This is a genomic window from Amycolatopsis minnesotensis (assembly GCF_039529815.1).
GTDB classification, from domain to species: domain Bacteria; phylum Actinomycetota; class Actinomycetes; order Mycobacteriales; family Pseudonocardiaceae; genus Amycolatopsis; species Amycolatopsis minnesotensis.
Genome location: NZ_BAAANN010000018.1, coordinates 29919 through 142118, shown reverse-complemented (window position 1 = coordinate 142118; position 112200 = coordinate 29919). Strand labels below are relative to the sequence as shown.

At 70.1% G+C, this 112200-nt stretch carries 107 protein-coding genes and 2 pseudogenes; 50 read left to right on the top strand and 59 right to left on the bottom strand.

Annotated elements, in window-relative coordinates:
• Nucleotides 1-138 precede the first annotated feature (138 nt).
• The gene (locus tag ABD256_RS23170; RefSeq protein WP_344422465.1) at nt 139-792 is read left to right on the top strand and encodes an ACT domain-containing protein; all 654 of its coding nucleotides are present in this window, start codon (nt 139-141) and stop codon (nt 790-792) included.
• Nucleotide 793: 1 nt separating this feature from the next.
• Here the strand turns inward: ABD256_RS23170 and ABD256_RS23165 are convergent, their stop codons facing one another.
• The 5 genes from ABD256_RS23165 to ABD256_RS23145 all read right to left on the bottom strand — a co-directional run bounded on the left by ABD256_RS23165 (nt 794) and on the right by ABD256_RS23145 (nt 6028).
• Nucleotides 794-916 (bottom strand): hypothetical protein, encoded by a 123-nt coding sequence (locus tag ABD256_RS23165; RefSeq protein ID WP_344422461.1) that lies wholly within the window; start codon nt 914-916, stop codon nt 794-796.
• A 394-nt stretch (nt 917-1310) separates the two neighbouring features.
• Nucleotides 1311-1730 carry a nuclear transport factor 2 family protein gene (locus tag ABD256_RS23160; protein ID WP_344422458.1) on the bottom strand — a complete coding sequence of 140 codons (420 nt, stop codon included), beginning with the start codon at nt 1728-1730 and terminating at the stop codon, nt 1311-1313.
• Nucleotides 1731-2070: 340 nt separating this feature from the next.
• Nucleotides 2071-4212, bottom strand: a complete 2142-nt coding sequence (gene ligA, locus ABD256_RS23155; RefSeq protein ID WP_344422455.1) for an NAD-dependent DNA ligase LigA — start codon at nt 4210-4212, stop codon at nt 2071-2073.
• An 11-nt stretch (nt 4213-4223) separates the two neighbouring features.
• Nucleotides 4224-4922 carry a hypothetical protein gene (locus ABD256_RS23150; protein WP_344422452.1) on the bottom strand — a complete coding sequence of 233 codons (699 nt, stop codon included), beginning with the start codon at nt 4920-4922 and terminating at the stop codon, nt 4224-4226.
• Nucleotides 4923-4993: 71 nt separating this feature from the next.
• On the bottom strand, nt 4994-6028 hold the full coding sequence (locus ABD256_RS23145; RefSeq protein WP_344422449.1) for a uroporphyrinogen decarboxylase/cobalamine-independent methonine synthase family protein: 1035 nt from the start codon (nt 6026-6028) through the stop codon (nt 4994-4996).
• A 169-nt stretch (nt 6029-6197) separates the two neighbouring features.
• Here ABD256_RS23145 and ABD256_RS23140 point away from each other — a divergent pair, with 169 nt between their 5' ends.
• The 4 genes from ABD256_RS23140 to ABD256_RS23125 all read left to right on the top strand — a co-directional run bounded on the left by ABD256_RS23140 (nt 6198) and on the right by ABD256_RS23125 (nt 11798).
• Nucleotides 6198-7031 (top strand): nitrilase-related carbon-nitrogen hydrolase, encoded by an 834-nt coding sequence (locus tag ABD256_RS23140; protein WP_344422446.1) that lies wholly within the window; start codon nt 6198-6200, stop codon nt 7029-7031.
• A 235-nt stretch (nt 7032-7266) separates the two neighbouring features.
• Nucleotides 7267-8304, top strand: coding sequence for an MBL fold metallo-hydrolase (locus ABD256_RS23135; protein WP_344422443.1), 1038 nt, complete (start codon nt 7267-7269; stop codon nt 8302-8304).
• Nucleotides 8305-8633: 329 nt separating this feature from the next.
• Nucleotides 8634-11036 carry a glycoside hydrolase family 3 protein gene (locus ABD256_RS23130; RefSeq protein ID WP_344422440.1) on the top strand — a complete coding sequence of 801 codons (2403 nt, stop codon included), beginning with the start codon at nt 8634-8636 and terminating at the stop codon, nt 11034-11036.
• Nucleotides 11037-11150: 114 nt separating this feature from the next.
• Entirely contained in the window at nt 11151-11798 is a 648-nt protein-coding gene (locus ABD256_RS23125; protein ID WP_344422438.1) for a DUF6461 domain-containing protein, read from the top strand.
• An 11-nt stretch (nt 11799-11809) separates the two neighbouring features.
• On the opposite strand, the gene ABD256_RS23120 is transcribed toward ABD256_RS23125, so the two are convergent.
• From ABD256_RS23120 to ABD256_RS23110, 3 genes are read right to left on the bottom strand one after another with little or no spacing between them, the layout of a single operon-like run.
• Nucleotides 11810-12763, bottom strand: a complete 954-nt coding sequence (locus tag ABD256_RS23120) for a GNAT family N-acetyltransferase (RefSeq protein ID WP_344422435.1) — start codon at nt 12761-12763, stop codon at nt 11810-11812.
• A gap of 60 nt (nt 12764-12823) precedes the next feature.
• A complete protein-coding gene (locus tag ABD256_RS23115; protein WP_344422433.1) occupies nt 12824-13402 on the bottom strand; it encodes a TIGR03086 family metal-binding protein in 579 nt (192 codons plus the stop codon).
• A 47-nt stretch (nt 13403-13449) separates the two neighbouring features.
• Nucleotides 13450-14970: an acyl-CoA synthetase gene (locus ABD256_RS23110; protein ID WP_344422430.1), complete on the bottom strand. Its 1521-nt coding sequence runs from the start codon at nt 14968-14970 to the stop codon at nt 13450-13452.
• An 84-nt stretch (nt 14971-15054) separates the two neighbouring features.
• Between ABD256_RS23110 and ABD256_RS23105 the strand changes: the two genes are divergently transcribed.
• On the top strand, nt 15055-15450 hold the full coding sequence (locus ABD256_RS23105) for a GNAT family N-acetyltransferase (protein WP_425546502.1): 396 nt from the start codon (nt 15055-15057) through the stop codon (nt 15448-15450).
• 245 nt (nt 15451-15695) lie between these two features.
• Here ABD256_RS23105 and mnmA read toward each other — a convergent pair whose 3' ends face one another.
• The 6 genes from mnmA to ABD256_RS23075 form a co-directional block, all read right to left on the bottom strand.
• A complete protein-coding gene (mnmA, locus tag ABD256_RS23100; protein WP_344422427.1) occupies nt 15696-16784 on the bottom strand; it encodes a tRNA 2-thiouridine(34) synthase MnmA in 1089 nt (362 codons plus the stop codon).
• A gap of 5 nt (nt 16785-16789) precedes the next feature.
• Entirely contained in the window at nt 16790-18010 is a 1221-nt protein-coding gene (locus tag ABD256_RS23095) for a cysteine desulfurase family protein (protein ID WP_344422423.1), read from the bottom strand.
• 76 nt (nt 18011-18086) lie between these two features.
• Complete coding sequence (locus tag ABD256_RS23090) at nt 18087-19457, bottom strand: MFS transporter (RefSeq protein WP_344422420.1); 1371 nt, start codon at nt 19455-19457, stop codon at nt 18087-18089.
• 819 nt (nt 19458-20276) lie between these two features.
• Complete coding sequence (locus tag ABD256_RS23085; protein WP_344422569.1) at nt 20277-21158, bottom strand: lysophospholipid acyltransferase family protein; 882 nt, start codon at nt 21156-21158, stop codon at nt 20277-20279.
• A gap of 14 nt (nt 21159-21172) precedes the next feature.
• Nucleotides 21173-21955, bottom strand: a complete 783-nt coding sequence (locus tag ABD256_RS23080; protein WP_344422417.1) for a GNAT family N-acetyltransferase — start codon at nt 21953-21955, stop codon at nt 21173-21175.
• A gap of 130 nt (nt 21956-22085) precedes the next feature.
• Nucleotides 22086-22652 carry a TetR/AcrR family transcriptional regulator gene (locus ABD256_RS23075; protein ID WP_344422414.1) on the bottom strand — a complete coding sequence of 189 codons (567 nt, stop codon included), beginning with the start codon at nt 22650-22652 and terminating at the stop codon, nt 22086-22088.
• A gap of 86 nt (nt 22653-22738) precedes the next feature.
• Between ABD256_RS23075 and ABD256_RS23070 the strand changes: the two genes are divergently transcribed.
• Entirely contained in the window at nt 22739-23620 is an 882-nt protein-coding gene (locus tag ABD256_RS23070) for an SDR family oxidoreductase (RefSeq protein WP_344422411.1), read from the top strand.
• A gap of 57 nt (nt 23621-23677) precedes the next feature.
• On the opposite strand, the gene ABD256_RS23065 is transcribed toward ABD256_RS23070, so the two are convergent.
• Together ABD256_RS23065 and ABD256_RS23060 are read right to left on the bottom strand one after the other, a co-directional pair.
• Nucleotides 23678-24637: an electron transfer flavoprotein subunit alpha/FixB family protein gene (locus tag ABD256_RS23065; RefSeq protein ID WP_344422408.1), complete on the bottom strand. Its 960-nt coding sequence runs from the start codon at nt 24635-24637 to the stop codon at nt 23678-23680.
• Nucleotides 24638-24672: 35 nt separating this feature from the next.
• A complete protein-coding gene (locus ABD256_RS23060) occupies nt 24673-25458 on the bottom strand; it encodes an electron transfer flavoprotein subunit beta/FixA family protein (protein WP_344422405.1) in 786 nt (261 codons plus the stop codon).
• Between the two features lie 257 nt (nt 25459-25715).
• On the opposite strand from ABD256_RS23060, the gene ABD256_RS23055 reads away from it, so the two are divergent.
• Nucleotides 25716-26558, top strand: a complete 843-nt coding sequence (locus tag ABD256_RS23055; RefSeq protein ID WP_344422402.1) for a DegV family protein — start codon at nt 25716-25718, stop codon at nt 26556-26558.
• An 85-nt stretch (nt 26559-26643) separates the two neighbouring features.
• The gene (locus ABD256_RS23050; protein WP_344422399.1) at nt 26644-26808 is read left to right on the top strand and encodes a hypothetical protein; all 165 of its coding nucleotides are present in this window, start codon (nt 26644-26646) and stop codon (nt 26806-26808) included.
• Nucleotides 26809-26961: 153 nt separating this feature from the next.
• Here ABD256_RS23050 and ABD256_RS23045 read toward each other — a convergent pair whose 3' ends face one another.
• A complete protein-coding gene (locus ABD256_RS23045) occupies nt 26962-27630 on the bottom strand; it encodes an SDR family NAD(P)-dependent oxidoreductase (protein WP_344422396.1) in 669 nt (222 codons plus the stop codon).
• Nucleotides 27631-27746: 116 nt separating this feature from the next.
• Between ABD256_RS23045 and ABD256_RS23040 the strand changes: the two genes are divergently transcribed.
• Genes ABD256_RS23040 through ABD256_RS23025 form a run of 4 tightly spaced genes read left to right on the top strand, consistent with a single transcriptional unit; the run spans nt 27747 to nt 30964 of the window.
• Nucleotides 27747-28148 (top strand): winged helix-turn-helix transcriptional regulator, encoded by a 402-nt coding sequence (locus ABD256_RS23040; protein ID WP_344422393.1) that lies wholly within the window; start codon nt 27747-27749, stop codon nt 28146-28148.
• Between the two features lie 46 nt (nt 28149-28194).
• Entirely contained in the window at nt 28195-28968 is a 774-nt protein-coding gene (locus ABD256_RS23035) for a class I SAM-dependent methyltransferase (RefSeq protein ID WP_344422390.1), read from the top strand.
• The gene (locus ABD256_RS23030; protein ID WP_344422387.1) at nt 28965-30476 is read left to right on the top strand and encodes a 1,4-alpha-glucan branching protein domain-containing protein; all 1512 of its coding nucleotides are present in this window, start codon (nt 28965-28967) and stop codon (nt 30474-30476) included. Before ABD256_RS23035 ends, ABD256_RS23030 begins: the two co-directional genes overlap by 4 nt.
• Nucleotides 30473-30964, top strand: coding sequence for a glutathione peroxidase (locus tag ABD256_RS23025; RefSeq protein WP_344422385.1), 492 nt, complete (start codon nt 30473-30475; stop codon nt 30962-30964). Before ABD256_RS23030 ends, ABD256_RS23025 begins: the two co-directional genes overlap by 4 nt.
• A 77-nt stretch (nt 30965-31041) precedes the next feature.
• Here ABD256_RS23025 and ABD256_RS23020 read toward each other — a convergent pair whose 3' ends face one another.
• Together ABD256_RS23020 and ABD256_RS23015 are read right to left on the bottom strand one after the other, a co-directional pair.
• Entirely contained in the window at nt 31042-32097 is a 1056-nt protein-coding gene (locus ABD256_RS23020) for an aldose 1-epimerase family protein (RefSeq protein WP_344422382.1), read from the bottom strand.
• 12 nt (nt 32098-32109) lie between these two features.
• On the bottom strand, nt 32110-33927 hold the full coding sequence (locus ABD256_RS23015) for a glycoside hydrolase family 2 protein (RefSeq protein WP_425546501.1): 1818 nt from the start codon (nt 33925-33927) through the stop codon (nt 32110-32112).
• Between the two features lie 231 nt (nt 33928-34158).
• Between ABD256_RS23015 and ABD256_RS23010 the strand changes: the two genes are divergently transcribed.
• Nucleotides 34159-35412, top strand: coding sequence for a glycosyltransferase family 4 protein (locus ABD256_RS23010; protein ID WP_344422379.1), 1254 nt, complete (start codon nt 34159-34161; stop codon nt 35410-35412).
• Here the strand turns inward: ABD256_RS23010 and ABD256_RS23005 are convergent.
• Nucleotides 35409-36008 carry a TetR/AcrR family transcriptional regulator gene (locus ABD256_RS23005; RefSeq protein WP_344422376.1) on the bottom strand — a complete coding sequence of 200 codons (600 nt, stop codon included), beginning with the start codon at nt 36006-36008 and terminating at the stop codon, nt 35409-35411. The genes ABD256_RS23010 and ABD256_RS23005 overlap by 4 nt on opposite strands.
• Nucleotides 36009-36102: 94 nt before the next feature.
• Between ABD256_RS23005 and ABD256_RS23000 the strand changes: the two genes are divergently transcribed.
• Entirely contained in the window at nt 36103-36801 is a 699-nt protein-coding gene (locus ABD256_RS23000; RefSeq protein ID WP_344422373.1) for an SDR family NAD(P)-dependent oxidoreductase, read from the top strand.
• A 16-nt stretch (nt 36802-36817) separates the two neighbouring features.
• On the opposite strand, the gene ABD256_RS22995 is transcribed toward ABD256_RS23000, so the two are convergent.
• The 5 genes from ABD256_RS22995 to aceA all read right to left on the bottom strand — a co-directional run bounded on the left by ABD256_RS22995 (nt 36818) and on the right by aceA (nt 44111).
• Nucleotides 36818-38023, bottom strand: a complete 1206-nt coding sequence (locus ABD256_RS22995) for a GGDEF domain-containing protein (RefSeq protein ID WP_344422370.1) — start codon at nt 38021-38023, stop codon at nt 36818-36820.
• Between the two features lie 259 nt (nt 38024-38282).
• On the bottom strand, nt 38283-39527 hold the full coding sequence (locus ABD256_RS22990) for an MFS transporter (protein ID WP_344422367.1): 1245 nt from the start codon (nt 39525-39527) through the stop codon (nt 38283-38285).
• A 303-nt stretch (nt 39528-39830) separates the two neighbouring features.
• Nucleotides 39831-39965 (bottom strand): hypothetical protein, encoded by a 135-nt coding sequence (locus ABD256_RS22985; RefSeq protein ID WP_256451390.1) that lies wholly within the window; start codon nt 39963-39965, stop codon nt 39831-39833.
• 1153 nt (nt 39966-41118) lie between these two features.
• Nucleotides 41119-42726, bottom strand: coding sequence for a malate synthase A (gene aceB / locus ABD256_RS22980; protein ID WP_344422362.1), 1608 nt, complete (start codon nt 42724-42726; stop codon nt 41119-41121).
• A 77-nt stretch (nt 42727-42803) separates the two neighbouring features.
• Complete coding sequence (gene aceA, locus ABD256_RS22975) at nt 42804-44111, bottom strand: isocitrate lyase (protein ID WP_344422358.1); 1308 nt, start codon at nt 44109-44111, stop codon at nt 42804-42806.
• Nucleotides 44112-44337: 226 nt separating this feature from the next.
• Between aceA and ABD256_RS22970 the strand changes: the two genes are divergently transcribed.
• A complete protein-coding gene (locus tag ABD256_RS22970) occupies nt 44338-45765 on the top strand; it encodes a short-chain fatty acyl-CoA regulator family protein (RefSeq protein ID WP_344422355.1) in 1428 nt (475 codons plus the stop codon).
• A gap of 133 nt (nt 45766-45898) precedes the next feature.
• Here ABD256_RS22970 and ABD256_RS22965 read toward each other — a convergent pair whose 3' ends face one another.
• A complete protein-coding gene (locus ABD256_RS22965; protein WP_344422352.1) occupies nt 45899-46654 on the bottom strand; it encodes an acyltransferase in 756 nt (251 codons plus the stop codon).
• 94 nt (nt 46655-46748) lie between these two features.
• Between ABD256_RS22965 and ABD256_RS22960 the strand changes: the two genes are divergently transcribed.
• Nucleotides 46749-47699 (top strand): nucleoside hydrolase, encoded by a 951-nt coding sequence (locus ABD256_RS22960; RefSeq protein ID WP_344422349.1) that lies wholly within the window; start codon nt 46749-46751, stop codon nt 47697-47699.
• Complete coding sequence (locus ABD256_RS22955; RefSeq protein ID WP_344422347.1) at nt 47696-48829, top strand: C40 family peptidase; 1134 nt, start codon at nt 47696-47698, stop codon at nt 48827-48829. Before ABD256_RS22960 ends, ABD256_RS22955 begins: the two co-directional genes overlap by 4 nt.
• A 469-nt stretch (nt 48830-49298) precedes the next feature.
• Here ABD256_RS22955 and ABD256_RS22950 read toward each other — a convergent pair whose 3' ends face one another.
• From ABD256_RS22950 to ABD256_RS22930, 5 genes and pseudogenes are all read right to left on the bottom strand, one after another.
• A complete protein-coding gene (locus ABD256_RS22950; protein WP_344422344.1) occupies nt 49299-50444 on the bottom strand; it encodes a hypothetical protein in 1146 nt (381 codons plus the stop codon).
• A gap of 352 nt (nt 50445-50796) precedes the next feature.
• A complete protein-coding gene (gene rox, locus ABD256_RS22945; RefSeq protein WP_344422341.1) occupies nt 50797-52242 on the bottom strand; it encodes a rifampin monooxygenase in 1446 nt (481 codons plus the stop codon).
• 287 nt (nt 52243-52529) lie between these two features.
• The gene (locus ABD256_RS22940) at nt 52530-53219 is read right to left on the bottom strand and encodes a DUF7134 domain-containing protein (protein ID WP_344422338.1); all 690 of its coding nucleotides are present in this window, start codon (nt 53217-53219) and stop codon (nt 52530-52532) included.
• 244 nt (nt 53220-53463) lie between these two features.
• Nucleotides 53464-54306, bottom strand: a complete 843-nt coding sequence (locus ABD256_RS22935; RefSeq protein ID WP_344422335.1) for an alpha/beta fold hydrolase — start codon at nt 54304-54306, stop codon at nt 53464-53466.
• A gap of 26 nt (nt 54307-54332) precedes the next feature.
• Nucleotides 54333-55887, bottom strand: a pseudogene (locus tag ABD256_RS22930) (MFS transporter).
• Between the two features lie 127 nt (nt 55888-56014).
• On the opposite strand from ABD256_RS22930, the gene ABD256_RS22925 reads away from it, so the two are divergent.
• Entirely contained in the window at nt 56015-56182 is a 168-nt protein-coding gene (locus ABD256_RS22925) for a hypothetical protein (protein ID WP_344422332.1), read from the top strand.
• A gap of 200 nt (nt 56183-56382) precedes the next feature.
• Here the strand turns inward: ABD256_RS22925 and ABD256_RS22920 are convergent, their stop codons facing one another.
• A complete protein-coding gene (locus tag ABD256_RS22920) occupies nt 56383-57027 on the bottom strand; it encodes a GntR family transcriptional regulator (RefSeq protein ID WP_344422563.1) in 645 nt (214 codons plus the stop codon).
• A gap of 110 nt (nt 57028-57137) precedes the next feature.
• Here ABD256_RS22920 and ABD256_RS22915 point away from each other — a divergent pair, with 110 nt between their 5' ends.
• From ABD256_RS22915 to ABD256_RS22895, 5 genes are all read left to right on the top strand, one after another.
• Nucleotides 57138-58124 (top strand): YbhB/YbcL family Raf kinase inhibitor-like protein, encoded by a 987-nt coding sequence (locus ABD256_RS22915; protein ID WP_344422329.1) that lies wholly within the window; start codon nt 57138-57140, stop codon nt 58122-58124.
• Nucleotides 58125-58358: 234 nt separating this feature from the next.
• Complete coding sequence (locus ABD256_RS22910; protein ID WP_344422326.1) at nt 58359-59156, top strand: GNAT family N-acetyltransferase; 798 nt, start codon at nt 58359-58361, stop codon at nt 59154-59156.
• 57 nt (nt 59157-59213) lie between these two features.
• The gene (infA, locus tag ABD256_RS22905) at nt 59214-59438 is read left to right on the top strand and encodes a translation initiation factor IF-1 (RefSeq protein ID WP_344422323.1); all 225 of its coding nucleotides are present in this window, start codon (nt 59214-59216) and stop codon (nt 59436-59438) included.
• A 136-nt stretch (nt 59439-59574) separates the two neighbouring features.
• Nucleotides 59575-60192 carry a TetR/AcrR family transcriptional regulator gene (locus ABD256_RS22900; RefSeq protein WP_344422320.1) on the top strand — a complete coding sequence of 206 codons (618 nt, stop codon included), beginning with the start codon at nt 59575-59577 and terminating at the stop codon, nt 60190-60192.
• Nucleotides 60193-60209: 17 nt separating this feature from the next.
• Nucleotides 60210-61127 carry a carboxymuconolactone decarboxylase family protein gene (locus ABD256_RS22895; RefSeq protein WP_344422317.1) on the top strand — a complete coding sequence of 306 codons (918 nt, stop codon included), beginning with the start codon at nt 60210-60212 and terminating at the stop codon, nt 61125-61127.
• A gap of 14 nt (nt 61128-61141) precedes the next feature.
• On the opposite strand, the gene ABD256_RS22890 is transcribed toward ABD256_RS22895, so the two are convergent.
• Nucleotides 61142-61909, bottom strand: coding sequence for an SDR family NAD(P)-dependent oxidoreductase (locus ABD256_RS22890; RefSeq protein WP_344422314.1), 768 nt, complete (start codon nt 61907-61909; stop codon nt 61142-61144).
• 69 nt (nt 61910-61978) lie between these two features.
• A complete protein-coding gene (locus ABD256_RS22885) occupies nt 61979-62893 on the bottom strand; it encodes a LysR family transcriptional regulator (protein ID WP_344422311.1) in 915 nt (304 codons plus the stop codon).
• Between the two features lie 394 nt (nt 62894-63287).
• Between ABD256_RS22885 and ABD256_RS44460 the strand changes: the two are divergent.
• A pseudogene (locus ABD256_RS44460) lies at nt 63288-63488 on the top strand (site-specific integrase); the annotation flags it as partial.
• 465 nt (nt 63489-63953) lie between these two features.
• Here the strand turns inward: ABD256_RS44460 and ABD256_RS22880 are convergent.
• The gene (locus ABD256_RS22880) at nt 63954-65093 is read right to left on the bottom strand and encodes a nucleotide disphospho-sugar-binding domain-containing protein (protein WP_344422308.1); all 1140 of its coding nucleotides are present in this window, start codon (nt 65091-65093) and stop codon (nt 63954-63956) included.
• A gap of 128 nt (nt 65094-65221) precedes the next feature.
• Here ABD256_RS22880 and ABD256_RS22875 point away from each other — a divergent pair, with 128 nt between their 5' ends.
• Together ABD256_RS22875 and lexA are read left to right on the top strand one after the other, a co-directional pair.
• Nucleotides 65222-65527, top strand: coding sequence for a hypothetical protein (locus tag ABD256_RS22875; protein WP_344422305.1), 306 nt, complete (start codon nt 65222-65224; stop codon nt 65525-65527).
• Between the two features lie 499 nt (nt 65528-66026).
• Entirely contained in the window at nt 66027-66683 is a 657-nt protein-coding gene (lexA, locus tag ABD256_RS22870) for a transcriptional repressor LexA (RefSeq protein ID WP_344422302.1), read from the top strand.
• A 214-nt stretch (nt 66684-66897) separates the two neighbouring features.
• Here the strand turns inward: lexA and ABD256_RS22865 are convergent, their stop codons facing one another.
• The 4 genes from ABD256_RS22865 to ABD256_RS22850 form a co-directional block, all read right to left on the bottom strand.
• On the bottom strand, nt 66898-67380 hold the full coding sequence (locus tag ABD256_RS22865) for an SRPBCC family protein (RefSeq protein WP_344422299.1): 483 nt from the start codon (nt 67378-67380) through the stop codon (nt 66898-66900).
• 49 nt (nt 67381-67429) lie between these two features.
• Nucleotides 67430-67609 (bottom strand): DUF397 domain-containing protein, encoded by a 180-nt coding sequence (locus ABD256_RS22860; protein ID WP_344422296.1) that lies wholly within the window; start codon nt 67607-67609, stop codon nt 67430-67432.
• Between the two features lie 169 nt (nt 67610-67778).
• Entirely contained in the window at nt 67779-67958 is a 180-nt protein-coding gene (locus ABD256_RS22855; protein ID WP_344422293.1) for a DUF397 domain-containing protein, read from the bottom strand.
• Nucleotides 67955-68833 carry a helix-turn-helix domain-containing protein gene (locus ABD256_RS22850; RefSeq protein WP_344422290.1) on the bottom strand — a complete coding sequence of 293 codons (879 nt, stop codon included), beginning with the start codon at nt 68831-68833 and terminating at the stop codon, nt 67955-67957. Before ABD256_RS22850 ends, ABD256_RS22855 begins: the two co-directional genes overlap by 4 nt.
• Before the next feature lie 132 nt (nt 68834-68965).
• On the opposite strand from ABD256_RS22850, the gene ABD256_RS22845 reads away from it, so the two are divergent.
• Nucleotides 68966-69265, top strand: coding sequence for a hypothetical protein (locus tag ABD256_RS22845; protein ID WP_344422287.1), 300 nt, complete (start codon nt 68966-68968; stop codon nt 69263-69265).
• Nucleotides 69266-69271: 6 nt separating this feature from the next.
• Here ABD256_RS22845 and ABD256_RS22840 read toward each other — a convergent pair whose 3' ends face one another.
• Nucleotides 69272-72427, bottom strand: a complete 3156-nt coding sequence (locus ABD256_RS22840) for an ATP-binding protein (protein WP_344422285.1) — start codon at nt 72425-72427, stop codon at nt 69272-69274.
• A gap of 268 nt (nt 72428-72695) precedes the next feature.
• Here ABD256_RS22840 and ABD256_RS22835 point away from each other — a divergent pair, with 268 nt between their 5' ends.
• Nucleotides 72696-73568, top strand: coding sequence for an alpha/beta fold hydrolase (locus ABD256_RS22835; RefSeq protein ID WP_344422560.1), 873 nt, complete (start codon nt 72696-72698; stop codon nt 73566-73568).
• A 6-nt stretch (nt 73569-73574) separates the two neighbouring features.
• On the opposite strand, the gene ABD256_RS22830 is transcribed toward ABD256_RS22835, so the two are convergent.
• The 6 genes from ABD256_RS22830 to ABD256_RS22805 form a co-directional block, all read right to left on the bottom strand.
• Nucleotides 73575-74291 carry an alpha/beta fold hydrolase gene (locus ABD256_RS22830; RefSeq protein ID WP_344422281.1) on the bottom strand — a complete coding sequence of 239 codons (717 nt, stop codon included), beginning with the start codon at nt 74289-74291 and terminating at the stop codon, nt 73575-73577.
• A gap of 17 nt (nt 74292-74308) precedes the next feature.
• On the bottom strand, nt 74309-75439 hold the full coding sequence (locus tag ABD256_RS22825) for an FAD-dependent oxidoreductase (protein ID WP_344422278.1): 1131 nt from the start codon (nt 75437-75439) through the stop codon (nt 74309-74311).
• Nucleotides 75436-76125, bottom strand: coding sequence for a TetR/AcrR family transcriptional regulator (locus ABD256_RS22820; RefSeq protein ID WP_344422275.1), 690 nt, complete (start codon nt 76123-76125; stop codon nt 75436-75438). Before ABD256_RS22820 ends, ABD256_RS22825 begins: the two co-directional genes overlap by 4 nt.
• Nucleotides 76126-76180: 55 nt before the next feature.
• Entirely contained in the window at nt 76181-77113 is a 933-nt protein-coding gene (locus ABD256_RS22815; protein ID WP_344422272.1) for an SDR family NAD(P)-dependent oxidoreductase, read from the bottom strand.
• A gap of 173 nt (nt 77114-77286) precedes the next feature.
• On the bottom strand, nt 77287-78090 hold the full coding sequence (locus ABD256_RS22810; RefSeq protein ID WP_344422269.1) for a trypsin-like serine peptidase: 804 nt from the start codon (nt 78088-78090) through the stop codon (nt 77287-77289).
• A gap of 71 nt (nt 78091-78161) precedes the next feature.
• Complete coding sequence (locus ABD256_RS22805) at nt 78162-79022, bottom strand: alpha/beta fold hydrolase (protein ID WP_344422266.1); 861 nt, start codon at nt 79020-79022, stop codon at nt 78162-78164.
• A gap of 101 nt (nt 79023-79123) precedes the next feature.
• Between ABD256_RS22805 and ABD256_RS22800 the strand changes: the two genes are divergently transcribed.
• Nucleotides 79124-79510, top strand: a complete 387-nt coding sequence (locus ABD256_RS22800; protein ID WP_344422262.1) for a winged helix-turn-helix transcriptional regulator — start codon at nt 79124-79126, stop codon at nt 79508-79510.
• A 27-nt stretch (nt 79511-79537) separates the two neighbouring features.
• Here ABD256_RS22800 and ABD256_RS22795 read toward each other — a convergent pair whose 3' ends face one another.
• The gene (locus ABD256_RS22795) at nt 79538-80497 is read right to left on the bottom strand and encodes a helix-turn-helix domain-containing protein (protein ID WP_344422258.1); all 960 of its coding nucleotides are present in this window, start codon (nt 80495-80497) and stop codon (nt 79538-79540) included.
• 220 nt (nt 80498-80717) lie between these two features.
• Between ABD256_RS22795 and ABD256_RS22790 the strand changes: the two genes are divergently transcribed.
• Both ABD256_RS22790 and ABD256_RS22785 read left to right on the top strand, forming a co-directional pair.
• Entirely contained in the window at nt 80718-81611 is an 894-nt protein-coding gene (locus ABD256_RS22790; protein ID WP_344422255.1) for an ABC transporter ATP-binding protein, read from the top strand.
• Entirely contained in the window at nt 81608-82450 is an 843-nt protein-coding gene (locus ABD256_RS22785; protein WP_344422252.1) for an ABC transporter permease, read from the top strand. Before ABD256_RS22790 ends, ABD256_RS22785 begins: the two co-directional genes overlap by 4 nt.
• On the opposite strand, the gene ABD256_RS22780 is transcribed toward ABD256_RS22785, so the two are convergent.
• A complete protein-coding gene (locus ABD256_RS22780; protein ID WP_344422249.1) occupies nt 82447-83628 on the bottom strand; it encodes a hypothetical protein in 1182 nt (393 codons plus the stop codon). The two genes, ABD256_RS22785 and ABD256_RS22780, sit on opposite strands and share 4 nt — an antisense overlap.
• A 270-nt stretch (nt 83629-83898) precedes the next feature.
• On the opposite strand from ABD256_RS22780, the gene ABD256_RS22775 reads away from it, so the two are divergent.
• Both ABD256_RS22775 and ABD256_RS22770 read left to right on the top strand, forming a co-directional pair.
• Nucleotides 83899-84339, top strand: a complete 441-nt coding sequence (locus tag ABD256_RS22775) for a MarR family winged helix-turn-helix transcriptional regulator (protein ID WP_344422246.1) — start codon at nt 83899-83901, stop codon at nt 84337-84339.
• 37 nt (nt 84340-84376) lie between these two features.
• Nucleotides 84377-84961: a hydrolase gene (locus tag ABD256_RS22770; RefSeq protein WP_344422243.1), complete on the top strand. Its 585-nt coding sequence runs from the start codon at nt 84377-84379 to the stop codon at nt 84959-84961.
• Nucleotides 84962-84970: 9 nt separating this feature from the next.
• Here ABD256_RS22770 and ABD256_RS22765 read toward each other — a convergent pair whose 3' ends face one another.
• Nucleotides 84971-86032, bottom strand: a complete 1062-nt coding sequence (locus ABD256_RS22765) for an FAD-dependent monooxygenase (protein WP_344422240.1) — start codon at nt 86030-86032, stop codon at nt 84971-84973.
• 51 nt (nt 86033-86083) lie between these two features.
• Here ABD256_RS22765 and ABD256_RS22760 point away from each other — a divergent pair, with 51 nt between their 5' ends.
• From ABD256_RS22760 to ABD256_RS22750, 3 genes are read left to right on the top strand one after another with little or no spacing between them, the layout of a single operon-like run.
• The gene (locus tag ABD256_RS22760; RefSeq protein WP_344422239.1) at nt 86084-86638 is read left to right on the top strand and encodes a TetR/AcrR family transcriptional regulator; all 555 of its coding nucleotides are present in this window, start codon (nt 86084-86086) and stop codon (nt 86636-86638) included.
• Nucleotides 86639-86684: 46 nt separating this feature from the next.
• Entirely contained in the window at nt 86685-87827 is a 1143-nt protein-coding gene (locus ABD256_RS22755) for a glycosyltransferase (protein ID WP_344422236.1), read from the top strand.
• Nucleotides 87828-87870: 43 nt separating this feature from the next.
• Nucleotides 87871-88728 carry an LLM class flavin-dependent oxidoreductase gene (locus tag ABD256_RS22750; RefSeq protein ID WP_344422233.1) on the top strand — a complete coding sequence of 286 codons (858 nt, stop codon included), beginning with the start codon at nt 87871-87873 and terminating at the stop codon, nt 88726-88728.
• Here the strand turns inward: ABD256_RS22750 and ABD256_RS22745 are convergent.
• The 5 genes from ABD256_RS22745 to ABD256_RS22725 all read right to left on the bottom strand — a co-directional run bounded on the left by ABD256_RS22745 (nt 88718) and on the right by ABD256_RS22725 (nt 92848).
• Nucleotides 88718-89752, bottom strand: a complete 1035-nt coding sequence (locus ABD256_RS22745; RefSeq protein ID WP_344422230.1) for a YncE family protein — start codon at nt 89750-89752, stop codon at nt 88718-88720. The genes ABD256_RS22750 and ABD256_RS22745 overlap by 11 nt on opposite strands.
• Nucleotides 89753-89991: 239 nt before the next feature.
• The gene (locus ABD256_RS22740; protein WP_344422227.1) at nt 89992-90360 is read right to left on the bottom strand and encodes a hypothetical protein; all 369 of its coding nucleotides are present in this window, start codon (nt 90358-90360) and stop codon (nt 89992-89994) included.
• 384 nt (nt 90361-90744) lie between these two features.
• Nucleotides 90745-91260, bottom strand: coding sequence for a P-loop NTPase family protein (locus tag ABD256_RS22735; protein ID WP_344422224.1), 516 nt, complete (start codon nt 91258-91260; stop codon nt 90745-90747).
• A gap of 70 nt (nt 91261-91330) precedes the next feature.
• The gene (locus ABD256_RS22730; RefSeq protein WP_344422221.1) at nt 91331-91897 is read right to left on the bottom strand and encodes a TetR/AcrR family transcriptional regulator; all 567 of its coding nucleotides are present in this window, start codon (nt 91895-91897) and stop codon (nt 91331-91333) included.
• 48 nt (nt 91898-91945) lie between these two features.
• A complete protein-coding gene (locus ABD256_RS22725; protein ID WP_344422218.1) occupies nt 91946-92848 on the bottom strand; it encodes a nitroreductase/quinone reductase family protein in 903 nt (300 codons plus the stop codon).
• Nucleotides 92849-93190: 342 nt separating this feature from the next.
• Between ABD256_RS22725 and ABD256_RS22720 the strand changes: the two genes are divergently transcribed.
• The 5 genes from ABD256_RS22720 (at nt 93191) to ABD256_RS22700 (ending at nt 98125) form a co-directional block, all read left to right on the top strand.
• On the top strand, nt 93191-93931 hold the full coding sequence (locus ABD256_RS22720) for an SAM-dependent methyltransferase (RefSeq protein WP_344422215.1): 741 nt from the start codon (nt 93191-93193) through the stop codon (nt 93929-93931).
• A gap of 692 nt (nt 93932-94623) precedes the next feature.
• Complete coding sequence (locus ABD256_RS22715) at nt 94624-95406, top strand: ArsR/SmtB family transcription factor (RefSeq protein ID WP_344422212.1); 783 nt, start codon at nt 94624-94626, stop codon at nt 95404-95406.
• A 25-nt stretch (nt 95407-95431) separates the two neighbouring features.
• Nucleotides 95432-95902, top strand: coding sequence for an SRPBCC family protein (locus ABD256_RS22710; protein ID WP_344422209.1), 471 nt, complete (start codon nt 95432-95434; stop codon nt 95900-95902).
• 94 nt (nt 95903-95996) lie between these two features.
• Nucleotides 95997-96614: a PadR family transcriptional regulator gene (locus tag ABD256_RS22705; protein WP_344422206.1), complete on the top strand. Its 618-nt coding sequence runs from the start codon at nt 95997-95999 to the stop codon at nt 96612-96614.
• Nucleotides 96611-98125 carry an FAD-dependent monooxygenase gene (locus ABD256_RS22700; RefSeq protein ID WP_344422203.1) on the top strand — a complete coding sequence of 505 codons (1515 nt, stop codon included), beginning with the start codon at nt 96611-96613 and terminating at the stop codon, nt 98123-98125. Before ABD256_RS22705 ends, ABD256_RS22700 begins: the two co-directional genes overlap by 4 nt.
• On the opposite strand, the gene ABD256_RS22695 is transcribed toward ABD256_RS22700, so the two are convergent.
• On the bottom strand, nt 98077-99078 hold the full coding sequence (locus ABD256_RS22695; protein ID WP_344422200.1) for a GlxA family transcriptional regulator: 1002 nt from the start codon (nt 99076-99078) through the stop codon (nt 98077-98079). The genes ABD256_RS22700 and ABD256_RS22695 overlap by 49 nt on opposite strands.
• Nucleotides 99079-99149: 71 nt before the next feature.
• Here ABD256_RS22695 and ABD256_RS22690 point away from each other — a divergent pair, with 71 nt between their 5' ends.
• Nucleotides 99150-99923, top strand: a complete 774-nt coding sequence (locus ABD256_RS22690; RefSeq protein ID WP_344422197.1) for an NAD(P)H-dependent oxidoreductase — start codon at nt 99150-99152, stop codon at nt 99921-99923.
• Nucleotides 99924-99958: 35 nt separating this feature from the next.
• Here the strand turns inward: ABD256_RS22690 and ABD256_RS22685 are convergent, their stop codons facing one another.
• Nucleotides 99959-101425, bottom strand: coding sequence for an FAD-dependent monooxygenase (locus ABD256_RS22685; protein ID WP_344422194.1), 1467 nt, complete (start codon nt 101423-101425; stop codon nt 99959-99961).
• 115 nt (nt 101426-101540) lie between these two features.
• On the opposite strand from ABD256_RS22685, the gene ABD256_RS22680 reads away from it, so the two are divergent.
• Nucleotides 101541-102506, top strand: coding sequence for an Lrp/AsnC family transcriptional regulator (locus ABD256_RS22680; protein WP_344422192.1), 966 nt, complete (start codon nt 101541-101543; stop codon nt 102504-102506).
• 1297 nt (nt 102507-103803) lie between these two features.
• Nucleotides 103804-104157: an HNH endonuclease signature motif containing protein gene (locus ABD256_RS44455; protein WP_425546500.1), complete on the top strand. Its 354-nt coding sequence runs from the start codon at nt 103804-103806 to the stop codon at nt 104155-104157.
• On the opposite strand, the gene ABD256_RS22675 is transcribed toward ABD256_RS44455, so the two are convergent.
• Together ABD256_RS22675 and ABD256_RS22670 are read right to left on the bottom strand one after the other, a co-directional pair.
• Nucleotides 104121-105413: a glycosyltransferase family 87 protein gene (locus tag ABD256_RS22675; RefSeq protein ID WP_344422190.1), complete on the bottom strand. Its 1293-nt coding sequence runs from the start codon at nt 105411-105413 to the stop codon at nt 104121-104123. The genes ABD256_RS44455 and ABD256_RS22675 overlap by 37 nt on opposite strands.
• Nucleotides 105414-105494: 81 nt before the next feature.
• Nucleotides 105495-106403, bottom strand: coding sequence for a MurR/RpiR family transcriptional regulator (locus ABD256_RS22670; protein WP_344422188.1), 909 nt, complete (start codon nt 106401-106403; stop codon nt 105495-105497).
• Between the two features lie 100 nt (nt 106404-106503).
• Between ABD256_RS22670 and ABD256_RS22665 the strand changes: the two genes are divergently transcribed.
• From ABD256_RS22665 to ABD256_RS22645, 5 genes are all read left to right on the top strand, one after another.
• Nucleotides 106504-107403 (top strand): ABC transporter substrate-binding protein, encoded by a 900-nt coding sequence (locus tag ABD256_RS22665; protein WP_344422183.1) that lies wholly within the window; start codon nt 106504-106506, stop codon nt 107401-107403.
• A gap of 2 nt (nt 107404-107405) precedes the next feature.
• On the top strand, nt 107406-108323 hold the full coding sequence (locus tag ABD256_RS22660; RefSeq protein ID WP_344422557.1) for an amino acid ABC transporter permease: 918 nt from the start codon (nt 107406-107408) through the stop codon (nt 108321-108323).
• Nucleotides 108320-109096, top strand: coding sequence for an amino acid ABC transporter ATP-binding protein (locus ABD256_RS22655; RefSeq protein ID WP_344422180.1), 777 nt, complete (start codon nt 108320-108322; stop codon nt 109094-109096). Before ABD256_RS22660 ends, ABD256_RS22655 begins: the two co-directional genes overlap by 4 nt.
• A gap of 16 nt (nt 109097-109112) precedes the next feature.
• The gene (locus ABD256_RS22650; RefSeq protein WP_344422177.1) at nt 109113-110264 is read left to right on the top strand and encodes an NAD(P)/FAD-dependent oxidoreductase; all 1152 of its coding nucleotides are present in this window, start codon (nt 109113-109115) and stop codon (nt 110262-110264) included.
• A gap of 95 nt (nt 110265-110359) precedes the next feature.
• Complete coding sequence (locus ABD256_RS22645; RefSeq protein WP_344422175.1) at nt 110360-111772, top strand: MFS transporter; 1413 nt, start codon at nt 110360-110362, stop codon at nt 111770-111772.
• 134 nt (nt 111773-111906) lie between these two features.
• Here the strand turns inward: ABD256_RS22645 and ABD256_RS22640 are convergent.
• Nucleotides 111907-112200: hypothetical protein (locus ABD256_RS22640; protein WP_344422172.1), on the bottom strand; the 294-nt coding region annotated here is incomplete at its 5' end.

The window sequence follows — 112200 nt, the reverse complement described above, 5'->3', positions numbered from 1 at the left end:
GTCTCGACTGGGTTACGGCTCGCGGAGATCCCGCCAGACGGACGGGCGATCCGGTTGGCTCTCGTGGTCTGCCACAATCATCGACCGGCAGCGGGGCGGCCGGTGCCGTCCTGTCGAGGAGACGAGAGGGGTGCGGCGTTGTCGTTCCTGATCCGGGTCCAGCTCCCGGACAGTCCTGGCACCCTTGGCGCGGTGGCCACCGCGCTCGGCACCGTCGGCGCGGACATCCTCAGCGTCGACGTCGTCGAACGCGGCGGCGGGGTGGCGATCGACGACCTGGTCGTCGAGCTGCCGTCGGGCCGCCTGCCGGACTCGCTGATCACCGCGGCCGAGAGCGTCGAAGGCGTCGAGGTCGACGCCGTCCGCCCGTACGCCGGGGTGCTCGATACGCATCGCGAGCTCGAACTCGTCGAGGAAATCGCTGGTCAGCCGGGTGCGGGACTGTCCATCCTGGTCGAAGGCGTGCCGAGGATCGTCCGCGCGGGCTGGGCGCTCGTGGTGAAGTACTCGCAGGACGGCGTGCACCGGCTCGCTTCGTCGAGCGCCGCGCCGGAGGCGGAGATCACCGAGCTGCCGTGGCTGCCGCTCGAACGGGCCACGATCCTGGACTCCGACGAGCCGTGGATCCCGGAGACCTGGCAGGAGCTCGGCACCGAGCTCGCCGCCACCCCACTGGGCAAACCGGACAAAGCACTGCTCGTCGGACGGCCGGGCGGACCGATGTTCCGCGCCGCCGAGGTGGCGAGGCTCGCCCATTTCGCGGGCATCGTGTCCGTCGTGCTCGACGGCTGAGCTACCGGCCCGCCAGCTCCGCCACCACCGGGGCGAAGCGCTCCAGGTCCGCGTCGGAAACCACGTGGTAGGACAGGCCGAACCGGGCGCGCCGCGCGAGCAGTTCGTCCACGATCCGGCTCACCGGCCCGACAAGCGTTCCGACGGCGCATTGACCGTCCACTGTGGCCGATCGAAGACATCCCGCGCGCCTCGGACGCCGCCCTCACCGAAGCTCGCGGCCCTGACAGGACCTCGCATGCCCCGAAGGTGACGTTCGAGGAATCTGACGCCGCATTCACTCCCCTCACCACGCTGAGCATGCCGAGGCTGATGCCCTGAAGGCGTCCTTCGCGGCGTCTGATTCCCCCAAGGGCCCCTTCAGGGCATCAGCAGCACCATGCCGCGCGCCGCGAGGGGCGAAATCGCGGCGTCTGATTCCCCGAAGGTCGCCTTCGGGGACATCGGCAAGCCCGGGCCGCATGCCCGCGAGGGTGGGAAAGTGGCTCAGAGGTCCCGAAGAGCACCTTCAGGGCGGGTCAAGGGGTGCAGGCGGCGGTGATCATGGCGGTGTCCCAGTAGAACGGGTACACCTCGGTGATCCGTCCGTTGTGGACGGTGAGGGTCTGCAGGATCGGGAAGGTTATGCGCCGTCCCGTCGCGCGGGAACGGGCGCTGACCTCGGTGTGCACGACCAGGGGGTCGCCCGTCGACAGGATCCGCTGCGCCACCATGTCGAAGATGTCCCATGTGCGGCTCATCGCGACGAAGAACCGTTCCATTCCGGCGTGACCGTGCCACGTTCCGCCGTAGGGCAGCGCTTCCGCCTGGTGCAGCACCACTTCCTCGTCGAAGAACGGCGCCAGCTCGTCGAAACTCGCCACTCCCGGCCCGCCCGTGGCCAGGTACCGCGCTTCCGCGGCGTACATCCCGGTCAGCACCTCTACCGAACTCGTCATGCCGCGAGCCTGCCTGTCCGCGCACGTTGAGGCTGGCGGCAATCGGACGTCGGGCTCAGGTCAGTTCGCAGGCGTAGGCGAGCATGCGGAACTCCAGTTCGTCCGCGCGGGAGATCTCCGCGTACGCCGAGCCCGGTGCCGCCACGGTCACCGAACCGAGCACCGCGCCGCCCGCATCGACGGCGCCGAGCAGCTCCGCACCCGTGGCGCGCCCCGCCGCGTCACGCAGTTCGTCGGCGTAGTCGTCGTGGCCTTCGATGAGGCCGTCGTCGCGGTACGCGGTGACGGTCAGCTCTCCGATCGCGGCGAACTCGTCCGCGCGGGCGTGCGGACCTCGAGCTCACTCATCGCCTTCGGGCTCCTCGGCAGGCAGCGCCACCTCGGCCGCGGCTTCGGGGCCTTCGTCGAGCAGCACCCGGAAACCGGCCTCGTCGAGCACCGGCACCTTCAACTGGACGGCCTTCTCGTACTTGGTGCCCGGCGACTCCCCGACCACCACGAACGCGGTCTTCTTCGAAACCGAGCCCGCGGCCTTCCCGCCGCGGGCCATGATGACCTCCTTGGCCTCGTCGCGCGAGAACGTCTCCAGCGATCCGGTGACCACAATGGACAGTCCTTCGAGGTGGCGCGGGATCGAGTCGTCGCGCGCCTCCTCCATCCGGACCCCGGCGGCGCGCCACTTGTCGACCACCTCGCGGTGCCAGTCGACCTCGAACCATTCCTGCGCGGCGCGCGCGATGGTCGGGCCCACACCGTCGACGTCGGCGAGTTCCTCTTCCGTGGCGTTCTCGATGCGCTCGATCGAGCCGAACTCGCGTGTCAGCGCCTGCGCCGCGGTGGGCCCGACATGCCGGATCGACAGCCCGACGATCACCTTCCACAGTGGACGGTCCTTGGCCGAATCCAGGTTCGCGACCAGCTTCTTCGCGTTGGCCGACAGCTCGCCCGCCTTGGTGCGGAACAGCTCGACCTCGCCCAGCTTCTCCTCGTCGAGATCGAAGATGTCGCCTTCGTCGGCGACCACACCGGACTCCAGCAGCGCGACCGCGGCCTCGTAGCCGAGCACCTCGATGTCGAACGCGCCGCGGCCGGCGAGGTGGAACAGCCGCTCCCGCAGCTGCGCCGGGCACGTCCGCGCGTTCGGGCAGCGGATGTCGACGTCGCCTTCCTTCTGGTAGGCCAGCGGCGTGTCGCATTCGGGACAGCGGATCGGCATCAGGAACTCGCGCTCCTCGCCGGTGCGGACGTCCACGACCGGGCCGAGCACCTCGGGGATCACGTCACCCGCCTTGCGGATCACCACGCGGTCGCCGATCAGCACGCCCTTGCGCTTGACCTCCTCGGCGTTGTGCAGGGTCGCCATCGCGACCGTGGAGCCGGCCACCTTGACCGGCTCCATCACCGCGAACGGGGTGACGCGGCCGGTGCGGCCCACGTTGACCTGGATGTCCAGCAGCGTGGTGGTGGCCTCCTCCGGCGGGTACTTGTAGGCGATCGCCCACCGCGGCGCGCGCGAGGTGGTGCCGAGCCTGCGCTGCAGCGCCACCTGGTCGACCTTGACCACCACGCCGTCGATCTCGTGCTCGGCGTCGTGCCGGTGCTCGCCCCAGTAGTCGATGTGCTCGGCGAGCGCCTTCGACGACTCGATCACCTTGCTGTGCGGGGAAACCGGCAGGCCCCATGCCGCCAGCGCCTCGTACGCCTCGGACTGGCGCTCCGGCTCGAAGCCTTCCCGGCGCCCGAGCCCGTGGCAGATCAGCCGCAGCCGCCGCTCCTTGGTGATCTTGGGGTCCTTCTGCCGCAGCGAGCCCGCCGCGGTGTTGCGCGGGTTGGCGTACGGCGGTTTGCCCGCCTCCACCATCCGCGCGTTGAGGTCGAGGAAGTCCTGCACCCGGAAGAACACCTCGCCGCGCACCTCGACGAGCGCGGGCACCGGGAACCGGTCCGTGCCGGTGAGCCGGTCCGGCACCTGCTCCAGGGTGCGGACGTTGAGCGTGACGTCCTCGCCGGTGCGGCCGTCGCCGCGGGTCAGCGCGCGGGTGAGCCTGCCGTTCTCGTAGAGCAGGTTGATCGCGAGCCCGTCGATCTTCAGCTCGCACAGGTACCGGGTGGCGCCGATCTCCTTCTCGACGCGCTCGACCCAGGTGACGAGCTCCTCCGGGTCGAACACGTTGTCCAGGCTGAGCATGCGCTCGAGGTGGTCGTACGCGGTGAACTCGGTGGAGAACGTGCCCCCGACCTTCTGCGTTGGCGAATCCGGGGTGCGCAGGCCGGGGTGCTCCTCTTCGAGCCCCTCCAGTTCGCGCAGCACCACGTCGAACTCGCCGTCGGTGATGGTCGGCGAGTCCAGGACGTAGTACCGGAACTGGTGGCCCCTGATCTCCTCCGCGAGCGCGGCATGGCGCTCGCGGGCCTCGGCTGGTACGTCGCCGAGGTCCTGAGCCGCATCGGAAGAGACCGGGTCTGGGGGAAGTTCGCTCACGAGGGGTGAGCTTAGTCAGTACCCCCGACATCTTGCGGCTTTCGCTCCGCGAGCTTCCGCACCAGGTCACGAAGTTCCAGCAGGGAGATCGACCCGGCGGGCTCGATCTCGGCGGTCTCCACGCGGCGTAACCGCTCGGCGGCGAGCCGTTCACCCAAGGTGGCGTCGAGCGGCAGGAACGTCATCGCCGAACGCGCCGCGTCCTCGAGCGAGGACAGCCTCGGGTGGTGCACGGCGACGTCCACCACCGCCTCCGTCTCGTCGATCTGAGCGGCGACCCGAACCTCGGCGAGCGCGATCCGGTGCTCACCGAGGTTCACCGTGACCTCGTTCGGATCGGGCACCCCCGGCACCGAGTCGTGGTACTCCCAGATCGCGTCCTCCTCCGGCGCGGCCGCGATCCAGGCGTCGGTGAAGGGCCGCAGTTCCGGCGACTCCTGGCCGGTGACGACGAGCGCGTAGATCGCGCGCTGCCCCCGTTCGAGGGAGAAGTGCAGCTCGGGATGAACGCGGGCGATCGCTTCGCACAGCTCGTGCTCGACGCGCTGCGGCTCGCGGTCGCCGAGCGCGCCGTTGATCCTCGGCAGCAGCTCGAACCAGCGCCGCCAGAAGGCCACCGCGGCCTGGCCCGGATCCTCCGGTACCTCGGGGCTCGGCCACGCGGTTCGGGGATCGGGGGGATCGTTCTTACGACGGCGGAAGAATCGCATGGAGCGGGGACCTCATCTACCTCAGCGCAGCTCGGGTCCCACCATCGTAGGCGCGTACCGCGCCGTACCGGCTACCACGCTTCGGGGGGTTCCAGGAACGCCTTCCCGAGGTCGCGCGACAGTTCGAGGGCGCGCCGCACCCACTCGCCGGTGGCACCCGCGAGACCGCAGGTCGTGGTCGGCACGCCCAGTTCGGCCAGCAGCGCGCGGGGGAAGCCGAGCCGGTCGACGAGCCCGAGCGCCGGTTCGGCGATCTCGCGCAGGGTCACCGGCTTCCCCGGATCGGCCGACGGCACCAGCCCCAGCAGGAACGCGACGCCGGAATCCCACGCCTCGCCCAGGTCGTCGAGCAGCGCCGACGGCGCGCCGGCCAGCAGCGTCGCGTCGAGCGCGATCGCACCGGCGCCCGCAGCGCGCAGCAGCGCGATCGGCGGCCGCGCCGCGCAGCAGTGCACGACCACCGGCTGACCGGTGATGGCGCCCGCGCCCTCGATCATCGTGGCCAGCAGGTCGCGCGCCTCCGGTGCGGGCACCGACGGCACGGTTCCGTAGCCCGACGGAGTGGACAGCGCGCCCGCGAGCACCGGCGGGAGGCTCGGTTCGTCGAACTGGACGAGCACGGGCGCCCCGGTACGGGCGGTCAGCTCGGCGACGTGCGCCCGCAGACCCTCCAAAAGGGACTCCGAGAACTCGCGGATCGCGCCCCGGTCGGTGAGCACCCGGTGCCCGCTCGCCAGCTCGATCCCGGCCGCGAGCGTCCACGGCCCCGCGACCTGCGTCTTGAGCACGGGCGGGCGGCCCGCGTTCTCGACGGCCTCGTCGAGCCCGTCGACGTCCCAGCGGAGCAGATCGGTCGCGCGCCGGTGGTGGTGCCCCGGCCTCGCCGTCACCCGGTAGCCGGTCGGCACCACTTCGACCGCGAGGTCGACCAGCAGCGCCGCGCTCCTGCCGAGCAGATCGGCACCGACCCCGCGCCCGGGAAGCTCTGGCAGGTAAGGGAACTGCGGCAGTTCGCCCAGCACCACCTCGGCCGCCTCGCGCGCGTCGGTCCCCGGCAGGGACCCGATCCCGGTCGCCGCGCCCGCGGCCCACACTCGCTCCGTCACACCGCAATCATGCCTCCCCCGCCGGGAAGAGCGCGTCGTCGGCCGGTCGTACCGGGTGTTTCGACCGGGTAAACGATCGCCGGGCCGGTCGGCTGCCGTGTCGCGCTCCGGCCTCGGAATCCCGTACCGTCGCACTGATCCGCAGGCACGGCACAGGGAGGTGAAACGGATGAGAGTGGCACTGGCGCAGACCGACTGCCGGCTCGGCGACGTGGAGGGGAATCTCGTCGATACCGAGCGCATCGTGAAGGAGTCCGCGGCCGAAGGCGCGGACCTGGTGGTCTTCCCCGAGCTGAGCCTCACCGGCTACGCGCTCGGACAGCTCGCCGACGACATTTCGCTGTGGCCGGACGACGAACGGCTCGCCGAGCTGTCGAAGCACGGCCCCGACGTCGTGATCGGCCTGCTCGAGGACGGGCGCATCCGGCGGCACAACTCCGCGCTGTACCTGTCCGACGGCATGATCGTGCACAACCACCGCAAGCTGTACCTGCCGAACTACCTGATCTGGGAGGAGCGCAAGCACGCCAGCCCCGGCCAGCACATGCGCGCCTTCGACACCCCGTACGCCAGGATGGCGACGCTGATCTGCAACGACGCGTGGCAGCCGATGCTGCCGTGGCTCGCCGCGCAGGACGGTGCCGAGGTGCTCGTGGTGCCGACGAACAGCGCCGCGAAGCTCACCGGCGGCTCGTTCGACCCCGCCGAGTACTGGCACGACCTGCTCACCTTCACCGCCCGCATGCAGCAGTGCTGGGTCCTCTTCGTCAACCGCGTCGGCGACGAGGCGGGGGTCCGCTTCTGGGGCGGCTCGCGCGTCATCGATCCGTGGGGTTCCGTGGTCGCGACGGCACCCACCTGGGAAGAGAACCTCACCATCGTCGACATCGACCCCGGCGCGGTGCGGCGCCGGCGCCGGGAAATCCCGTTGCTGGCGGATGCGCGCCTCGGCCTCCTCCGCCGCGAACTGGAACGCCTCATCAACGAAAGCGGCGACGACTAGGGGCGGCCGTTCCCGCCCGGTGCCCCGAAGGCGTCCTTCGGGGCATCTGGTTCCCCCATGGGCGCCTTCAGGGCATAGCTCCGATCCCGGAAACCCACGCGAGGGCCGAGTTCGCGGCGTCGGATTCCCCGAAGGCGTCCTTCAGGGACGGCGCGCCGGCGCGGGACGAAACGGGTGACCGGGGTCTCAGGGCGTTCGCGTGGACATCGCGCCCGGAGGCGCTCAAGGTGAGACGGTGGACGCTTTCAATGACGATGGCAGTCGCGACTGGACCGAACCCGGTGTGTACACGGTCGCGCCGGGGGTCCACCGGATTCCCCTGCCCCTGCCGAACGACGGACTGCGCGCGGTCAACGTCTACGCGCTGACCGGCGGCGACGACGTGGTCCTCATCGACGCGGGGTGGTCGCTCGACGCGGCGCGGGACCGGCTCGCGGAGGCGTTGCGGGCGATCGGCACCGGGTTCTCCGACATCCGCGAGTACCTCATCACCCACGTCCACCGGGACCACTACACGCAGGCGGTGACGCTGCGGCGCGAGTTCGGCGGCCGGATCGGGCTCGGTGCGCGCGAGCAGTCTTCGCTGAAGCTGTCGTCCGATCCGGACGGTGAGCGGATGGACGCGCAGGGCCGGCTGCTGGAGCTGGCCGGTGCGCGACCGGTGCTCGACGAGCTGATCCAGGTGTTCGGCGAGCTCCGGCCGGACCCGGAGATCTGGGAAGAGCCCGACGAGTGGCTCACGCCGGGCAAGCGGACCGTGCTGCCCGGTCGTGAACTCGACCTCGTGCACACCCCCGGCCACACCGCGGGGCACCTCGTGTTCGAGGACCCCGCGGCGGGGCTGCTGTTCACCGGCGACCACGTGCTGCCGCACATCACCCCGTCGATCGGGTTCGAGCCCGCGACGGTCGAACTGCCGCTGCGCGACTACCTCGACTCGCTGCGGCTGGTCCGCGAGCGGCCGGACCGGCGCATGCTGCCCGCGCACGGCCCGGTCACCTCGAGCGTGCACGCACGGGTGGACGAGCTGCTCGCCCATCACGCCGAGCGGCTCGACGTGATGGGCGGGAGGATCGCCGACGGCGCCACCACCGCCTACGAGGCGGCGCTGGGCCTCACCTGGACGCGCCGCCGGAGGCAACTGTCCGAAATGGACGTCTTCAACCGGATGCTCGCGACCCTGGAGACAGCGGCGCACCTCGATCTGCTGGTGGCTCAAGGAAAGCTGTCGGCGACGCGGACCGGCGGCGTGCGCCACTATTCGCTGCCTTGAACCTGCCCTCCCCGAACAGCACGACCAGCACGGCGAGCCCGGACACCACCACGGCGTGGCCTGCCGTGGCCGCGGCCAGTTCGACCGCTCGCGTTCCTCGCGCACCCGTTTGAGGTGGAACAGCGAACAGCCGACGCCGACGGCCATCCCGATCATCGGGATCACGCTCGAGACAGCGCGAGCGATCCGCACCGTCGTCGGTTGTGCCATGAAAATCCCCCGTGTCCTTGTGCGGTATCCGTTCAGGCTTCCGGAAAACGACACCCTGGACACTGGGGACGCCCGGCCGGGCGGTGGTGGGGCCGGTCCTACTTCGGCAGCATGGGGGCATGACGATCGACGAGCTGCTCGCCAACCTCGACCTCGACGCCAAGACCCGGCTGCTCGCGGGACAGGACGTGTGGACGCTGCCCGCGCTCGAGGAGATCGGGCTGGCCTCCCTGGTGATGTCCGACGGCCCGGTCGGGGTGCGCGGCACGCGGTGGTCGGCCGACGACCCGTCGCTCGTGCTGCCGAGCCCCACCGCGCTCGCGGCCACCTGGGACCCGTCGCTGGCCCGCCGCGCCGGTCTCGCACTCGCCCAAGAGGCAAGGCGGAAGGGCGTGCACGTGCTGCTCGCGCCGACGGTCAACCTGCATCGCAGCCCGCTCGGCGGCAGGCATTTCGAGTGCTACTCCGAGGATCCCCTGCTCACCGGGTCGATCGGCGCCGGGTACGTCTCCGGTGTGCAGGACGGCGGGGTCGCCACCACGGTCAAGCACTTCGTCGCCAACGACGCCGAAACCGAGCGGTTCACCGTGGACGTCCGCGCCGACGAGCGGACGCTGCGCGAGCTGTACCTGGCGCCGTTCGAGCAGATCGTGAAGACGGCGGCGCCGTGGGGGATCATGGCCGCCTACAACCAGGTCAACGGCAGCACGATGACCGAGCACGACGAGCTGGTCAACGGGATCCTGCGCGGTGAGTGGGGATTCGACGGGTTCGTGGTGTCCGACTGGCTCGCCGCGCGCGACACCGTCCGTGCCGCGAACGGCGGGCTCGACGTCGCGATGCCGGGGCCGAAGACCGTGTTCGGGAGGAATCTCGCCGAAGCGGTGCGCGCCGGAACGGTTCGCGAAGAGGTCGTCGACGCCATGGTGCGGCGCGTGCTCGTCCTCGCCTCGAAGGCGGGCGCGCTCGGTGAAAACCCGCCCGCACCGTCCGAAGTGGACGGGGTGGCGGTCGGCCGCGAGATCGCGAGCCGGTCGTTCGTGCTGCTGCGCAACGAAAACGAGCTGCTCCCCCTGGACAAACCCCGGAGCCTCGCGGTGATCGGCGCCGCCGCTGCCGAGGCGCGGATACTCGGCGGTGGCAGCGCGACCGTGTTCCCGTCGGAGGTGATCTCCCCGCTCGACGGGCTACGAGGCGTTTTCGACGACGTGCGGTACGAACTGGGCGCGGATCCCCGCACGACACTGCGTCCGGCGAAGGACGGGTTCACGCTCAGCGGCAGGGCGCTCGGCGAGGACGGCACCGAGCTGGTGGCGTTCGGGCTCACCGAGGCGTCCATGCAGTGGATCGGCGCGCTGCCCTACGGTCTCGAACTCGGCGAACTGGGCTCGGTCGAGATCAGCGGCACCTACGCCCCCGACGAGACCGGCACGCACGAGTTCGGGGTCACCGGTATCGGCCACCTGACGCTGACGGTCGGCGGCGAAACCCTGTTCGACGGCCCGAACCTCCCGTCCGACGGCAGTTTCATGGACGCCGTCATGCGGGTGACCGAACTCCGCGTCGAAGCCGAACTCACCGCGGGCGTGCCGGTGGACGTGCGGCTCACCTACTCGCTCCCGGACGAGATGCGCGCGGTCGGTGCGGGCAACTTCACCTGGCTTTCCTTCTCGCTGCGGCATTCCAGCCCCGCCGTGGACGCCGACGAGCTGATCGCGCGCGCCGTCGCGCTCGCCGCCGAGACGGAGGTGGCCGTCGTCGTGGTCGCCACCACCGACGAGGTGGAAAGCGAGGGCTTCGACCGCACCTCGCTCGCGCTGCCCGGCCGTCAGGACGAACTGGTCGCGCGGGTGGCCGAAGCGAACCCGCGCACGATCGTCGTGGTGAACTCCGGCTCGCCGGTCGAGATGCCGTGGGCCGCCGACGTCGACGTGGTCCTGCTGACCTGGTTCCCCGGCCAGTCCGGCGGCGCCGCGCTCGCCGACGTGCTCTCCGGTGCCGCCGAACCGGGCGGGCGGCTGCCGACCACCTGGCCCGCGCGGATGGCCGACGCACCGGTGCTCGACGTGACCCCTGTCGATGGCGTGCTGCGGTACGCCGAAGGCGTGTTCATCGGGTACCGGGCATGGGAAGGAGCGGGTGCCACGCCCGCGTACTGGTTCGGGCACGGCCTCGGCTACACGGACTGGGCCTACGAATCCGTCACGGTGGGCCGTGCCGACGGCGAACTCGCCCGGGTGCGGGTCCGCCTGCGCAACTCCGGCTCGCGTGCGGGACGGGAGGTCGTGCAGGTCTATCTGTCCACTGAGGACACGAGCGGACCGCCGAGGCCGAAGCGCTGGCTCGCCGGGTTCGCGGTCGCCGAGGCTTCCCCCGGCGATGGCGTCGAAGTCGACATAGCGATCCCCGAACGCGCCGCGTCCGTCTGGGACTCCGGCTGGCGCGTCGTCACCGGCGAGTACCGCGTCGAAATCGGACGGTCCTACGCGGACATTCGGTTAGCCGGGGATCTCACCGTGTGACGCCGTTGCCCTTTCGGCTGCCGTTCTTGGTTCGCCGAGGCAGGTTCCCGGCCCATGCCGGGAAAGGGTGGCTACGGTGGCTGCGCAGCCCCCCTTTCCCCCGCGAGGTTCCCGATGCCAACGCCTGATTTCCCCCCGAACACGCTCGACTCCGAAGGAGAACCCCGCTGGATCGCCGAGCTGGCCAGCGCCGATCCGAACCACGCCTTGCACGTCGTGCGCGGCCTCGAACCGGCGGCGGCGTTGGCAGCTCTTGGCGCGAATCCGCAACGCGTCCGGCCCGTCGAACTGCCGGACGGCAAGCCCGACGACCAGACTTCCCTGCCCGGCGCGGCATTGGAGATCGGGCCGGGAAGCGGCGCCACGCTGCTGGCGGGACGCATCGGTGACTGGACGTTCGTCTACGACGACGGCGGGTACACCTACGACGAGGAAAACACGGCGGTGCTGTCGGCGGGCGGTCGATCCGCGGCCACGAGCATGTTCTCCATCAACGCCGATGCCAGCCTCACCTACGCCGTCGATGGAGAACAGCTCGCTTGGGTCAACGTCGACGACCTCGATCTCGAAGAGGATCTCCCCGAGATGCCCGCCGAGCTCCGCGCGGCTTTCGAAGCGGCGGGCACCATCGAACTCGACTACCTCGAACCCGGTGAAGCCGACTATTCCATCGCCATGCGCGCCGTGTGCGCCTTGGCCGGACTCACCTGCACGATCGACGACATCCGCCGGATCCCGTTGCTGGCCGTGGAATTCGGCTGACCCGTGCGACTTCAGCGCGCGGTCTTGGCTTTGATGAGCGGCGCGTCCCGCGACATCTCCCGGAACCCGACGCTGTAGTACAGCCCGCGCGCCTTGGGATGGCCGGGCGCGCCGAGGCAGGCGACGGTCATGTGCGTGGCCCCGGCCGCCCGCGCGAGCTGCATCGAGTGCAGGAGCAAGGCCCTTCCCAGTCCCCGGCGCCGGTAGCCCGGATGCGTCCCGACCGGCTCGAACTCGGCGGTCTTGTTCACCTCGTCGAGCCACATGATCGTCGAGGACGCCATCGTTCCGTCCGGTGCCTCCACCAGGATGTGCAGATCGCCGCGGTACCCCGCGGTTTCCCGGACGCCCTGGTAGCTCTCGGCCGAGTACGCCGTGGGAGTCCAGGCGTGCAGGTGCGCCTGGACCGCGGCCTCGGGCCCTGCCTCGTCGGCGGTCCGGAACCGGAACCCGGCCGGCAGCACCGGCTGTTCCACGTCGACGAGGTCGCGCTCGTTGAGCTGGGTCCATGACCCGGTGTCGCCGAGCGCGTCCGGGTCCGGCTCGTAACCGTGCGCCGCCCACCGCGCCAGGCCGGACTCGTCGGCGGCGCTCGGCAGCACCGTGCGCTCGAGGCCCGCGGCCGTGGTGTCGTACCAGTCGATCACCTCGTCGACCAGCCCGGCGTGGCCGGGATGGACCTGGTACGCCAGGTAGGCGCCGGTGATGTCCTTCACCGACCCGTCGTTCCGCTTCACCTGGCGCGGGAGCTGGGCCCAGCCCCACGCCACCAGGTCCTCGCCGGAGAACCACAGCCGGCGCGGCCAGCTCGCACCGTCACCCGCGTGGCCCTTGCCCCAGTTCCAGGCCAGCCCGCCGAACGACGCGTCGGCGTTCACCAGCTCCGGGCTGGTGGCCACGACGCGCTGCGCCATACCCTGCATGAGCCGCACGTCCGCGGCCGTCATGAGTTCGGAAGTCCCCATGGGGCGCCACTGTGTCAGTACGCCGCCACGCCGTCGAATCGTTTTCCCGTACCCGCCGGATCAGCCGGCCTGCCGGTGGTGACCGGACCAGTTGGCCAGCCGCTCGGTCGGACCGGCGCCCGGCCTCGGCGCGACGACGGGCGCGAACGGGATCTGGTCGCCGCGGTGCTCGGCGGGGATGAACTGCTTGGCCACGGTCAGCGCGGCCTCCGCCAGCTCCGGATCGGCTTCCTCGTCGGCTCCGATCGCGACGGCGAGATCCCAGCCGTGCACCAGCGCTTCGTTGAGATAGCCCCAGAGCGCCGCCCGCCCCGATACCTTGCCCCACGGCACGGTCACCTCGCGGTCGAGCACCGCGTCGTCCTGCCAGACCGCCTGCATCTTCTCGGCCGCGCCAGCCAGCGCGCCCGGCCAGTCCTCGACGCCGGTGACGACGAGGGGACAGCTGAACACGTCGCCGCCCTCGCCGACCACCCGTGCCCTGTCCACAGTGGCCACGAGATGCCCGAGCAGGGTTCGCACGTCGAACTCGGCGCACGGCGTCGGCGCGCTCAGCTCGGCGGGCAGGCCGGTGGCGAGGCTCCGCACCCAGGTCAGTGCGCGGTCGTAGAGCGGGCGGGGGTCCGTAGTGGTCGTCATGCCCTCATCCTGCACCCCATATACGACACCTCCTGTCGTGTATGGGGTCACCTGGCGAACCTGTCCCGCAACTCGCGCTTGAGGATCTTGCCCGAGGCGTTGCGCGGCAGCTCGTCGACGAAGTGGATCGCCTTCGGCACCTTGAAGGACGACAACCTGCCCCGCAGGTGCACCAGCAGCGCTTCGGCGTCCCGTCCGCCCTGGTGGTCCTTTTTGGACACCACGATCGCGGTGATCGCCTCGATCCACTTGTCGTCGGGCAGCCCGACCACCGCGACCTCGTCCACCGAGTCATGGGTGTACAGGGCGTCTTCGACCTCGCGCGACGCGACCATGACCCCGCCGGTGTTGATCACGTCCTTGATCCGGTCGACAACCGAGAGGTAGCCCTCCTCGTCGATCCGCACCAGGTCACCGGAGTGGAACCAGCCGTCGCGGAAGGCATCCTCGGTGTCCTCCGGCTTGTCCCAGTAGCCCTCGCAGAGCTGCGGCGAGCGGTACACCACCTCGCCGAGTTCGCCTGGCGCGACGTCGTTCCCGTCGCCGTCCACCACTCGCGCCTCGACGAAGAGCACCCCGCGGCCCGCCGACTCCGGCCGCTCGGCGTGCTCGTCCGGGCCGAGCACGGTGGCCAGCGGGCCGATCTCGGACTGGCCGAAGCAGTTGTAGAACCCCAGCCCCGGCATGGCTTCCCGCAGCGCGGCGAGGATCGGGCCCGGCATGATCGACGCGCCGTAGTACGCCTTTTCGAGCGCGGTGAGGTCACGGACGGCGAAGTCGGCGTGGTGCGCGAGCGCCACCCACAGCGTGGGCGCGGCGAAGAACGCGCGGTGCCCGTCCGCCTCGATCCTGCGCAGGATCTCGGCCGGGTCGGGGGTCTCCATCAGCTCGTTCGTCGCGCCGACGGCAAGCCACGGCACGAGGAAAACGTGCATCTGCGCGCTGTGGTAGAGCGGCATGACGTGCAGCGGGGCGTCGTCCGCGGTGAGGTCCAGCGCGATGATGCTCGACACGTACTCGTGCACGAGCGCGCGGTGCGTCATCATCGCGCCCTTCGGCCGTGACGTGGTGCCGGAGGTGTAGAGCAGTTGCACGAGATCGGTGTCGGCCACCTCGACGTCGAGGTCCGGTGTCGCGCCGGTGGTCGCCGCGTCCAGCAGGGACTCGTTGTCGTCGCGCAGTGGCACCACGATCGGCGGCGCCGCGCCCGAACCGTCCAAAACGGACCGCAGCGCCGGGTCGGTCAGCGCGGCCGAGCTGCCGGACTGCTCCAGCAGGTAGGCCAGCTCCGCACCGGCGAGGTTGTAGTTGATCGGCACGTGCACCAGTCCGGCGCGGGCGCAGGCGAGGAACGCGATGAGGTAGGCGTCGGAGTTCTTGCCGTACGCGGCGACGCGCGCGCCCTTCTCCAGCCCGAGCCCGAGCAGGAACGCCGCGGCGTTCGTCACTGCCGCGTCCAGCTCCGCGTAGGTCCATTCGCGACCGGCGAACCGCAGCGCGGTCCTCGCCGGGGTCTTCGCCGCACTGCGGCGGAGGAGATCGTCGACGGTGCTCGTACGCGGTCCCACCTGGTACCTCCTGCATAATCGGTGGACGTGAGCGAGATCCAGATTAGACGCGCGAAGACCGGAGATGTCGAATCGATCGTGCGGATGCTGGCCGACGACCAACTCGGCGCGACCCGCGAATCGACCGACGACCTGGGGCCCTACCTGCGGGCCTTCGCGGATTTGGACGGTGACCCGAACCAGCTCCTGATGGTCGCCGACGACGGGACGGGGGCGGTCGGGACGTTCCAGCTGACGATCATCCCGGGGTTGTCGCACCAGGGGGCTTCCAGGGGGCTGATCGAGGGTGTCCGGGTGGCGGGGAGCCAGCGCGGGACCGGGCTGGGGACCTTGCTGATGCAGTGGGCGATCGAGGAGTCGCGGCGGCGGGGATGCCGGATCGTGCAGTTGACTTCCAATTCTTCTCGGGCCGACGCGCATCGGTTTTACGAGCGGCTGGGGTTCGCGGGGACCCATACGGGGTTCAAGTTGGTTCTATAATTTTTTCGGGGCGCGGTAAGGGTTTCAGCCGTACCTGCGGCGCACGGCTGCTCATGCCCTGAAGGTGCCCCTCACGGCACGAGATGCCCCGAAGGGCACCTTCAGGGCATGCCGGGACGTTCATCGCCACGGCCGGGCCGCTCACGCTCCACCGGCACGTCATGACGTTCCCCGAACATCCGGCGCCCGCGGCTGTGGATCTACCAGCCGGAGCCGGGGAAGACCGTGGCGGGCCTCTCGCCGCGTCAGGCGGTGGCGGCGATCTTCGCGCTGCCGAGCACCAGGTCGCCCTCGGTATCGGGGCGGTAGAGCACGACGACCTGGCCCGGTGCCACGCCGCGCAACGGCTCGCGGAGCTGGACGCGCACCTCGTCGCCGATGACCTCGGCCACCGCGTCCGCGATACCGCCGTGGGCGCGGACCTGCACCGCGCATTCCGTCGGGCCCTCCGGGGCCACCTCGCTGGGCCAGATCGGGCGGTTCGCGACGATCTCGCGGACCCCGAGGTGATCGGCGGAGCCGACCTTGACCGTGCCCGAGACCGGTTCGAGCGAGAGCACGTACCGCGGCTTGCCGTCGGCGGCCGGTGCCTCGATGCCGAGGCCCTTGCGCTGGCCGACGGTGAAGCCGTGGACGCCGGTGTGCTGGCCGAGCACGGCGCCGGTTTCGGCGTCGACCAGCTCGCCGGGGTGCTGGCCGAGCCTCGACTCGAGGAACTTCTTGGTGTCGCCGTCCGGGATGAAGCAGATGTCGTGGCTGTCCGGCTTGTTCGCCACCGAGAGCCCGCGCTCCTCCGCCTCGGCGCGCACCTCGGTCTTCCACGAGTCACCGAGCGGGAACATCGAGTGGCGCAACTGCTCCGGCGTCAGCGAGGCGAGCACATAGGACTGGTCCTTGCCCTCGTCGGCGCTGCGGCGCAGCTCCGGCACACCGTCCACAATGGATAGACGAGCGTAGTGGCCGGTGGCCACCGCGTCGAAGCCGAGCGCCATCGCCTTGTCCAGCAGGGCCTCGAACTTGATCTTCTCGTTGCAGGTGACGCACGGGTTGGGCGTGCGGCCGGCGGCGTACTCGCCGACGAAGGTCTCCACGACCTCCTCGGTGAACCGCTCGGCGAAGTCCCAGATGTAGAACGGGATGCCCATGATGTCGGCGGCACGGCGGGCGTCGTGCGAGTCCTCGATCGTGCAGCAGCCGCGCGAACCCGTGCGCAGCGTGCCCGGCTTGGCCGACAGCGCCAGGTGGACGCCGACGACCTCGTGCCCGGCATCGACCGCCCTCGCGGCGGCCACCGCGGAGTCGACTCCCCCGCTCATCGCGGCCAGTACGCGCATATCGGCTACACCTCAGCCCTGTCTCGATCGGGTTCGGTCAGTTTCGGACCCTGTTTCCTCATCCCGGAAAGCCCGGCCTGGCGCGCCCTCGCCACCACCGTGCCGATCTCCCCGGCGAGCGCGGCCACATCGGCGGCGGTCGAGGTGTGCCCGAGTGAAAACCGCAGCGAACCGCGCGCCGACGCCGCGTCGGCGCCCATCGCGAGCAGCACGTGGCTCGGCTGCGCCACGCCTGCCGTGCAGGCCGAGCCGGTGGAGCACTCGATGCCCTTCGCGTCGAGCAGCATCAACAGGCTGTCGCCGGCGCAGCCGGGGAAGGTGAAGTGCGCGATGGTGGGCAGCCGGTCGCCGCCCGCGCCGTTGAGCAGCGCGTCCGGCACCTCGCGCCGGACCGCGGCGACCAGGTCGTCCCGCAGCGCGGAAAGTTCGCGTGCCTTCTCTTCGCGCTCGTCGACGCTGGTGCGCACCGCGGCGGCGAAGGCGTGGATCGCGGGGACGTCGAGGGTGCCGGACCGGACGTCCCGCTCCTGCCCGCCGCCGTGCAGCAGCGGCATGCACGGGGTGTCCCTGCCGAGCAGGAGCGCGCCGACGCCGTACGGGCCGCCGATCTTGTGGCCGGTGAGGGTGAGCGCGCCGACACCGCTCGCCGCGAAGTCCACCGGCACCGAGCCGACGGCCTGCACCGCGTCGCTGTGCATCGGGATGCCGTGCTCGGCGCAGACCGCGGCCAGCTCCCGCACCGGGTTGACCGTGCCGACCTCGTTGTTCGCCCACATCACGGTGACCAACGCCACACTGCCGGGATCCGCTTCGACGGCCGCGCGCAGCACCTCCGGGCGGACCGCGCCGTCGTGGTCGACCTCGAGCCAGGTGACCTCGGCGCCTTCGTGCGCCACGAGCCATTCGACGGTGTCGAGCACCGCGTGGTGCTCGACCGCACCGGCCAGCACCCTGCGGCGCGCCGGGTCGGCCTGCCGCCGCGCCCAGTAGATGCCCTTCACCGCGAGGTTGTCGCTTTCCGTGCCACCGCTGGTGAAAATGACCTCCGACGGCCGCGCGCCGAGCGCGGAGGCGACCGTCTCCCTCGCCTCCTCGGCGACGCGCCGCGCGCGCCTGCCGGAGGAATGCAAGGAGGAGGCGTTGCCCACGGTGGACATCGCCTCGGTCATCGCCGCAATGGCTTGCGGCGACATCGGGGTGGTCGCCGCGTGGTCGAGATAGGTCATCGCCCGTCCAGGGTAGCCCCGTGCCCGCCGGGGGGAAGCGTGCCCTCACCGTGACGTGTGCGGGCACACGCCGTGGTCACCGCCGGTCCACCCGGTCCGGCCACCGCCCGGTGACCAGCACCCCGACCAGCGCGGCCGCCACCAGCGCGACGGCGAACGCGGTCATCGGCACCGCGGGGCGCGCGGCCGAGCCGAGCAGGCCGAGCAGCACGCCGCCGAAGCCGATGGCCAGCGCGGAGCCGACCCAGTCGCCGAGCTGCATCGCGGAGGTGTTGAACCCGCGTTCGGGCTCGGGCGAGTACCGCAGGAGCAGCACCGAGATCGACGGCATCGCCAGGCCCATTCCCGCGCCGCCGATGGCACTGCCCGCGAACGCGGCCCACGCCGGGAACCACGGCTGTGAAACGAGGCAGAACAACGCGAGCGCCGCCGAAACCAGCACGAAACCGAGGCGCAGCAACCGTTCCCGCGACCAGTCCGGGTACTGGCCCTGCGCCAGCGACGCCGCCGACCACCCCAGCGCGGTGACCGTGAGCGGCAGGCCCGCGTCCGCCGGGCCGTACCCGTGCACGGAGGTCATGGTCAGCGGGAGGTAGGCCTCCATGCCCGCGTAGGCACCGGAGATCAGCGCCCTGGAGGCGACCACCGTCGGCAGTCCCGGCCGTGCCAGGAGCGTGCCGGCGGGCAGCAGGCGGCGCAGCGTCACGCCGAGGACGACGAGCCCGGCGGCGCCGTACACGAGGGCGACCGCGGACGGGTGCTGCGCCGCCCAGGTGAGCGCGGCGACCCCGCCCGCGGCACCCAGCGCGATCACCAGTCCCGCCCGGCGTTGCCGAGGGCTCGGCAAGTGCGCGGGGAGCCGTCGCACGACCACGGCCAGCAGGCCGGCGCCGAGCAGGACGAGCGGGGACAGCCCGAGGAAGACCCAGCGCCAGCCGAAGCGCTCGGTGATGAACCCCGCGATCGCGGGCCCGAGCACGGCGGGCAGCACCCACGCCGCCGCGTTCGCCGCGTAGATCACCGGCCGTTCGCGGTCGTCGTAGGTCAGCGCGATCAGCAGGGACGTCGCCACCAGCAGGATCCCGGCGCCGAAGCCCTGCAGCGCGCGCCCGGCCAGCAGCAGGCCCATCTCGTGCGCGAACCCGCCGACCAGCAGGCCGCCGAGGAACAGCACCGGCCCGATGAGCAGCGCGGGCCCCGGGCCGCGCCGGTCGCCGAGCGTCCCGGAAAGCACGGTCGCCACCACGCTCGCGACGAGGAACGTGGTGAACGGCCACGAATACAGCGCTTCCCCGCGCAGTGCGGCGACCATCGTCGGCATCGCGGTCGCGACGCCCATGCTCTCGAACGCGATCAGGGTGACCACGAGCAGCAGCGCCACCGTCGTGACGCGGTGCTCCGGCGTCCACAGCACGCCACGGCCGCGAGCCTGCGAGGTCTGGGTCATGGTCGCAGCGTGCAACCTCCAGCGCTGTGGAGGTCAACCGCTTTTTCCGTACCGCGCGGTGAATTCGCGCCTGCCCTCCCGCTGCCCCGGTGGCGGGAGGCATGCTCCTCATAGAGGTCAAGGCAGATTCGCTGCGCATGCCCCAAAGGCGCCCCTGAGGGAACCTGACACCGCGAAAGCGCCCCGCACGGCACGGCCGCCCCCACGTCACGCGCCACGAAGGACGAGATCGCGGCGTCAGATTCCCCGAAGGCGCCCTTGAGGGCATGGGCCGGGATCTCGCGCCTCTTCTCGCTTCCACGCCGATGCCCCGCAGACGGCCTTCCGAGGCATGAATGTCGCGAACGCGCCCTTCGCGAGGCCCGCTCCGCTCCAGGCCACCTGCCCCAAAGGCGCCCCTGAGGAAACCTGACACCGCGAAAGCGCCCCGCAGAGCACGGCCGCCGCCAGGCCACGCGTCACGAAGGACGAGATCACGGCGTCAGAATCCCCGAAGCGCCCTTGAGGGCATGGGCCGGGATCTCGCGCCTTCTCGCATCCACGCCGATGCCCCGCAGACGGCCTTCCGAGGCATGAATGTCGCGAACGCGCCCTTCGCAAGGCCCGCTCCGCTCCAGGCCACCTGCCCCAAAGGCGCCCCTGAGGAAACCTGACACCGCGAAAGCGCCCCGCAGAGCACGGCCGCCGCCAGGCCACGCGTCACGAAGGACGAGATCACGGCGTCAGATTCCCGAGAGGTCACCTTCAGGGACCACCCGCACGCCTCCGGAAACCGCGGCCGATCTCGCCGGAACCGCCGCGGCCCATGGCCTTCGGGGGCTAGGCCGCGGTCGTCTTCTCGGCACTGATCTCCTTCGGGGCTTTCACGACCCGCTTCCGTTGCTGCGCCGGGATCCGGACCGTGCCGAGCGCGGAGTGGACGGCCGCTTCCGCGATCGCCGCGAGTTCGCGGCGATCGGCGGCACGGCCCGGCGCGATCTCGGGGCACACGAACATCTCCAGCACCAGGCCGCGCAGCCTCGCCACGCGCCGCAGTGACGCGATCAGCGACTCCGGGCCGATGAACGCGGGCTGCGAGGTCTCCCTGCCGTCGGCAAGCCGGTACCGGATCGCGATCGGGCGCACGCCCGCACCGCCGTCGATGGCGGCCTGGAAGGTCGCCGTGGTGAACCGCCCCGAAGCGAGCCCGCACCACGTGGTGCCCTCCGGCGTCACGTTGACGAGCGCGCCGCCGCGCAGTGCCTCGGCCAGTTCGGCGACGGTGCCGGGCAGGGTGGTCAGCCGTTCGCGGTCGAGGAAGATGCTGCCGCCCTTGGCGACGAGGCCGCCGAGCACCGGCCAGCCCGCGATCTCCTTCTTGGCGAGCGCGCGCATCGGGCGCACGGCGTTGATCGCCATGATGTCGAGCCACGAGATGTGGTTGTTCACCACGAGCGCGCCGCGACCCGCTTCGGCGGAGGCGAAGCCTTCGGGGTCGTGCACCAGCAGCCGCACCCCGAACGCGCGCAGCACGTTCGAGAAGATCATGCGCACCAAGCGTTCCCGCGCCTTACCGCGCAGCACCAGCATCGACGGCGCGGCCACCGTGACGGTGACGAGCACGAGCCCGATCGCCGCGGCGAACCGGAGCACCCTCCGTCCGAACGCGACGGCCGGGGCGCCCGGCGTGAGGCACGCGTCCCCGCACGGGGAAGCGGGCATCCACGGGTGGGCGGTCACAACTGGGCCCCGAGGAAGAATTTCAGGTACCGCTCGTCGATGTTCTGGAGGTCGAGCAGCACGAAGAAGTCGGCGACCCCGAAGTCCGCGTCGAGCGCGGGCGGGCCGCACGCCTTCGCGCCGAGCCGCACGTAACCCTTGATCAGCGGCGGCAGCACCGAGCGCGCCGGGCGCTCGATCCCGTCGCACTCCCACGGGTGCAGCGGCGTGACCCGTTCGGTTTCCGGGGCGTAGTGCTTGGCGCGCAGCACATCCCACACCCCGGCGGCGTAGGCACCGCCGTCGGCGAGCGGGACGGAGGCGCAGCCCGCGAGGTAGCGGTGGCCCGAAAGCAGCATGTAGCGCGCGATCCCGGCCCACACCAGGCTCACCACGGCACCGCTGCGGTGGTCGGGGTGCACGCACGAGCGGCCGGTCTCCACGAGGGAAGGGCGCAGCGCGGCCAGCGAGGAGAGGTCGAACTCGGTGTCGGAGTACAGCCCGCCGGCTTGTCTCGCCCGCTCCGGCGGGAGCATGCGGTAGGTGCCGACGATGTCGCCGCTGTTGTCGTCCCGCACCACGAGGTGGTCGCAGAACTGGTCGAATTCGTCGACGTCGAGGCCCGGCTGCTCCGAGTGCAGCCGCGCGCCCATTTCCTCGGCGAAGATCCGGTAGCGGAGTCGTTGTGCGGCAAGGATTTCATCGGCGTCGCCCGCGACGAGCAGGGAGTAGCGGGGAGCGTCCGCAGGAAGCTCCGCACCCGCCTGATCAGTGCTGACGAGTAGCTGTGACCGCGTCATGGCTTAGGTGTACCCGCCGGAAAGAAACCGCGGAGAGTGCGATCGAATGTCCGCTTGGTGCACGTTCCGTTAATAACGGGTTCTCAGCGTTTTCTCAGGTAAACCCGAGTGCGCGACGTCCTCGAGAGCGTCAGCCAAGCGATGCGCTCGCCGCTCGCAGTTCGTCCAGGGCGGCCAGGGTGTACCCGGCGAGTTCACCTTCGCCGTCGGACCATTCGGCGTACCCGCGCTTGAAGGCGAGGACGCCCAGTTCGCTCGCGAGGGCCGCGGTCGGATCGGGTACGCCGCGGGCGACCAGTGCGGCGGTCATCGCGGCCGCGAGGCTGACGCTCTTGAGGGCGTCGCGCTCCTGGAGCTCGGCGCTGGAAGCGACGGCCGCCTTCAGCCGGGGGGCGAGTTCGCGATTCATCGGCCCCATCGCGCTCGATGCCCGCTCAAGACCGGCAGCGACCGCTTCGAGCGGGCTGGCGCCGCCAGGCGCCTCGGCGATCCCCTCGGTCAGCAGCCTGCTCAGCGTCTCCTGCCCGGCCACCAGCAGCTCGCGCTTGTCGGGGAAGTGCCGGAAGAAGGTGCTCTTGGTGACCCCGGCGCGCTCGGCGATCTGCGCGACCGTCGTGGCGTCGTACCCCTGCTCGGTGAACAGGTCGACGGCCGCCATGACGAGGCGTTCGCGCGCCCCCGGTTCCCATCGGCCCATGGCCCCAGCATAATCGATGGGACTCTTGTCCCATCACTCTGCTACAGTGACGGGACAAGAGTCCCATCACTCGCGGGAGAGTTCCCATGCGCGTCTTCATCACCGGCGGCACCGGCCTGATCGGGTCCGCCGTCGTCGCCGAACTGCTCGGCAACGGCCACACCGTCCTCGCACTCACCCGCTCCGACGCGTCCGCGCTGGCCGCCGAGAAGGCGGGCGCCGAGCCGCTCCGGGGAGGACTCGCCGACCTGGACGTCCTGCGCGCCGGTGCCGCACGGGCCGACGGGGTGATCCACCTGGCCTTCAGCAACGACTTCAGCAGTGCCGACGCCGTCGCGAACGCGGTCGCCGAGGAAACGGCCGCCCTCACCGCCCTCGGCGAGGAACTCGTCGGCAGCGACCGTCCCTTCGTCACCTGCTCCGGCACACCCGCCGTGCCGGGCCGCGCCTCCACCGAGGCCGACCCGGCGTCGACCGACGGACCGGTCGGCGGCCGCAGCCGAACCGTCACGACGATCCTGGGCCTGGCCTCGCGCGGAGTCCGGACCTCGGCCGTACGCCTGCCGCGCACGGTGCACAACCAGGGGGATGGCGGGTTCGCCGGTCTCCTGACGAACATCGCGCGCCAGAGCGGGGTGTCCGGCTACCCCGGCGACGGCACGCAGCGCTGGCCCGCCGTGCACGCGCTCGACGCCGCCGTCCTGTTCCGGCTCGCGCTGGAGCGGGCGGAAGCGGGTACCGCCTGGCACGCCGTGGCCGACGAAGGCGACCAGGTGCGCGACATCGCCGCGGTCATCGGCAAGCGGCTGAGCCTGCCCGTCGAGTCCGTGCCTGCCGAAACCTACGGCCCGCTCGGCCAGATCTTCTCGGCAGACCAGCCCTCCTCCAGCGCCCACACCCGGCAGGCGCTCGGCTGGGAGCCGAAGCACCCCGGCCTTCTGGAGGATCTGGAAAACATCCAGCCCTGACACGCCGAAGGCCACCAGCACGGCGTGTGCTGGTGGCCTTCGGGAACAGCCGGGAGATCAGCCCTTGCGCTTGGCGACCTCTTCGGTCAGCTGCGGGGCGACGTTGAACAGGTCGCCCACGACGCCGAAGTCGGCGATCTCGAAGATCGGGGCCTCGGGGTCCTTGTTGACCGCGACGATCGTCTTCGAGGTCTGCATGCCAGCCCGGTGCTGGATCGCACCGGAGATGCCGAGCGCCACGTAGAGCTGCGGCGAAACGGTCTTGCCGGTCTGGCCGACCTGGAACTGCGCCGGGTAGTAGCCGGAGTCCACCGCGGCACGCGAGGCGCCGACGGCCGCACCGAGCGAGTCGGCCAGCTTCTCCACCACGTCGAACTTGTCGGCGGAACCGACGCCGCGGCCACCGGAGACGACGATCGACGCCTCGGTCAGCTCGGGGCGGTCGCCACCGGTCACCGGCTCGACACCGGTGATCTTCGCGGCCTTCGCCGGGTCGGTGGCCGGGATCTCGACGGTCTCCTCGGCCGCGGCACCCTCGGCCTGCTCGGCGTCGACCGCGCCGGGGCGCACCGAGATGACCGGGGAACCCTTGGCGGACTTCGACTTCACCGAGAAGGCGCCACCGAAGACGGACTGCTCCACCGAACCGTCGGAGTTCACCGTGACGGCGTCGGTGAGCAGACCGGAGCCGAGCCGCACGGCCAGCCTGCCCGCGATCTCCTTGCCCTCGGACGACGCGGCGACGAGCACCGCGGCCGGGGACGACTTCTCGGCCAGCGCGGCGAGCACGTCGACCTTCGGCGTCACCAGGTAGTTCGCGGCGTCGTCGCCCTCGGCGACGTACACCTTGGCCGCACCGTGCGCGGCCAGCGACTCCTTCGCCTTCGCCGCGATGCCGGTCTGGCCGACCACCACCGCGGACGGCTCGCCGAGCGAACGGGCGGCGGTGAGCAGTTCCAGCGTGACCTTCTTGACCTCGCCGTCGACATGGTCGACGAGGACGAGTACTTCAGCCATTCGTCTTTCCTCCTCGAAATCTCTGTCGGCGGGGCTCAGATGATCTTCTGCGAGACCAGGTACTCGGCGACCTTCGAGCCGCCGTCGCCCTCGTCCTCCACGCGCTCACCAGCCGTGCGCGGCGGCTTCGGGGTGGCTTCGAGCACCGAGCTCCACGCGTTGCCGAGGCCGACCTCGCCCGCGTCGATGCCGAGGTCGGCGACCGTCAGCGTCTCGACCGGTTTCTTCTTGGCGGCCATGATGCCCTTGAACGAGGGGTAGCGCGGCTCGTTGATCTTTTCGCCGACGCTCACCACTGCGGGCAGGCTCGCTTCGAGGTGGGTGATGCCGTCCTCGGTCTCCCGGTCGGCCTTGACGGTCGAGCCCTCGACCGTCAGCACCCGTACGTGGGTGAGCTGCGGCACGCCGAGCAGCTCCGCCAGGATCGCGGGGATCGCGCCACCGCGGCCGTCGGACGCTTCGTTGCCCGCGATGACCAGGTCGTAGCCCTCGACCTTGCCGACGGCGGCGGCGAGCACCTTGGCGGTGGCGATCGCGTCGGAGCCGTGCAACGCCTCGTCGGAGATGTGGATGGCCTTGTCCGCACCCATGGAAAGCGCCTTGCGGATCGCGTCGGTCGCGCGGTCCGGGCCAACCGAGATCACGGTGACCTCGCCCTCGCCCGCTTCCTTGATCTTCAGCGCTTCTTCGACGGCCTTCTCGTTGATCTCATCGAGCACGGCGTCGGCGGACTCGCGGTCGAGGGTGTGGTCACCGTCGGAGAGCTTGCGCTCCGAATAGGTGTCCGGCACCTGCTTGACCAGGACGACGATGTTGGTCATGGGTCCTCTTCGACCTCCCGTTACTGGGACGCTCCGCGCGCCCTGAATACGGCTTTACCCTGCACTACTCGCCGGTAGATTAGGGAAGTTCCGGCGAGCTGGCGCGCCGAGGTGACGCCATTCACCTGGAATCACATTTTATCGGGACCATCGTCCCAGAAGTTGTCTCGTCATCAGGTTACCCCAGGTGTGTGTTAACCCGCTTGGCGGAACCTCTGGGTACTCCTGTCGAGTGATTCGGGTTAGCCTGCGGAACTGTGCCGACCGTCGCCGTAGTCACCGACTCGACCGCCTGCCTCCCCGGCCAGCTCGTCTCCCAGTGGGGCATCTCCGTCGTCCAGGTCCAGCTCCACGTGGGGTCGAGAACCGACGACGAACACCGATTCGAACGCCCTGAGCTGGTCGAAGCCCTGCGCCACGGGACACCCGTGTCCACCTCGCCGCCCGATCCCGGCGCCTTCTTCTGGGCCTACCAGGACGCCGTTTCCCGTGGCGCGACCGCCATCGTCAGCGTGCACATCTCCGGCCGGATGTCGGCCACCGTGCGCGCCGCGCGGGAGGCCGCGAACCAGGTCAAGGTGCCCGTCCACGTGCTGGACAGCGAAACCACCGGGATGAGCCTCGGGTTCGCCGCGCTGTCCGCGGCACGGACCGCGGCCGCCGGCGCGGACCCGCGGCGGGTCATCGAGGCCGCCGAACGCCGCTACCAGGGCAGCACGGAGCTGATCTACGTGGACACCCTGGAGTACCTGCGCCGCGGCGGCCGGATCGGCGCGGCGGCGGCCGTGCTGGGCACCGCGCTGTCCATCAAGCCGCTGCTGACCGTGACCAACGGCGAGGTGGCACCACTCGCACGGGTGCCTGGCACCCGGCGCGCGCTGCAGCGGCTCACCGATCTGGCCGGCCAGCACGCCGGACGCGGGCCGGTCGACGTCGCGATGGTGCGCTTCGGCTCCGCCGACGAACGCGTCGACGAGGTCGCGAACCGGTTGCGCGCCGAGCTGCCCGACATGCGCGACAACATGATCGTCGAGGCGAGCACGATCATCGGCGCCCACGTCGGGCCCGGCGCGCTCGGCATCACCGTCTCCCCCGCCTGAGCGCCGCGGAACTCACGGCCGCCGCGGCGCGTTGGACAGACGAAACGGACATACCGTCACGAGCCCAGCACGGAGGACGACAGCCATGGCATCGCTGTTCAGCCGGATCGCCCACCTCGCGAGCAGCCCGCAGGGCAGGCGGGTGATCAATCAGGCCAAGGGTTTCGCGAACGACCCGAAGCGCCGCCAGCAGGCGAAGGACGCGCTGGCGAAGGTGCAGGAGCGCGCGAAGGGGTACCGCAAGCGCTGACACCACGCCGCCGGGGCGAGCACCCGTTTCCCCGTCGCACCGTTTTCGTCGGTGCACCACGGTAATCTTGAAATCGGGGGCTCCCCTGGCGAACGAACGGGACTTCTCGTACAGCCAGGAGCACCGCTGGGGCGAGCGCGGGTCCGCAGCGGTTCAGCGGGCGGGCGCGAACTGCCGCCGCACGGCGTCGAGATCACCCACGACGACTTCGGCCAGGTTCCGCCGTTCGTGCTGCTCGAAGTAGCGCGCGCCGATCGCGTCCGGGTCGCCCGCACCGCCACCGGCGGCGATCGCGGTCGCGATCGTCACGGTGCTCACATGCACGCCCTTCGGCGCCAGCTCGACGTGCAGCGCGTGCGCCCAGTTCCGCAGCCCGGCCATCGCGATGCCGACGTTGCCCAGCACCGGCACGGGCACGGCCGAGGAGGCGCCCGTGGTCAGCAGGATCGTCCCGCTCCCCCGCGCGAGCATCCCTGGCAGCACCGCCCCGACCGCCGCGACGGCGCCGAGCACGTGCAGGTCGAGCTGCGCCGACGCGGCCTCGACGGTGGTTTCGGCGGCGCCGGTGATCGCACCGGTCGGGCTCGGGCTGTAGACGAGCGCGTCGACGTCGCCGAATTCGCCGAGTGCCGCGGTGAGCGCGTCGCGGTCGAGGATGTCGGCGGGCAGCGCCACGGCGTCGCGCAGTTCCGACGCGAGCCCGCCGAGCCGCTCCGCGTTGCGCGCGATCAGCCCGATCCGGAAGCCCGCGCCGTCGAACGCGCGTGCCACTCCCCTCCCGAGCCCCGGCCCCGCCCCCACGACGGCAAGTTTCTTCGCCACGTGTTCCCCTTTCCCCGTCCAGTGGTTACTTTTTGTGCGTAACCACAGGGTTCGTCACCACCGGCGAACCGCACAAGACGGCACATTCCGGTGCGCCACGCACACGGGGGTAACCGATGACCACGTTCTTCCCACCGGGCACCGCGCCGACCGAGGACGCCGAACGGGCCTGCCACCAGGTGCTGAAGGTCCTGCAGCGGATCGGCGACAAGTGGAGCCTCGTGCTGATCGGACGGCTCCGGCACCGGACGATGCGCTTCGGCGAGCTGCACCGCGAGATCACCGGGATCTCGCAGCGCATGCTCACCCTGACGCTGCGGCAGCTCGAACGGGACGGGCTCGTGCGCCGCACCGTGCACGCCACCGTCCCGCCGAAGGTCGAGTACGCGCTCACCGAACTGGGCGTGACGCTGCTCGAACCCGTGCACGCGCTCGGCCTGTGGGCCGCGGAGCACCGGCGGGAGATCGAGGACAACCGCGAGCGCTACGACGCTGGCGCCGAGCGCGGGACAAGGTAGTTTCGCTGCAGTACCGCTACCACGCCAGCCCCGGGAGAACGCGCCAGTGCCAGCCAGAACCGCAGGTCAGGCCCAGTACCTGCACCTCACCGGGGAGCGCACCGTCCCCGGCGTGCCCGAGGAGAACTACTGGTTCCGCCGCCACGAAGCGGCCTATCTGGCACTGCTGCCCTACTGCGACGGCACGGTGCTCGAAGCCGGGTGTGGCGAAGGTTACGGTGCCGGGCTGATCGCGAGCAGGGCCGAGCGGGTGCTGGCGCTCGACTACGACCAGCACACCGTCGCGCACGTCTCGGTCCGCTACGACGGCGTACGGGTCGCGCGGGCCAATCTCGCCTTCCTGCCGGTCGCATCGTCCACTGTGGACGTCGTGGCGAACTTCCAGGTGATCGAGCACCTGTGGGACCAGGCCGGGTTCCTCGCCGAGTGCCACCGCGTGCTGCGCCCCGGCGGGCGCCTGCTGGTGACCACGCCGAACCGGCTGACCTTCACGCCGGACAGCGACACCCCGCTGAACCCGTTCCACACCAGGGAACTCGCACCGTCCGAAATGGACGAACTGCTGCGCGAAGCCGGGTTCGAGGTGGAGCGGCTCGACGGGCTCCGGCACGGCGACGGCGTGCGCGCGCTCGACGAGCGCTACGGCGGTTCGATCATCGACGCCCAGCTCGACGTGGTCATGGGCAGCCTGCCCGGCCAGGCGAAGTGGCCGGCACCGCTGCTCGCCGACGTGGCCGCGATCCGCGCGGAGGACTTCACCGTCGACGCCGAAGAGCTCGACGCGAGCCTCGACCTGGTCGCCGTGGCGGTGCGTCCGTGAGCTCATCGGAGGGCACCTTCTGCCTCGTCGTGCACAGCCATCTGCCGTGGCTGCCGCACCACGGGTCGTGGCCGGTCGGCGAGGAATGGCTCTACCAGGCGTGGGCGCATTCGTACCTGCCGGTGCTCGACCTGCTGCGCCGCTTCGCCGACGAGGGCAAGCGCGACGTGCTGACCCTCGGCGTGACGCCCGTGCTCGCCGCGCAGCTCGACGACCCGTACAGCCTCCGCTCCTTCCACGACTGGCTCGGCCACTGGCAGCTCCGCGCGCGGCAGGCGAGCACGCTGTGGGGCCACGACCCGCTGCTGCGCGAGCTCGGCGCACGCGAGTACCGCACGGCTACCAGCGCGATCGAAGAGTTCGAAACCCGCTGGCGGCACGGTTTCTCGCCGATTCTTCGGTCCTTTGTGGACGACGGGACGATCGAGCTGCTCGGCGGGCCGCTCGCGCACCCGTTCCAGCCGCTGCTCGACGAGCGCATTCGCTCGTTCGCCCTGCGCGGCGGCCTCGACGACACCGAACTCCGCGTCGGGACGCGGCCGTCGGGCATCTGGGCACCCGAATGCGGCTACGAGCCCGGCATGGAAACCGGGTACGCGGCGGCGGGCGTCCAGCGGTTCCTGGTCGACGGACCGTCGCTGCACGGCAACACGGCCGCGGCCCGCACGGTCGGCGACTCCGACGTGGTGTGCTTCGGCCGCGATCTCGAGGTCACCTACCGCGTGTGGTCCCCGAAGGCGGGCTACCCCGGGCACAGCGCCTACCGCGACTTCCACACCTGGGACCACGAGGTCGGGCTGAAGCCGTCGCGCGTGACCGGCAAGCAGGTGCCGCCGTGGGAAAAGGCCCCGTACGACCCGGCGCTCGCCGCGGACACGCTTCGTTCGCACGTCAAGGACTTCGTCGACACCGTGGTTTCGCGCCTGCGCTCGCTGCGCGCGAGCGAAGAACGCGAACCCCTGGTCGTCGCGGCCTACGACACCGAGTTGTTCGGGCACTGGTGGCACGAGGGCCCGGCCTGGCTCGAAGGCGTGCTGCGCGCGCTGCCCGAAGCCGGGGTGCGGGTCACCACGCTCGGGGGCGCGTTGGAGGCGGGCCACCTCGGCGGGCGGGTCGACCTCCCAGCTTCCTCGTGGGGATCGGGCAAGGACTGGCGGGTATGGGACGGCGAGCAGGTCGCCGACATGGTCACCGCGAACGCCGCGCTGCAGGAGCGGCTGCTGTCCCTTCCCGGCAGCGCGGGCCGCGACCTCGTCGCCGACCAGGCCGTCACCGAGGCGATGCTCGCGCTGTCGAGCGACTGGGCGTTCATGGTCACCAAGGACTCCGCCGCCGACTACGCGCGCCGCCGCGCCTCGGTGCACACCGAGCGCTTCGACGAGCTTGCCACGCTCCTGCGCGGCGGCCACCGCGATCGCGCGCACGACCTCGCCCGCCGGTTCCGCGCGGACGACCTCCCGTTCGGGCGCCTCGACGCCCGCGATCTGCAGAGAAAGGAAAGTCCTTGAGCATCAAGGAAATCCCGCTGAAGACGCTGTCCGGTGCGGACTCGTCGCTCGGTTCGCTCGACGGCAAGGCGCTGCTCGTGGTGAACGTCGCGTCGAAGTGCGGGCTGACCCCGCAGTACACCGGGCTGGAGAAGCTGCAGGAGCGCTACGGCGACCGCGGGTTCTCCGTCGTCGGGATCCCGTGCAACCAGTTCGCGGGCCAGGAACCGGGTACCGCCGAGGAAATCCAGACCTTCTGCTCGACGACCTACGGCGTCACGTTCCCGATGTTCGAAAAGCTCGACGTGAACGGCGAAGGCAGGCACCCGCTCTACGCCGAGCTGACCGCGACGCCCGACGCCGACGGCGCGGCAGGCGACGTGCAGTGGAACTTCGAGAAGTTCCTCATCGCCCCGGACGGCAGGATCGCCGGCCGCTTCCGCCCCCGCACCGAGCCGGAAGACCCCACCGTCACCGACGCGATCGAAGCCGTCCTCCCCGCCTCCTGAGCCGGAAGGACCGGGATCGCGACGCTCACTGCCCCGAAGGGAGTCTTCGGGACAGTGAGCGAACCGGCGAACCGGGATCAGCTCGCCGAAAGGCCCCAGGTTCCTCGCCAGCCGCGGCCGGGTGGCAGGACCACCAGGCCGTCACCGGTGTTGAAGCAGTTCGGGGCGCAGCTCACCGGTTCGACGGTGAGCCCGGAACGCGGCGGGTGTCCCGCCGGCCCGTCGTCGGTGTAGCACTGCAGGTACCCGTACGAGGAGTCCATCCACAGCCGCACGGTGTGCCCGCCCGGCCGCCGGAAGGTCACGGTGGCCAGGCCGTCCGCGCCGCGCCGCACGTCCTTGAACGCCGTGTCCATTTTGGTCGCGCCGATCTTCTTCGCGGTGCGGAAGTCGTACGGCGTGCCCGCCACCGGGGCGGTGCCGGTGGGGATCAGGCGGTCGTTCACCACGTAGTACGTGCTCGCGCCGAGCTCCAGTTCGATCGAGTCGATCGTGCCGGAGGCCGCCTTCACGTACGTGTGGTTGGCGGTGCCGAACGGCGCGGGCCCCGAACCGATGTTGCGCGCGGTGAGCGTGCTGGACAGCCCGCGCCGCCCGAGCGAGAACTCCATCCGGAACGCCACGTGGAACGGGTAGCCGTAGTGCGGGTGCTGCTGCACCTCCAGCACCACGCTGTCCCGCGTGTGCCGCACCGGCTGCCATTCGGTGAAGCTCAGCAGCCCGTGCAGCGCGGTGTCGCGGTCGGGCTCGTTGATCGGGACCGCGTACTCCTTGCCCTCGAAGGTGTACTTGCCGTGGTCGATGCGGTTGCACCACGGCAGGATCGTCTTGCCCTGGTACCCCTCGCCGACGTCGTCGGCGGCGTGGGTGAGCAACAGCTCCTCACCGTCCACCTGGTACGACAGCACCGTCGCCGCGACGCCCGCGATCACCGCGCGCGCGTTCCCGCGCCGCAGTTCGTACACCCGTCCGCTCGCGGTCTGCCCTCGCATCCCCGGACTGTCCACATCGGACACTCCTGGCTCGGCCGCGGCGGCGGGCGACGCCGCCCCCAGCGCGGTGACCGCGCCGGCGGCGAGCATCGTGCCGAGCGCGCCACGACGGCTGAAACCCTGTCCCTGCACTTCGGACACCGTTGTCCCCCTTTACTGCGATCCCGCGGCGATCACCGCGCGGTTGTGCTCGGCCACCACGGCCAGGTTCGGCTTCATGACCCTGCGGTCGTAGGTGAGGTACCCGTTCACCTCGTTCTCGACATCGGTGGTCTGGGTGTAGATCGCACCCGACAACCCGTTGTCCCGCACCACCTTCAGCAGGTCGTCGCTCACTTCGCCGTAGCGCCGCGTCAGCTCGTCCTGGCTCTTGGTCATCTCGTACGCGCCGGGCGGGCCCGGCCACACGTGGCCGTCGAGCACCAGCCCGAGACCGCCGTACTCGCCGTCGACGATCGGCCGGTCGTCCTTCACCTGCGGCCGCCCGGGGCCGACGTAGGTGTGGTCGTCGTAGATGTCACCGGCGCCCGTGTCCGGTCTGGACAGACAGCAGTTCACCCCGCTGGAGGCGTTGACGAGCCTCGACGGGTCCTGCGCCTTCACCTTGTCCGCGATGCGCTGGGTGTCGAATTCGCCCCAGCCCTCGTTGAACGGCACCCAGCCGATGATCGACGGCGAGCTGCGGAGCTGGTCGACCATGGCGGTGAGGCCCTGCTCGTAGTGCGCCTTCGCCTCGGGCACCGGGTCCGGTGCCGGTCCGGGCGGGCCGTCGAACGAGACCACCAGCGACGGCATGTCCTGCCACACCATCAGCCCGAGCTTGTCGGCCCAGTAGTACCAGCGCGCCGGTTCGACCTTGATGTGCTTGCGGACGAAGTTCAGCCCGAGCTTCTTGATCTGCTCGAGGTCGAACTTCAGCGCCGCGTCGGTGGGCGCGGTGTGGATGCCGTCCGGCCAGAAACCCTGGTCGAGCGGGCCGTGCAGGAAGGTGGTCCTGCCGTTGAGCGCGATCCTCGGCCTGCCCTGCGCGTCATTGACGGTGCCGATCGTGCGCAGGCCGCCGTAGCTGCGCACCTCGTCGGTGACGCGGCCGCCCGCGTCGCGCAGGCGCACGGTGAGGTCGTAGAGGTACGGGTCGTCGGGGCTCCACAGGTGCGGGTCCGGCACCGGCACGCGGATCGCCTGGCCCGGTTTTCCGACCGAGCGCGCGACTTCCGGCCCGCCGGGCTTCGACACGACGACCTCGGCGCGCTGCCCGTCGGCACCGGTGGCCTTCGGGGTCACCGAGAAGCTGGTGAGATCGGGAACGATGTCGACCTTGTCCACATGGGACGCCGCGACCGGCTCCAGCCACACCGTCTGCCAGATGCCGGACGAGCCGGTGTAGAAGATCCCGCCGGGGCTGTTGCGCTGCTTGCCGACCGGGAACGTGTTGATGTCGTTGCGGTCTTCGACGCGCACGGTCAGCTCCTGCGAGCCGGAGCCGCGCAGTGCGTTCGTGACGTCGGCGCTGAACTCGGCGTACCCGCCGGAGTGCGTCGCGACCTGCTGGTTGTTCACCCAGACGGTGGCGATCTGGTCGACCGCGCCGAAGTGCAGCAGCACGCGCTGGCCGCGCCAGTCCGGCGGTACTACGAACACCTTGCGGTACCACATCCGGTCGTCGTGGCGCTGGACGCCGGACAGCGCCGACTCCGGCGGGTACGGCACCAGGATCTGCTCCTTGTACTCCGCGATCGACGGCGTCGAAGCGCGGAACGCGGCGGGACCGCCGGTGTACTCCCACAACCCGTTGAGGTTCTGCCAGCGCGGCCTGGACAACTGCGGCCGCGGGTACTCGGGGAGCGCGTTGCCCGGCCCGACCTGGTAGGTCCACGGCGTGGACAGCGGCGGTGCCTTGGGCGCCCAGCCGGTCTGGTGCGGCTGGGCAGCGGGCTCGGCGGCGGTGGCCGGAACGGTTCCGAACGCCACGGCGGCGAGCAGCGCGGCGACGAGGGCGGCAGGACGTCTTCTTCGCACGGAATTCAACATCACTGCACAAGAGTGACCAACGACATTCGGGAAGTCATGGTCCATTCGAGTGAATTGTCGACCAGGTCACACCCGATCATGACCTGTCGTCACCGCCGGTCACGGCCGCTGGTGAGCGACCCGCACCGGCGCGCCGAGGCGCCTTAAGCGACTGGTGAGTAACCTCCACCCATGCGCGTACTCATGCTGTCGTGGGAATACCCGCCGGTCGTGGTCGGGGGCCTGTCCCGGCACGTGCACGCACTGGCGAGGCATCTCGTCCGCGACGGGCACGAGGTCGTCGTGCTGTGCCGCCACGTCGCGGGCACCGACGCGCACACCCATCCGACGACCGACCGGGTGGTCGAGGGCGTCCGCGTGATCAGGGTCGCCGAGGACCCGATGCACGTGACCTTCGAGCGCGACCTGGTCGCGTGGACGCTCGCGATGGGCCACGCGATGATCAGGGCGGGCACCGACCTGCTGCGCGGCTGGCAGCCGGACGTGGTGCACGCGCACGACTGGCTCGTCACCCACCCCGCGATCGCGATCGCCGAGCAGGCCGTGGTGCCGCTCGTCGGCACGGTCCACGCGACCGAGGCGGGCAGGCACTCCGGCTGGCTGTCGCACCCGCTCAACCAGCAGGTGCACTCGGCGGAGTGGTGGCTCGCGAACCGCGCGGACGCGCTGATCACCTGCTCGCAGGCCATGCGCACGGAGGTCGCCCACCTCTTCGACCTCGAAGCCGCCGACATCACCGTGATCCACAACGGCATCGAGGAGCGCGGCTGGCGCGTACCGGCCGCCGCGATCGCCGAGGCGCGTGCGGCGCACAGCCCCGACGGCGCGCCGCTGCTGTTCTACTTCGGCAGGCTCGAATGGGAAAAGGGCGTGCAGGACCTGCTGGCCGCGCTGCCGAGGATCCGCCGCGCCCACCCCGGCGCCCGCGTCGTCGTCGCGGGCAAGGGACGGCACCTCGACGAACTCGTCGAACAGGCGAGGAAGCTCCGGATCCGGCGCGCCGTCGACTTCGTCGGCCACCTCTCCGATCGCGAGCTGCGCGCCGCGCTCGCCGCCGCCGACGCCGTGGTGCTGCCCAGCCGCTACGAGCCGTTCGGCATCGTCGCGCTCGAAGCCGCGGCGGCGCAGGCCCCGCTCGTCGCCTCCACCGCGGGCGGCCTCGGCGAGGTGGTGATCGACGGGGAAACCGGGCTCGCCTTCGAACCCGGTGACGTGGCCGCGATCGCCGCCGCCGTCGACACCGTGCTCAGCGACCGCAAGGCCGCCGCGCGCCGCGCCCGCACCGCGAAGTCCCGGCTGGCCGCCGACTTCGACTGGGGCCACATCGCCGAAGCCACCGCCGCGGTCTACCGGCGCGCCAAACCGGGCGAGCCGGTGGAACTCGCCCGCCCGAAGATCGCCACCGGCAACGCTTTCCAGCCCTAGCCGGAACGGGGCCTGAGCAGGTCTTCGAAGAGGGTGTCCAGCAGGCCGCGCGGAACGGCCGACCCGGTCAGCGCGCAGTAGACGATCGGGCCGGAAAGGGCGTCGATCGTGGCGTCGGGGCCGAGTTTTGGCGCGATCTCGCCGTTTTCGGTTCCGCGAGCGAGCATTTCCCGTTCCCGCTCGCGGCGCGGATCGAGGTAGTGCTCGCGGAGGTTCCCCGCGGTGCCGGAATCGTGCTGCGCCTCGGCGATGAGCGCGAGCAGGACCTTGCCCGCGGGATCACGGGTGACGAATCGCGCGAAACCGCGGAAGTAGCCGCGGACGACCTCCGCGGTGATCTTCTCCGCCGGGACGGGAAGGCTCTTCTCGCTGTCCATGACGAGCGTGTCGAGGAGGACCTCGACCTTCGACGGCCACCACCGGTAGATCGTCTGCTTGGCGACGCCGGCCCGGCGCGCGATCGCCTCGACGGTCAGCGCGCCGAAACCGTGCTCGACGAGCAGGTCGTCCGCGGCGTGCAGCACGGCAAGGCGCGCGGTCTCGTCGCGCCGGTTGCCAGAGCGCGCCCTGCGGGGCGGAGAGTTCGCGGCGGACATGCGGGACACCTTAACCCGTGCGTGGTTCTTCTCTTCTTGTCTAGACGCAACGTCTCGTCTAGTCTGACATCACCGACACCACGAAGGAGCCACTGTGTCCACCACGTCCCCCCGCCAAGCCCTCGTCATCGGAGCTTCCCGAGGACTCGGGCTCGTCCTCGTCACCGAACTCGTCCGACGCGGCTGGCAGGTCATCGCCACGACGCGCGAAAGCGGCGGCGGCGAACTGCGCGCGAAAGCCGACGCCCCGAACGGGCGGCTGACCGTCGAATCGCTGGAGATGAACGATCACGGGCAACTGGCCGCCCTGCGCGAACGGCTTGCCGGGCGCCGGCTCGACCTGCTCTTCGTCAACGCGGCGATCAACCGCGGGAACCAGCCGATCCACGATGTCCCCGAAGACACCTTCGCCGAAGTGATGCTCACCAACGCGTTGAGCCCGCTGCGCGCCCTCGAAGCGCTCCGCGGGCTCGTCGCGCCCGGCGGCACCGTCGCGGTCATGTCGTCCGAACAGGGCAGCCTCACGCGGAACACCGAGGACGGATTCGAGCTGTACAAGGCGAGCAAGGCCGCGCTCAACCAGCTCATGCGCAGCTACACCACGCGCCACGCCGGCGACGGGCACACCAAGCTGCTCGTCGACCCCGGCCACAACAGGACCGAACTCGGCGGCCCCGACGCGCCCCTCACCCCCGAGGAGAGCATCCCCGCCGTGGTCGACGTCCTCGAAAAGCAGGCGGGCGCACCCGGCCTGCAGTTCCTGGACCGCAACGGCGAAATCGTCCCGTGGTAGCGCGAACCTCCCGGCGTCAGGCCCTCGCGGCCGCGGCCACCACGCGGTTCCGGCCCGCCTGCTTCGCTTGGTACAGCGCGATATCCGCGGCATCGAGCAGCGCCCGCACGGTGGCACCCGCCGACGGGTAGCGCGCGCTGCCGACGGAAACGGAGAAACCCGCGACTATTTCGGTGCCACCGCCGACCGGGATCTCCACCGTGAGCTCGTGCACCGCGGTGCGGATGCGTTCGGCCACGATGGCGATCCCGTCCCCGGTCGCGTTCGGGAGTACCACGACGAACTCCTCCCCGCCGAAACGCCCGACCGCGTCCTCGTGACCGCGAACGTTGCGGACGATGGCGTCCGCGATCGCCTTCAGCACGGCATCCCCCGCCAGGTGGCCGTACGTGTCGTTCACGCGCTTGAAGTGGTCGAGATCGATCATGAGCAGCCCGAAGTTCGCGTTGAGGCGATTCGCTCTCGCCTCAACGCGTTCGGCGTGCGCCTGCCAGCCGGCGATGCTGTAGACACCGGTCTTGTGGTCCCGCCTCGCCTCGGCCTCGAGCTGGCTGACGAGCACGGTCCGGTGCAGCAGCAGTACCGGCGGGAAGACCGCCACCACGAGCACCGGCGAAATCGCCAGCGCGAGCGCGTTCAGCGCGCCGAGGCACAGGGTGGCGAGGTCGAGCACGTTGTCGAACCAGCCGCCGAACCACGCACGGGGCGTCCGGCCGATCTTCGCGCGCGCGGGCAGGATGAGCACGGCGTTCAGCCCGAACTGCACCGCCATCACCGCGAGCACCGCGATCGCCCCGTGCGTGCCCATCGTGGTGGCCGCGCTCATCGTCGGCACACCTGCCAGGTCCAATGTGGAGGCCGCGCCGCAGGATGACAGGATCACGCAGCACGCGTTGTTGAGCGTGCGGAACGGCGGCACCCGGTGCAGCCGGTACCAGCTTCGCAGCCCGAGGTGGAGGTAGAGCACGGCGGTGAGCACGACGACCAGCCCGATCGGCATCACCAGCACGCCCGCGAACGTCCACACCGAACTCATCGTGATGTGCGGGCTCCCCGACAAGCGGCGGCGCGCCCGTTCGACGTGGCGGCCGAGCTCCGCCTGCAGGATGCCGAGCCCGGCCAGTACCGCGAGGCGGATCAGATCCGCGCGGCTCGGGGTGAGCGGGAACCAGAACAGCGCGAGCGAGACGACCGCGAGGCCGCAGGCAAGGCAGTAGGCCACGACCCGCGGCGGCTGTTGCCACAGTGCCCATTCCCGAACCGCCCATTCCCGAACCGCCCGTTCTCGAACCGCCCAGCCGCGCACGGCCCGCCCGCGAACCGCCCACGCACTCCGCGGCCGGAAAGAACTCGGACGCCTGGCCGCAACCCGATCGTGGCTTTCGTCCCGCATACTCACCGTGTACCACCCGTTAACTCTCCGCAGGGCATCCGACCACTGAGCGAAGGAGGACGCCATGAGCGACCGTGGAAACTAACCGTCATTCGGCCCGTCCTTCCGGTTCGGTGACCGGCTGGCGGGTCCGACCCCACGCGAGCGCGATCGGCACCGCCATCGCCACCCCGGCGGTGCCGGCCGCGGCTATGGTCTTGGCGGGCCCGATGAGATCGGCGAGCCCGCCCGCCGCCGCCGCACCGAGCCCCTGCACCGTCACCAGTCCGGTCGAGTTCAGTCCCGAGCCCTGTGCGCGCTGGCCGTTCGGGAGGCGTCGCATGAACTGCACGACACCCTGGATGTTGTAGCCCGTGGCGAGCAGGCCCGAGGTCGCGAACAACAGCATCGAGGGCACCAGGCCGGGATGGGCGAAGCACAGCACGAGCGGGATCCCCGCCGCGACGCCGAGCAGCCCCAGCGCCCGGACCTGCACCCGCTCCGGCACCCACTTGCCGAACACGATCCCGCCGAGCACGCTGCCGATCGGGTCGGCGGCCATCAGCCAGCCCACGGTCGCGGTGCCGACCCCGAGCGTGGCCGCGTAGGGCGCGGCGATCGTCTCGGGGACGACGTAGAAGCCCGCCAGCCAGTTCAGCCCGACGAGGGTGCGGAGCCCGGTGTCCTGCCACACCAGGCGCGCACCCGAGGTGGTCGACCGGAGGAAGGCGCGCCAGCCGGGTTCGGCGGCGCTCGCGACCGGGTCCCGGTACCGCACGCCGAACCGGGTCACCAGCGCGGAAACGGCGAACGTCGCCGCGTTCACGGTCAGCCCGACTCCGGGGCCGACGGCGGCCACCAGCATGCCGCCCGCGCCGAAGCCCACCAGCTGCGCCGACTGCATCGTGACGTTCCGCAGCGCCATGCCGACCGTGTACTGCTCGCCGGTGAGGATCTCCGGCAGCGTCGCCTGCTGGGCGGCCTTGAACGGCCCGCCGAACAGGGTCATGACCGCGACCAGCACGCACAGCACCCACAGCGGCATCCCCGGCACGACCATCACGCCGACGAGCGCCGCGCGCGCCAGATCGGTCCAGACCATCACGTCGCGGCGGGACCGGCGATCGCCCCAGCCGGCGAGGAGCACCCCGCCCACCAGCGTCGGCACGTAGGTGAGCGCGTAGGTCAACCCGGTCAAAGCCGCGGAATCGGTGCGATGGAAGACAAGGATGGCCAGCGCGACGCGGGCGAGCTGGTCACCGCACACCGAAAGCAGTTCCGCGAGCCACAGCGCGCGGAACTCGCGAAGGCGGAGTACCGAGGCGAACGACGTGCGCGCCGCCACGGCCGTCACGCCGCTTTCGCGACCCGGCCCATGCCCGGCGGCCACGGCGCCCCGGTATCCGTTCCCGGCGTGCTACGCCTCGTTTTCGCGGCTCGTCTTCCGCAGGACGTCACGGTCGACCGCCTCCCATCGGTGCCCGGACACGCGCGACCCTCGGAGCTCTGGGGGTCGGCTCCGAGGGTGCGCCTCCCGACCGCTGAGGGGGAGTCCGGTCGGTGTGCCAACCACCCTAGAACTTTTCCGTGTTCGATTCGACACTCGCTGTAGCAGACAACCCGATCGCACCAGCGCGGAAACAGACGGTGAAAACGCTCAGAACGCGCCGCACCTCGGGCGGGCGCAGTCGGAGTAGGCGGGCCCGGTGCCACTGTCTCCGACCGGTGTGAGCAGCGCGCCACAGACGAGCGCGAGCAGGAGCAGACCGGCCACCGCGGGAAGCATTCTCATCTCAAGACTCCTGTGAAGAGGAGCGGAGTGCCTGTCCGAGTAGCCTGCCGGGGCAATTACCACGCAATCAATCCGGGAAACGGTAGGTATTGCCGCGGGCTCTTCACTACGTAGACCATCCGGCGCAGGTGTCCCGGTGACCGGTACGGCCGGTGGCCTACCGCGGTGTCGCGCAAGCGGGCCTTCGCAGGCAGGTGTTCGCCGTGGTGCCGCAGGCAGGTGTTCGCCGTGGTGCCTCGGGCAGCTCGCCGCGCGATGGGGGCCGATCGCCGTGCGCGGGATTCCCTCAAGGCGCCCTTCACAGCATGCACTGGGACTTCGCCGTTCACGTCTCATTCTCATCTCCGCGCTGGCGCCCCAAAAAAGGCCTTCATAGGCGTGAATGCCACGGAAGCGGCCTTCACGGACCCGCTCTGCTCCGGGCGCATGCCCCGAAGGGGCCCTTGAGGGAATGTGATGCCGTGAAGGGCCCCTTCAGGGCATCAGCGCCGCCGTGCCGCACGCCGCGAGGGGCGAGATCGCGGCGTCAGATTCCCCGAAGGCGACCTTCACGGACCAAGCCCCCGGGCGGCTCCACGCTTCCGCCACCCACCTCACCAGAATCAACGCGCACACATCATCACTGTGGCCTTCGGGGCATCAGCTTCACCGAAGGCCACCCTCAGGGCATACGCGCGTCGATTCCGGTGAGGTGAGCGGCCGAGGTCGCGGGCCTGCCGGAAGCTCGCCCACTTGGGTCCCTGAAGGACGCCATCGGGGAATCCGACGCCACAATCCCGGCCCTCACGGCACGCGAACATGCCGAGACTCATGCCCCGAAGGGAGCCTTCACGGCACCAGATTCCCCCAAGGACCCCATCAGGGCATCCGCGCGGGAGTGGAAGCCGCTGCGCGGAAGGGGAGAAAGCTCGTGAGGGTCGCATTCGCGGCGTTGAGGTCCCTGAAGGCGTCCTTCAGTGCATGCGGGCAGTGCATGCGGGATCCATGCTGGGGCACCGCGAGTTCTTACCAGGGCCGAGTTCGCGGCGCACGGGTTCCCGAAGGTCACCTTCGGGGCATGGCGAGCGCGGGAAAAGGCGGGCCGGGGAGGAGGGAACCACTCCTCCCCGGCCCGCCTGGCCGGTTTCCCCCGTCAGGTAGGGAAACCGGAGCCTCAGCCGAGATCGGTCAGGTACCGCGCGTAGGCGCTGGTGGTGAAGAAGCTCGGCAGCTTCTCACCGAGCGCGGTCTCGGCGAAGACGGCGCGCGCGTCGTCGAGGCGGTGCTCGCCCGCGGTTTCCGCCTTGACGCCCGCCAGTTCCTCGTCGAGGAAGGTGGTCGCCAGCTCGCGGGTCAGCGCGGTGCCGTCTTCGAGCTTCGTGCCGTTGCGGATCCACTGCCACACCTGGCAGCGGGCGATCTCGGCGGTCGCGGCGTCCTCCATCAGGTTGTGGATCGCCGCCGCGCCGGTGCCGCACAGCCACGCGTCGATGTAGCGGACGCCGACGTTGATGTTGGCGCGCACGCCCTTCTCGGTGACCTCACCGCCCGCGCTCGCCACGTCGAGGAGGTCGTCGGCGGTGACCACGACGTCTTCGCGGAGCTTGCCGAGCTGGTTCGGCCAGCCGCCGAGCACCGCGTCGAAGACCTTCTCGCACACCGGAACCAGGCCGGGGTGCGCGACCCACGAGCCGTCGAACCCGTCGCCTGCCTCGCGTTCCTTGTCCTGCTGGACCTTCTCCAGCGCGACCTTGTTGACCTCGGGGTCCTTGCTGGGGATGAACGCGGCCATCCCGCCGATCGCGTGCGCGCCGCGGGAGTGGCAGGTGCGCACCAGCAGTTCGGTGTAGGCCCGCATGAACGGCACGGTCATGGTGACCTGCGCGCGGTCCGGCAGCACGAAGTCGGCGCCGTGCTCGCTGAAGTTCTTGATGACGCTGAAGATGTAGTCCCAGCGGCCCGCGTTCAGCCCGGCCGCGTGCTCGCGCAGCTCGTACAGGATCTCGTCCATCTCGAACGCGGCGGTGATCGTCTCGATCAGCACCGTCGCCCTGATCGTGCCCTGCGGGATGCCGAGCTCGTGCTGCGCGAGGCGGAACACGTCGTTCCACAGGCGCGCTTCGAGGTGGTTTTCCAGCTTCGGCAGGTAGAAGTACGGGCCGCTGCCGCGGGCGAGGAGCTGGCGCGCGTTGTGGAAGAAGTACAGGCCGAAGTCGACGAGGCTCGCCGAAACCGGGCGGCCGTCGATGCGGATGTGCTTCTCCACCAGGTGCCAGCCGCGGGGCCGCGCGACGATGGTCGCGGGCTCTTCGCCGATGGTGTAGCGCTTTCCGCTCTCCGTGGTGAAGTCGATGTCGCGGCGGATCGCGTCGAACAGGTTCAGCTGGCCGTCGATGACGTTGTGCCAGGTCGGCGAGGTCGCGTCCTCGAAGTCCGCGAGCCACACCTTGGCGCCGGAGTTCAGCGCGTTGACCGTCATCTTGCGGTCGGTCGGGCCGGTGATCTCCACGCGGCGGTCCTCGAGACCGGGCGCGGCACCGGCGACCCGCCACGTGCTGTCTTCCCGCACCGACCGGGTTTCACGGCGGAACTCCAGGTTTTCCTCACCGGAAGCCAGCTTCTCGCGGCGCAGCCTGCGCGCGTCCAGCAGCTCGCGGCGACGGCCGGCGAACGCGTTGTCGAGCCGGGCGATGAAGTCGAGTGCAGCCGGGGTGAGGATCTCGTCGAACCGCGGGCCCGCCGGACCGGCGACGTCGACGCGGTAGTTGAGCTTGCTGGCCATGGCGTGCCTCCAGGTGCGGAAGGAAGGAGAGGGTGGGGCGGGCGGTGCCGGGCCGACCCGGCACCGCCCGCGTCAGGTCAGAACTGGGCTTCCTCGGTGGAACCCTTGAGCGCGGTGGTCGAGCTCTCCGGGTTCAGCGCGGTGCTCACCTGGTCGAACCAGCCGGTGCCGACCTCGCGCTGGTGCTTGGTGGCGGTGTACCCGCGCTCCTCCGAGCCGAACTCCTTCTCCTGCAGCTCGACGTAGGCGGTCATGCCTTCGCGGGCGTAGCCGTGCGCCAGGTCGAACATCGAGTAGTTCAGCGCGTGGAAGCCGGCGAGGGTGATGAACTGGAACTTGTAGCCCATGTGCCCGAGCTCGCGCTGGAACTTCGCGATCGTCGCGTCGTCGAGGTGCTTCTTCCAGTTGAACGACGGCGAGCAGTTGTAAGCCAGCAGCTGGTTCGGGTACTTCTCCTTGATGGCCTCGGCGAACTTGCGCGCCACCTCGAGGTCGGGCTCGGAGGTCTCCATCCACAGCAGGTCGGCGTACTGCGCGTAGGCGAGACCGCGCTCGATGCACGGCTCGATGCCGTTGCGGACGTGGTAGAAGCCCTCCGCGGTGCGCTCACCGGTGACGAACTGCTTGTCGCGGTCGTCGACGTCGCTGGTGATCAGCGTCGCGGCCTGCGCGTCGGTGCGGGCGACGATGACGGAGGGGACACCGGCGACGTCCGCGGCGAGGCGGGCCGCGTTCAGCGTGCGCTCGTGCTGCTTGGTCGGGATCAGCACCTTGCCGCCGAGGTGGCCGCACTTCTTCTCGGACGCGAGCTGGTCCTCCCAGTGCACACCCGCGGCACCGGCGTTGATCATGCCCTTCATCAGCTCGAACGCGTTGAGCGGGCCGCCGAAGCCCGCCTCGGCGTCGGCGACGATCGGGGCGTACCAGTCGATAACATCACCGCCGGTGTTGGCGCCGTTGAAACTTTCAGCCCAGTTGATCTGGTCGGCGCGGCCCAGCGCGTTGTTGATCCGGCGGACCACCGCCGGCACCGAGTTGGCCGGGTAGAGGCTCTGGTCGGGGTAGGTCTGCCCGGAGAGGTTCGCGTCCGCGGCGACCTGCCAGCCCGAGAGGTAGATCGCCTTGAGCCCGGCGCGCACCTGCTGGACGGCCTGGTTCCCGGTCAGCGCGCCGAGCGAGTTGATGTAGTCCTCGGTGTGCAGGAGCTTCCACAGCTTCTCGGCGCCGCGGCGGGCCAGGGTCTGCTCTTCGACGACACTGCCGCGCAGCTTCACGACGTCTTCGGCCGAGTAGGACCGCCGCACGCCCGCCCAGCGGGGGTCGGTCTCCCACTGCTTGGTCAGCTCCGCTGCTTCCTGCGCCAACCGCTTGGCCTGCTCAGTCATCGAACTCTCCAACGTTGCGAACTTTGCGATTACTCGCCTGCTTGCCGAAACCATGGCATGCGCTGGGAAAACAGATCCAGGGCTCCAATTTGCCAATTTGTGCGAAGGTTCCGTAGCATCCTGCGAAGGTTGCCAACGAGTGCTTGGCAACACGGTGAGAATTCGCGTACTTGATCGTTTACTGAACCGTTCAGGTCCGGAAATCTTGCGGACGGGAGTACGGAAGATGGATAAAACCTTCGCCGGGGCGAAGTTGCGGCACCTTCGCGAAAGCCGGTCGATGAGCCAGGCAGACCTGGCACGTGTGCTGGAGATCTCACCCAGTTACCTCAACCAGATCGAGCACAACTCGCGTCCGCTGACCGTTCCCGTGCTCCTTCGCATCACGCAGGCCTTCGGCGTGGACACCGAGTTCTTCGCCAGCAACGACACCGCGCGCCTGGTCGCCGACGTCAAGGAAGCGCTGCTCGACGAGGCGGTCGGCGTCGACGCGACGACGAGCGAGCTGAACGACCTCGCGACGAACCTGCCCTCGATCGCGCAGGCGCTGGTCAAGCTGCACCGCAGCTACCGCAACGCGGTGGAGAACACGGCCGCGCTGGTCACCGAGGACGGCAGGGGCGTGCACGGCAGCGCGGCCGCTCCCCTGCCGCACGAGGAGGTGCGCGACTTCTTCTACGAGCGGGAGAACTACGTCGCCGAACTCGACGAACGCGCCGAGCGCATGGCAGCCGAGATCCCCCTGCGCCGTGGCGACGCGCTGGGCGCGCTGCGCACCAGGCTCAGCGAGCACTACGGCGTGCAGGTGATCAACGAGGGCATCGACGAATCGGCAGGCGAGCAACACCGCTACGAGCCGGGCGCGAAGGTGCTGCGGCTCGCGCCGAGCCTGCGCGTCGGCCAGCAGGCGTTCCGCATGGCTTCGCAGATCGCGCTGCTCGAATACGACGACCTGATCACCGAGCTGGCCGATTCGTGGGCGTTCTCCGGGCCTGCCGCGCGGTCACTGGCCAGGGTCGGGCTGGCGAACTACTTCGCGGGCGCGCTGATCCTGCCCTACGGCCCGTTCCACACCGCGGCGGAACGCTTCCGCTACGACATCGAACGGCTCTGCGACCACTTCGGCGTCGGCTTCGAGACGGTGTCCCACCGGCTGTCCACCCTGCAACGCCCGAAGGCGCGCGGCGTGCCGTTCTCGTTCGTGCGCGTGGACCGCGCGGGCAACATGTCCAAGCGCCAGTCCGCGGCCGGGTTCCACTTCTCCCGCGTCGGCGGCTCGTGTCCACTGTGGAACATCTACGAGGCGTTCACCATGCCGGGCAAGATCCTCACCCAGATCGCCACCATGCCCGACGGCAAGAGCTACTTCTGGATCGCGCGCACGGTCTCGCGCAACATCGGCGGCTACGGCAGCCCCGGCAAGATGTTCACCGTCGGCCTCGGCTGCGAACTCCGCCACGCGAAGCGGCTCGTGTACTCGGCGGGGCTCGACCTCGACGACCGGACCGCGGCCACCCCGATCGGCATGGGCTGCAAGGTGTGCGACCGCCCCGCCTGCCCGCAGCGCGCGTTCCCGACGATCGGCAAGCAGCTCACCGTCGACGAGAACACCAGCACGTTCGTGCCGTACCCGGCGGTGCCGAAGTCCTCGTAAGCGCGCGGGTGCTGCTCGTGCCCCGAAGGCGCCCTTGAAGGAATCTGACGCCGCGAAGGCGTCCTTCAGGGCATCACCATCACCATGCCACGCGCCGCGAGGGCCGAGTTCACGGCGTTCGCGACAGCACCGCCTACTGCGAGTCGAGGGTCTTCTGCAGCGCTTTGTTCGCCTTGCGCGCCATGTCCTCGACGGCCTCGCGGCGGGCGGCGTCGGCGGCGTAGTCGTCCTCGCGGTTGCGGACCACCCGCGCCGGGGACCCGACGGCGATCGAGAAGTCCGGGATGTCGCCGCGCACCACCGCGTGCGCGCCGAGCACGCAGCCGCGGCCGACCCTGGTGCCCTTCAGCACCGACACCTTGGTGCCGATCCAGGTGTCCGGGCCGATCCGCACCGGCGACTTCACGATGCCCTGGTCCTTGATCGGGCGCGTGATATCGGCCGTGACGTGGTCGAAGTCGCAGATGTAGACCCAGTCGGCGACGAGCGTGGCGGCGCCGAGTTCGATGTCGAGGTAGCCGTTGAGCACGTTCTGCCTGCCGAACACGGCCTTGTCACCGATCCGCAGCGAGCCTTCGTGGCAGCGGATCGCGTTGCCGTCACCGATGTGCACCCAGCGGCCGATCTCCATCCGGCCGTAGCCCGGCCTGCAGTGGATCTCGACGTTCTTGCCGAGGAAGACCATGCCCCGCAGCACGATGTGCGGGTTCGCCACCCGGAACCTGAGCAGCCGCCAGTACCGGACCAGGTACCACGGCGTGTAGGCGCGGTTGCGCAGCGCCCAGCGGATCGACTCCTTGGTCAGGAACTTCGCCTGCTGGGGATCCCGGCGCGCCTGTCCCCACGCCTTGAACCTGGCGAGGGCCGGCGCGCCCCACATGGAAGTCATGCCACCAGAAAATACAGGCGCCGAGACGTCACCGCCGAGGCCAGGTACCCGGCACGTAACCTGGGGCCGAAGCGACCGGAGACAAGGGGGACGCATGGGCGTGAAGCTGATCATCGACACCGATCCCGGGGTCGATGACGCGCTGGCGATAGCGCTGGCCGCGCTCAGCCCCGACGTCGACCTGCTCGGCGTGACCACCGTGTTCGGCAACGTGCCGGTCGCGACCACCACCCGCAACGCGCGCGGGCTGCTGCAGCTGTGCGGGCGGCCGGACGTGCCGGTGGCGCAGGGCGCGGAGCGTCCGCTCGTGCGCCCGAACCCCGAGTACAGCCGCAACGTCCACGGCGAGGACGGGCTCTCCGGCCAGGCGGGCGCGCTCCCCGCGCCGGAACGCGCGCCCGACGAGACCGACGCCGTCTCCCTGCTGCTGTCGCTGCTGGAGGCCGCCGACGAGCCGGTGACCCTCGCGCCGATCGGGCCGATGACCAACATCGCGCTCCTGCTGGCCGCGCACCCCGGGATCAGGGCGAAGATCGGCCGGATCGTCGCGATGGGCGGCGCGCTGGAGTTCGGCAACAAGACCCCCTCGGCCGAGTTCAACATCTGGGCCGATCCCGAGGCCGCGCACCGTGTGCTCGTCGAGGAGTCGGTGCCGCTCGTGCTCGTCCCGCTCGACCTCACCCACAAGTGCGCGGTCGACGCCGCGTGGCTCGACCGGCTCGGCGAGTCCGGTGCGGTCGGCGCCGCGCTGAAGTCGATGACCGGCGACTACCTCGGCTACTACCGCCAGGCGCTGGGCTTCGAGGGCATCGTGATCCACGACGCGGTGGCGATCGCCGAAGCGATCAAACCGGGCATACTGGCCACCACCAGCTACCCCGTGGAGGTCGACATCGGGCTCGGACCGGCACGCGGCACGACGCTCGTCGACCGGCGGACCCCGCGGCGGGAGTCCTCGTCGCGCGTCGTGGACATCGCGCTGGACACCGACTTCGACGGGCTCCGCTCGTTCATGCTCGACGGCATCACCGGAGGCCGCAGATGACCGAACCGCTGCCTGCCGACGGCGCGCCGAACCCGCTGCGCAAGCGGCTGGTGATCATCGGCGCCGCCGTGGTGGCCATCGCCGCGCTCGCCGTGGTGATCACGCTGGCACCCCAGCAGGCCGAGCCGGTCGCGAGCACCGCCAGCGCGCCCCCGCCGGTGCCTGCCGAGCCGCCGACGATGCCGCCGCAGGCCGCGCCGCAGCCCGTCCCGCCGAACAGCGGCCAGGAGTTCGACAGCTGGGTCACGAAGGTGGCCGGGTGGCTGGACATCCCCGAGCGCGCGATGACCGGGTACGCGAAGGCGACCGTGGCGCTGTCGAAGGACCAGCCCGGCTGCCACCTTTCCTGGGTGACGCTCGCGGCCGTCGGCAAGGTCACCACCGACCACGGCCGCGCCGGCGGTGGCCAGCTCGGCGCCGACGGCCGCGTCGCCAAGCCGATCGGCGCGCTGGCGGTACGCGACTTCTACGGCCACGTGGTGTCCACAAAGGACGCCAGCGGGCCGATGCAGCTTTCGGCCGCGCTGTGGAAGAAGTGGCAGGGCCCCGGCAAGCCGGACGCGCAGAACATCGACGCCGCCGCGCTCGCCGCGGGCAGGGCGCTGTGCGACGGCGGCCGCGACCTCGCGAAGGGCGAGGCGTGGTGGCAGGGCGTGTCGACGCTGCAGAGCGCGCCGCTGTTCCTGCACCGGATCCTGGCCACCGCGAACGTCTACGGCACCGTCGGGAAGAACCCGGCGCCGCCGAACCCCGCCGTGCTCAAGGCCATCTCCTTCGCGATCGACAAGATCGGCCTGCCCTACGTGTGGGGCGGGAACGGCGAGGAGAAGGGCGATCTCGGGTTCGACTGCTCCGGGCTGACCACCGCCGCCTACGGCACCGCGGGCATCACGCTCAAGCGGACCGCGCACTGGCAGTACGAAAGCGTGCCGCTGGTGCCGACCGGGCAGTCGCCGCAGCTCGGCGATCTGATCTTCTACGGGAACCCCGCCACGAAGATCCACCACGTCGGCATCTTCATCGGCAACGAGCAGATGATCGACGCGCCCACCTTCGGCCAGGCCGTCCAGGTGCACACCTACCGCAAGCCGGGCGACGACTTCGCGGGCGCCGGGCGCCCCACCAATTAGGCTTTATTGCATCTAATGCAACATTCGACATGGCGTGGCGACACCTGTTTCTGCTGGTCGGGGTGTTCTCCGGTGATGTCGGCAACGGTCACGGAGCGTCGTTGACCTGGACTGTCCGATGTGGATGCAACGATGTTGTATCCACTGCAACCAGAGGTTCGAGTGGTGCGACAGGTTGAACTGGACGGCGTGGCGCATCTGATGCTGCCGCCCGGGGTGCGGCACTTGGACGAGACCGGTTCCTGCGGGCGGAGACCATCGCGCCGCGGGTGCGGCTGGTCCGGCGATTCGCTAAATTCACTTTGACATCGCCCAGATCGGCTGTCGTATCGCCTTAGATAGACCCTCAATCAAGTAGCTCGGAAACCAACTCACTTGCTGGCGATCACATCCGACGGAGACCTGAAGTCAGGTGGTCAAACGCAGTCAGGCTTACGCGGAATGTACAACTAGCATCAATTAGAATCGATTAGATACCGTCCAGCAGTCCCGTCTTCTTTATCCGTGCGACGTGTCGACCATGCTCTTTATCATCCTGCATGACGGGGATTTCGAGCATCAAACGCCACGCTTCTTCAAGACATTCAGTTTCAAACTGACCAGACTTTCGAGAATACAGGCGAATCAACCCAAGAGCGAGTCGATTTCCACATACAACAGTGGCCAGCAACTTATCGATGTCCTCGCCTATGGGGTCAACGCTAGGTGCCACATACTGGTCTTTCCGCTCAATAGCGTCGTCAACTGAATGAAGTACTGTCATCATCAAATTCCATGCTCTCTGACCGTCATCGCGCCACGCGGAACGTGACAGTTCTGCCTCCCGGAGCAAAGGAGCGACGCGAAGTTTTTCAGGATCGAAGTATCCCGCCATTGCCATGGCACCCATCGCGCCGAGCAGTAGCTGGGTCTGCGCAACGAGCGCGCCAAACGGATCGGCAGCAACGGACCCGCTCCACTCTGCTAGCGCTGACCTGTAGCCATACTCGTCGCACCGCAACCGCGCTCGAAGAAGTTGAACAGCAGCCTCGGCGCAACGTCGCGGGAGCTGCGTCGACTCGGGTACGACGTATGCTCGACCAACGTACTTAGAGTTCTTCGGAAGGCTTCCAAACTCGGTCACTAACGCCTGGCGTCGCGCCCCGCTCATGAACAGATCTACGATGTCCGTCCGAGACCAAACCTCGCACATTAGACCAGGCACACCTGCTGTCATGACTTCATTAATCAACAATGGATGCGTGCCCGGGTAATTGACAACAAAGACCCACTTCTGCATGAATGCCGGTATCTCGAAATTTTTGACCGAACTTTCGAGATCTGAACGAAATTTAGCGACAGCACCCCTGATGCGAAAGTATGGATCAGGGCCGTAACAGGCAAAGACTGTACGCTCGGACTGCAAGTAGCCGTCGCAACCTTGGTCTCCAAGGCGGCCTAAAGCGGCCGTATCGCGGTAGCCGCGGCCATGGACCGTACGCATGACACGATCGAAGAGACGCTGGAATCCATCGGCTTTCACGCTCCGGAGTTCAACATCCAGCCGGATCTGATAATAATTCCGCACCCAGTCGGGCGCTTCGTCAAGACGATCAAAGCTCAGCTTCTCTGCCATGCTCCGATGATAAGCGGCCGAATCGATCAGAAGCTGAAGGCGCTGGTCAGACGTGTTCTACCGGATGCCGTCGGCTGCTCGGCCACCACCCGCGTGGCCCTGCGAGGCCCTTCATGTCAAGCCTCCGGCGCCGATCACAGGTCGGCAAGAGCAGGCACCGCCTCGCCACCAGCCACGGCGTCGCGGCCACCGATGACAAGCCGCACGCAGCGAATACGGCATGGTTCGAATACCTACACTCCACCAGTTGCCTGAGGGCCGGTTTCCGGGAGCACGGGCACCGCTGCCGCCCGCGAAGCGGTGGAGCGAGCCCGCCCGGAAAGGGGTCCCGGACGGGCTCGCTCAGCCGGAATCAGTCGCCGGGCTCGCCGAACCAGCGCGAGAGGTGGTCCTCCAGGTCCCGCTGGTCGTCGCCGATCCAGGCGACGTGGCCGTCGGGGCGCAGCAGGACGCACGGAACGTCCAGTGCCGCGGTGGGATCCGCGAGGTGGTCGACCCGGTCCGCCCAACCGGCGGCGGTCAGGCGTTCGGTGCGGTCCAGCAGCAGGCCGCGGCCGCGATGCAGCAGGTCGTAGAGGCGGCCCTGCTTGACGTCGACGTCGCGCAGGCGGCGGCCGAGCAGGTCCGGGCCTTCGCCGAAGTCGTAGCGGATGTCGATCGCGGTGATCTTCTCGATCAGGTAGCGGTTCACCTCGTCGAAGTCCATCAGTTCGGTGAGCAGCCTGCGCACGGCCCGCGGGCCCGGCCCGTCAGAGGACAGCTCCATCTGCGCGCAGGTGTTGTCCAGCACGTCCTCGGCGACCGGATGCCGTTCGGCCTGGTAGGTGTCCAGCAGTGCTTCCGGCGCCCAGCCGCGGATCCGCGCGGCCAGTTTCCAGCCGAGGTTGAACGCGTCCTGGACGCCGAGGTTGAGGCCCTGCCCGCCGGTGGGCGGGTGGATGTGTGCCGCATCGCCCGCCAGCAGCACCCGCCCGACCCGATAGCGTTCGGCCAGCCGGGTCGCATCCCCGAAGCGGGACAACCAGCGCGGTGAGTGCACGCCGAAATCGGTTCCGGCGATCGCGCGCAGCTCCTGCTTGAAATCCTCGAGGGTGGGCGGTTCCGCGCGATCCTCGATAACGCCCGCGACGGGGACCACGACGCGGTAGACCCCTCCGCCGAAGGGCCCGAGGCTGAACACCTTGCTGGTCTCGCGGATTTCGGCCACCTTGGCGGCGACCTCCTCCGGCGGCACGCCCACTTCCATCTCCCCCATCAGCGTGGCCGTTCGCGAGGGCTCGCCGGGGAAGCCGACGCCGAGCAGTTTGCGCACCGTGCTGCGCCCGCCGTCACAGCCGACGAGATAGCGCGAACGCAGCCGCTCCCCGGAGGCCAGCTCGACCGTCACGCCCTCGTCGTCCTGCTCGAAACCGGCCACCGCGCAGCCGCGCCGGATCTGCGCGCCCTGGTCGCTCGCGTGTTCTTCGAGGATGTCGACGATGACCGGCTGCGGGATGCCCAGCAGGTAGGCGTGCGCGGAATCCAGGCCGGGGGGCGCGGGTTTGCTGATGGCGGCGAAGAATCCGGCCGCCGGGCGCTGTCGCCCGTGTTCGAGAACGCGATCCAGCAGGCCGCGCATCGCCAGCAGCTCGATGCTGCGGATGTGCAGGCCGACGATGCGGACGAACGAGACGGGCTCGGTTTCCTTTTCCAGCACGAGTACCCGTACGCCGTGCAGCCGCAGTTCGGCGGCCAGCATCGCACCGGTCGGCCCGCATCCGGCGATGATCACGTCGAACGCGAGGGGCGGAGAGTCCATGGTGTTGCCTTTCGGGAGTGCCTTGTGGTCGAGGCGCTCCCGGCGACACCTACGTCAGCCGCCCGGCCGTGACGGGAAGGGGGAGCACCCACAGCGATACAGCGTTCATGGGTCTCACCTCCTCGGGCGGCGTCACGGTCCGACGCAAGGTACCGGCCGGCACAGCACTCCGTCCAATCCTTTTCCAGCCGCGTCACCGCCCGGTGCGCGAAGGGGTACTTGCCGGGGTCGAGCTCCGGCACGAGCGGGTCCTCCCCGGGGAGGACCCGGATCCGCTCCGCGCATGATCAGGCCGGGCCCGTGATCGGATGGTTCCGCCGCCGCTCGACGACACGCTGTGCGCAGGAAGAACCAACTGGCACGGCGGTTTCCGTGTTCGAGGTCGGGCATCGCTGGTCCTCGCGAAGTTGGTGGGCGCGAGCAGCGAGGAGCGGTCCGTGGGGAACACGAGCATGCCGGAAACGGCAAGGCGGAACGCATCCAGCGGCGTCGCGGAGGATCGCGCGCCGCACCGCCTTCCCCATTTCCCGGGTAGCCGCGCGTCGCGATTCCTGCCCCATCACCTGGCCGGTGGCCACCGCGGTCACCATGATGGCGGTCTCCGGCACGAACACGACCAGCGTGTTGGCGCCACCGAGGACGAAGAACGCCCAGAGCAGGAACAGCACCTCCGACGAGGCGAGCAACACTCCCCACCGGCTGCGCTGGTGATCGTGGACGACCACCGCGTACATGAGGACGGCCAGCACGAGATCCGCGGCGAGCAACCGGCCCGCGTACGGCAGCGGCAGCAGGCCCTGGGCGACGAAGACCGCCATCGCGAAGAGCATCGCCCAGGTGGGGAACCGGCGTCGCGCGAAGAGCGACGCGAGCAGGGCCACGGTGATCGCCAGCACCACACCCCAGGACGTGCCCGAGGCGACGATGCTCGGCACCGAGCCCGCGCCGAGCAGCACGACGAGCAGCAGGTCGATCATTCGTGGCCGACCTGCTGCCCCTTCGGCCACCTCGCGCACGCCTCCACCTAACTACGCGTCCCGTTCCGGTGCGACCGTGACGCCGATCCTTGGTGCCTCCGGGCACGAGCGCCATCCGAGCGGACCTTACGGAATCTCCTCGCGTCCGGTGAACACGGACCGGCTCACCGTCGTCGTGTCGCAGGGGGCTTCCCGCCTGCGCTCCTCGGCGTAGGCGGGCCCAGCACGGAAACTCGCCCCGCGCCTACAACGCGAGCATCGCCGCGGCGACCTCGTCGGCGGCCGCGTCGGGGATCGCGGCCGCGGCCCGTTCGAGCACGAGCAGCCGCGCGCCGGGGATTTCTCGAGCGAGCGCCTCGGCGTTGCCGACCGGGAAGAACCGGTCGCGGCGACCGTGCACCACGAGCGCCGGGACCGCGAGTTCCGGCAACCGCTCGCGCCACCGCGGTGTGCAGTCGAGCTTGGAGAACACCATGCCGAGCTGGTTCGCGAGCTGGACCGCGGGCTCCGTGCCCGGTGCGCGGTCGAAGACGCGCTCGGCGAGCGCGCGTGCCGCGGCGGGGTCTTCGCCGAGGATTTCCGCACCGGCGGCGGCGTACCGCGCCACGGCCGCGCGGTCGGACCAGTCGGGCATCGGGCGCGCGAACAACGGCCCCATCGCCGCGGCGTCGTGGTCGGGCAGGTCGTCGTCGACGGGGCCCGGTGCGACGGGCCGGGTCCCGACGAGGGTGAGTGCCGAGAACGCGTCCGGGTGGTCGAGCGCGGCGACCTGGGCGACCATCCCGCCGACGCCGATACCGGCCAGGTGCGCCCGCCGGTCGTCGAGTCCGCGGGCGAGCGCCGCGGCGTCGGCGGCGAGATCGCGCAGCGTGTAGGCCGGCGCCTCGGGATCGGCGGTCGTCGACGCGCCGGAGTCGCGCAGGTCGTAGCGCACGACGTGCCGTCCACCGCGGGCGAGCGCTTCGCAGAGCGCGTCGGGCCAGGAGAGCATGGTCGTGCCGCCCGCGAGCAGCACCAGGGGTGCCGCCGAGTCGCCGAAGTGCTCGACCCCGAGCGTGACGCCGCCGGGTGTGCGGAACGAGTGCATCGTCAACCTCCGGAAGAACTGGGTGATCAAAGGTTTTCCAGTACCGGAACCGGCTTCCCGGCGGCCACCGGACGGGGCTTGCGCAGTGCGATCATGCCGACCACCGCGAAGACCACGACCACCGCGGCGCCGATCCCGGCGACGGTGTGCAGCCCGGCGGAGAAGGAATCCCGTGCGGTGGCGAGCAGCTCGTCCGCCAGCGCGCGGGGAAGCGTGCTCGCCGCCTGCAGCGCGCCTGCCATGCTGTCCGTCGCCTGTGCGGCGGCCTCGGCGGGAACCTGCGCGGGAACGCTCGGCGGGAACCTGCGCGGGAACGGCTACCTGGTCGCGGTAGACGGCCGTGCCGATGCTGCCGAACACCGCGATTCCCATGGCGATACCGAATTCGGCGCTCGTCTCCGACATCGCCGAAGCCGCACCGGCCCGCCGCGGCGGCACCGAGCTGACCACCATCTCGGTGCACAGCACGCCCTGCGGTCCCATCCCGAAGCTGGCGATCGACATGCCCACCACCACGAACGCCACCCCACCGGTGCCGGCGGCCTGCGTGAACAGCACGATCCCGACCGCCGCGACCAGCATCCCGAACCCGAGCACGAACTCCGGCCGGAACCGCCGCGCCAGCCTCGGCGCGATCAGCGACCCGACCACCACCGCACCGGCCTGCGGCACCAGCAGCAGGCCCGCCTCCACCGCGGTGAGCCCGGCGACCATCTGCAGGTACTGGCTGACCAGCAGGAAGACCCCGCCCATGGTGACCGCGCCGACCAGGATGATGCTCACCGCCGCGCTGAACGCCCGCACCCGGAACAGCCGCAGGTCCAGCATCGGGTCGGCGAGGCCGCGCTGGCGGCGGACGAACACCACGCCGATCGCCAGGCCCGCGGCGAGCACGACGGCGTTGACCAGTGACACGCCGTCCTTCGCGGTTTCCTTGAGCGCGAAGATGATCGGCAGGATCGCGCCGAGCGACAGCGCCACGCTCGCCAGGTCGAGCCGCCCGGCCGCGGTGTCGCGGTACTCCGGCAGCAGCTTCGGCGCGGTCACCAGCAGCAGGACCATGACCGGCACGGACATCAGGAACACCGAGCCCCACCGGAAGTGCTCCAGCAGCACGCCGCCGACCACCGGCCCGATCACCATGCCGCCCATGAAGCAGCTCATCCACACCGCGATCGCGGTACCGCGCTGCTTGGCGTCCTGGAACATGTTGCTGATCAGCGCCAGCGTGGACGGCATCAGCGTCGCCCCGGCGATGCCGAGCACGGCCCGCGCCCCGATCAGCATCTCCGGACTGGTGGCGAAGGCCGCCGCGATCGACGCCAGCCCGAAGGCGGCACCGCCCGCCATCAGCAGCTTCCGCCTGCCGATCCGATCGCCGAGGGTGCCCATCGTGACCAGGAAGCCGGCGATCATGAACCCGTAGATGTCGATGATCCACAACAGCTGGGTGCTGGTCGGCCGCAGATCGGCGGCCAGGTGCGGGACCGCCAGGTGCAGCACGCTCATGTCCAGCGACAGCAGCAGCGTCGGCAGTGCCAGCACCGCCAACCCCAGCCACTCGCGTCGTCCTGCCCTCATCGTCGTCTCCCAAGGTCTCGTTCGTCGCCTGTCACCCTTCCGTCGAACCGCACCGGCCCAGATCGACATCGCCGCCGGAAATTCGTCGAAGAAGTTTCCGGGAGCCCGTGCGTAGGATGTCCGCACCATGCCGCCCGCCGACTCCGCCCGCACGATCGCCGAGGCGGCGCTCGGCCGCGATCGCGGACAGCGCGCCGCCGCACGCGCGGGAACCTTCCCCGTCCACGCGGATCGCCACTGGGGCACCTGGCTCGCTCGCGAGCGAACCGTGACGGCGCCGCTGGACTTCGAATGAGCCCGGTTCGGCGGCCCGCACCTGCACGCCGTCCTCGGCGTCATCACCGAGACGCCGGTGGCCTCCCCGGAACCCTGGTGGCGTCAGTGACACCACGGCGCGACGACAAGGGCACCGTCCGTTGTGGACAGGCTGAACCGGGATGAGCACCCATGCGGAAACCCGTGCTGCCCGTTCTCGTCGCGATCACCTGACGCGGCTCAGCCCTGTTCGTGGCCGGTCAGCCCGGCCGCGGTCAGGGTGAGGTGCCGGGCCAGCGCCTCGGCCGCGGCGTCGGCGTCGCGGGCCAGTGCGGCCTCCTCCAGGCGGCGGTGTTCGTCGGCGCCGTCCCGGTCGGGATTGCGGTGCGTGGACCAGCGGCGGGCGAGTTCGCTCGCGGTCCACAGGCGATCGAAGTTCTCCAGCAGGACGGGGTTGCCGCACCCCTCCAGCAGGGTGCGGTGGAAGACGCGGTGGGCCTCGGACCACGCGGCGCTGAGGTACTCGCCCTCCTCCGGCACGAACACCGGAGTGCGGGCCAGGCGGTGGTGCGCGGCCCGGACGCGGGCCTCCCAATCGACGTCGCCGCGCGCGATGGACATCCGCAGCACGACCGGTTCGATGGTCCGGCGGGCCTCCGCGATCTCCTGCCAGCGGCGGTCGGAAAAGGCGGGGACGGCGAAGCCGCGGTTGGGCAGCCGGTCGGCGAGGCCGTCGCCGACCACCCGCACGAGCGCCTCGCGCACGACGGCGAGGCTCACTTCCCGTTCCTTGGCGAGGTCCTGCGGCTTGAGGGCGTCACCGGGGGCGTAGTCCCCGCGCAGGATCGCGTCCCGCAGGTGCGCGTAGACCTGCTCGGAGAGCATCTGCTTCCCCGGCGGGGATGAGGCGTTCATCTCGTCGAGCATAGACGATCTAGAAGATAATCGATGATTAGTGCTATGGTCGATTATACCGTCTGGAAAGGACCATCACGATGCGCGCCAACGACCCCTTCGCCCGCCTCCCCGAAGTACCGGCCTTCACCCTCACGAGCACCGGTGTCCGGGACGGACGGGCACTGCCCGCCGCCCAGCTTTCCGGCGGGGACGCGAGTCCCCAGCTGTCCTGGAGCGGCGCCCCGGCCGGCACGAAGAGCTACGCCGTCACCGTGTACGACCCCGACGCGCCGACGATGTCCGGCTTCTGGCACTGGGCGGTCGCCAACATCCCCGCGACGGTGACGTCGTTGCCGGAGGGCGCGGGCGACGACACCGGATCGGGACTTCCCGAACCCGCGTTCCAGCTCCCCAACGACGCCCGCGCCACCAGGTTCGCCGGCGCCGCCCCGCCCGCCGGGCACGGCCCGCACCGCTACTTCATCACCGTCCACGCGCTCGACGTCGAAGACATCGCGGTCCCCGCCGGCAGCACGCCCGCCTTCCTCGGCTTCGCCATGGCCTCGCACACCCTCGGCCGCGCCACCCTGGTCGGCACCGCGGAAACGCCTGGTGCCGAACGGATCGAGGTTTCCCGGCGCATCCCCGCCACCGCCGGCGCCGTCTTCGCGGTGCTGGCCGATCCGAAGGGCCACGTGGACATCGACGCCTCGGGAATGCTCCTCGACGCCGACGGCGAACCGGTGAAACAGGCGGGTGACCGGTTCGTGGTGCACATGGACCGGGAAGCACTCGGCGACGTCCCGCTCGGCAAGTACGACGTCGAGGTCGTCATCACCAAGCTCATCCCCGGCGAGGAGATCGCCTGGACCGTCGAAGGCAAGCTCCGCCCCCACGCCCGCCACGTCTACGGGTACCGGCTGGAGCCCGCTGAAGACGGCACCACCGTCACGTCGTACTACGACTGGTCGGAGGTCGGCGACGAGTGGAAGGCGCGCCTGACCTTCCCGGTGGTTCCCGAGTCCGCCCTCAAAGCCACCCTCGGGATCCTCGAACGCACCGTCCGGCGGCGGGCCGCGAGCTGACCGCCGTCCGCCCGCCCTGCACCGTCCAAAGCAGACAGACGAGCGGGTTTCCCCACGTGACGGCCGCCCTCTCCCCGCCGTCTGCTAGCATCGCAGTACCGTGACACGCCGCGAGGAGGTGAGACCCATGAACGCTGTATCGATGTGGGTGCTCCCCTCGTCGTCACGGTCGGGCGACTGACATAGGGGTTGCCGGGAGCGCCTCGACAAGGCATTCCCGAAAGGTCGACACCTATGAATTCTGTGCACTTCACTTCGCACACCGGCGAACACGCGGTGGTGATCACGCGGGTCGCGGAGACGCACTGGCACGCGTTGGAGGACGACCGGGTGGTGGGCCGCGGCGAGACCTCGCGCAGGCCCGACGGGCGGCTCTTCCTCAGCATCGACTCGTGGCACGGCGCGGTCTTCGACCGGCTCGCCGAGGTGATGCTGGCCGATCTGCCGAAGCCGTTGTACACGGTGGTAGACGAGGCGGATCTCGAGCTGACCTCCCACTGGCAGCGAGCGGGCTTCACGGTCCGGCGCCGCGAGTGGGAGTACCTCGTCCCCACCGACCCGCTGATCACGGGTCTCGGTTCGGCGCCGGTTCCGCCTGGCGTGACGATCGTGCCCGCCGGGGCGGCGATCGAGGGCCCGCTGTCCACATTGGACCGAGAGATCCGCGACGAGGTCGACGCGGCCGTCGGCTGGCAGGAGATGCCCGCCGAAGTACTCGTCCGCCCGGCCGGGGACACCGCGCCGGACCCGGCGAAGTACGCGGTGGCCGCGGCGTCCGGCCGCTACCTTGGCCTGGTCAGGGTGGTGCAGGTGACCCGGCTGCCCCGGATCGGGCTGATCGCGGTCAAGGCGGCGCAGCAGCGCCGCGGGATCGCCCGCGCCCTGCTGGCCCACGTGCTCGGCTCGCTGCACCGGTCCGGGATCGAAACGGCGTCGGCCGAGGTGAACGAATCCAACGAGGCGGCGACGGCGCTGTTCGACGGCATCGGCGCCCGGCGGGCGAGCAGCAACCTGGAGCTGGTGAACCGCTGACACGCCAACGGAATCCGCACCCTCGCCGACCGCACGAAGCACCAACCGGAGGAAGAAATGTCTAAAACATCAGGGGGCATCGAAGTCGAGGGCACCGTCGTCGAATGCCTTCGCAATGCCACTTTCAAGGTAGAGCTGGAAAACGGGCACAAGGTGCTCGCGCACATCAGCGGGAAGATCCGGAAGAACTACATCAAGATCCTGCCGTTCGACCGGGTTCTGGTGGAGCTCAGCCCGTACGACCTCACCCGCGGCCGGATCCGCTTCCGGTACCGGAACTAGTGCGCGGGACGGAAAGCTCCGCCACTGGAACGTGACGGCACCGGCGTCCGGCCTCGCGCCGGGCGCCGGTGCCTCCGCTCGCACCCCACTCGCGCTCGCGCCGGATCATCATTACTATCTACCTCAGGAGGTAGTAATGAGTACAGCGGACCGGAGCCCACGGCTCGGCCGTCCCCGCCAGGTCGAGGACGAGGCCGTGTTCGACGCGATGGCGACGGTGCTGCTTCGCGTCGGATGGGCGCGGATGACCATCGGCCAGGTCGCCGCCGAGCTCGGGGTCACCCCCGCGGCGCTGCGGCAGCGGTTCGGCGCCAAGCGCGCGCTGTTCACCGCCTTCTACGCCTGGCACACCGAACGGCTCGAATCGGGCCAGGACGAGCCACCGCACGAGGGGCCCGCGCTCGACGCCCTGCGCGCGATGGCAAGCCAGTCCGTCGGCTTCATCGAGACACCGGAGCAGATGCGCCACGCGATGTCGCCGCTCATCGAGTTCGAGGACGACCCCGCCATCCAGCGGATGACGCGGGCGCGGTTCGCCTCGGCGGTCGAACGGACCACCGCGCTGCTCGAACGGGCCGCCGGGAACGGCGAGATCATCTGCGCCGACCCCGGCGCGCTGGCGAAGCAGCTCCAGAACTGCCTCGTCGGCACCTCGCTCGTCTGGTCGTTCGACGCCGGGCGGCCGATCGCCGACGAGGCGCTGGACATGGTCGAGCAGGTGCTCGCGCCCTACCTCCGCACACCGGACCACTGACCGCCCGAGGAGACCGCATGACCACGACCATCGGCCGCGACATCAGCGCCCGCCCCACCGAACCCCGCATTCCCGCGGTCGCGCTCGAAGACATGACCGACGCGCAGCGCGCACTCGCCGGCATCGGGGCGTCGAACGTCATCAGGACGCTCGTGCGCCGCGACGACCTGGTCACCGCGATGAGCCCGCTCGGGCAGGCTTTGCTGTTCTCCCAACGGACTTCCGCGCGGGCGCGCGAACTGGCGATCCTGCGCGTGGCACTGCGCACCGGAGCCGCGTACGAATGGGCGAACCACACACTGGGCGCGCTCGGCGCGGGCGCGACCGAGGCGGAGATCCGCGCGGTGAACGACCCGGACGCGACCTGGGCGGACGCCGACGCGGCGCTGCTGCGCGCGGTGGACGAACTGTGCGCCGACGACGGCGTGTCCGAAAGCACCTGGGCCGCGCTGCGCGCCACCCACGACGACGAGGAGATCATCGAGTACCTGATGCTCGTCGGCTACTACCGGATGATGGCGGGCGTCCTGAACTCGATCGGCATCGAACCCGAGCCGGGGCGGCCGTCCTTCGGCGAAGTGCCCGTCGCGAAGGAGGCGCGCCCGTCCCGCACGCCGTCGGGCGCGGGCGGAACACCGGACGGGACCTGGGACATCGTGTTCCACCACCCCGCGGGTGATCAGGACGTCACCCTGGTCATGGCGGTGCACGGGGACCGGATCACCGGATCGGTGGCCAACAGGGTGAACGGGATCAGCACGACGATCACCGGCGGCACCGCCGACGGGCCGCGGTTTTCCTGCACGACCGTCCTGACCGAACCGGTGAGCCTGGAAGTGTCCTACGACGGCCTCGTCGACGGCGAATCGATCGCCGGTGACATCACCGTGAACGGCATGGGGAAGTACACCTTCGACGGCACACGGGCAGGCTGAAGCGCGAAGGGCCGCTACAGGTTGACGCCGCCGGTGACGTCGAGCTTGGTGCCGGTGATCCAGCGCGCGTCTTCGGAGGCGAGGAACGCGACCGCGTCGGCGATGTCCTGTGCCCTGCCGACGCGGCCCAGCGCGGTCTGGTCGATGGTGCGCGCCAGGTGCACCGGATCGGCCAGCGCTTCGGCGGTCATATCGGTCCGGGTGAAGCCGACCGCGACGGCGTTGACGGTGATCCCGCGTGCGCCGAGGTGCTTGGCCAGGGTGCGGCTGAACACGTCGAGCGCGCCCTTGGTGAGCGGATAGCCGATGCTGCCTCCCGACGACGCCACCCTGGTGGCGACGGACGAGATGGTGACGATCCGGCCACCGTCGCTCAGCCGGGGCAGCAGGCGCTGGGTGAGGAACACCGGCGCCCTGACGTTGACCGCGATCATCTGGTCGAACTCGTCGACCGTGAGCACCTCGATCGGCCGTGCCATGAAATTGAGCCCCGCGTTGTGCACCAGGATGTCGATCGCGGGTTTCCGGCGTGCTCGCAGTTCTTCCTCCAGCGCGGCGACGAGCACGTCCACCCCCTCGACGGCGCGAAGATCCGCGCCGACGGCGAACGCCTTGCCGCCGTCTGCCGCGATTCCCGCCACGGTCTCCGCTGCTGCCGCCTCGTTGCTGCCGTAGTGCACCGCGACCAGCGCACCATTCCTGGCCAGCCGTTCGGCAATGGCACGCCCGATTCCCCTGCTGCCACCGGTGACCAGTGCCACCTTTCCAGTGAGATTGTCCATACATTCACCGTAGCGAGGCGAAGAATGATCAGAAAGCGCAATTAAAGCAACGCAGCATTGCCTCGAACGTCAATCCGCGGAATCGCCGTGCGCGGCCAGCACGACCTCCCGGACCGTGCGGCGCAGCCAGGCGTGCGCCGGGTCGGCCTCGTACCGGACGTGCCACGCCTGCGAGATGACGACGGCGGGCAGCGCCAGCGGGACGCGGAAGGTCCGCAAGTCCAATTCGGACACCGCGCCCTTGCCGAGCTTTTCCGGTGCGAGGCCGACCAGATCGCTGTACGCGACCATCCGCGTGGCCGCGCTCCAGCTCGCGACCGCGCTGACGACCTGCCGCCGCAGACCGTGCTCGGCGAGCGCGTCGTCAACGGGGCCTGCCAGTTTGCCCTGGCGGGAGAGGCTGAGGTGTTGTGCGGCGGCGAACCGCTTCGGGGTCAGCCGCCCGCGCGTCAGCGGATGTCCACTTCGGACGATCCCGACCAGCCGATCTTCCAGCAGGACTTCACGGCGCGTCTCCGCGCCGATGGAGTGGACCACCCCGACCGCGAGATCGGCGATGCCGTCCTGCAGCCAGAGGAGGTTCTCGGGCGGGGCGGCCAGGAACCTGAGCACCACGTGCGGCGCCCGCGCTCGCACGGCGGCGAGCAGCGGTTGCGCCACCGTCGCCAGCACGAGCTCGTTGGCCTCCACGGTGAAGGTCTGGCGCAGCGTGGCCAGATCCAGCTCGGCGCCGTCAGCGAACACCCGCTCGGCCTGCTCGACCACCGCGCGCACCTGATCGCGGATCGCCACCGCCCGCGGCGTCAGCACCATCGTCCGGCCCGCCCTGACCAGGATCGGGTCGTTGAAAGCCCGGCGCAGCCGGGAAAGCGTGCGGCTCATCGTCGGAGTCGAGGTGCGCAGGCGCTCCGCCGCACCGGTGACGCTGCCCTCCTCCAGCAGCGCGTCCAGCGCCACCAGCAGGTTCAGATCGATGGATTTCATTCAGCGCAACTTTCGATCATCCGAGTTGACTTCTCCGGCAAGTCACGGTCCAACCTAGCGGAAACGCCGGAGCATGACCGAGCGCACACCGGCCGCCCGACGACAGCCTCGTTCTCTACCCGGTCCGCAGTTGTTGGTGGGTGTTGATCTTTACGCTGCCGCTCATGAGGACTGCTTATGACCCTGGTGGCTGGGTTGTATTCCGGTATGACTTGGAGCGTCCGCAGGGGACGGTGGACGATCCGCTGTTGGTGGCCCACGCGGGGTTGCTGGCCGGGTTGGCGGGGCGGGGGGCGCCGGCATGGTCAGCCGTTCCTGGTCGGTCCGGGTGGGCGGCCGGATGGGCGGGTGAACGCGTTCTTCGCGTCGCCACGGATGTTGAGCCGGTCGCCCGTTGACGTGGAAGAAGTACGCGCAGTCGCTGGGGATGTGGCTGAACTTCCTGTTGGCGCTGGGCCGTCGCTGGGACGAGGCGACTGAGGACGACGCGGAGTACTTCAGGGAGTGGCGGCTGTCGGAGCAGAGCAACCCGCGGCTGGTTGAGGCGAGCACGTTCGCGGCGAACCTGGCTGGGTTGCGGAAGTTCTATCGGTGGGCGGCGCGCCGCTACGGGATGGCCGACCCGGTCGCCGCCATGGACGACTTCGACTTGAAGCCGCGTGGTGTCCGCGGGCAGGACGTGAAGTGGCTGGACCCGGCTGGGTATCACCGGTGGCGTGACCTCGGCGTGCGCGGTCTGGGCCTGGATGGCCGGCCCGACGGGTTGTGGCGGGGACGCAATGAGCAGCGCGACGCCGCGTTCGTCGACGGGCTCTACAGCAGCGGGCTGCGGCTGACGAGTGGGCCAGTGTGCTGCGGCCGAGGCACTGTCGGGCGGCGACAGGCCGCAACGGGTAGATCTCCACTCGGGTTTCGGCGTCTACATGCTCCTGCACGAGCTTGCCGCGCCGGCGCGGCAAGCGCTCGGGACCGACCTGTTGTTCGCGTTCTGGGCCGGCACCGGGCCTGGTGTCGGACGAGGGCTTCGCACCAAGTTCGAGGCCCAGATCACCAAGCCGGATCAGCTCACCAGCGCGACGAGCTTCGACACCAGCTCCGATGGCAGGGGGCGTGCGGCGTTCTCCGCGCGGAGTCGCTCGCACGCCGCCCTGATCTCCTTATCCTCCAACAGCTTCGTGAGATGCGAAGCGTCCACAGTGGTGTCTTCGAGCCACAGGCCGATACCAGCGTCGCGGACGAGTGTCGCGTTGTCGAACTGGTCGGCGCTGTGCGGAAGCAGCAACTGCGGCACTCCGGCGGCCAGCGAGGTGAAGGTGCTGCCGGAGCCGCCGTGGTGCACGATCGCGTCGCAGTGCTCCAACAGGGCGTTCAACGGGATCCACTCGACGAGGCGCACGTTCTCCGGCAGCTCGCCCAGTTCCGCGACGTCGGAGTCGCCGAGCGCGAAGATGAATTCCGCGTCGATCTCCTTGGCCGCCTCGACGATCTGGCCCAGCGCGCCGACGGACATCAGGCCGACCGCGGTGCCGAGGGTGACGCACACCCTCGGCCGTTCCCGCGTGGCGAGCAGCCACCCCGGCAGCACCCCGCCCGCGTTGTACGCGACGTAGCGCATCGGCCACCCGATCTGCGGGGTGCCGAGCCCCTCGGTGGCGATGTCGATGATCGCGTCGGCCTCGGTCGGCCGCGTCACCCCATGCCGGTCGTAGGCGTCGGTGTACTTCGCGTACAGCGCGAGCTCGTCGGTCCCGCGCGCCAAGCCGAAGTTGTGCTGCACGGCGGGAATTCCGAGCTTCGCGGCGATGAACGGGCCCGCGGAGTCCATCTGCTCGAAGACCACCAGGTCCGGCCGCCAACCCTGGGCGGCCGCGAGCATCCCCTCGGTGAGCCGGTCGCCGAGCGCGGCGAACACCCGCGCGACGAGCTCCATCGCCCGCCGCGGGTCCTCCACGGACAGCTCGCGGAGCGAGGCGAAGTCCCCGAACCGCTCGTTCTCACGCATTGTAGTCTCGAAGAACCTCATCACGTCCAGCCCCGGCGCGGCCTCCACCGCGGGCAGCCCAGCTTGCGCGGCGCGCTCGACGACCTCGCCGGTGCTGGCGACCAGCACGTCGTGACCCCCGCTCCGCAGCGCCCAGGCGAGCGGGATCATCGGAAACAGGTGGCCAAGCCCCGGCGACGACGTGAAAAGAACTCGCACGACTTCCTCCCTCAGAGTCTGTTGGCGAATGGTGTGGGTTGGTCGTGAGCGTGTCAAGTACCGGGTTCGGCGGAGACCGGGTTAGTTGGTTTCCAGGGTTGCGGTGACCGGCTGGGTCATCGCGTGTAGTGCTTCGTACGGCCACCCTGGCGGTTGGCGAGCAGCTCACGGACACCATCGTCGTGAAGGCCGCCATCATCGCGCTGGTGACGATGGCGCTACACGAGACGGCCGCATCGATCCGTGATCGGCGCGCCGCCAGCAACCCCTACACGGTCACACGCGATGCGCTTGCTGACCTCATTGCCGAACTCGCGCACCTCACGAGCACCTCTAACACCAAGTCGGCTTACCCCCACCAGATCCCAGTCAGCCAGATCCGAATACTGGCAAAAACGCATAAGGTCCAGAAAGCCCTCATGAATATCCGATGAAAAGACAAGCCACCTGCTGGAACATTCTCGGCGAACTCGCCGTATACCTGAACAGTTCGCCAAGGATCGACGAGGACGAACTCAAAACACTGCTCTACAAACTGCGCGCAATAACGATCCCGGCTTCCCGCGACTAACCATCAATTAGTTCACCCAACGCACCGAAGAGGTAACGACGGGCTGAGCGCGAACATTCGGTCACTGCGGTCTTCTCTCCGAAGCAACTCGGCTGGTGTGAGTGCTGGAAGCCGTGCGATACCTCGACGCGGGGTGAACCGGGCGGTGTCAACAACAGGTCCAAACCGGCGAGAGAACCTTCGCCTGGTCGTGGTGAGCCGGGCGAACTCGTCCGGTGACCCTGCCGGGGATCTCGTAGGCGATGGTGAACAGCAGCGGGCGGTGCTCCCGCCGTACGTCGCGGAGCACGTCGACGGCCGCACCCGGGAGAGACGGCGGTGCGAACCCTCCGCTGTCGGTGCCTACCTTTACCATTCGGCGGGTGACCACCTACGACGATCGCTTCGAGCACCTCGACACTTCGAACCTGCCGCCGCGCCAGCAGCGGATCCTGGTCACGATCAGGGATTGGGTGGTCCGGCACGGGTACTCCCCGAGCACCAGGGAGATCGGCGACGCCGTCGGCCTGCGGTCGTCGTCCTCGGTGTCGAAGCACCTGGCGAGCTTGGAGGACAAGGGGTTCCTCCGGCGCAGCGACTCGATGTCCCGCCCGATCGACGTGCGCGCGTTCCTGCACGAGCCGGGTGCGCGGGAGTCGAGCGAGGACGCGGTGCCCGTGCCGGTGGTCGGCGACATCGCCGCGGGCACGCCGATCACGGCCGAAGAGCACATGGACGACATGCTGAAGCTGCCGCGCGAGCTCACCGGGCGCGGCACCGTCTTCGGCCTGCGGGTGCGCGGCGAGTCGATGGTCGACGCCGCGATCTGCGACGGCGACATCGTGGTGGTGCGCCAGCAGTCGGAGGCGCATTCCGGTCAGATCGTCGCCGCGATGATCGACGGCGAGGCCACCGTCAAGGTGTACCGCCGCCGCAACGGCCACGTGTACCTGGAACCCCGCAACCCCGCCTACGAGGTCATCGACGGCGACGAGGCGGTCATCCTGGGCACCGTGGTATCAGTGCTGCGCAGCGTCTGAAGCTACCCAGGAATCCACCACATCGACGTGCCGGAAGCCGCCGGGAACGGCGATGTGCGCGAACCGTGCGTGGCATTCCGGCACCGAGTCGATCAGCCGCGCGGCTTCGCCACAGCACCACGTCGAGCCAGCCGCCGTCGTCTTCCTCGGTCAGGAACGCGGCGAGGCGCACAGTGGACCGGGCGAGCTCGATGGCCATCGTCGATGGCGCACTCTAAAGGGCACCATCGACAGGCGTGTCAGCTTCGAGGTATGCCTTGGCCTGACGCAGTTCGTCGACGATGTCGGCGGGCAGCGCCCGGTCGAGCGCGGGTTCGACCAGCCATTTGGCGGGGCCCTTGAAGGCGAACCGCACCGTCCTGGTCACCGTGGTGCCGCCGTCGGCGGGGACGCACACCCAGCTCGCGGAAAACTCCGACACCAGGTTGACCAGCAGGTTGGCGCGCACGCGGGGCAGCACGACGTCCACCCGCTCGCCGGGGGTGCGGGTCATGCGCGACTCGATCTTCGGCATCGGCCCGGGAAGGCCGGGAACCCGGCCGCGGAACCGGAATCTGGTGCTGTTTTCCTCGCGCCGCACCCACTCGATCTCGCCGATCTTGCGGTCGACCTCCGCGTACCGCTCGGGATCGAGGACGAACTCCAGCAGTTCGTCCGGCGTGCAGGCGATCGTTTCCGTCGCACTTGCTTCGGCCATGGCTCAAAGGGTACGGCGGCGACGCAAGGGCCCCCTGTGCGTCCTGTGCTCAGCGCGCGGTTTCGCGAGTGAACGCCACCCACGCGGCCGGAGCCACATCGAGGTACCCGCTGTCACGATCCTTGGTGTCCCGCACACCGACGCTCGGCGCGAGCCGCACCTCGACGCAATCGCTATGCTGGCCGCTGTGGCTGGACTTTCGCCACGTGACATGGCGTGCGCCGGTCATCCTGTCGCCTCCCATTGCCTGATCTGATCCTTCGCCTCTTGGTACACCGCACCGTGTTTCTCGTGGTACCGGGACACGCTACCCGTGTTCAAGGTGAACAATCGGCGGCAGCTCGAACGACAAAGGGCCCCAGCGAATTCCGCTGGGACCCTCTGTGCACGTTGCGTGCTCAGCGCGCGGCTTCGCGAGTGAACGCCACCCACGCGGCCGGAGCCACATCGAGGTACCCGCTGTCACGATCCTTGGTGTCCCGCACGCCGACGGTCGGCGCGAGCCGTACCTCGACACAATCGCTCTCCTGGCCGCTGTGGCTGGACTTTCGCCACGTGTCGTGGCGTGCGCCGGTCATCCTGTCGCCTCCCATTGCCTGATCCGGTCCTCGATCATCACCCTGGTGTCATCCGGGCTCATCGCGGTGTCACGAAGCGTCTGGGCCGCTTCGTGGTATGCCGCAACGTCTTTCTCGTCGTACAGGAACACACCGCTCGAGTGGTGTTCGAGATGGACGATCGGCGGCAGCTCGTGCGAGTCGTACACCACGAATGGTCCCATCAAGCCCGGATGCCAGTCGCCGAACAGCGTCATCATCCGCACCGTGATGTTCTCGAACCGGTCGACCATGTTGAGCAGGTGCCGCAACTGCTCGCGCATCACCTCGGCGCCACCGACCTGGCCTTGCAGCGCAGGTTCGCCGACGAACGCGTCGAGTCGCAGCGGATCGGCGCGCATGATCGCGTCGCGCCTGGCCATGCGAAGAGTGATGCGGTGCTCGATCTCGCTCACGGGTAGCTCACCGCGCTGCATGATCGCGGCCGCGTAGTCGCGGGTCTGCAGCAGACCGGGCACGACCGCGGGCGACCAGTTCGTCATCGCCGACGAGGTGCGTTCCAGTTGCATGACACCCGCGAGTTGCTGACCGACGCCGGGTGCACCGGAGGCGAAGAGGTTCGGCCCGGGATTGCGGGCCAGATCGACGATGCGTTCCTTCTCCTCGCCGACGATGCCGAGCGCGGTGACGAGGGATACGACGTCCTCGTAGCCCGGCACGTTCTGGCCGTTGAACCAGCGGGACAGTGTCGCGTGGCTCACGCCGACCTGCTCGCCGAGATCGCGGAGGTTGAGCTTCGATTCCTGTTTCCGCCGCGCGTACGCCTCGGCCAAGGCACCGGACAGGACGCGGTCGCGCGCTGTCCATGCGGCGCCTTCCGGCGTGTTACGTGGCATGTACCAGACCCTACACCGTCGCTCGTTCTGCCAGCCAGGCCGACGGGATGACCGCGCTCCGCTTGCATCGTCGTTACCCATGGTCCACTATGGTACGCAACAAACAGTGATATGCGACACTGGAGGCAAGGCATGGAAACGACGACCTCTCCCACGGTGCGCGACGCGCCGCCCGAACTCACGGGCGAGGAGGTGCGCGAGCGAATGAGGTTCCTGATCCGGATGTTCGCGAACGAGCGGCACTCGCTCGGCCAGGCGCTCGACGGCCTCCTCGCGGATCTGGACGATCTCGTCATGCTCACCGAATGGCACAGCTACCAAAACGACCACGACCGCCTTGCCGCCATCGGCAGAGCGCGACAGCTACGGGACTCGACATTGCTGCAGCTCACGGAAGCCTACGAGCAGCACCCCGAATGCCCGTGGCGTTGACCGAAGTCAGTGTTCGGACAGGGCGGCGCGGGCGGCTTCGGCCCAGTGCGGTGCTCCCGCGCGGTCCGCGACGGCCAGCGCCTGGCGGTAGTGGCCCGCCGCGTCCTCTCGGCGGCCGAGAGCCGACGCGAGATCGCCGAGGTAGTGCGCGACGGGCCGGAGCGTGAGGATCCCGCTGCCCGCGCCAGCCAGTTCGTCGGCGGCGGGCAGCAGCCGCGCGTAGAGGCCGGTCATGGCGGGGCCGTCGCCGAGTCCGATCGCGACTGTCGCATGGAGACAGTCACGGGCCTCGCGGAGCAGATCGTCCGGCGACACCGGGATCTCCGCCCCGGCGGCGGGCCGGAGCACGGGACCGCACCAGCTCTCGTACGCGCCGAAGTCACCGTCCTCGGGGGTTAGCCCCTGTTGAAGCCGGTGGCAGAGCAGGGCGAACGGCAGGATCCCCCTGTCCATTCCGGACATTCCGGTTCGCGCGGTGCGCGCGCCGACCGCGCGATACGCGGACTCGGCCTCGGCGGCCCGTCCTGTCACGGCGGCGCGCAGCGCGGCGTACCAGTCGGTGAACACGCTCACGAGCGGGATCTCGTGGTCCACGCCCAGCGCGCCCGCCGCCTCGGCGTGCCGGTCCGCGGCGGCGAACTCGGCCAGCGCTGAATGCGCCTGCACGAGGACGAGGTGGCCCAGTACCGCGAAGCCCACCAGCGAATGCCTGGTGGCGAGGTCGACGAGTTCCTCCCCGATCCGCACCCGGCGCGGTGCCAGCCCGGAGCGGTCGAAGGACTGCATGAACGCGGCGTTGAGGGCGAACGCGAGCAGCGTCAGTTCACCGAGTTCGCGGGCGATGCGCTCGGCTTCGCGCGCGGCTTCCCGTGCCCGGTCCCCGCCGGTGTTGCGCAGTTCCAGCGCGAGCGTGGCCAGCAGCCTGCCGCGCTCCGCGGTGGGGCCGGGCGGCAGCGAGGCCAGTGTGCGTTCGGTGACCTCGGCGATCCGCGCGGCCAGGTCGCGGTCGTCGTGCTCGGTCCAGATCGCGGGCACGTCGAAGGCGCCGAGCACGCGGGCGGTCAGCGCGGGATCGCCGAGGCCGTCGGCGATGGCGACCGCGTCGGCGCGGTGACGGCGCGCTTCCGCCAGCTCCCCGGTCACGGCCAGCGCGCGCACCCTGCCCATGATCAGGTCCAGCCGCGCGCGCACGTCGCGGTCGCCGTCGCGATCGTGCGCGGTGAGCGCGGTCAGCCACAGCCGCGCCGCTTCGTGCGGGGCGAAGCGGAGTTCCGCCCGCTCCGCCGCGGCGCGCGCGTACCGGACGGCCTTGGGGCTTTCCGCCGCGAGGAAGTGGTGCGCCAGCGAGTCGGCGTCGTCCGGCCGCATCCGCTCGATCGCCCCGCCGATCTCCTCGTGCCAGCGCGCCCGCCGTGATCGCGAAATGTCGTGGTACAGGGTTTCGCGTACCAGCGCGTGCGCGAACCGGAACCGCCGCGGCCCGCGTTCGGTCAGGAACCCGCGCTCCGTGGCGGTTTCCACCGCGTCGAGCACCTCGCCGCCGGTGACCTCGGCCAGCAGGCCGAGATCGATCTCGGTGCCGATCACTGACGCCACCCGCAACACCGCCTCGACCGGATCGGGCAGTTTTGCGACGCGGTACCGGACGACGTCGCGCACGCCGGGCGGCACCGAAGCCAAGGCACCGTCCGAGCCGAGCAGGCGGGCGAGTTCGCGGACGAAGAACGGGTTGCCGCCGCTGCGCCGCCGGATCGTCTCGACCGTCGCCTCATCCGGGTCGAGACCGCTCGTCGCGCGCACGAGTTCGGACACCGCCGCCGCGGAAAGCCCGCCGAGGTACACCCTCGCCGGTTCGGCGCGGGCGGCTCGGCCGAGAAAGCTCGCCAGCGGTGATGTGAGGTCGGTGGTGCGGTAGGTCGTGATCACCAGTACCGGCCCGATCGGCTCGGCGACGACGGAAGCCAGCAGCGCCAAGGTTTCTTCGCCTGCCCAGTGCAGGTCGTCGAGCACCAGCAGCAGCGGGGACTTGCGCGCGACCGACGCGAGGTGCGCGCCGACGGCGCGGTGCCGGTGGAACCGGGCGGTCACCGGGTCTTCGGCCGAGCCGGTCGTGGGCACCAGCGTGTCCTCGGCACCGAGCGCGGCCAGTACCCGGCTCCACGGCCACGCCGCGGGGAGGCCCTCGTCCTCGGGGTTGCTCCCCCACGCCGTCGTCCACCCCTGTGCCGCGAGGCGGGCGGTGAACGCTTCGGTGAGCGCGGTCTTGCCCGCCCCGGCGTCACCGGAAACCAGCACGAGCCCCGGTTTTCCCCGCTCGGCGACGGTCGCGGCGGCCTCGTCGAGCTGGGCCGTCTCCCCGGCGCGGCCGACCAGCCGCGGCCCGCGCACCTCGGCGGCCGGAGCGGTCAGTGCGGGCTCGTGCGCCAGGATGTCCGCCTCCACCCGCCTCAGTGCGGGCCCGGGATCGACACCGAGTTCTTCGGCAAGCACGTGCCTGGCCCTGCGCAGCGCGCCGAGCGCGTCGCCCTGCCGCCCGGCCCGGTACAGCGCGAGCGCGAGCAACCGCCAGCCGTCCTCGCGCCACGGGTGCGTGCCGGTCCGCGCCTCCAGCTCGGGCACCGCCTCGGCGGCGCGGCCCAGCGCCAGCAACGCCTCCGCGCGCCGTTCCGCCGCGAGCAGCCGGAGTTCGTCGAGGCGGTCGATTTCCGCGCGCGCCCAAGCCTGGTCCGCGAACTCGGCGTAGGCCGGCCCGCGCCACAGCGCCAGCGCTTGGTCCACTTCGGACAGAGCGTCGCCCGCACGCCGCTCTTCGAGCGAGGTCCCGGCGGCGGTCACGAGCGCCTCGAAACGCCAGGCGTCCACCGCGCCGGGCTCGGCGCGCAACGCGTATCCCGGCGCCGCGGTCACCAGCAGCCTGGCGGGCGTCCGCGGCGCGCGGCCGGGTTCGAGCGCGCGGCGCAACGCGGACACGAAGGTCTGGACCGCGCCGAGCGCGCCGTCGGGCGGGTTCTCCCACAGGTCGTCCACCAGCAGGCCGACCGGCACGACCCGGCCCCTGGCCACCAGCAGCCGCGCGAGCACCGCGCGGTGCCGCGGCCCCTTCAGGTCCGCCGTGCCGTTCCCGTCCCCGGCCACCAGCGGACCGAGCACCTCGAACCGCACCGGTCAGACCTCCTTCAGCACTCCGCACTCTAGGCCCAGCCCGGTCCGGGTGCTCGCGGTCCCGGATCAGGTGTGCGGACAGTTCCCCTCGAAGGCCGAGGCCCGACTCTGCGCCGCCAGGAACTCGACAGGTCACCCGCCGTCATCTGCCTCGGCTTGCCGCCCGTAGACCGTGGATCGCTCAGTGCACGCTGACCGGGTGCTGATCGGCGGCGGCGACGCTGGGGTCCTCGGCACCTGCCGAGGACCCACTTCCGAAAGGCTCGGCATGCAGATCCCCGGATTCGACTACCAGCGGGTGCCGGTCGCCGACGGCGTCGCGCTCAACGTCGCCGTCGGCGGCTCCGGCAGCCCGATCGTGCTGCTGCACGGGTTCCCCCAGACCCACCTGATGTGGCGGCACGTCGCCGCCGACCTCGCCGGTGACCACACCGTGCTCTGCCCCGACCTCCGCGGTTACGGGGACAGCGGCAAACCGGCCGATCCGACCGGGCTGGCCTACGCCAAGCGCACCATGGCCGCCGACGTCGTCGCGCTCGCGAAGGCGCTCGGGCACGACCGGTTCGCGCTCGCCGGGCACGACCGCGGCGCGCTGGTCGCCATCCGCGCCGGGCTCGACCACCCGGACGCGATCACCCACCTCGCTTCGCTGGACGTGCTGCCGACCCTGGATTCGTGGGAGGTGCTGCACGGCGTGCGCGCCGCCGTCGCCTTCCACCTGTACCTGATGGCGCAGCCGCCCGGCCTTCCGGAGGAGCTGATCGGCGCCGCGCCGGACGCGTTCTTCGGCCACTTCCTCGACGCATGGGCGGGGACCGCGGACGCGATCCCCGCCGACGTGCGCGCCGCCTACCTGCGCGCGTCCCGTGAAGCGGTGCCGTCGATCGTCGCCGACTACCGGGCGAGCGCCACCGTCGACATCGAGCACGACACCGCGGACCGGCAGGCGGGCAACCAGCTCCACATGCCGGTCACGGTCCTGCAGCAGGACTGGGGCGCCGCGCTCGGTTTCGAAGCCGCCGAAATCTGGCGGGCGTGGGCACCCGAGGTGGATCACCGCACGACCGGCGCCGGGCACTTCATGGCCGAAGAAGCGCCTGCCGAGGTGCTCAAAGCGATCCGGGAACTCCTCGCCCGCTGACCGGGATCAACGGCCGAGGAATTCCTTCAGCACGGCGAAAGTGGCTTCGGGCGCTTCGCGGTACGGAAGGTGCCCGCCGCCGGGGATCAGCTCGAACCGCGCGTCGGCGAACAGCTCGGCGTAGGCGCGGCCGAACTCCGGCGGGACCACCACGTCGTTCTCGCCCCACAGCAGGAGCGCGGGAACTCGCACGTCCGCGAGCCGCGGCCCCAGCTCCGGGTCCGCCATGTCCGGTCCGGCGTAGGCGCGCAGGGCGGCCATCGCTTCCGGCGACGGGCCCCGTCCCGGCGGCAGCGGGCCGCCCTGCCCCGGCATCGTGATCGACGGGCCGGGGATCTCGGGGCCGGAGGCACCGATCAGGACGAGCCGCGCGACGCGACGGCCGCCGTCGCGGACGGCCAGTTCGGCGGCCACCCAGCCGCCGAGCGAGGTGCCGACCACGGTGACTTCGTCCATTCCGGACTCTTCGAGCACGCCGAGGTAGGTGGCGGCGAGTTCGCCGACCCCGGAAAACCAGTCGGGTCGCGGAGTGCCGTCCCAGCCGGGATGCGTCGGCGCCAGCACGCGGTGCCCCGGCGCGAGGTGGTCGACGATGGAGGTCACGCTGTCCGGCCCCGCGCCGCCGTGCAGGACGAGCGCGGCGGGGCCGTCACCCGCCTCTCGCACGGTCACGGACAGGCCAGGCCGCGGTTCGAGCACGCGGCGGGTCAACGGTGGTGCCATCGGGGTCTCCTTGGATTTCAGTGTGCGGCGAACTGGTCGAGCAGGCTCTGCGGCGAATCGGCCGCGAAGGCGGAGACGAGGTTGGCGGCGGACTCCCCCGCCGATTCCTCGCTGCGCGGGAACAACGCGCGCTCGTAGGCGGCGAGCGCGGATTCGAGGTCACCGGGGTGCGCCGCGATGGCTTCCCCGAGTTCGGCACCGTCGAGCATGGCGAGGTTGGCGCCCTCGCCCGCGAACGGCGACATCAGGTGCGCGGCGTCACCGAGCAGCGTCACCCCTGGCACCCGGTCCCAGCTGTGCCCGACCGGCAGCGCGAAGATCGGGCGCGGGATGAGCGCGGTGTCGGCGTCCGCGAGCAGTGCGCGCAGGCTCGGGTCCCAGCCGTGGAAATGGCTCAGCACGGCGGATTTCGCGGCCGCGGTGTCCGCGAAGTCGATACCGGGGATCCAGTCCTCCGGCACTTCGAGCGCGGTGTAGACGTGCAGGCTCCCGTCGGGCTCGCGGTGCGCGAGGAAACCCTTCCCCGCGCCGATCGCGAACAGCATGCCCCCGCCGACGACGGTGGCGCTGACCGGATGACGGGTGTCGGCGTCGAGCAGATCGGCTTCGACGAAGGAAAATCCACTGTAGACAGGGGTGGCCGCGGACAGCAGCGGGCGAATCTTCGACCACGCGCCGTCCGCGCCGACGAGCAGGTCGGTGGTGAACGCGGTGCCGTCGGCGAGGGTGACCTCGTGCCTGCCGTGGCCGAGCGGGCGCGCACCGGTGACCTTCTGTCCCCAGTGGACGGTGCCGTCGGGGAGCGAGCCGAGCAGGAGATCCCGCAGCTTCCCGCGATCGACCTCGGGACGGCCGCCATCGCCGTCGTCGGCCTCCTCCATCCGGACGACCGCGTGCTCGTCCAGGATGCGCATCGCCTCCCCGCCGGCGTGGATCAGCTCGCGGAACTCGTCGTGCAGGCCCGCGGCGCGCAGGGCGAGCTGGCCGCTCTCTTCGTGGATGTCGAGCATGCCGCCCTGCGTGCGGGCGGTCGGTGAGGCTTCGAGTTCGTAGACGGCGGCGTCGAGTCCTCGCACCCGCAACACGCGGGCGAGGGTGAGGCCGCCGAGTCCGGCCCCGATGATCGCGATGGGGTGGTGTGTGGTCATTTCGGTTCTCCCTCCGGTACCGGGGTGTGCGCGATGCCGTTGAGCACGCTTCGAAGGCCCCACGAGAGCCGCTGCTCCGGAGTGCCCGAGAGCAGCCGGGGCCCGAGCGCGGCGATGCGCGGGTGGGTGTCCGCGGACACCCCGTGCAGCGCGCGGGTGAGCGCGTCCCATTCGTCGGCGTTGTCGCTGCTTTCGTCCTGGGTGGCGTGTTCCGCGGCGGTCGCGGTGGCGAGCTGCAGGAGCACGTCCACGCCCCACGCCGCCTGCGCGGGCGGGACGCCACCCTCGTCCAGCAGTGCCAGCAGCCGTTCGCACAGGTTCAGGTAGTTCTCGCCGCTCGGGCGCGCCGAAACCGCGGACCGCGCGAGGCTCGGGTACTCGAAGAGCGTCCGGGTGTACGAGCCGAGCACCTGCTCGACGCGTGCACGCCAGCTTCCCCGCTCCGGCGCCGTCTCGATCGTGCCCAGCAGCTCGTCCAGGATCGCCGCGTGCAGCTCGGCGGTGTTCCGGACGTAGACGTAGAGCGATGCCGGACCGGTGTCCAGTTCCTGGGCGATACGGCGCATGGTGACCTTCGGCAATCCCTCCGCCCGTAGCACGCCGATTGCGGCGGACACGATTCCCGCCCTGGTCAAAGCGGGTTTCGCGGGCCGTTCACGACGACTGCGCGGCACTTCTGGTGTCATATCCCCAATGTAACGAACATGTTCGTTACGATCTAGTTCGTAGCGAACATGTTCGTCACATCGTGGGGTCGACACCGGTCAGCTCGACACTGGCGGCCCACAGGCGCGCCGCGCTGTCAGGATCGGAGAGGTGCTCCCGGACCGGTTCGAGCGCCGGCAGGCCGCGCAGCCCGAAGACCCGTGGCCCCCAAAGCTGCCCGCCGGACACGGACGGGTCGAGCACCGCGCGCACGGCGGGCCAGGCGGCGGCTTCCTTCCCCTGCACGACGAGCCCGAGCGGCAGCCCGCGCAGCCGCTCGCCCGCGGTCCGCTCGTGCACCGGCGGGCGTGCCGGGGTCAGCGAATCCAGCGCGCCGCCGGGATGGGCCACCACGCACGCGGTCCCGCTGCCCGCCGCGCGCAGCCGCCGGTCGAGTTCGAAGCCGAACACCATCTGCGCCAGCTTCGACCGCCCGTAGGTCCGCTTCGGCCGGTAGTCGCGGGTGGACTGGAGATCGTCGAGGTCCAGGCGCTCCTGCTTTCCCGCGAAACTGCCCGTCACGACGACCCTGCTGCCCGGCGTCGCCGACAGCAGCGGCCCCAGCCGCGCGGTCAGCGCGAAGTGCCCGAGATGGTTGGTGCCGAACATCAGCTCGTTGCCATCGGCGGTTTCGCGCCGGGGCGGGTTGTCGAGCAGCACCCCGGCGTTCTGCACGACCGCGTCGAGGCGGTCGAGATCCAGCGCGCCGACCGAGGCTTCCAGCGAGGAAAGATCGGCGAGGTCGAGCCGGACGTGCCGGACCTCGGCGCCGGGGACCCTCGACCGGATCGACGTCAGCGCGGCCTCGGCCTTCGCCGCGTCCCTGCTGCCGATGACGACGGTGGCCCCGCTCCCGGCGAGCTGCTCGGCGACGAAGTAGCCGATCCCGGCGTTGCCACCGGTGACCAGGACCGTCTTGCCGTCCGCCCGCGGCGGCCGCCGGACGTCCCAGTGCGCACTGGACCGCATCGCTGACTCCTCGTGCTCAGGGAGGCCACAGCGACCTCCTCTGCCACGATTCCACAGCAACTACAAAAGTGCAATCACTACATCTTCGCAGTCGATGGTCTCGGCTTGCGGTGGCCTCGGCTTGCAGTGGCTTCGGCTTCAGGGCATGCCGACCCCGCCACGAACCCACGAGATCAGCCGGTGACCGACTCGTACAGGTCCCTGACGTCGGAGTCGAAGTAGGAGCTGTACGAGACGTCGGGCGAATCGCCGCCGTACTGGTAGCCGCCGATCACGCCGATCACCGTGCCGTCGCCGGTGGCCGCGTCCACATCGGTCACCCACGGGCCGCCGCTGGTGCCGTCCGGGAAACCGGGGCAGGCCACGCGCTGCTGGTAGGTGCCGGACCGGCTGGTGACGCCTTGGCAGACGGTCGGCGCGTCGGCTTCGTCGGGGTAGCCCGTCAAGGTGATCAGGTTGGGGAACCCGCGATCGGTGCCGAGGGTGTTCGCGCCGGTCAGGCTTTCCACGCTCGCCGAGGTCCCGTCCTGGCGCACGGTCAGGAACGCGAAGTCGAGATCGGGGTCGCCGCCCGACGCCCACCCGTCGGGGACGGCGGCGACGGTGACCGCCCACATGCCGTACGGAGCGATACCGTCGTGGTAGCCGGGCGCGAAGGTCAGCCCCTCGTAGTTCCCGGTGCCGTCGCCGTCGTTGACGCAGTGCGCGGCGGTGAGCACGACATCGCCCGCCGCGCTGTGCACGACGCTCCCGCTGCAGAAGTGCTCGTCACCGCCGAACAGCGCGCCGACGGACGGGCTGGCGGCGGGCGTGGTGATGACCGTTTTCGCGGCGAGCGAGGTGGTGTAGGCGTCGGCGGCGGCCGCCGTGGCGTCGCTCGTGTCCCCGGTCGTCGTGTCGGTGCTGACCACGACGCCGAGTACCAGCAACACCGTCGCCGCGGCCGCTCCCGCGGGCCGGAAAGTCTTGAACGCCACGGTGTCAGATCATCACAGCGCCGCCGCGAACGCATCCCGTCACACGCGATCCACAGGTATCTCACAGCGATTCACACCATTGGCCCAAGTTCGCGCCGCTCGCTGAGAAAATCGGCCAGCAGCGGGCCGAGCACATCGGGACGGTCCAGCGGGACGAGGTGACCGCAGTCCTCGACGAGATGCGCGACGAGGTCGTCGGCGATCGGGCGGAGCTGGCGTTCGAGCGCGTTGCCCACCGGGTGGGCGCCGATCGCCATGGTGGGCACGGTGAGCCTGCCGGACACCACGGCCTCGTCGATCTGCCTTGCGGACGCTGGCATCGCGCGGTAGTGCGAGAACGCGGCGCGCAGCGCGTCGTGGCCGCGATAGGCCTCGACGAACCGGTCCCTGATCTCCCCCGGCACTCCGCGCCCGTGCGTGCCCGCGTCGAGGAACCAGTCGACGTACTCGGCCTCGTGTCCGATTAGGACGGTCTCGGCGAGGCCGGGGACGGCGTGGAAGCCGAACCACCACGGCGGGCCACCGGCGAGGAAGTCCTCCGCGCCCGGCAGCCTGCCGAGCAGGGACTCCAGCACGACGAGCCGCCGCACGCGGTCCGGCCGCCGCATCGCCAGCAGGAAGGCGGGCGGCGCGCCCGCGTCGATGCCGACCACCGACGCGACCGGTTCGCCGAGCGCGTCGAGCAGGCGTTCCGCGTCGACGGCCAGGGTGCCCGCGTCGTAGCCGTCGGCGGGGCGAGCGGTGGCCCCGAGCCCGCGCAGGTCCGGCGCGATGACCCGATGGGTCCGTGCCAGGCGGGGCAGGATCGCGTGCCAGAGCTGCCACGTGTGCGGGAACCCGTGCAGCAGCAGCACGGGACTGCCCTGCCCGGCGACCGCCGCGCTGATCTCGATGCCGTTGGCCACGACGCGACGCAGCTCGATATCGGACATGGGCAGCCCCTCAAGTCGGTTACCTTTGGTTACTATGAAACGGTAGGTAACCGATGCGGTCGTGCCAAGACCGCACTTCCGAGTCAGGTGGTGAGCCCGAGGTGACCTCCCTCCGTCCGGCGAAGGGCGATGTGTTCGACCCCGACTGCCCGGCCCGCCGCCTGCTGGACCGCATCGGCACGAAGTGGACGTCGATGGCGGTCAAGGTCCTCGCCGAGGCATACCCGCACGAGGTGCGCTTCGCCGAGCTTCGCCGCCGCATGCCCGGTATCTCGCAGAAGATGCTCTCCACGACCCTGCACGGCCTCACCCGTGACGGGCTGGTCGAGCGCCGGGTGGAACCGGTGGTGCCGCCGCGGGTGCACTACCGGCTCACGGAGCTGGGGCTGTCGCTCGACGCGCCGCTGGCCGCCGTCCGGGACTGGGCCGAAACGCACATGGCCGAGATCGACCGCGCCAACGCGGCGAGCGGCACCGCCGAGAAGTGACGAGTGGATCGCCGGGCCGCTCCTTCGTCAGGATCCGGCGCCGAGGGTGAGCCGGCCGAGCGGGGAGTCGAGCGCACCGCGCTGAGCCGCGGTGAGCCGGTCGGGCACGGCGACGGCGGTGCAGGCACCCGATCCGGTGTGGCGGAGTACCACCGGATCGGTGAGGTCGGGACGTTTTTCCGCGTCGCGCAAGGCAATCTCGACCCGGTCGAGCGGCCAGCCCAGTGCGAGGGACAGCTCGCGCGCGGTGCGTGGCGTGCCGGCGTGGACGAGCGCGGCGAGCACCGTCAGCGCGTCGTCGAAGGCGACCGCGCCCGCGCCCCCGCTCATGTCCTCGGCCAGGCGCGCGAAGAACTCGCCCATCTGCTCCAGCCTGGCCCCGGCCGGGGTGGCCGTGCCGAAGAGCGCGGCGCCTTCCCGCGCGGTGTCGGACCACCGGGCGTTGGTCCTGGCGCTGGTCAGCCAGGTGCGGAGCCACACGTCGTCGTCGATCAGGTAGGTCTCGTGGCGTTGCCCCGGAACGCGGGCACGGCCGACGACGTCCAGTTCCTCGAGGTAGGCGACGGCCTTGGACACCGACGCGGGGCTGACCCGGAGCCCCCGCACCAGTTCGCCCGCGGTCAGCGCACCGGAATCGGTGGTGACGAGGCAGGCGAACACGCGCGCCGCCATCCTCGGCAGCCCGGACAGCATCATCTGCGCCGCGAGCCGGTCCACGAACTCGCCGGCCGCCGCCGGGTCCCTGCCTTCGGCACCCGCCGTCGATTCCGCGGCCCAGCCCCGTTTCGGCCTGCGGGCGCGCCGCCACGCGGCCTGGTGCGCCCGGCCGGCCCGGTAGTCCCCCGGCCCGCCGTTGCGCGCCACTTCCCTGCTGACCGTCGATGTCGGCCTGCCGAGCTCCCTGGCGATCTCGGCGTAGCCGAGCCCGTCGGACAGGCCCGACGCGATGCGCCTGCGGTCCTGGCTGGTCAGCCTGCCTCCCGGCATCGGCGCCCCCCTTCCGGTTTCCCCCAGTGTGCATTCACGATCACCGCATTGCAACGACAATACCGAAAATCGTTGCGTTCACCCTCAGCGCGATTGCGTCAATTGATTGGTTCCTTGCAGGTAAAACTCCGGAAAGCGCGTCCCTGTCAATTGACGCTCGCGTGAACGCTTCGTAGCGTTCCTGATGACTTCACCGAGAATTCGACCGAGGGCGGAATCGATGACGAACAAGGGGGTCGTGGTCGATGTCGACGGCCTGCGCATGCGCTACGGCACGACCGACGTCCTGCACGAGGTGACCTTCCGCGCGCGGCACGGCGAGGTGCTGTGCCTGCTGGGGCCGAACGGCGCGGGCAAGACGACGACGATCGAGATACTGGAAGGGTTCCGGCTGCGCTCGGCCGGCCGGGTCGAAGTGCTCGGCACGGATCCGGCCCACGCCACCGAATCGTGGCGCGCTCGGGTCGGGGTCGTGCTGCAATCCTGGCGGGACCACGGAAAGTGGCGCGTGCGCGAACTGCTCGCCCATCTCGGCTCCTACTACGCGCCCTATTCCAGCGAACGCGTCGAACGGCCGTGGGACGCGGGCGAACTCGTTGCCGCGGTCGGGCTGACCGAGCACGCGGACAAGAAGGTCCGGATGCTTTCCGGCGGGCAGCGGCGCAGGCTCGACGTGGCGATCGGTCTCGTCGGACGCCCCGAACTGGTCTTCCTCGACGAACCGACCGCGGGGCTGGACCCGGTGGCCAGGCGCGAATTCCACGCGCTGGTGCAGAACCTCGCCGCAGCGGGGGAAACGACGATCCTGCTCACCACGCACGATCTGCACGAGGCCGAGAAACTGGCCGACCGCATCCTGGTCCTCGACGGCGGCCGGATCGCGGCCGACGGCACCGCGGCGGAACTGGCGAAGCAGATCGCGGGCGAGGACGAGGTGCGCTGGACCCGTGCCGGGAAGCGGTTCTCCCGGGCGACCACCGAATCGACCAAGTTCACCTTCGAGCTTTTCAAGCGGTACGGCGAAGCGATCGAGGACCTCGAAGTCCGCCGGTCCTCGCTCGAAGACACCTACCTGTCGCTGGTCCACCACGCCGAATCCGGAGTCGCAGAATGAATTCAGCGGTGCTGCGCGCGGGCTGGACCCGTGGCGCGATCGAGCTGCGCCAGTCCTTCACCAACGGCGCCGACCTGTGGGGGCACTGCTTCTGGCCGCTGCTGATGGTGGCGGTCACGTTCTTCCTCCGCGACGTTTCCTTCGGTGGCACCGGATTCGCGCTCGGCACGCTGGTGCTGCCCGGCATCCTCGGCATGAACGCGTCGATGGCGATGGTGACGATGAGCCAGCAGCTCACCGCCGAACGCGAGGACGGCACCCTGCTGCGCGCGAAGGCGACGCCGAACGGAATGGCGGGCTACCTCGTCGGAAAGATCGTCTCGGTGTCCGGCGGGCTCGTCGCCGATCTCGCGATCTTCCTGGTGCCCGCGCTGCTGATCGTCCCCGGTCTCACCGTCGGCAGCGCGGGCTCGTGGCTGACACTCGCCTGGGCGCTCGCGCTGGGACTGGTCGCGACGCTGCCGATCGGGGCCGTGCTCGGCTCGGTGTTCACCAGCGCACGCGCGCAGGGCCTGATCACGCTGCCGATACTGGGCATGATCGCGGTGTCCGGCATCTTCTACCCGGTCACCGCGCTGCCGGACTGGCTGCAGTGGATCGCCCAGGTGTTCCCGATCTACTGGCTCGGCCTCGCGATGCGCTCGGCGCTGCTGCCCGACGGCGCCGTCAGCATCGAGATCGGCGAATCGTGGCGGCACCTGGAAACCGTCGGCGTGCTGGGCGCGTGGGCCGTGCTCGGCGTACTGGTCGCCCCGGTCGTGCTGCGCCGCATGGCCCGCCGCGAATCCGGTTCGAGCGTCGCGGACCGCAGGGAACGGGCACTGCGGCGCATCGGCTAGTCCACTGTGGACCTGTCGGCGCGGAGGCGGGCGAGGTAGATGTCCCGCGCCGCCAGGCTGGTGGCCATGTGCCGGACCAGCGGGTCGAAGAACGACCTGCGGTAGTTCGAGTCCGTCACCGCGGCCGCCGCGAAGTAGAGCGCCGAGAACGCCGCGATGAACAGGGAAACCTGGAGCAGCTCGTTCGGCGGGGGCACCTCGAACCCGAAGAGCTTCCCGGTGGTCGGGTCGTGCCCGATCCACGCCTTGATCACCGAGTCCTTGATGGTGATGACGCCGAACACCACGAAGAACACGAACGTCAGGACGGACAGCACCAGCGTCTGCAGGATCTGGGTCAGCACCAGCACGAGCACCAGGTTCCAGCGCTCCAGCTTCCGCAACGGCGCGCTGGGCGCCTCCGTGGCGGCACCCGCCGCGAACGGAGTGCCGTCCAGCTTGCCCGGTTCCGGCTCGACGGCGTCCTTTCCGGTCAGCGAATGGACTTCGTCGGACAGCGTCGACATCAGGAACAGGATCGCGATCACCGAGAACAGCCCGACCACGAGCCACATCTGGTGCCTGCTCAGCTCGGCGGCGACCTGCCAGATCTCGGTGGTGTAGAACCCGAAGACGGTGAACAGCAGCAACAGCGGGAGCGCGCGGCTGGTCAGGTCGCCGAGCCTGCCGAGCTGGCGGAACGCCGCGCGCAGCGCCCAGCCGAGAATCGAGCCGCCGCCGAAGAACGCGGCCACCAGCAGCGCCACGAGCAGGCCGACCTGCACCGCGGCCCCGCCCGGCAGCGAGTAGTGCGGCGGGGTCAGCCGGTCCACCACGGGGTTGACCACGACGAAGACCGCGGCCACCACTGCGGCGGTGGCTGTCCCGCGCCGGTCGAGCACCCGCATACGGACCCACTTGGCGGCGAACCAGGCACCGAGCGGCGGCAGGACCGCGAGGCACAGCAGCAGGCCGATGAAGAGCAGCGCGAACTCGCCGGTCTTCATCAGCCGGTCGAGGTCCTCCTCGCTCCGGTCGAGGATGGCCGCGACCCCGGCGGAGAACCCCAGGAACAGCAGCAGGAACACCTCGCCGGGCACGATGCGCACGAGGAGCTGCGCCGGCTTTCCCTTGACCACGGCAGGCAGCCCCCTGCGCCGGAACCACTGCTCCGCGATGTCGCGGTCGTGCTGGTCCATCACTCGCCCCTCCCCGTGCCCACTGCGAACGCGCTCAGGCTAGCCGTGGCGCCCCGCATGCCCCGAAGGTCACCTTCGGGGCATCAGCGCGTCGATTCCGGTGAGCTGGGTGGCGAGGTCGCGGGTCCGCCGAAGCACGCCCGCATCGCCCCTGAAGGACGCCTTCAGGGAACCAGACGTCACAAACCCGGCCTTCACCCTGGACCGCCCCACCCTAATTAACTCAGGTGAAACTGGACAGTTTCACCTGAGTTAATTAGGGTGGGTGCCATGCCGGAACGCGTCTCCGAAACGGCCGTGCGGGCCGCACACGACCTGCGGGTGCTGATCGGCCGACTTCGCCGCAGGGTGAAGGAAGCCGGGGGCGATGGCGAGCTGACGCCTTCGCAGGAGTCGGTGGTCAGGAGACTGGACCGGGAGGGGCCCTTGTCGGCGAGCGATCTCGCCGCCGCGGAGCGGGTCCGCCCGCAGTCGATGGCCGCCGTGCTCGCGGCACTCGATGAGCGCGGGTGGATCGAGCGACAGCCCGATCCGCACGATGGGCGCAAGCAGTTGCTCTCGCTGACTGCCGCCGCGCTGAAGGACCTGCGCGACTGGCGGCGGCTGCGCGAGGAATGGCTCGCGCGCGCCCTGCAGGACCGTTACACGCACGACGAACGCAAGACCATCACCGAGGCACTGGCGCTGCTCTACCGGATCACCGAGCCGTGACGAGCGCCGGCCTCCCCTGCACCGGGAAAGAGAATCCATGGCACTGACCACAGTGGACGCGAACACCGCACTGGTGCTCATCGACCTGCAGAACGGCATCACCGGGTCGCCGACTACGCCGTACAGCGGCGCGGAGGTGGTGGCGCGGGCGACCGGGTTGGCTGACACCTTCCGCGCGCACGGCGCGACGGTCGTGCTGGTGCGGGTGACCTTCGCCCCCGACGGTGCGGACGCCCCGACCGGCCGCACCGAGAGCCCCCGCGCCGGCGGAACACCGCCCGAAGGCTGGGACGTCATCGTCGACGAACTCGCGGGGCATCCCGAGGACATCGTCGTGACCAAGCGCAACTGGGGCGCCTTCCACGGCACGGACCTCGACGTGCAACTGCGCCGCCGCGGCGTCACGCAGATCGTGCTGGCCGGCATCGCCACCAGCTTCGGCGTGGAGTCGACCGCGCGCGCCGCCCACGAGCACGGCTACCACGTCACACTCGCCACCGACGCGATGACCGACCTGAACGAGGACGCGCACCGGAACAGCATCGAGCGCGTCTTCCCCCGCCTCGGCGAAACCGGGACCACGGCCGAAATCGTCGAGCTGTTCGAGAAAACCCGGCCCTGACCGCGACACCTAGCCCAGCGGCGCCGAGCGCAACGCCACCTTCATCGCGACGTCCCGCAGCGTCGTGAATCCGCGCAGGTGGACCATGCGGGACGTCAGCGAGGCGGCGCGAGCGAGCCGCTGGGTAGGACCGCGGCGACGGGCGTCGTACGCGGCCAACGCGGCTTCGACCGTCGAGTGCGCGATCAAGCAGTCGGCCACCGACACCCCGTCCAGCAGGGCTTCGCAGCCGCCGCGGCCGAGCGTGGGACTCATCGCGTGCGCGGCGTCGCCGACGAGCGCGACCCTGCCGCGCACGTACGCCGGCAACGGCGGGTCCAAGTAGTACAGACCGTGGCGGAGCACCGAAGCTTCGTCGAGACCGTCGAGGACCTCCCGCACCCCGCGGTGCCAATGTCCGAAGTGGACGCGGAGCGCGGCGGCCTCGCCACCGGGTGCGCGATCGGTCTCCAGTGCCAGCGCGCTGGCGTAGAAGTTGACGCGCCCGCCGTCCCTCGGGGTGCTGCCGAACAGCGAACCGTCGCCCCAGGTCTCGGTCATCGCGCGGATGGCGCCGTCCGCGCTGCCACGCCACGCGGTGCTGCCGGTGTACCTCGCGCGGTACCGCCCGCCGAACAGCGCCGTCCTGATTCCACTGCCGAGACCGTCCGCGGCGAGCACGACATCGGCGTCCTCGAGTTCGCCGAGCGCCGAAACCTCCGAGCCGAACCGCACCGCGCCGGGCGGCAACGCGCTCGCGAGCAACCCCAGCAGCGCGGGCCTCGACAGCATCCGCACCGCGTCACCGGTACGCCGTCGCATGGCCTCGACGTCGAGCGAAGCGATCCGGCGGCCGTCCGCGCGCAGGAACGTGCTGCCCGACGGCGCGGGACCGAGATCCCTGGCCCGCTCGCCTAGCCCGAGATCGTCGAGCGCCCGCAACGCGGACGGCCAGATGCCGAGCGCGGTTCCCGTCTCGGGCAGTGCCGCCGCGCGCTCGTGCACCGTCACCCGCCAGTCGTGGGCCAGCAGCCGGGCCGCCGCAGCGAGCCCGCCGATACCACCGCCGACGACGATCGCGTGTCCGTTCATGACACCACGGTACTACGTTCATAGTATTTTTCACTATGTTTATAGTGTCGCATGAGCCGGAGACGGGATCAGGTGCTCGCGGCGGCGGTCGAAGTCCTCGGCGCCGACGGCACGCGCGCGCTGACCTACCAGGCGGTGGACACCGAAGCCGGTGTGCCCGCCGGGACCACGTCCAACTGCTTCCGCACCCGCGACGCGCTGGTGCGCGGTGTGCTGGCGCACCTGGTCGAACTGGACCGCGCCGACTGGGACCGGTTCACCCGGATCCCGCCCGCCGACGCGGACGCGCTCGCGAGCGCGCTCGCGGGGCTGGCACGGCACGCGGCCGGGCCCGGCCGCGCACGGACGAGGGCGCGGTTCGCGCTGTTCCTCGAAGCGGCGGCGCGGCCCGAGCTGACGGATCTGCTCGCCGCCGGGCGCGAGGCGGTGCTGGACTGGGGCGAGCAGTGGCTGGCCCCGCTCGCCCCCACCGCGCCGCGCGAGCTGTACCGGCGGCTGATCGGCCACCTCGACGGCGTCGTGCTGCACCAGCTCACCTTCCCCGCCGACCCGTTCGACCCCGCGCCCGGTTTCCGCGCACTCGTCCGGGAATCCACAATGGACTGAGCTGGCGCGGCAGCGGAGCGGCCCCCGATTCCGGTACCGTCGCGGGATGCGCCTGTTGTTCTCCTCCGGGGCCGGTCACAGCCATATCGCGCCGATGCTGCCGCTGGTCGCCGCGGCCAGGGACGAGGGGCACGAGATCGTGTTCGTCACCGGGCCGTCCGCGGTGCGGCACGCCGAACTGCCCGGCGTCCGCACGGTCGCGATCGGGGCCGAAACGGCCGGATCATTCGACCGCTACCTCGAGAAGTTCCCGCGAGAGACGTTCGACGGACTCACCCAGGACGAGAAGTTCGCCCACATGATGGCCCACTACATGGTCGGGATTGGCGCCGCCGGGCGGGTCGGCGACCTGCTCGACCTCGTCCGCGACTGGCGGCCGGACCTGGTGATCACCAATCTCGCCGAGCGCGCGGCGATGATGGCCGCGGTGGCGGCGGGCGTGCCCTACGCGATGCACGCGATGGGGCCGCCCAAGTCCGCGGCACTGATGGCCGACGCCTGGCGAGTCGCGGGCGACATCGTGCGGGACTTCGGGGTCGCCGAGCTGCCGCCGCGTGACGACGTGCCGTACCTGGACATCTGGCCGGACGCGCTGTACCCCGGCGGCGTCGAATGGGAGTACCCGGCCCGGTGGCCGCTGCGCCCGGAAGCGGCGGTGCCGGTCGCGGGAGAACCGCATCCCGCGCTGTCGGGCCTGCCCTACGAGCGGACCGTGTACGTCACTTCGGGCACCACGCACAACACCCGGCCCGGCGTGCTCGAAGCGATGATCGGCGCGCTGCGCGAAGAACGGGTCAACGTCGTGGCGACCATCGGCCGCGACGGTGACCGCGAGCGGTTCGGCGCCCAGCCGGCGCACGTGCGCATCGAGCACTTCGTGCCGCAGGAACGGCTGCTGCCGCACGTCGACGCGGTGGTGTGCCACGCGGGCGCGGGCACCGTGCTCGGCGCGCTCGCCCATGGCGTGCCGCTGGTGACGACCCCGTTGGCGACCGACCAGTTCGACGCGGCGGACCAGGTCGGCCGGGCCGGGGCCGGCGTGGTCGCGGAAGCGTCGGCGGACGCGGTGCGCGACGCGGTCGGCACCGTCTTGGCGGATCGGTCCTTCCGGGAAGCGGCGGGCGCCGTGGCGGCGCGGATCGCCGCGATGCCGTCACCCCGCGAGGTGCTCGACCGGCTCGCGCGCTGAAACCGGGTTGCCCCGCGAACACGCGTTACCGGAGGATGCGGGCATGCGCTTCTCCGTGAACATCCCGAACTTCGGCGAATTCGCAGACGCGAGGACCGTCGCATCCGTGGCCGCCGCGGCCGAGGAAGCGGGCTGGGACGGCCTCTTCCTGTGGGACCACGTCGTGCACGTGAAGAGCGCACGGCGCACCTTCGGCGACCCGTGGATGCTGCTCACCGCGGCCGCGCTGGCCACGAGCCGCATCAAGCTCGGCGCGATGGTCACCCCGGTGGCGAGGCGGCGGCCGCACCAGCTCGCCCGCCAGGTGTCCACTTTGGACCAGATGAGCGGCGGCAGGGTGGTGTTCGGCGCCGGGCTCGGCGCGCCCGTCGAGGACGAGTTCGGCAGCTTCGGCGAGCCGACGGAGCCGGTGGTGCTCGCGGAGATGCTCGACGAGGGCCTCGACCTGCTCGACCGCTACTGGTCCGGCGAACCGGTGAACCACCAAGGCAGGCACTACCGGGTCGACGACGTCACGCTGCTGCCGACGCCAGTGCAGCGGCCGAGGGTGCCGGTGTGGGTGGCCGGGTACTGGCCGAACCGCCGCCCGATGCGCCGTGCGGCGCGGTGGGACGGCGTCTTCCCGCTGTTCCCCTCGGCCAACCACGGCTACGCACCGCCGGTCGGCGAGGTCCGCGACCTCGTCGCCTACCTCGGCGAACACCGGGAAGACGGCAAGCCTTTCGACGTCGTCGTCGGCGGTACCAGCCCCACCGACCCCGCCGCCGCGCGCGACCTGGTCGCGCCGCTCGCCGACGCGGGTGCGACCTGGTGGGACGAACGGCGGCACATCGACGAGCCGGGGCTGGACGAACTCACCCCCATCCTGCGCCGGATCGAGCAGGGCCCGCCTAGCCGGTGACCGCCGGGATCCAGGCGAGGCCGTGCGCACCGGCACCCGCTTCGATCGTGTGCACGGCCTCGAAGGCACGCAGATCGATGACGGTGACCGTGCCGGTGAACGCGTTCGCCACGTAGGCGGTCGCACCGTCCGATGTGGACCGGATGGTGAGCACGCCCGTCCCGATCGGCACGGTGGCGATCTCCTCGACGGTGGCGGCGTCGTACACGTGCAGCAGCCCGTTCTGGTGCGTGATGTCACCTTCCGTCCACTCCGCGCGCATCTCGGCGGCGAGCACGAGCCCGCCCGCGGTCGCGTGCACGGCGGAGATGCGGTGCTCGGTCCACACCGTCCCGACGATCTCGTCCGTCGCGGTGTCGATCACCCGCAGCCCGGTCTCGCCGCGCGACGGGCCCGGCGCCAGCACTGGCGCCGCCACGAACACCTTGCCGCCCGCGAAGGCGATGCCCTCGCTGCCCGGCACCTCCACCCGCCCTGCCATGCGGCCGTCCTCGATGTCCACAACGGACAGGAACGGCGCTTCCTTGTTGGAGGTGTAGGCGCGCCTCCCGTCCGCGGTCATGGCGAACCAGTGCGGGCCCGGCGCCTCGGCCGCGATCCTCCGCCGCACCTCGCCCGTGTCGGGATCGACGGCCAGCAACGCGCCCGGCTCCGTCGCCGTGGCCTCCACGCTGACGTAGAGCACATCGTTCGCGTCGTCGAGCCGGAGATCGTGCGGCCCGTTCTCGGGTGCCAGGTCGATCGTCCGCACCACGACCCTGGTGTCGACGTCGATCACGCTGACCAGGTGTCCCTTGGCGGGGTGCTCGAAGTACCAGCCCGAGTCGTAGGTGTGGCTGACGTACACCAGGCGCCGCTTCGAATCGTAGGCCGCTTCGTGCGGCTGCGGCGGCACGTCGACCTTGCCCACCAGCTCGTACGAACCCGCGTCGTAGAACCGCACGTCGCACGCCTGCTGACCGACCACCGCCAGCATCTCCACCATCGCGGACCACCTTTCCTTCGCTTCCGCTCTGGTGTCCACGCTAGAATCGTCCGTCGATCAACTCCAGTGCCCTTTTCGCAATGACTCTTTTCACCAAACGCAATCCTCTGGGCGCCTTGGCTCGCGCGCCCTCAAGGATGCCCGATGGAGATCAAGGTGGGGTCCGCCGCGCACTCCCTGAAGGGTCCCAGTCTCCAAGGGTCACCTTCGGGGCATGGGCCACCCGTGGCGCGGGCTGCCAGCGCGGCATCGACGCACTGGCAGCCACAAATCGGAAATCAGCCGCCGATGACGTGGTACCCGCTGACGAAGGCCCGGGCGAGCAGCCCGCCTTCGCATTTTGCCACCGACGGGCCGAAGCCGTGCGGAACGAACGTGCCGAGCGCGTACCAGTAGGCGCCGCCGGTCGAGCAATGGGCGACCACCCGGTAGCCGTATTCGCCGCCCGCGGTGACACGGCAGCGCACCGCGATCGCCTCGCCGAACAGGATGTCGTAGCGCGCACCGAAACAGCCGGGACGCGGCCGGTCCGGGCTGGCGGCGGACGCTGGGGAAGCGGTGGGGGCCGGGGCGGCGGACGCCGGGGCAGCCGCGGCGAAGAGCAGGAAAAGGGCGCTGAAGGCCAAGCCGGCAACTCTGCGTTTCATGATGACTCCCATAACTCGCGGAAATATCCCGAAATTGATCTTGCGGAGAGTTCTGCAATTCTGCGGTGTAGCCGAAATGGATGGTGACACGAGAAAACCGCGTGGACCACAGTCCTCGGTGAACCGGCGGCGCGATCGGTTTTCGCCGAGGGCCGCCCGGTTGCCGCAGGCACCTGCTCAGGCGAGTGATGAGGCGGTGCCGAGCGCCACGGGCACAACATTCTTCCGGGCGTTCACATCACTCCATCGAAGAGAGCCACATCGGGCGCCGTCGCAGAGCGCAACACGGTCGATCGACACGCGGTTCACCGGTTCGAATGAATCACGGCCCGGTGCTTCACCGGCCGTGCTGCGTCCCACCCGACGCACACCGGCCCGTCCCGGTCAAAGGCCCGCGAGCCAGCGCCGGGTCTGCGCCACCGAGGTCAGCCGGATCACCGCGGGCGCCGCCGGGTCCGCTTCCCAGGCCCGCATGCGGTCGCGTTTGCGGCGGAACGACTTGAAGTGCCACCAGACGATCCAGTCGCGGGTGAACATCTGGCCGAGGCTCTCGGTATTGCCGTTGCAGACCTCGCGACGGTCCACGGCGCGCGCGATCGTCCGCCGCACCAGCCGCCCGAGCGAAAGCCACCTCGGATAGTCGAGCGCCACGATGAGCTGCACCCTGGCCATCGGCACGTCGAGCCACTTGCCGTACGCGGAATCGAGCACCCAGCGCTCGCCTTCGCACACGGCCGCAATCCGCCGCCGCTGCTCCTCCGCCGCGACCTCGACCCAGCCGGGTTCCCAGGTCAGGTCGTCGACGGAATGCCACGGTAACCCGGTCCGCGCCGCGATCCGTGCGGCCATGGTGCTCTTACCCGCCCCGGTGACGCCGTAGACGAGGATGCGATCGGCCATGGGGCGATCCTAGATCCTGCCACCCCGCGCGAGTTCCAGAATTGTCCACTGTGGACCAGTGACCCCGTGGTCAGCCTGCCGGCTGCGCGGCGAGCAGCCCCAGCACGCCATCGACGGCCTGGTCGAACGGGGTGGTGGAATCGGCGGCGCGCGCGAGCACGTAGCCGCCTTGGACCACCGCGACGACGGTGGCGGCCGTGGCCGCGGGATCCAGCCCGGCAGCCAGCTCACCGCTCTGGACACCTTCGGTGAGGACGCCGGCGATCCGCTCGCGCAGCCACGCGAAGGTGTCCTCGACGGGACGGCGGAGCGTGGCGTCGGCCATCACGTCCGGGTCCTGGGTGAGCCGCCCGACCGGACAGCCCTTGAGGACCGCGCGCTCACGGCGGAGGTAGGCGGTGATCCGCTCGACGGCGGTGCCGGGCGCGGTGAACTGGGCGTCCGCCGCGACCCGGAGTTCGTCCGCGCTGCGCGTGATCGCGGCGAGCGCCAGGTCGGGCTTCCCGTCGAAGTGGTGGTACATGCTGCCCTGCCCGGCTCCGGCGCGCCGCTGGATGGCCTTGGGGCTGGTGCCGACGTACCCGCGCTCCCACAGGAGTTCGCGCGTGCTTTCGATCAGGCGCTCCGACGTGCTCACGGACCACACTGTACCTACTAGTACGTATCGCGCACCAGCCCCGACCGGTCACTCGAAGGACGGCGCCTCCGCCAGCGCGTTGAGCGCCGTGACGATCGTCCGTTCCTCGTAGTCGAAATGGCGTTCCAGTTCGGCGGCGAGCGCGGCGAGCCGGTCGCGCAGCAGCACCGGATCGCCCTCCCCCGGCACGTACCCGTCAACGAGCCGCTGGATCTCGTTCTGCAGCCGCGAAACGACCTCGTGCTGCTGTCCCAGCTCCGCCAGTGCCGGGGCGAGCGCGGGGAACTGCCGCGCCAGCATGGGGAACGTCGCGACGTCCTCACCGGTGTGGTGCCGCTTCAAGGCGGTGCAGAAGTTGAGGCAGTGCGTGCGCATCTCGTGCCCGAGATCGGGTGGCGTGCGCGCGATCGTCGTGGCACTGCCGTTCACGAGTTCGCCCGCCCGCCTGCCCAGTTCGGCGAGTTCGTCGCGCAGCCAGTCGTGCACCCCCTTGAGCCAGTCGCCCATCCCGTTCACCCGGTCGGTCCGGTGCAGCACCACCACCGGGATCACACGAGTGGTCTTCGCCTGGTATTCGCCATATCCGGGTTCCTGTTCGACGACCTTCTCGAACAGCTTGTCCCGTTCTTCCCCCGACGGCAGCGCCGCGATCGCGGTATAGGTGTCGGCGCCGGTTTCCACCGTGACGATCGGATTGTGCCGGATGTTGTGGTACCAGTCGGGATTCTTCGGCGACCCCATCGCCGAGGCGATCACGACGGCTTTCCCGTCGATTTCCAGGTAGCCCAGAATGCTTTCCCTGCGCTGGCCGGTCCTGGCGCCGACGGTCGTCAGCACCGCCAGCGACCAGCCCTCGAACATGCCGCTGAGCTGGCCCTTGCTGTCCCGGAACTCCGCGATGACCTGCCGCTGGAACGCGTGCACGTCGAAGTCCTGGTAATTCTCGGTCATGTAGTCCTTTCCCGGTCGAATTGACGCCGGAGAAGCGGGAACCACACCAGTGAACGGGCACGACAGAGCCCCGCGGGGCCAACGCACAGGAAAAGAGCGCAACTGTTCCCTCGATCAGGAACGGTGAATTGCGCGAGACGGATCGTGCCGTTCTCGGTGATGGCTGAGTTAGCCGCTACCTCCATGCGTAGGCCCATACGGGGCTCGCCGAAAACACTAACACGGGCACGCCGGCCGCGGCCAGCAAGTGCGCCCTTTTGCTGGTCCGGCAACAAACTTTGCCGCACCGATCGGTACCGGCGGATCGTGGCGCCGGGGGATCACCGAGACCGAGGGAGCGTCATGACGGACACACAGCGGAACACACCCGGCCAGTTCTCCGCGGAGCTGGAACGGGACACGACCGAGCGCGTGCTCGGGGACCGGCGGCACGGCATGGGCCACGACCTCCCGCCGTTCGACGAATCCTCGTGGGACGAGCGGTACCGCAGCCGGGACTCCATCTGGAGCGGACGGCCGAACCCGCAACTCGTCACGGAGGTCGCGGATCTCGCGCCCGGCACGGCGCTCGACGTCGGCTGCGGCGAAGGCGGTGACGCCATCTGGCTCGCCGGGCAGGGCTGGCAGGTCACCGGGATCGACTTCGCGACCACCGCGCTCCGGCGCGCCGAGGCACACGCCGACGCCGCGGCGGTCGGCGACCGCGTCCGCTGGGTGCACGCCGACCTGCTCACCTGGGTACCGGAAACCCGGTTCGACCTGGTGTCGGCCCAGTTCATGCACCTGCCCAACCCCGAACGCGGAGTGCTGGCCGCCAGGCTCGCCGCCGCCGTGGCGCCCGGCGGCACGCTGCTGATCGTCGGCCACGACTTCTCCGACGTGCGGACCTCGGCCGGACGACCGAACCTGCCCGACCTGTACTACACCGCAGACGAACTGGCGGGCGCGCTCGAAGCGGACGCCTGGGAGATCCTCGCCGAAACGAGGCCGCGCAACGCTTCCGACCCCGAAGGCAAGGAAATCACCGTCCGCGACACCGTGCTCCGCGCCCGCAAACGAGCTTCCGGCACGCCGGGGTCATGACCTTCGCGGGAGCGCAGCTTCCGCTATCGACGTCGCGTGCGGTGCGGATGCCCTGCAGGTGGCCTTCGGGGCGTCGGATTCCCTCAAGGGCACCTTCAGGGCGTGTGGCCTGAAGCAGGGCGGACCCGGTGAAGGCTAGATCCGCGAGATTCGCGTCTCTGAAGGCTTTCTTCGGGGCGCCAGCGTAGAAGCGAGAAGGAGATGGGAGTCGCGAGATCCCCAGCACATGCCCCCAAGGACGCCTTCGGAGAATCTGACGCCCCAATCTCGCCCTTCGCGGCGCGCGGCAGGGCGGCGCCCGTGCCCTAAAGGACGCCTTCGCGGCGTCAAATTCCCCGAAGGGCGCCTTCAGGGCATCAGCATCGCCATGTCGCGCGCCGCGAGGGGCGAGCTCGCGGCGTTAGATTCCTTGAAGGTGCCCTTCAGGGAATCGGCGGGGTCGCGCGGCTCCGCCCCGATCGCCCGCTCCGCCGGATCGCATGCCTCGCGCGGTCCCCGATCACCCGCCGCGGCCCGATCCGCGCCCCGCTCCGCCCGCTCCTGCTCGGTGCTTCCTGCCGCGTTGCCCTGAAGGCGACCTTCGGGGCGTCAAATTCCCTGAAGGCCACCTTCGGGGCACCAGGGTTTGACATGCAGCCGCCCGGCTGCCTATCTTAAAAGGCAGCCGAACGGCTGCATGTGAGGACGGGGATGTGGACGAGGTGTTCCGGGCGCTGGCCGATCCCAGCAGGCGCCTGCTGCTCGACAGCCTGAACGCCAACAGCGGGCAAACCCTGCGCGAGCTGTGCGCGGGCATGGACATGGCGCGCCAGTCCGTCAGCAAGCACCTCGCGGTGCTGGCCGCGGCGAATCTGGTGACCACGGCCTGGCGCGGCAGGGAAAAGCTGCACTACGTGAACGCCGAGCCGATCAACGCCATCGCCGAACGCTGGATCAACCAGTACGACCGGAAGCGGGTGCGCGCGCTCGCCGACCTGAAGCAGGCATTGGAGCAGAAACCTTTGAGCAGCAACGACTTCGTCTACACCACCTATATCGACACCACCCCGGAACGGCTCTGGCAGGCGCTCACCGACCCGGCGTTCACCCAGCAGTACTGGGGCCTCGGGATCGAATCCGACTGGGCCGAGGGCTCGCCCATGACCTGGTCGGACAACGGGAAGACCGGCGATCCCGAGCAGGTCGTGCTCGAATCCAAGCCGTACCGGCGGCTCGTCTACACCTGGCACACGTTCACGAAGGAATGGGCCGACAACGCGGGCGTGGACGAGGACGTGCTCGCGAAACTGGCCGCCGAGCGCCGCTCCACGGTCTCCTTCGACATCGAACCCCGGGAGGGTTCGGTGAAGCTCACCGTCGTGCACGGGAACTTCGAGCCGGAAAGCACGTTGCGGACCATGATCTCGCAGGGCTGGCCCGCGTTGCTGGCCAGCCTCAAGACCCTGCTCGAAACCGGCAAGGCACTGCGGTCCTGAGCACCGTCCGAACGGGAGGGAAGAAATGTCCACTTTGGAGTTGACCGAAGCACCGGCCGTGCACACGGCGATGCTCATCCGCCGCCCGCCGCACGAGCCGTTCCGGGCCTTCGTCGATCCCGCGATCACCACGCGGTTCTGGTTCACCAGGAGCAGCGGTGCACTGGTGGCAGGCGAACGGGTCCGCTGGGACTGGGAGATGTACGGCGCACACGCCGACGTGGAGGTGCTCGAGATCGAGGAGGACCGCCGGATCGTGTTCCGGTGGAACGAAACCATGACGGTGGAGCTGCGGTTCACACCGAAGGAAGGCGGCTCGACCTTCGTCGAAGTCACCGAAACGGGCGCCACGGGCACCGGCGACGAACTGGTCCGCCATGTCTGCGAGTCGACGGGCGGCTTCACCATCGCGTTGTGCACGTTGAAGGCACTGCTCGAACACGACATCGAACTGGACGCGGTGCACGACAGGTACCCGGACAACATCGTCTCCTGATGCCGGTGCGACGCGGGCCGCCCGGTCCGCGTCGCACACCGCCTTCGGTGTCGCCGCTCCGTGTATAGTCGGAACCGACTAATAGGGAGCGACCATGCCGAGAAAGATCGCCAACACGCTCGCGCTCGCCGTGCTGGGACTGCTGCACGAGCGCGCGATGCACCCCTACGAGATAGCCGCCACGCTGCGAGAACGCGGGAAGGGCAGCAGCTTCAAGGTCACCACGGGCTCGCTGTACGACACGATCGGCGCGCTCGTCCGGCACGGGTGGATCGAGCCGCAGGAGACCGTGAAGGACGGGAAGCGCCCGGAGCGGACGGTCTACCGGCACACCGAACTCGGGCACGAGGAGTTCGTCGCCTGGCTCGACGAGCTGGTGCGGGAGCCGGTGGCCGAGTACCCGAAGTTCGTCGCCGCGGTGTCGTACCTCGGCGCGCTGGGCGCCGAGCGCGCCGCGAGCGCGCTGACCGAACGGGCCGAGCACCTCGCACAACGCATCGAAGAGACCGAAGCCGTGCTGGCGGACACGGTCGGCGGTGGCCGCGTGCCGCGCCTGTTCATGATCGAGGTCGAGTACCAGCTCCACGCGTGGGAGTCCGAACTGGACTGGACGCGCGCGACGGTCGAGGAGATCCGCGAGGGCTCGCTGGCCTGGCCGGTCGTCGAACGCACCGAAGAGGGCTTTACCTGGACCGAGGGGGAAGCGCGATGACGGACCGTCCACAGGAGACGCATCAGGTGGTGGTCGTCGGCGCGGGACCGGCCGGGCTGCTGCTGGCCGCGGAGCTTCGCCTCGCCGGGGTCGGCACCGTGGTGCTGGAACGGCACGCGAAACGGCCGGATTTCTGCCGCGGGTTCAACCTCAACGCCCGCGCGCTCGACCTCCTCGCGCGCCGCGGGCTCGATCGGCGGTTCGTCGACGAAGGCTGGCAGGTCGGGCACGCCGCGTTCTCCGGGCTCCCGGTGACGCTGAACCTGGCAGGCACCGCGACGGATCATCCGTTCTCACTCGGCATCCCGCAGACCAGGGTCGAGGAAGTCCTGGAGGAGCACGCCGCGAAATCGGGTGCCGACATCCGGCGCGGGCACGCCTTCGAGGGGCTCGACCAGGACGACGACGGGGTGACCGTGCACGTCAACGCCGGGTACCGGATTCGCGCCGAGTACGTGGTGGGCTGCGACGGCGGGCGCAGTGGCGTTCGCAAGAGCGCGGGCATCGCCTTTCCCGGCACCGCATCGACCCGCTTCACCCTGCTCGGCGACGTCGAGCTGGCGGAAGAGGGCGCGCTCCCGTTCGGGGTGACGGGACCGGTGTTCACGATTCCGCGGCCAGGCTACGTCCGGATCGTCACCGAGGACCGCGAACCGCCCGCCGACCGGGATGAGCCGGTGACGCTGGACCGCTTCCAGGCCGCGGTCGACGACGCGCTCGGGCGGCACGTCGAACTCCGCGCGCCGCGCTGGCTCACCCGGTTCGGCAACGCGGCGCGACAGGCCGAGGAATACGTGAAGGGCCGCGTGCTCCTCGCCGGCGACGCCGCGCACATCCACCCGCCCGCAGGCGCGATCGGCGTCAACGTCGCGCTCGACGACGCGTTCAACCTCGGCTGGAAGCTCGCGGCGACGGTCGGCGGGAACGCCCCGGACGGACTGCTCGCGAGCTACCACGACGAGCGGCACGCGGTGGGCGTCGACTTGCTGGCGAGCACCCGCGCACAGGTCGTCCTCGGTGAACCCGACGACCGGCTGGCACCGCTGATCGAACTGTTGACGCGCGTTGCGAACCATCCCGGCGGGAACAGGGCGTTCACCGAGACCCTCACCGGCCTCGACACGCGCTATCCGATGGACTCCTGCCAGGAGCACCCGCACCCGTGGCTCGGCCGCCTCGCGCCTGATGTTCCACTGTCGACGGATGAGGGCGAGGTTACGCTGGCTTCCTTGCTCGCTTCCGGGCGCGGGGTGCTGGTCGACAGCTCCGAAGACCGCGCTTTCCTCGCGCAGGCGGAAAGCTGGCAAGATCGGCTCACGCTCGTCGGAGCGTCCGGTCTCGCCCCGTCGGCCGTTCTGGTCCGGCCCGATGGCCACACGGCCTGGGCCGCGCACGGCGAACCGTCCAAGCAGGACAGTGCGGATCTCGAACGCGCGTTGCACCGCTGGCACGGCGCGGGGCGTCACACCGCGCCGGCGTCGGTGACGCGGCAGCGGAACGTCGAGCGGTAGGCGCTCGGCGACACCCCGAGCGCGGCCTGGAAGTGCTGCCGCAGCGACGCGGCGGTGCCGAACCCGGCGTCCTCCGCCACCTTGTCGATCGGCAGCCCGGTGTCCTCCAGGAGGCGCCGGGCCCGCTCGATCCGTTGCCGGGTCAGCCATTGCACCGGCGACATGCCGACCTCCTCGCGGAACCGGCGCGTGAACGTGCGGGTGCTCATCGACTCGCGGTCCGCCAGCTCGCGCAGGGTCAGCGGGCGGTCGAGGTGGTCGAGCGCCCACGCGCGCGCCGCGGAGGTGGACGCCACCTCCGGTGCGGGCACCGGCCGCTGGATGAACTGCGCCTGCCCGCCTTCGCGGTGCGGCGACACCACGGTCCCGCGCGCGACCTCGTTGGCCACCGCGGAACCGTGGTCGCACCGGATCATGTGCAGGCACAGGTCGATCCCGGAGGCAACGCCCGCCGAGGTCAGCACGCGGCCCTCGTCGGTGTAGAGCACGTCGGGGTCGACCGCGACGCGCGGGTACAACTCCTGGAAGAGGCAGGACGACTTCCAGTGCGTGGTCGCGCGCAGCCCGTCGAGCAGGCCGGCCGCGGCCAGCACGAACGAACCCGTGCAGATCGACGCGATCCTCGTGCCGGGCCGGATGCGCGCGAAGGCCGCTGCCAGTTCGGGACCGAGATCGCCGCCGGTCGCCGCGTAGTCCGCTTGGGACGCCGGGACGACGACCGTGTCCGCCTCGCCGAGCGCCGACGGACCGTGCTCGACGACGATCGTGAAATCGGCGTCCGTCGACACCGGACCCGGTACGAGTGCGCAGGTCACGACCTCGTACAGGTGTTCACCGGCGGAATCGGCCGCCTGCCCGAACAGCCGGTGCACGATGCCGAGTTCGATCGGCAGCAGGCCGTCGCGGGCCAGCACGGCCACCCGGTGCCGTCCGGGTCGCACGAAAGCAGTCATGGCTCGATTCTTTCACATGTTGTCCATCAGGCCACTCGAATCCTTGTCCGCGCGCTCGCATCCTCGAAGGCATGAAGGTGCTGTGGATATTCGCCCACCCCGAGCAGCGGTCCCTGAGCGGTGCGCTCCGCGACGAAGGACTTCGCACGCTGCGGGAGCACGGGCACGAACACCGACTGTCCGATCTGTACGCCATGGGCTGGAACCCGCTCGTCGACGCGGGCGACTTCGCCCACGATCCCGCCGACCGGCTTGTCGTCGGCTCTCGTTCCCGCCAGGCGTTCGACCGCGGCGAACTGAGCGACGACATCCTTGCCGAGCAAGAGAAACTCGACTGGGCCGACGCCGTGATCCTGCAGTTCCCGCTGTGGTGGGCGGGTATGCCCGCGATATTGAAGGGCTGGTTCGACCGGGTCTTCGTGAAAGGCCTTGCCTACGGCGTGCAGGACCGCGCGACCGGAAACACCTTGCGGTACGGCGAAGGCAAGCTCACCGGGAAGCGCGCCATGATCATCGTGACGCTCGGCGCGTCCGCTTCGGGGGTCGGCCCGCGCGGGGTGAACGGTGAACTCGACGGGCTGCTGTTCCCGATCCAGCACGGAACCCTGTGGTACACCGGGATGTCGGTGCTCCCGCCGCTCGCCGTCGTCGGCGCGGACCGGTTTTCCGATGAGCGGTACCAGGAAGCGGTGGAGACGCTGCAGAAGCGGCTCGTCGCGCTGCTGTGGGAGGAGCCGATCCCGTTCCGGTACCAGAACGGGGGCGACTACGACGAACACCTCGTGCTGCGCCCGGAAATCGAGCCGGGACGGTCCGGTCTCGACATCCACCGCCTGGCCGGGTGACCGTCACCGTCCGGACGTCGGCGAAGCGGGCGTGCTCAGTCGTGCAGGGACGGCCCTTCCTCGCCGAACCAGCGGCCGAGCGCCAGTTCCAGCTCGTCGGCGCCGTCGTCCGGACCACCGGCCCAGCACACGTACCCGTCCGGCCGGATGAGCATCGGCTGGACGTCGGCGTCCTGCCCCGCGCGGTCGATCCGGTCCGACCAGGCGGCGGCCAGCTTCCCGAACCGGTTGCCCGGATCGAGCAGGACACCGCGCCCGGACCGGAGCAGTTCGTGCGACCGGACCGCGCCGAGATCCACGTCCGGGGCGGGCAGGCCGACGAGCGGCTGGTCCGCGCTGCCGGGCATCGGGTAGCGGATGCCCATGCCGGACAGCATGTCGTCGAGGAAGTGCTGGACCTCCCCGAGCTGCGCCATGGCCGTGAACAGGTCCTTGGCGGCGAGCACGTCCGGGTCGCGGGTGCCCTCCCAGTCCATCAGCAGGCTCTGCGCCTGTACGTTGCGCAGCACGGCGGCCGCGACCGGGTGCCGCTCCGCGTGGTAGGTGTCCAGCAGGCCCTCCGGTGCCCAGCCGCGCACCGCGGCGCCGAGCTTCCACCCGAGGTTGAGCGCGTCCCCGATCCCGGTGTTCATGCCCTGCGCACCGATCGGGAGGTGGACGTGGGCGGCGTCGCCGGCGAGGAACACCCGTCCGTGCCGGTACTGCGCCACCAGCCTCGCCGCGTTGGTGATCCGGCGGGCGTAGCACAGCTCGACCAGTTCCACCCGCGCGCCGAACACGGCCCGCAGGCCGTCGCGGATCTCGTCCGCGGTCACCGGCACGTCCCTCGGGGTGGTGCTGCCAAGCCCGCCCAGCACGAGCCGCCGCAGCGGCCTGCCGTGCGCATCGGTGCCGAGCGGGAACAGTTGCACGCGGCGCCCGTCCTCCCCCCAGGTGTGCATCTTCGCCTTGTCGTCGCCGCGCAAGCGCACGTCGGCGGCGATCGCGGTGGCGGTTCCCCGCCTGCCGGGGAATTCGGCCCGCACCAGCTTGCGCACCGTGCTGTGCGCACCGTCGGCGGCGACGAGGTAGCGGGAACGGATCTCCGCGCCGTCGGAGAAGATCGCGGTTACGCCGTTCTCGTCCTGGACGACGTTGCTCAGTTCGTGGTCGCGTCGAATCTGGATCCCTTGGGCGGCAAGGTGTTCCTCGAGGAACGCCTCGATCGACACCTGCGGCATGGACCGCCACGGCAGGCGGTGCCGGTCGCGGGCGAGCGGGAGCGGGACACCGGCGAAGTGCGCGGTGCTGAGCTCGTGGTGCGCGCTCGCCAGCAACGGCTCCAGCAGGCCGCGCTGATCGAGCGATTCCTGCGTGCGGGACTGCATGCCGCCCGCCTTGGACAGTTCGCTGCGCCGCGAAAGCTTGTCAACCACTGTCGTCGACACCCCCGCCACCCGCAGTTCGTTGGCCAGCACCATTCCGGTCGGGCCTGCGCCGACGATGAGCACATTGGTGTCCATGGGTTCCTCCTGTGAATGCGTCGATCGGGACAGGAGCAACACTCCGGGCGCCGGGGACCCCAAGCCAGAAGCACGGTTGTTTGTATCGATATCCGACATCTACTACGATATTTCGGTGGAATCCGACTACGACGAACTGGACCGGCGCCTCGTGCACGCCCTCCAGATCGACCCTCGGGCCGCGTTCAGCACAATCGCCGACGTTCTCGACGTGTCGGATCGCACCATCGCCCGCCGCTACGCCCGGTTGCGGTCGACCGGGGCGGTGCGGGTGCTCGGCGGGGTCGACCCGACAGCGCTCGGCGCGGTGCACTGGTTCCTGCGGGTTCGCTGCGCGCCCGACGCGGCGGTGCCGGTCGCCGAGGCGCTGGCCCGGCGCCCGGACACGTCCTGGGTGAACCTGTCCGCCGGCGGCACGGAGGTCACCTGCACGGTCCGCACCGAGAACGAGGCCGACTCCGAAGCGCTGCTGCTGTCCACGCTCCCGCGCACGCGCCGGGTGGAAGGCGTGACCGCGCATTCGGTGCTGCACGCCTTCTACGGCGGCTCGGACAGCCTGGTCGCCAAGGTCGGCACGCTCGACGAGGAGGCGATCGAGCGGCTGCGCCCGCCCCCGATTGCGCACCGGCCCGGACCGGTGCACCTCGACGACGGCGATCGCAAACTGCTCGCCGCCCTCGCCATCGACGGCAGGACCGGGTTCGAACGCCTGGCCGCGGTGACCGGCTGGTCGCCCACCACGGTCCGGCGCCGGATGCGAGAACTGCGCGAACACGGCGTGCTGTACCTGGACATCGACATCGACGGCGCCCTGTTCGGCAGCACCTCCCGGACCCTGCTGTGGCTCTCGGTCACCCCCGCGCACCTTGAAGAGACCGGCGCCGCGCTGGCCGAACACCCCGAGGTCGCGTTCGCCGCGGCCACGACCGGGCCGACCAACCTGTACGCGACCGCGGTGTGCGCGAACCAGCGGGAGCTGTACCGGTACCTGACCACCCGGGTGGCCGCCCTCCCCGCCATCACCCACATCGAAACGGCACCGGTGATCAGAACCGTCAAGCAGGCCGGGCACCAGCGGTGAAGCGCGGCAAGAATGGCTCAGCGCACGGCCGCCGCCAGTGACACTCCGGTGAAGCGTTCGGCTTCGGTCCGCAGGCGCACTCGTGCCGCCTTGTCCACAGCGCGCTTCGCCGGACGGAACTCAGTCGCCGGGCCGACGAGGCCGAACCGGCCGCTGGGCCCGTAGTAGCCGCCCTGAACGGCGTCGGGGCTCGTTGCCGCCTACAGCAGCGGCTCGGCGCCTTGCCCGGCTTCCTGCGAGGGCAGGAACTTGGCGACGAGGGCGAACAGGTCCATTTTGGACAGCTTGTCGCGGCCGAGGCCCGGCCCGGCGTTTGCGGGTTCGTCCTGGTGTAGCCGGGATCGCCGCCGGTGCTGAGCAGGTTCCAGCCGCGTTCAGCGGCAAGGTCGGCCGGGCGCAGGGTCAGCATGAGATCGGCGAGCTTGGACTGCGCGTAGGCGCGATAGCGGCCGTAGCGGCGTTCCCACTGCGGGCCGTCAAAGTGGATCTTGCCGAGGCGTGAGGCCCCGCTGCTCATCGTGGCCATCCCGGGAGATGCTTGAGGTGTTGATTTCTGGGTTTCTTGTTCGGTCTTCGGGGGCACGGTGAAAGTTTCAAGCGCGACTGCGGCGCGCCGTGGGGAACTGTCGCTCCACGGTGCGGGTCGCGTCGTTGGTCACCAGCGACAGTTCCCCACGGAACGGATCCCTTTGGTCGCCTTGATGTGCCGTTCCCGACGCATTGCCGGTCCCGCCCTGCACCCTGGCGGCGATGGAAGCAGGGCTCATTGACGAGTACGCGGCCTCCCGGGTGTTCGAGGCGACCGCGTGTGCATCGAAAGAAGTGGCCGCCGAGGTCGATGCCAGATTGGTGGGGAGGTTCGAGAACCGGAATCCGCCCGCACTGCGGAGGTTGGTCAACTCATTGCTGATGCAGGTGGATCCTGAAGGGTATGAGCGGCGACGGCAAGAGAAGGTGGCGGCGCGGAGGTTGGAAATCCGGCATGGGGATCACGGATCGTCGACCCTGTTCGCCGAACTTCCTTCCGATCGGACGCAGGCGCTCTACGCCGCCTGCGACCGAGACGCACTCGCCAATAAACGCCAAGGCGACAAGCGCACCATGGACTCCGGCTCGACGCACTGGTCGAACGCTGCCTGGGTAGCCATGGATGTGCGGGGAAGCCGAAGGCGCAGATCTTCGTCCACATCGACCTGCCAACCCTGCTCGGCCTACGCGACAACCCCGCCGAACTCGCGGGGTGTGGTGACATCTCACCCGAGATGGCGCGGGCGATCGCCTTCGACGCCGACTCCGTCTGGAACCGCATCATCGACGAACCCATGACCGACCTGCCCGTCGACCTCGGCCGGGAAAACTACCGGCCGCCGAGCGCCATGCGGAAGTACCTCCACGTCACCCACCGGACCTGCAGCATGCCCGGGGCTGCACCCGGCCCGCCCAGTACACCGACCTCGACCACGCCACCGCCTGGAAAGACGGCGGACGCACCGACAAAGCCAACATGCGGCCACTGTGCCGGGTCCACCACGTACTCCGCGACGAACCCGGCTGGACCTTCACCACCGACAGCGAAACCGGCGTGCTCACCGTCACCGCACCCAACGGACGCAGCTACACCGACGAGCCCACGATCGCTGGCTTCCGTTGACCAAGGTATCGAAGCGCCTGGATGTCGGCGACTGTCCGGCGGTAGCCGGCTCCTGCCACTAGAAAGGTGAGTGCCAGCAACGGGTAGGTGTTGACCAGGACGTGCTGCCAGCCCGTCCACGGGCCTTCGGCGGGGGTCAGGATCTGCGGGCCGATCAGGAGCAGCGCGGTGCACGCGATGATCGTGCGAAAGCCTTGTTTTCGCACCAGTTCCGAACGTCCGGCGCTGGCGGGTAGGACGGCGGCGGCGAACGCCAGCAGGGCGGGTGCCAGCCAGACCCAGTGAGCGCTCCACGACAACGGTGAAACCAGCAGTGCCGCGGCCGCGTTGGTGAGCATCGCCCATGCGGCGGAGGTTCGGCGCATGATCACCACCGAGATGAGCAGGGTCAGTGCCAGCAGCGCGAGCCAGGTTGCTTGGTGCCAGCCGTCGGGCAGGCCCAAGCGGTTCAGACCGGCCGCGATCGACTGGTTGTCCCGGTTGACGATGGCGGCGGGGGCGGAAAGCACGCCGCCGAACCAGAAGCGGGCCGACTCCGCCGGTGCGCAGGCGAACATGAGGACGCTGGACAGCGTGGCCGTGATCGATGCGACGGCGGCGGCTCGGAAATCCTTGCGCACCACCAGGAACAGCACGAACGCGGCGGGGGTTATCTTGATCGCCGCGGCGAGGCCGATCAGCAGGCCCCTCGGCCACTTCGGGTGTTTCACCAGGCAGTCGGCCGCGACCAGAGCCATCAGCCACAGGTTCACCTGGCCCTGTCCGATGGTGTTGCGAACCGGTTCCAGCAGCAGGAGCAACGGCATGACCACCACCGTGCCGTGCAGGCAACCGCGGGCACCACCCTGCGGCCACACCGCGCGCAGCACGGCGAAGCAGGTGAAAGCAAGGCAGGCCACCGAAATCAGCACGCTCAGCACAGCGGCGACCGGAAACGGGAGCGCGGCGAACACCGAAAGCGGGAGCAGTGCGAACGGCGGGTAGATGAACCCGGGCGTCCCGCCCGCGTAGGTGCCGGGGAGCTGGCCGTACGGATCCAGGCCGCGCCACCAGGCGGTGACCCCTTCGTAGAAGCTGTGCAGGTCACCGAAACGGCTACGGTAAGCCAGATCCAGCAAGCCGAGGAGCACGAGTACGAGCACGGCGGACACCGCCACCGTCCGCCGCAACGGCGCGCCGGCGGAGGCACGCAGCCGGCGCACGACCCGGAAAGCCGCGGCGGCTCCGGTCAACGACGGCACTCGATGGTTGATCATGCCCAGCTAGACGGTGGCGCCCGGGAAAGGGTTCTCGCCAGAACGTGATCCGCGTCACCGCGCATTGTTGGGCGTTATCGGCTATTCGCCCGCGCGAGAGATGTGCGGTCGCGTGGCCCGCGAAGCCGTGGACCGGTTCAGCGGTACGTCCATGTTGCCGTCGACGATTTCGGCGCGGAGGCGGTTGGTGGTCTTCCAGCCGTCCAGCGCGCGGTCCGGGTCGAGTGCGGCGACGGCGAGCAACAACGCGTCGACGACCAGGAGATGCCCGATCTGCGTGCTGGGCAACACGTTCTCCGTGGACGGCGTGACCAGCACGGTGGTCACCCGGTCCGCGAAATGACTGGCGAGCACCTCGGTGATCAGCACGATCGGGCAGCCGATCCGGGTCGCTTCGCTGATCGCGACGTCGTGCTCGCGCACGTGCCGCAGCGGTGCGATGAGGACCAGCACCGAGTCCGGGCCGAGCTGGCCGAGTTCGTCGGCGAAGTTGTAGCCCGTCTGCCCGGTGGCGGCGGCGATCCGGCCGGTTCGGCGGAGGCCGAGCGCCAGCGAATCGGCGATCGGGTGCGCGGATCCGAACCCGGCGATCAGCGTGCGCGGCGCGGCGGCGAGGATTCCGGCCGCGGCCTCGAAGGTCTCGGTGGGGACCGTGCGCGGCAGGGCGCGAGCGAGCTGCGCGGCGTCGAAGCTCATCTTGGCGAGGAGCTGATTGCTGTCGTCCGACTGGGTCAACCGGTCGGCCAGCGCTTGTTCCGGGTCGCGAGCCGGGTTGAGCATGGCGGCCGCCGCGCGACGCAGCTCCCCGAGCCCGGTGTAGCCGAGTTGTTTGACGGTCCGGATGACCGTCGCGTCGCTGACGTCCGCATGGTGGGCGATCTCCTGCGCGGAGTACACCGAGGCCTCGGCGGGGTGCAGGGCGAAGAAGTCGACCACGCGCAGGCCGCTGGCGCCGAGCTGGTTCCTGACCTGGGCGATCCGCTTCGTCAACGAGGCTTCCATCTAGTCCCCACTAGACAATCGTAAGTTCATGAAGTACACACTACATCACCTCATCCGAACTACGTCACCCGGTGGCGGAGGTGGTGAAATGCGACGGACTCCGATGGCGATCGTGTGGCCGCTGGTGCTGGTGGCAGCGCTGGTGTCGGGGTGCGGGTTGAGTTCGGCTGGCCCGCCGGACCCCGCACTGCTGGCCAGGCCGCACGGCCGATGCGATCCCGCACTGGCCGCGACCGTGCCCGCGCCGGTGCGCGAGCGCGGCAGCATCGGGGTGGCGATGGTGCCGCACACGCCGCCCATGGCCTACCACGCCGAGGACAACGCGACCATCGTCGGCCTCGACCGCGACATGAGCCAGGCGATCGCCGACGTGTTCTGCCTGACCGCGACGCCGATCCCGACCAGCCTCGACGCCATCGTTCCCGGTCTTGCCGCCGGGCGCTACGACATCGTGCTCGCCTCCCTCAGCCCCACCGAGGAGCGGCGGAAGAACGCCGACTTCGTCACCTACTACAACGGCGGGCAGGGCTTCCTCGTCCGGACCGGCACGACGTACCCGGTCCGCGACTACCTGGACCTTTGTGGACGCTCCGTCGGCGTGATCATCGGATCCGTCCAACAGGGACAGTTGGAGCAGGCGGCCGGCGTCTGCGCGCGGGCGGGACGGCCCGATTGGCGGCTCAGCCTCTTCCCCGACGGGAGCGCTTCGGTGCTCGCACTCCGGAGCAGCCGCATCGACGTCCTGTACTTCTCGATCTCGCTCACGAAGTACGTGGCGAACACGGCACCGGCACTGTTCCACCTGGCGGGCCAGTACAAGCGCTCGCTGGTCGCGGTGGGACTCGCCAAGAACTCGCCGTTGACCGTCCCGGTCCACGAAGCCGTCCGGAAACTCATGGCGGACGGCACGTACCGCAAGATCCTCGAGAAATGGAGCCTGCGGGACAACGAGCTCGATACCGCCGAAATCCTGAAGGGAAGGTCGTGACCATGATGCCGGACATCGTCGCCCCCGCGGGCAGGGCTGACCTCCCGTCCCGGATCCTGCCGAGGAGAAGGTACGGGAACTGGATCGCGGGCGCACTCGTCGCGCTCTTCGCCTTCCTGATCATCCGGTCGGCGCTCACCAACGACAACTTCTCCTGGCCGGCGTTCGGGCACTACCTCTTCGACCCGGCGATCCTGCTCGGCCTCGCGCGGACCGTCGAGCTGGCACTGATCGCGATGGGACTGTCCATTGTGGTCGGTGTGCTGCTCGCCGTGATGAGGCAGTCTTCGAACAAGGTCCTGAACGCGGTGTCGAGCGCCTACATCTGGCTGTTCCGCGCGACACCGCTGCTCGTGCTGTTGCTGCTGCTGTACAACCTGGCCGCGCTGTACCCGCGGATCTCACTCGGCGTCCCGTTCGGACCCGACCTGTTCACGGTGGGCACGAACACGGTCATCACGGTGGCCGGTGCCGCGATCATCGGCCTCACCCTGCACGAATCGGCCTACTGCGCGGAGATATTCCGGGCGGGTCTGCTTTCGGTGGAGCACGGTCAGCGCGAAGCGGCCGAGGCGCTGGGCATTTCGGGAGCCCTGATGCTGCGCCGGATCATCCTGCCGCAGGCCATGCGGGCGATCGTGCCACCGCTGACCAACCAGTTCGTCAACGTGGTCAAGACCACCTCGATCGTCAGCGTGATCTCCATGCCGGAACTGCTCTACAGCGCGCAGATCATCTACGCGCGAACCTACGAGACGATTCCGCTGCTGCTGGTGGTGACCTTCTGGTACCTCGTGCTGACCGCGCTGCTGACCGTCGCCCAGCGCTACGTCGAACGGTACTTCAACCGCGGACGGGCGGGCGTCGCGACGGCCGCCTCCCGGAAGCGGTCCCGACTGGCTTTGGCGGAGGGACGATGACGGAATCGGCGCAGGTGCCCGCGGTCGAGATTCGCGGTGTGCACAAGCTGTACGGCTCCCTGCACGTGCTCCACGAGGTGGATCTCGTGGTGGCGCCCGGCGAAGTGGTCTGCCTGATCGGGCCGTCGGGATCGGGCAAGAGCACGCTGCTGCGGTGCATCAACAACCTGGAAAAGGTCCAGGCCGGGATCATCCAGGTGCACGGCGCGCTGATCGGCTACAAGCGCGTCGGCGACGACCTGGTGGAAACCACGCCGCGGCAAACGGCCAAGGCGCGCCAGCACATCGGCATGGTCTTCCAGCAGTTCAACCTCTTCGGGCACCTCACGGTGCTGCAGAACCTGATCGAGGCGCCGATCCGCGTGCAGGGCACCCCTAGCGCCGAGGCGGTCGAACGCGCCAAGGCGCTGCTCGACCGGGTCGGCCTCGCGGACAAGCACGCGGACTACCCGGCGCAGCTTTCCGGCGGTCAGCAGCAACGGGTCGCGATCGCGCGCGCACTGTGCACGCGGCCGAAGGTGATGCTGTTCGACGAACCGACCAGCGCACTGGATCCCGAACTCGTCGGCGAAGTACTCGACGTGATGCGGGATCTGGCCAAGAACGAAATGACCATGCTCGTCGTCACGCACGAAATGGGCTTCGCGCGTCAGGTCGCGGACACCGTCGTGTTCATGGACCAGGGCCGGATCGTGGAGCACGGCCCGGCCGCCCAGGTTCTCGACACTCCTCAGCACGAACGCACCAAACGCTTTCTGGACAGGGTCAGCTGACATGAAGGGATCGCACATGAAATCGGCCGAGTACGTCGTTGTCGGCGGCGGCGTGGTGGGCACCGCCACCGCGTGGAACCTCGCCAGCCGCGGCGCGGAGGTCACCCTGCTGGAAGCGGGCGAACTCGCTTCCGGAGCCTCCGGTGGCCCCGGACGTCGCGGCGTCCGCGCGGGAGGACGTGATCTGCGGGAGCTGCCGCTGGCCAGGCGCGCCCAGGAACTCTGGCCGGAGCTGGACAGTTTGCTCGGCGCGCCAACAGGTTACCGGCGCAACGGCAGGCTCAGCCTTTACGACGTCGAGATCGCGGGCACCTCCGGCTGGCAGAGCCTGCCGGCCAAGGTCCAGGCGCAGCAGGCGGCGGGCGTCGCCTGCGAGATCGTCGACCGCGCACGGATCGACGAGATGCAGCCGGGGATCGCCGAGGACGTGCGGTTCGGGCTGTACACGCCGGACGACGGCAGCGCCGACCATCCGGCGACGACGAGGGCGTTCGCCAAAGCGGCGGTGGAACTCGGTGTCACCGTGTCCGAACACACCGGCGTGACGAAGTTTTCGCCGGACGGGGACGGCTCGGTCATCCTGCACCTGGACAGCGGCGACCACCTTCGGGCCACCCGCGGACTGGTCATCGCGGCGAACCGGTCGATCCCGCGACTGCTCCGCGATTCGGTCGGCCTGACGCTGCCGATGTGGGAAAAGGCCACCCAGGTCACCTTCGTGTCCGCCCCGCCCGAATTCACGCTCGCGCACCAGATCGGGCACCCGCGCCGGTCGTTGTCGGTGAAGACGACCGACGAGGGCTCGGTGATGCTCTCCGGTGGCAGGCCGGGTGGCTGGGACCCGGTGACCGGAGTCGGCACCCCCGATCCCGCCGTGCTGCGCGCGACCTTGGCCGACCTGGCGGCCACCCTGCCCGCGCTGGCCGACGCGGAGGTTCTCGCCGTCGACAACAGCCGTGCCGACACCAGTACGACCGACCTCATTCCGGTCATCGACACGGTGCCTGGGCTGGGGTCGGTGTTCGTCGGCACCGGGTGGAGCGGGCACGGGTTCGCGCTCGCTCCGGCGGTGGGTGAGGCGTTCGCCGAGTGGGCTCTTGGTGGGGAGCGGCCGCCTTCGGTTCGACCGTTTACGTTCGAGCGATTGGGTGTTCTGCCGGCGCGGTGAGGGTTTCAAGGGCGCTTGAGGAGGCCGCGGACAGCGAGCTCGAGGTGGACGACGTCACACTAAATTAGTAGTTAGTAACTGGTAACTTATCCGTCATGGCTGAACGGATGAGCGACCTCGTGGACGGCCACGTCTCCGGGCGGCTGAGCGGCTCACTGGTGTGCACGGCGTTGTCGGGAGCGGTGATCGGCAGTGTCGGGGCGCCGCTCATCACGCCGGTCGCCACGGGAATGCACGTGTCGCTGGGCGCCGCGCAGTGGACGTTGACGGTGACCCTGTTCACCGGCGCGATCGCGGGCCCGGTTCTGGGCAGGCTCGGCAGCGGCCCGTACCGCCGTGTCACGATCCTGGCCACGCTCGCGCTGGTGACGCTGGGCGGACTGCTGACGGTGCTCCCGCTTCCGTTCCCGGCGTTGCTGATCGGACGCGGGTTGCAGGGGCTCGCCGTCGCGGTGGGTGCGCTGTTGATGAGCGTCGCCCGCACGCACCTGCCGCCCGAGCGCTCGGGTTCGACGATCGCGGCGCTGTCGGTCGCGTCGACCGTCGGCATCGGGGTCGGCTACCCGGTGATCAGCCTGCTCGACCAGCTCGCGGGCCTGCGCGCCGCATACGGACTCGGGCTCGTCCTGTCCGCAGCCGCGCTGGCCATCGCATGGCGAGCGCTACCTGTCGAGGCGCCAGGCCCGCGGCCGCGGATCGACGTCGCCGGCGCGCTGCTGCTCGCCCTCGGCAGCCTCGGGCTGCTCCTGGTCATCGCGGAACCCGCGCTCTGGGCCACGGCGTGGCTGGCCGGTGGCGTTCTCGCCGGTTCTGTCGCGATCCTCGCCATCTGGGCGATCATCGAACTGCGCACCGCGGCACCGCTGGTGAACCTGCGGCTGCTCGCCCAGGGCCCCGTCCTGCGCGCGAACCTGGCGATACTCATCGCCGGAACGGGTTTGTACCTGCTGTTCAGCCTGCTCACCCGCTACGTGCAGACACCGGCGGGCGCCCACTACGGATTCGCGCTCCCCGGTGTCGCCGCCGGTGCCGCGCTGATCCCGTTCTCGCTACTCGGCTTCGTCGCGGGAAAATCGCTACCTCGGCTCATCGCGCGCATCTCCGAGCGTTGGACCTACGCGCTCGCGACCATGATCGCCATCGCCAGCGCACTGCTGTTCGCCGCCGCCAACCAGTCGCTCGTGGCCGTCCTCGCCGCGATCGCGCTGCTCGGTTTCGCCGTCGGCGGCGTCTTCGCGGTGATGCCCAAGCTCGTCCTCGCCGGTGTGCCCCAAGAAGAAACGGCCAGCGTGCTCTCGATCAACCAGATCGTCCGCAGCATCGGCTTCAGCACCGGCAGCGCACTCACCGGACTCCTGCTCGCCGCCACCACCCCGACCGGGAGCATGCTTCCCACCCAGCACGGCTACGTCACCGCGGCGCTGTGGGCACTGCCCCCGCTCGCGGCCAGCGCACTCATCATCGCGGCGCGTTCCACCCGCCTCGGCGGGAGTTCCCGCATGCCCTGAAGGTGACCTTCGGGGACTTCAACGCCGCAAATGCGCCCCTCACGAGCCTCCCCTCTTCCCGCGCACCTGCCCCCACTCCCCCACCCATGCCCTGAAGGCGCCCATAAGGGAACCCAACGCCGCAAAGGACGCCTTCAGGGCATCAGCCCCAGCAAACCCCCCGCCGCGAAAGCCGAATTCACGGCGTCAGATTCCCCAAAGGCCACCTTCACGGACCACAACCCGGAGAACCTCCCGCCTCCACCGCCCACCGTCACCAGAAACGACGCTAATGCCCTGAAGGTGACCTTCAGGGACTTCAACGCCGCAAATGCGCCCCACGCGAGCCTTCCCCTCTTCCCGCGCACCTGCCCCCACTCCCCCACCCATGCCCTGAAGGCGCCCATAAGGGAACCCAACGCCGCAAAGGACGCCTTCAGGGCATCAGC

Excerpts from the sequence above, each read along its gene's own strand:
- ABD256_RS23160 (WP_344422458.1), bottom strand. The coding sequence starts at position 1,730 with ATGACGAGTTCGGTAGAGGTGCTGACCGGGATGTACGCCGCGGAAGCG.
- ABD256_RS23150 (WP_344422452.1), bottom strand. The coding sequence starts at position 4,922 with ATGCGATTCTTCCGCCGTCGTAAGAACGATCCCCCCGATCCCCGAACC.
- ABD256_RS23140 (WP_344422446.1), top strand. The coding sequence starts at position 6,198 with ATGAGAGTGGCACTGGCGCAGACCGACTGCCGGCTCGGCGACGTGGAG.
- ABD256_RS23130 (WP_344422440.1), top strand. The coding sequence starts at position 8,634 with ATGACGATCGACGAGCTGCTCGCCAACCTCGACCTCGACGCCAAGACC.
- ABD256_RS23125 (WP_344422438.1), top strand. The coding sequence starts at position 11,151 with ATGCCAACGCCTGATTTCCCCCCGAACACGCTCGACTCCGAAGGAGAA.
- ABD256_RS23120 (WP_344422435.1), bottom strand. The coding sequence starts at position 12,763 with ATGGGGACTTCCGAACTCATGACGGCCGCGGACGTGCGGCTCATGCAG.
- ABD256_RS23115 (WP_344422433.1), bottom strand. The coding sequence starts at position 13,402 with ATGACGACCACTACGGACCCCCGCCCGCTCTACGACCGCGCACTGACC.
- ABD256_RS23105 (WP_425546502.1), top strand. The coding sequence starts at position 15,055 with ATGCTGGCCGACGACCAACTCGGCGCGACCCGCGAATCGACCGACGAC.
- mnmA (WP_344422427.1), bottom strand. The coding sequence starts at position 16,784 with ATGCGCGTACTGGCCGCGATGAGCGGGGGAGTCGACTCCGCGGTGGCC.
- ABD256_RS23095 (WP_344422423.1), bottom strand. The coding sequence starts at position 18,010 with ATGACCTATCTCGACCACGCGGCGACCACCCCGATGTCGCCGCAAGCC.
- ABD256_RS23090 (WP_344422420.1), bottom strand. The coding sequence starts at position 19,457 with ATGACCCAGACCTCGCAGGCTCGCGGCCGTGGCGTGCTGTGGACGCCG.
- ABD256_RS23085 (WP_344422569.1), bottom strand. The coding sequence starts at position 21,158 with ATGCCCGCTTCCCCGTGCGGGGACGCGTGCCTCACGCCGGGCGCCCCG.
- ABD256_RS23080 (WP_344422417.1), bottom strand. The coding sequence starts at position 21,955 with ATGACGCGGTCACAGCTACTCGTCAGCACTGATCAGGCGGGTGCGGAG.
- ABD256_RS23075 (WP_344422414.1), bottom strand. The coding sequence starts at position 22,652 with ATGGGCCGATGGGAACCGGGGGCGCGCGAACGCCTCGTCATGGCGGCC.
- ABD256_RS23070 (WP_344422411.1), top strand. The coding sequence starts at position 22,739 with ATGCGCGTCTTCATCACCGGCGGCACCGGCCTGATCGGGTCCGCCGTC.
- ABD256_RS23065 (WP_344422408.1), bottom strand. The coding sequence starts at position 24,637 with ATGGCTGAAGTACTCGTCCTCGTCGACCATGTCGACGGCGAGGTCAAG.
- ABD256_RS23060 (WP_344422405.1), bottom strand. The coding sequence starts at position 25,458 with ATGACCAACATCGTCGTCCTGGTCAAGCAGGTGCCGGACACCTATTCG.
- ABD256_RS23050 (WP_344422399.1), top strand. The coding sequence starts at position 26,644 with ATGGCATCGCTGTTCAGCCGGATCGCCCACCTCGCGAGCAGCCCGCAG.
- ABD256_RS23040 (WP_344422393.1), top strand. The coding sequence starts at position 27,747 with ATGACCACGTTCTTCCCACCGGGCACCGCGCCGACCGAGGACGCCGAA.
- ABD256_RS23010 (WP_344422379.1), top strand. The coding sequence starts at position 34,159 with ATGCGCGTACTCATGCTGTCGTGGGAATACCCGCCGGTCGTGGTCGGG.
- ABD256_RS23005 (WP_344422376.1), bottom strand. The coding sequence starts at position 36,008 with ATGTCCGCCGCGAACTCTCCGCCCCGCAGGGCGCGCTCTGGCAACCGG.
- ABD256_RS22985 (WP_256451390.1), bottom strand. The coding sequence starts at position 39,965 with ATGAGAATGCTTCCCGCGGTGGCCGGTCTGCTCCTGCTCGCGCTCGTC.
- aceB (WP_344422362.1), bottom strand. The coding sequence starts at position 42,726 with ATGGCCAGCAAGCTCAACTACCGCGTCGACGTCGCCGGTCCGGCGGGC.
- aceA (WP_344422358.1), bottom strand. The coding sequence starts at position 44,111 with ATGACTGAGCAGGCCAAGCGGTTGGCGCAGGAAGCAGCGGAGCTGACC.
- ABD256_RS22970 (WP_344422355.1), top strand. The coding sequence starts at position 44,338 with ATGGATAAAACCTTCGCCGGGGCGAAGTTGCGGCACCTTCGCGAAAGC.
- ABD256_RS22965 (WP_344422352.1), bottom strand. The coding sequence starts at position 46,654 with ATGACTTCCATGTGGGGCGCGCCGGCCCTCGCCAGGTTCAAGGCGTGG.
- ABD256_RS22960 (WP_344422349.1), top strand. The coding sequence starts at position 46,749 with ATGGGCGTGAAGCTGATCATCGACACCGATCCCGGGGTCGATGACGCG.
- ABD256_RS22955 (WP_344422347.1), top strand. The coding sequence starts at position 47,696 with ATGACCGAACCGCTGCCTGCCGACGGCGCGCCGAACCCGCTGCGCAAG.
- ABD256_RS22950 (WP_344422344.1), bottom strand. The coding sequence starts at position 50,444 with ATGGCAGAGAAGCTGAGCTTTGATCGTCTTGACGAAGCGCCCGACTGG.
- rox (WP_344422341.1), bottom strand. The coding sequence starts at position 52,242 with ATGGACTCTCCGCCCCTCGCGTTCGACGTGATCATCGCCGGATGCGGG.
- ABD256_RS22940 (WP_344422338.1), bottom strand. The coding sequence starts at position 53,219 with ATGATCGACCTGCTGCTCGTCGTGCTGCTCGGCGCGGGCTCGGTGCCG.
- ABD256_RS22935 (WP_344422335.1), bottom strand. The coding sequence starts at position 54,306 with ATGCACTCGTTCCGCACACCCGGCGGCGTCACGCTCGGGGTCGAGCAC.
- ABD256_RS22925 (WP_344422332.1), top strand. The coding sequence starts at position 56,015 with ATGCCGCCCGCCGACTCCGCCCGCACGATCGCCGAGGCGGCGCTCGGC.
- ABD256_RS22920 (WP_344422563.1), bottom strand. The coding sequence starts at position 57,027 with ATGCTCTCCGAGCAGGTCTACGCGCACCTGCGGGACGCGATCCTGCGC.
- ABD256_RS22915 (WP_344422329.1), top strand. The coding sequence starts at position 57,138 with ATGCGCGCCAACGACCCCTTCGCCCGCCTCCCCGAAGTACCGGCCTTC.
- ABD256_RS22910 (WP_344422326.1), top strand. The coding sequence starts at position 58,359 with ATGAATTCTGTGCACTTCACTTCGCACACCGGCGAACACGCGGTGGTG.
- infA (WP_344422323.1), top strand. The coding sequence starts at position 59,214 with ATGTCTAAAACATCAGGGGGCATCGAAGTCGAGGGCACCGTCGTCGAA.
- ABD256_RS22900 (WP_344422320.1), top strand. The coding sequence starts at position 59,575 with ATGAGTACAGCGGACCGGAGCCCACGGCTCGGCCGTCCCCGCCAGGTC.
- ABD256_RS22895 (WP_344422317.1), top strand. The coding sequence starts at position 60,210 with ATGACCACGACCATCGGCCGCGACATCAGCGCCCGCCCCACCGAACCC.
- ABD256_RS22890 (WP_344422314.1), bottom strand. The coding sequence starts at position 61,909 with ATGGACAATCTCACTGGAAAGGTGGCACTGGTCACCGGTGGCAGCAGG.
- ABD256_RS22885 (WP_344422311.1), bottom strand. The coding sequence starts at position 62,893 with ATGAAATCCATCGATCTGAACCTGCTGGTGGCGCTGGACGCGCTGCTG.
- ABD256_RS22865 (WP_344422299.1), bottom strand. The coding sequence starts at position 67,380 with ATGGCCGAAGCAAGTGCGACGGAAACGATCGCCTGCACGCCGGACGAA.
- ABD256_RS22860 (WP_344422296.1), bottom strand. The coding sequence starts at position 67,609 with ATGACCGGCGCACGCCATGTCACGTGGCGAAAGTCCAGCCACAGCGGC.
- ABD256_RS22855 (WP_344422293.1), bottom strand. The coding sequence starts at position 67,958 with ATGACCGGCGCACGCCACGACACGTGGCGAAAGTCCAGCCACAGCGGC.
- ABD256_RS22850 (WP_344422290.1), bottom strand. The coding sequence starts at position 68,833 with ATGCCACGTAACACGCCGGAAGGCGCCGCATGGACAGCGCGCGACCGC.
- ABD256_RS22845 (WP_344422287.1), top strand. The coding sequence starts at position 68,966 with ATGGAAACGACGACCTCTCCCACGGTGCGCGACGCGCCGCCCGAACTC.
- ABD256_RS22835 (WP_344422560.1), top strand. The coding sequence starts at position 72,696 with ATGCAGATCCCCGGATTCGACTACCAGCGGGTGCCGGTCGCCGACGGC.
- ABD256_RS22830 (WP_344422281.1), bottom strand. The coding sequence starts at position 74,291 with ATGGCACCACCGTTGACCCGCCGCGTGCTCGAACCGCGGCCTGGCCTG.
- ABD256_RS22825 (WP_344422278.1), bottom strand. The coding sequence starts at position 75,439 with ATGACCACACACCACCCCATCGCGATCATCGGGGCCGGACTCGGCGGC.
- ABD256_RS22820 (WP_344422275.1), bottom strand. The coding sequence starts at position 76,125 with ATGACACCAGAAGTGCCGCGCAGTCGTCGTGAACGGCCCGCGAAACCC.
- ABD256_RS22815 (WP_344422272.1), bottom strand. The coding sequence starts at position 77,113 with ATGCGGTCCAGTGCGCACTGGGACGTCCGGCGGCCGCCGCGGGCGGAC.
- ABD256_RS22805 (WP_344422266.1), bottom strand. The coding sequence starts at position 79,022 with ATGTCCGATATCGAGCTGCGTCGCGTCGTGGCCAACGGCATCGAGATC.
- ABD256_RS22795 (WP_344422258.1), bottom strand. The coding sequence starts at position 80,497 with ATGCCGGGAGGCAGGCTGACCAGCCAGGACCGCAGGCGCATCGCGTCG.
- ABD256_RS22790 (WP_344422255.1), top strand. The coding sequence starts at position 80,718 with ATGACGAACAAGGGGGTCGTGGTCGATGTCGACGGCCTGCGCATGCGC.
- ABD256_RS22785 (WP_344422252.1), top strand. The coding sequence starts at position 81,608 with ATGAATTCAGCGGTGCTGCGCGCGGGCTGGACCCGTGGCGCGATCGAG.
- ABD256_RS22780 (WP_344422249.1), bottom strand. The coding sequence starts at position 83,628 with ATGGACCAGCACGACCGCGACATCGCGGAGCAGTGGTTCCGGCGCAGG.
- ABD256_RS22775 (WP_344422246.1), top strand. The coding sequence starts at position 83,899 with ATGCCGGAACGCGTCTCCGAAACGGCCGTGCGGGCCGCACACGACCTG.
- ABD256_RS22770 (WP_344422243.1), top strand. The coding sequence starts at position 84,377 with ATGGCACTGACCACAGTGGACGCGAACACCGCACTGGTGCTCATCGAC.
- ABD256_RS22765 (WP_344422240.1), bottom strand. The coding sequence starts at position 86,032 with ATGAACGGACACGCGATCGTCGTCGGCGGTGGTATCGGCGGGCTCGCT.
- ABD256_RS22760 (WP_344422239.1), top strand. The coding sequence starts at position 86,084 with ATGAGCCGGAGACGGGATCAGGTGCTCGCGGCGGCGGTCGAAGTCCTC.
- ABD256_RS22755 (WP_344422236.1), top strand. The coding sequence starts at position 86,685 with ATGCGCCTGTTGTTCTCCTCCGGGGCCGGTCACAGCCATATCGCGCCG.
- ABD256_RS22750 (WP_344422233.1), top strand. The coding sequence starts at position 87,871 with ATGCGCTTCTCCGTGAACATCCCGAACTTCGGCGAATTCGCAGACGCG.
- ABD256_RS22740 (WP_344422227.1), bottom strand. The coding sequence starts at position 90,360 with ATGAAACGCAGAGTTGCCGGCTTGGCCTTCAGCGCCCTTTTCCTGCTC.
- ABD256_RS22735 (WP_344422224.1), bottom strand. The coding sequence starts at position 91,260 with ATGGCCGATCGCATCCTCGTCTACGGCGTCACCGGGGCGGGTAAGAGC.
- ABD256_RS22725 (WP_344422218.1), bottom strand. The coding sequence starts at position 92,848 with ATGACCGAGAATTACCAGGACTTCGACGTGCACGCGTTCCAGCGGCAG.
- ABD256_RS22720 (WP_344422215.1), top strand. The coding sequence starts at position 93,191 with ATGACGGACACACAGCGGAACACACCCGGCCAGTTCTCCGCGGAGCTG.
- ABD256_RS22710 (WP_344422209.1), top strand. The coding sequence starts at position 95,432 with ATGTCCACTTTGGAGTTGACCGAAGCACCGGCCGTGCACACGGCGATG.
- ABD256_RS22705 (WP_344422206.1), top strand. The coding sequence starts at position 95,997 with ATGCCGAGAAAGATCGCCAACACGCTCGCGCTCGCCGTGCTGGGACTG.
- ABD256_RS22700 (WP_344422203.1), top strand. The coding sequence starts at position 96,611 with ATGACGGACCGTCCACAGGAGACGCATCAGGTGGTGGTCGTCGGCGCG.
- ABD256_RS22695 (WP_344422200.1), bottom strand. The coding sequence starts at position 99,078 with ATGACTGCTTTCGTGCGACCCGGACGGCACCGGGTGGCCGTGCTGGCC.
- ABD256_RS22690 (WP_344422197.1), top strand. The coding sequence starts at position 99,150 with ATGAAGGTGCTGTGGATATTCGCCCACCCCGAGCAGCGGTCCCTGAGC.
- ABD256_RS22685 (WP_344422194.1), bottom strand. The coding sequence starts at position 101,425 with ATGGACACCAATGTGCTCATCGTCGGCGCAGGCCCGACCGGAATGGTG.
- ABD256_RS22675 (WP_344422190.1), bottom strand. The coding sequence starts at position 105,413 with ATGATCAACCATCGAGTGCCGTCGTTGACCGGAGCCGCCGCGGCTTTC.
- ABD256_RS22665 (WP_344422183.1), top strand. The coding sequence starts at position 106,504 with ATGCGACGGACTCCGATGGCGATCGTGTGGCCGCTGGTGCTGGTGGCA.
- ABD256_RS22660 (WP_344422557.1), top strand. The coding sequence starts at position 107,406 with ATGATGCCGGACATCGTCGCCCCCGCGGGCAGGGCTGACCTCCCGTCC.
- ABD256_RS22655 (WP_344422180.1), top strand. The coding sequence starts at position 108,320 with ATGACGGAATCGGCGCAGGTGCCCGCGGTCGAGATTCGCGGTGTGCAC.
- ABD256_RS22650 (WP_344422177.1), top strand. The coding sequence starts at position 109,113 with ATGAAATCGGCCGAGTACGTCGTTGTCGGCGGCGGCGTGGTGGGCACC.
- ABD256_RS22645 (WP_344422175.1), top strand. The coding sequence starts at position 110,360 with ATGGCTGAACGGATGAGCGACCTCGTGGACGGCCACGTCTCCGGGCGG.